Source organism: Microbacterium sp. NPDC087589 (assembly GCF_044743635.1).
Classification (GTDB): domain Bacteria; phylum Actinomycetota; class Actinomycetes; order Actinomycetales; family Microbacteriaceae; genus Microbacterium.
Window position 1 is genome coordinate 54,320 of record NZ_JBIUWV010000002.1, and the last position, 111,241, is coordinate 165,560.

Here is a 111,241-nt window from a genome sequence, read left to right on the forward strand (position 1 = left end):
GTCGCGGTGATCAGCGCGAGTGAGCTCGGCACGAGCAGCGCACCGGCCGCTCCCTGCGCCGCTCGGGCGATGATCAGGATGAGGGGATCGGGTGCGGCGGCGACCGCGACGGATGCCACGCCGAAGGCGATCAGGCCGATGCGCATCACGAGCACCCGGCCGTAGGCGTCCGACAGCGAACCTGCGAGCAGGATCAGCGCGCTGAGGGTGATGAGGTACGCATCGACCACCCACTGCTGCGTGGTGATGCCGCCGCCGAGTTCATCGCTGATCGCGGGGAGCGCGACCGTCACGACGGTGCCGTCGAGGAAGGTCACGAAGGATGCGAGGACGGCGACGGAGATCACGAGCCGCTGCAGCGGCGCGAAGCGAGAGGATGCCACAGGCCGACACTACTGCCGCCGGGGGACATGAGGGGCGGTCACGTGGTCGCCGTGCTCGCGCGATACAGCTCGCGCAGACCCGCCGTGCCACGCTCGGCATACGCCCTGCGCTGTCTCTCGGCACCCGTGCCGTCGGTGCGGATGCGGGCGATGCCCTCGGTGACGAAGTCCTCGTCGCCGAGCTGGGCGAGTGCCGGACGCAGCCGCTCGAGGAGTCCCTCGGCGATCGTCGACGCCGACTCGACCGCTCCGCTCGCCGGGTCGACCAGCCGCGCGTCCGTTCCATATCTGGCGGCGGTCCAGAGGGAGGCGTCGATCGCATCGGCACCGACTCCGTGGCAGCCGTCCAGGGCGTCGCTCACGAGCATCGCGCGAGTGAGGGCCACAGCGAGCAGCGTGTCGTCGATCGTCGGCTGCACGTCGAATACGCGGACCTCGACGGTGGGGAACCTCTCCGAGAGACGGACGGTCCACGACAGCGAGCTGGCCTCGGCGATCGCGCCCATCGAGACGAGCTGCTTGACATGCGAGCGATAGTCGGTCAGATCGCGGAACACAGGTGGACTCCACGAAGCGGGCAGTCGGCGGATCAGGATGCTGCGCCAGCTCGCGAAACCCGAGTCCCGCCCGTGTGCGAAGGGGCCGTTGCCGGTGAGGGCGAGCAGAGGAGGCAACCACGCGCGAACCCTGTTGACGACGCGGATGCGCTCTTCTTCGTCGGGGACCTCGACGTGTATGTGCAGCCCGTTGACCTCGTGCTCACGGGTGATCTCGACGAGCTGAGCAGACACCGCATCGTAGTGGGGAGACGACGAGACCACGAGACGGTTGGGTGAGATGAAGGGGGTGCCCGTGGCGGCGACGATCGAACCTTGATCAGCGGCGACATCGCCGAGCATCCCTCTCGTGCGACGCAGCTGCGACTCGGCATCCGCTCGCGTGAGGCAGGGCTCGGTGGCGGACTCGAGCTGGCACGTCAGATACTCAGGGGTGACACCTGCGCCCGCCTCGCTCAGGATGCGCTCTCGTGTCTCGGGGCTCATGGCCGACGGAACGAGTGTCTGCTCGTCGAGAAGCACGAACTCCTCCTCGACGCCGAACCGGGCCATGAACGGCGACCCTAATGGTCGCGCAGCGCCGAGATGAGCTCGGCCTTGCGCTTGCGGCTGTAACCGGTGAGGCCGATCTCCTTGGCACGCTTGCGCAGTTCGTCGACTGTCCAGTCCTCGTAGTCACCGTGCTCGCCGCCGCGGCGGCCGACCGTGCTGCGTCCGTCCCTGGCAGCGGCATTCGAGATCCGAGCTGCCTTCTCCTTCGAGGCGCCGTCGTCGCGCAACTCCTCGTACAGCTTCGGATCCTTGAGCGAGTTGTTCCTGCGTCCTGGCATGTCATCTCCTCCATCGCACGGCGGGAAGCTCCGAGTCAAGGCCCTCCGGCGCTCGGGGCCGCGGGCCTAAGTTTGATCACCGTAGACGGGTGCCTCCCCCGCGCCCGCAAGAAGGGAAACACCGATGAACATCCTGCTGATCATCATCATCGTGGTCGCCATCATTCTGGCCATCACCGGCGGGCTCGTGCAGTCCCTGCAGTTCCTCCTGTGGGTCGGCCTGGTGCTGCTGGCCATCGCGGTCATCGCCTGGTTGATCCGAGCGATCTCCGGCAACCGCACCCGCTGATCCACGCAGTGAGGCCCGCTTCGGCGGGCCTCACTGGCGTTGAGGATCAGTCTCTGCTGTCGCGCAGGTTGTCGCCGACGTTCTTGGCGGCGTCCTTCACGTTCTCGCCGGCCTGCTTGGCGGAGGCCTTCGCCTGATCGCCGCGGCCCTCGGCCTCGAGCTTCTCGTTGTCGGTCGCCTTGCCGACGCCCTCCTTGATCTTTCCGCCGGCCTTCTCAGCTGCGTTCTTGATGTCGTCTGCTCCACTCATGGCGCGATTCCTTTCATCAGTCGATCAATGTCCCTCCACCGTCGCACGGGCCGAGAATCCTGCACACGGGATTGACAACGACGGACTCTCGTGACAGCGGTCCCCCAGGCATCGACGCAGACGTCGGCGGCGACTAACCTGGCCCCAGGCGGGTGGTCCTGCCCGCTCTCACCTCGGCTGCGGCCGACGAAGGAAGCGGTGGAACATGGACTCGATGATGATGGGCGCCATGCGCTCGAACATGATGTCGATGCCCGACATGGCGACGATGGACATGTCTGTCCTGCAGGCCTGCATGGATGCGTGTTCGGCCTGCGAGCAGGCGTGCACGGTGTGCTCGACCCAGATGATGGACTGCTCTCCGGCGTGCATGAACTGCGCCGACATGTGCAACACGATGATGCGGTCGATGATGCGGATGCAGGGCATGACCCCCGCGTCGATGATGGCCATGCTCGACGCCTGCATCGCCATGTGCCAGACATGCATGGACGAGTGCATGCAGCACGCGGATCACAGCGAGGTCTGCAAGATGTGCGCTCAGAGCTGCAAGGACTGCATGGACGCCTGCATGGCCGTCAAGGACATGATGATGGCGACCGCCTGAGCGGTCCCCGCATCGTCCTCGGTCGTTGAGCGACGACCGCGGCGCCGCCCGAGACGAAACGCGCTCAGCCGAGCGCGACGTTGAACTGCGTGCGCCCGACCGCGAGCACCCCGTAGCGCACGTGCAGGGCGATCGGCGTGCCCGCCGGTGCCTCCAGTGCCGCACCCGACGCGTTCCACAGCGCGTGTGCGGTTCCGTCGAGCGTGCGCACGATCAGGTCCCCGGTCGCGGCGTCGGCATGCTCGACGATCGCGTCGGCCCACTCGGCGGACGTCGCCGAGGCGATGCGCGCCTGAATCAGGTGCAGCGCGTGACCCGCCGCGAACGAGGAGCAGGCGAATCCGTGCCGGCACATGCACGCAGAACGCTCACGCACCGAGAGGGGCGAAAGGTGGTTCAGCGGCGTGGACACGGTGGTCTCCTTCGTGAGCGGACGTTGTGGCAAGAGTAGGTCGGCCTCGCGAGAGACGGAACCCGCGCCGACACGGTGTGAAACAAACGGGCGTAGACTCGCCGGGTGCTGTTGTCGAAGAGTGCTCTCCGGATCCCGGATAGAGCGCAGTGGGGAGCCGTGGGCGCGCACAGCGCCACGGACAGAGGCTGACGATCGGCCGGAGGCGGAACACCCGTCCCCGGAGCCGCGTCGTACCCGGCATCCACTCGGATGCCTCTTCCCACCCTCTTCCTCTGCCGCACCCCGCGGCCCTCACGAAAGCACTCTTCTCATGCGTCCCATCGACGAGCGCACCCTGCGCGCCTCCTTCATCAACGCCTCTCGCAAAGAGGTCTCCGATCTCACGCTGCCCCCCGGCTTCGCCGATCTCGACTTCGAGAAGCTCGACTACCTCGGCTGGGTCGACCCCAAGCTGCCTCGCCGTTCGTACGTCGTCGCGTGGGTCGATGACGTCGTCACCGGAGTGTTCCTCCAGCGCGCCGAGCAGCGCGTGATCTCGCGGGCCCAGTGCTCGTGGTGCGAGGACGTCACCCTGCGCCACGACGTGCAGCTCTACGTCGCACGCAAGGCCGGTCCGGCCGGTCGCAAGGGCGACAGCATCGGCAACCTCGTCTGCGCGGAGTTCGGATGCTCGCAGAACGTGCGGATGCTGCCGCCTCTGGCGTACGACGGCTACGACCGCGAGCTCGCGCGCGATCTGCGCATCGTCAAGCTGCAGGAGCACGTGAGCGCCTTCATCGCCGCCGTGAAGGGCTAGGGATACCCGAGCGCGGGTCTGTGCGGAGACGAGTGCTCCGCGCAGACTTCGTCCGGGCCGGGCGACCCGACGTCGGCGCCCGTTCGTACGATGGGCGAGTGAAGATGCTTCTCCTCTCTCTCAACCCCGGCGCGATGCAGCCGTTCCTCGACAGCACGACCTCCGGTGGCCCGCTGCGCGTCGGCTACATCGGCGATGCCCAGGTCGCGTATGCGGGCGCGCCCTTCGTGGCCGCCGAACGTCGCGCCATCGAGGTTCTCGGTCATGAGCTCGTCGACATCACGGTGCGTGAGCTCACGGCATCCGACTTCGCGGCGACCCTCTCCGCCGTCGACGCCGTCTATGTGGCCGGCGGCAGCACCTTCGCGCTGCTCGAGGCGCTCAAAGTCACGGCGAACGACGTCGTCCTCGCCGAGAGGGTGCGCGGCGGGCTGCCGTACATCGGGTGCAGTGCGGGATCGATCATCGTGGGTCCCGACATCACACCGGCCTCACTCATGGACGATCCTGCAGACGGTGCGTCCCTGACCGAGTTCGCGGGCTTGGGACTGATCGACCGCACAGTGATCCCGCACGCCGACGGGATGCTGAAGCCCTATCCGCCCTCGCTCATCAGCGAGACGGTCGCGAAGTACGACTCGACCCACCAGCTCCTGCTGCTCCGCGATGATCAGGCGCTGCTCGTCGATGGCGATCGCGAGACGGTGATCGACTCGAATCCGTAGCAATCACCGTCTCACACGATCCCTCACACGATCTCGAGTCGCGCCACCGTCTCCTCGTCGTCGCACGCGCCTCCGACCCAGAGGCGGATCGCGCCGGGCTCGACCCGCTTGACACCGTCGAGCCCCGTGAAGGCGAGCCGGTCGATCGGCACATCGAACTCGACCAGCGCGTCGGCACCGGGTGCGAGCGTGACCCGCCGGAAGTCCAGCAGCTGGGCGACCGGGCGGGTCACGCTCGCGACGTCGTCATGCGCATACAGCTGCACGACATCCGTCGCCGCGACCGCACCGGTGTTGCGCACACGCACCGTCGCCCGGAAGGTCTCTCCCGAGGCGACCGACGACGGTGCAGCGAGCTCGTCGTGCGCGAAGGTCGTGTAGCTCAGGCCGAAGCCGAAGGGCCGCACCGGGGTCGAATCGGCACTCGTGACATCGGTTCGTCCGCCCAGCACGGGGTGCAGGTAGGAATACGGCTGCGCCCCGGCGGACCGCGGCAGCGACACCGGCAGACGCCCGGACGGTGCGACGCGACCGCTCAGCAGTCGCGCGAGTGCGGGGCCACCCTCCTCGCCGGGGAAGAACGTCTGCAGCACCGCTGCGGGAGTCCCCGCAGCCACGGCGTTAGTGGGAGCCGATGCGTCGACCGCTCCGAGCCCGGTGATGGTCCCGGTGGCACCTTTGCGAGCCGGCAGCGCCCAGTCGAGCACGTAGGGGCGCCCGGTCATCGCGATCAGGATCACGGGGGTGCCGGTCGCGACGACAGCCTCGACCAGCTCGCGTTGAACGCCGGGGAGTTCGAGGTCGTCGACGTCGTTGCCTTCGCCCACAGTGCCTCGTCCGAAGAGCCCCGCGCGGTCTCCGACCACGACGATCGCGACGTCGGCCGCGGCGGCGGCCTCCACCGCGGCGGGGATGCCGGATCGGTCAGAGCCCTCGACCTCGCATCCGATCGTCGCGGTGATCTCCGCCGAGGGGAACTCGTCGCGCAGTGACTCGGTGACCGTGGGCAGGTCGATGCCTGCGGGGGTGTCGGGGTGATGAGCGAGCACGTGGTTGACGAACGAGTAGCAGCCCATCAGCGCTTCCGCGCTGTCGGCGTTGGGACCGATCACCGCGATCCGCGAGGTCATCGTCGGCGCGAGGGGGAGCGCGCCGTCGTTGCTCAGCAGGACGATCGACTCCTCTGCGAGGCGCCGAGCGAGCTCGCGGTGCTCGGCGGGGTCGAGATCGACCGCCGTCGGCGGAGACGAGAAGTCGGCATCCAGCAGTCCGAGCTCCTCCTTCTGCGCGAGCACTCGGCCCACCGCCCTGTCGAGGATCTCCGCGGAGAGCCGACCGTCGCGCACCTGCTCGGCGAGCGTGACGAAGGCATCGGGTGAGGGCAGTTCGACATCGATGCCCGCGGTGAGCGCGAGGCGAGCTGCGTCGGCGGAATCGGCGGCCGCCCGGTGCATGCTGTGCAGGAAGTCGACCGCGAAGTAGTCCGACACGACCACTCCGTCGAACCCCCAACGATCGCGCAGGATGCCGGTGAGATAGCGCGCGTCGGCGGTGACGGGCACACCGTCGATGTCGACGTAGGAGTTCATGACGCTGCGGGCGCCGCCCTCGTGGATCGCCATCTCGAACGGCGGGAGCAGCACGTCCTCGATCTCGCGCTGGCCGGCGCTCACAGGAGCGTGGTTGCGTCCGGCCTTCGAGGCGGAGTATCCGATGAAGTGCTTCAGGGTCGCGTGTACGCCCTCGGACTGCAGTCCGCGCACGTAGGCGGTGCCCACCCGGCCGACGACCAGGGGGTCTTCGGCGATGCACTCGTCGACCCGACCCCAGCGGGGGTCGCGGATGACGTCGAGCACCGGAGCCAGGCCCTGATGGATGCCGAGGGACCGCATCGACGAGCCGATGGCCCGACCGACCTCCTCGACGAGCTCGGGGTCGAAGGTCGCCCCCCACGCCAGTGGCGTCGGGAAGGTCGCGGCCTTCCAGGCGGCGAGACCTGTCAGGCATTCTTCGTGCACGAGTGCCGGGATGCCGAGCCGGGTCTCCTTCTGCAGGCGGCGCTGCTCGGTCCACAGCCACGCAGCCCGCTCGACGGGATCGACGGGTCGGGTGCCGTACACGCGGGTGAGATGGCCGATGCCGTGCACAGACGCATCCTCGTAGCGGGTCGAGCTCTTCTTCTCGCCTGACATCGGGGCGACCACGTCGACACCCTGGTCGACCCAGAAGCCGACGAGCTGCGCCTGCTTCTCTTCCAGGGTCATGCGGGCGAGGAGCGCCTCGACGCGGGGGGAGTGCGGCGCGGAGCCTGCGGGCTGCAACATCATGTTCTCTTTCTCGTTCTCGTCGACGTGGGGTGTCGTGACGGCGACCGCATCAACCCTTGACTGCACCGGTCAGCCCTCCCACGATGCGCCGCTCGAACAGGCTGAAGAAGATCAGCGCGGGGATCATCGACAGTGACGTGAACGCGAGCACTTTCGCGGTGTCCACGGAGTATTGGGATGCGAATGACTGCACGCCGAGCGGCAACGTGTACGCCGCATCGTCGTTGAGGATGAACAGCGGCAGCAGATAGCCGTTCCAGCTGCCGATGAACGCCAGGATGCCGGTGGTGATGACGCCGGGGAGCGAGAGCGGCAGCACCATGCGCCAGAAGAACCCGATGCGGCTGCATCCGTCGATGAACGCGGCCTCCTGGATCTCGTCGGGAATGGCGCGCAGGAAGGGCACGAGGATGATGATCGTCGTCGGAAGCGCGAACGCGATCTGCGGCAGGATCACTCCACCGAGCGAGTTCATCAGTCCGAGACTGCGCACCACGATGTACAGCGGGGTGATCGCCACGGTCAGCGGGAACATCAGCCCTGCGGCGAAGAACGCGTAGAGCACCCCGCGGCCGGCGAACCGGTACCTCGCGAGCACGTACGCCGCCATCAGCCCCAGTGCCACGGTGCCGACGGTGGTCGCGAGAGCGACGATGGTCGAGTTGCCCACCAGTCGCCAGAACACACTGCCGGTGAGCACGTCGAGGTAGTTCGACACCACCCACGGCTGCGGGAACCCGGACGGATCGGTGGTGATCTGCGCATTCGTGCGGAACCCGCCGGTGATGATGTAGGCGATGGGCGCCAGCATCAGACCGACCGCGATCAGCGCGACGAAGTACACGGCGGGGTTGGCCCACGGCAGCCGGGGCTTCGCGGTGCGACCCGCGCGGGCCTTGCGCTGGGTGACGAGCACCGAGGTGGCGGTCATCGGACGGACTCCTTCTGTGTGGTGGCGTCTGCAGCCGTGTCGGCGTCTGCGTCGGCATCCTGCATGGCGGCGCCCTGCCGAGCACGCGATCGGGTGTTCTTCTTTCTGCCCGAGGCGCCGGTGAGAGCGCCGTCCGTGTCCTTGCGCAGCACGGCGCGCTGATAGATGAGAGCGACCACGAGCGAGATGAGGAAGAGCACGACCGCGACCGCGTTGCCGTAGCCGTAGTTGCCGGCGTTGCGCCCCTCCGAGACCATGTACGTCGCCATGGTCGAGGTGCCGGCGGTGGATGCGATGTACTGGCCCCAGATGATGTAGACGAGGTCGAACAGCTGCAGCGAGCCGATGATCGACAGGAACGCCCAGATGCGCAGGGTGGGAGCGAGCAGCGGCAGCGTGATCCGCCACTGGATCTGCCAGTAGGAGGCTCCGTCGATGGCCGCAGCCTCGTTCAGCTCCTCCGGAATGCCCTGCAGACCGGCGAGGAACAGGATGACCGCGAAGCCGACGTACTTCCAGGTGATGATCGCCATCAGCGTCCAGATCGCGATCCCGGGGTCCGACAGCCAGTCGGTCGCCAGGAACCCCAGACCCATGTTCGTCAGCATCGCGTTGAGCGCGCCGTTGGTCTGCAGCATCAGGCTCCACCCCGTGCCCACGACGACCTCGGAGATCACGTAGGGCACGAAGATCAGCACGCGGATCAGGGACTGGCCGCGCATCTTGCGGTTCAGCAGCAGCGCCAGCACGATGGCGACCGGACCCTGGAGAACGAGGGAGAACACCAGGATGAAGCCGTTGTGCGCGAGCGCATCGTGGAACAGCGGATCCTGAAGGATCGTGAGGTAGTTCCTCAGCCCGACGAACTCGGTGGGCGGGCCGTAGCCCTGCCAGCTGAAGAACCCGTAGTACGCCGCCATCAGCACCGGGAAGATGACGAAGGCGAGGAACACGAGCAGGGCGGGCCCGGCCAGAAGCATCACTTCCAGCCGGGCGCGCGTGTCACGCTTTCGCTGCGGCATCCTGCACAGCCTTGACCAGGTCCTCCGCGTCGCTGTTGCCCGCGAGCAGGTCGACCACCGCGACGTTCAGCGCGTTGCCGACGTTCTGGCCGTAGACCGTGTCGAGCCACTGCGTCGCGTACGGAGCCGCGTTGTACGCCTCGAGGATGGTCTGCAGGTAGGGCTCGGTCACGGCCTCCTGCGCGACGGTGTTGACCGGCGGGGCGTTGAAGGCCTTGTAGTACGCGGTCTGCACGTCAGAGGTGCCGATGTAGTTCAGGAAGTCGACGCAGGCGTCCGGTGCATCCACCGAGCAGGAGTAGCCGTCGACGCCACCCATCATCGAGCCTGGTTCGCCGTCTCCGCCGTCGACCTCGGGGAAGGGGAACCAACCGAGGTCGGCGAGCGGCTGCTGGTCAGGAGTGAGCGAGCCGATGACGCCCGGGTTCCACGCGCCCATGAGCTCCATGGCGGCCTGGTGGTTCGCGATGAGCCCGGCCGAGCTGCCGGCCCCCTGCTGGGCAGGAGTCGTCAGGAAGCCCGAGTTGAAGGGCTCGGTGTCGGCGAACGACTGCAGGTCCTCACCCGCGCGCACCCAGCACTCGTCGGTGAAGTCCATCTCATCGGCGGCCTGGGCGAGCGTGTCCGAGCTGCACTCGCGCAGGGCGAACCAGTAGTACCAGTGCGCGGCGGGCCAGGCATCCTTGGCACCGAGGGCGATGGGGTCGACCCCGGCGCCCTTGAGGGCGACCGTGGCCGCCTCGAGCTCGTCGAGGGTCGTCGGGTTCTCGGTGATCCCCGCCTGATCGAAGAGGTCCTGGCTGTAGAACAGCCCACCGGGCAGCACGGCGACGGGCATGGCGTAGATCTTGCCGTCGAGGCTGTTCGCCGAGTACGAGGCATCGGGGATCTCTTCAGCAGCGGGGCCCGCGATCGCGTCGGTGAGGTCCTTCAGCTGGCCGGCCTTGACCATCGCGGCCATCTTGCCCCCGCCGCGCTGCAGGAAGATGTCGGGGGCGTCGCCCGAGTTGAGGGCGGTCTGCAGCTTGCCGTCGAGGTCTTCGTTCTGGATCGACTGGATGTCGATCGTGACTCCGGGATTGTCGCTCTCGAAGTCGGCGACCGTCTGCTCCCAGAACTCCACTCCGGGGCCGGTCGTCGAATTGTGCCAGAGGGTCATGCTGGTGTCGCCGCCGTCGGTGCCGGACGAGTCTGCGGTGCAGCCCGAGAGCGCGAGTGCTCCGACGGCCAGTGCTGCGACCGCGGAGGCGAGGGGGAGCCTTCTGCTGTTCATGTGATCGTTCTCCTCATCGAGTTGCGCGCCGCTTCGCTGCGGGGCGCCTGCGGACGCTCAGGTGAGACCGCAGTGGCATGAGTCTCCAGCCGGACCATCCGATCGTCAAACGTTTTCGAAAACAGTTTCCATAGTTCCGGAATTCCGGCTACGCTGGCGTCTCATGGGGGCACGAACGACGATCCATGACGTCGCGAAAGCGGCGGGGGTGTCGGTGTCGACCGTCTCGAAAGCGGTGAACGGTCGGTACGGGATCGCGGATGCCACAGTGCAGCGTGTCCTCGACGCCGTGAAGCAGCTCGGATACGAGTCGAGTCTCGTCGCGAGCAGCATGAGGGCACGGCGCACCGGCGTGATCGGCGTGCTCCTCGCAGACTTCGAACCCTTCAGCGCCGAGATCCTCAAAGGCGTCGGCTCGGCCGTGCACGACACGGCGTTCGACCTGCTCGCCTACAGCGGTTCGCACCTCGGCGCGGGTGATGGCTGGGAGCGGCGATCGCTGAGCAGGCTCTCGGGCACGCTGATCGACGCGGCGATCATGGTCACCCCGACGGTCGTGAGCGCCGGCACCGAGATCCCGGTCGTCGCGATCGATCCCCACACCGGCCGGGCCGACCTGCCCACCGTCGAATCCGACAGCTTCGGCGGCGCTCTCACCGCGACCAGACATCTGATCGAGCTCGGCCACCGCCGCATCGGTTTCCTCGCAGGTCGCCCCGATCTCAGATCCGCCGGGCTCCGAGACGCCGGCTACCGCAGGGCACTCTCCGACGCGGGAATCCCTCTCGATCCGTCACTCGTCGGCATCGGCCGCTACGAGCTCGATGTGACCAGGGAGTCCGCCCGGATCATGCTGAGCGGCGAGTCGCGACCGACGGCGATCTTCGCGGCGAACGACCTGTCGGCGATCGCGGTGATCGACGTCGCCCACGAGCTGGGTCTGCGGGTGCCCGACGATCTGTCGGTGATCGGGTTCGATGACGTGCCGGAGGCCACCCGAAGGGCGCTGCCGCTCACGACGATCCAGCAGCCGATGCGCAGGCTCGGCGCCGTCGCGGCCGACATGGTGTTCACTCTGCTCTCGGGGCAGGAGGTCGACGAGATGCACGTGATCCTGCCGACGCGGCTCGTGGTGCGGGCTACGACCGCGCCGCCCCGGTGACCTCGCGCACGCGGTGCCACGCGGCATCCGACGACTCCGTCGACAGCCTCTGGAACTCGGCGACGCTGCGCCCGCCCGGCCAGTCCGCCGGCAGCATCGCGGGCGGCAGACCCGGATCGATGTAGGGCAGCACGCGCCAGCGGTCGATCAGACGCACGTAGGCGGCGAACGGCGCGTCCGGAAGCGTCTCGAGCGAGCGCTGGAAGTCGAGGTGCTCGGCGCGCAGGGCCTCGAGGTCCCACCAGCCCGCAGCCGCCTCGGGCGGCGTGCGCGCGCTCGTCGGAGTGCCGGCCTGGAACAGCGTCACCCACTCTCTGGCGCCGAGGCCGTCGACGATCTCCAGAACCTCCCCCTGCAGATGGCCGGGGCAGATCCAGAGGGCGGGGGAGACGACGCCCGCCCCGATCCACTGCAGGCGGCGGCGAAGCTGGTGCCTCGTGGCGCGGGCGCTCTCGGGCATCGAGAACGAGATGAGGCACCACGTGTCGGCATCCGTCATCTCGCGCATCTCGAAGATGCGTCGATCGCCCCGCTCGAGCATCGTGGTGGCATCCGGATTCAGCCGATAGCCGACCGCGTGCCTGCGCTCGGCGAGCAGCAGTCCCTTCTGCTTGAGACGGGTGATGCCGGTGCGTGCCTGTGCGGTGGGGATCCCGAGATCGCCGGCGAGCGCGACCAGATCGGCCGCCGAGATCCAGCCGCCGAGTGGTCGCAGATACAGCCCCACCAGGGTGCGCAGCAGGGATGCCGTGCTGCCGGGGCGCGCATCGATGTCGTCGAGCACCGGGCCCCCGGTCATGTCGAGCGCGGGGCCCGAGGCCGGATGCTCGGCGGCGTCAGCGGTCATGCGACTCCAGGGCGTCGCGCACGGCGAGGACGCCGGTGAGCGTCTCGGCATACGAGGTGCTGAGCGGCGAGAGTCCCAGGCGGATGCCGTCGGGGTAGCGGAAGTCGGGGATGATCCCGTCGGACCACAGCCGCTGAGTCACGGCGCGGAAATCGGGGTGGCCGATCGTGACGTGGCTTCCCCGGAGTGCGGCATCGCGCGTGCTGAGCAGTCGCACGCCGAGGGGTGCCAGCATCTCGTCGTAGGCCCGCACGGCGAAGTCGGTGAGGGAGAGCGACTTCTCGCGGATCGCCTCGATCGATGCCTGCTCGATGAGGTCGAGCATCCCCTGCATCGCGAGCATCGAGGTGATCGGGGGCGTGCCGCTGAGCAGCTGCCGGATGTCGCCCGCCGGCGCATACTGCGGACCCATCGCGAAGATGTCCGCGGCGCTCCACCAGCCCTGGATCGGCTGACGCAGCACACCCTGGTGCTCGCGTCGCAGGTATGCGAAGGCGGGGGAGCCGGGGCCGCCGTTCAAGTACTTGTATGTGCATCCGACCGCCATGTCGACGCCCCAGGCGTCGAGCTGCATGGGGACCACACCGGCCGAGTGGCAGAGGTCCCACATCATCAGCGCGCCGACCTCGTGCGCGGCGGTCGTGATGCCGGGCATGTCGGCGAGAGCGCCGGAGCGGTAGTCGACGTGACTCAGCGAGACGAGCGCCGTGCGCTCGGAGATGGCCGCCACGACATCGGAGATCTGCACGCCGAGCACGGGGTCGGGCTCGATCCACCGCACCGTCATGCCCGTCTCGGCGGCGACGCCCTCGGCCATGAACCGGTCGGTGGGGAAGTTGCCCGACTCGATCACGAGCTCGGTGCGCGTCCCGCTGGTCTCCTGAGCATGTCGAAGGGCGGCACGCATCAGCTTGTAGATCAGCACGCTCGTCGAGTCGGCCACGACGGTCTGCCCCTCGGCGGCACCGAGGGTGACGCGCCCGATGCGGTCACCGAGCTCCATCGGCAGCACCATCCACTGCTCGTCCCACGAGCGGATCAGCCGCGTGCCCCAGTCGTCGCGCACGAAGGCGGCGAGCTTCTCCGGTGTGTCCTTCAACGGTCGACCGAGCGAGTTGCCGTCGAGGTAGGCGCTGACGCCCGGAGCATCGGCGAACGCGTCGAGGTGGGCATGCAGCGGGTCGGCGGCGTCGAGGGCGTCGGCGAGGTCGAGGAGCGAGTGTTCGATGGTCGCGGCGTCGCGGGTGTCGGTCATGTCAAGCCTTCAGATCGGCGCTGGTCAGCGGGCGGGCGAGTGTCGGATCGGCGTCGGTGCCGGGGAGCCTCAGCAGCACGGATGCCGGGTCGAGGGGGTTCTGCGGGACGAGCGCGCGGAGCAGGTCGATGCCGTCGACCCCGGCGTCGCGGAGGGCGGCGAGCTCTGCGGGGTTCAGCCCGACGGGTGTCGGGCCGTTGCCCATGTCGGTGCCGTAGAGCACGGTGCCGCCTGCCGCGTGGAAGCGGCGCACGTTGTCGACGGCTGTGGCGCGCGCGTCGTCGTTGTCGCCGTCGTCGCCGTCGTTGTCGTGGTCGCTGTCGCCGTCGTGGATCGCGAGCGTCGAGATCCACGACACGGATGCCGCTTGCGCGGCGACCTCGGCATCGTCGAGGCGCTCGGTGAACGGGGCGTGTGCGAGGCGTGCGGCGCCGAGGCGGGCTGCGCGCTGTGCTTCGCCTCGGCCTTCGGCGTGTGCCACGACAGCCAGGCCGCGTGCGGCGGCGGCTTCGACGATCGCGCGGAAGACGTCATCGTCGAAGACGGGGCCGGCGGTGGCGTTGCTCGCGACCTTGATGCAGGATGCTCCGGCATCCGCCATCTGAGTCACTGCTCGTTCGGCGGCCGCGGAGTCTGCGATCTCGCGGAAGGACCCGGCGGGCGCCCAGTCGCGGTCGCTGGGGTAGCCACCGACGGGCGTGAGGAACGCGCCGGCGAACCCGACCGCGACCCGGTGCTCTGTCCGTTGCGGAGGCCCGCCCGGGGTCGTTGTCCCGTGCGGGGTGGTTGTCCCGTGCGGGGTCCCGTGCGGGGCGGTTGTCCCGTGCGGGGTCCCGTGCGGGGCGGTTGTCCCGTGCGGGGTCAAAAACGCACCGGAGAACGTCGATTCGGATGCGTTTTTGACCCCGCAGGGATCCACAGATGCGTCTTTGACCCCGCCCAGAGCGGCGGCGAGCGCGGCGACGGCCACAGGGTTCGCGCCGAGGTCGATCACGCGGCCGAGCGTCGACTCGCGCAGCAGCTCATGGTCGACCAGCTGCAGGTGCACGTGGTGGTCGGTGAAGCCGCCGACGATGACGCCGTCGAGACGGGGCAGGTCGGCGGTCGGGGCGGCGTCGCGCAGCAGCATCCGCTCGCCGTCGACGTCGATGATGCCGTCGCGCCATCCTTCGCCGTCGAAGTAGGTCGCCGCGTGCATCAGCCGCCGATCTCGGTGCGCACGGTGTAGAGCTCGGGGAAGAACGTCAGGTCGAGGGCGCGCTGCAGGAACCCGACTCCGCTCGAGCCGCCGGTGCCGACCTTCATGCCGATCGTGCGCGCGACCGTCTTCAGATGGCGGAAGCGCCAGAACTGGAAGTTGTCCTCGAGGTCGACGAGGTCTTCGCAGGCCTCGTAGAGGTCCCAGTGCTGCTGGTGGTTCCGGTAGATCTCACGGATCGCCGGCACGAGTTCAGGCGTCTCGCGGTAGGGGAGGCGCACGTCCCGGTCGAGGATCTCGGCCGGGATCGGCAGGCCGCGGCGCGAGGCGTAGCGCAGGAACTCGTCGTAGAGCGTGGGCTTGTGCCACTCGGCGGTGAGCAGCGCGAGGTTGACGGGGTGGTCGGCGAAGACGCTGAGCATCTTCTCGTTCTTGTTGCCGAGGGCGAACTCGACCGCGCGGTATTGCACCGACTGGAAGCCCGACGAGTTGCCCAGCGCGCCGCGGAACTGCGCGTACTCGGTGGGTGTGAGAGTCGCGAGGATCCCCCACTGCTGCGTCATCACGTCTTGGATGCGCTTGACCCGCGCGACCCGCTTCAGCGCCTCGCGGAGATCGTCGCTGGCGAGCAGCTCTCGGGCGGAGGACAGCTCGTGCAGCAGCTGCTTGAGCCAGAGCTCTGTGGTCTGGTGCTGGATGATGAACAGCAGCTCATCGTGGTGCTCGGGATCACTGACCGGGTTCTGCGCGGTGAGCAGCTGGTCGAGCGACAGGTACGACCCGTACGTCATGCGCCCCGACAGATCGGTGACGATGCCGGCCTCGAGCTCGCGCTCGTTGTTCTCGGTGCTCATGGGGCGCTTCCTGTCGTGACGGACAGGGCAAACATATAACAATCGTGGCGGGCGTCACAATGATGAAATGCCGCGCGGGTGCTGATCAGCGATTCAGAGCCTCGGCGTGCGTGGCGGCGGGGTGCGGCGCTCACCCGGCGCGCCGATCGCCTCGAATCCGGCCGCGAGTCGCAGCAGCGCGGCGTCGTCATAGGCGCGACCGGCGAACGTCAGGCCGATCGGCATGTCGATGTCGGCCATGAGCCCCATCGGCACGGTCACGGTCGGGATGCCGAGGTGGCGTACGGCCAGGTTGCCGTTCGCGATCCAGGTGCCGTTGCGCCAGCCGAGGTCGGCGGAGGCCTCGTCCACGTCCATGTCGGCCGGACCCACATCGGCGACAGCCGGGAACACGACCGCGTCGAGCTCCTGCTCGTCCATCCACTCCTCGAGGTCGATCCGTCGCGTCTCTTCGAGTCCCCGGATCCCGTCGGCGAGTTCGGGCATGTCCGTGAACCCGACACCCGGGTTGTCGCGCACCCAGTCGGGGTACTCGGCGATGTCGTCGTCGAAGCCCGTATAGCGGTCGGGGAGTGCGCCCTCCGGATGCGGGAAGATCGTCGCGCCGTCGACGGCGGCGAGCGTGCGCAGGCGGGGATCTCCGTTCGCCTGCAGGAAGTCCTCCCAGGCCCACGCCGAGAGGTCGACGATCTCGCGGCGCAGGTACTCCGGCGACACGAGTCCACGCGTCGCGATGGTGGGGGCGCCCGGTCGGTCGCCCTCGTAGTTCGACACCACGGGGAAGTCGACCTCGACGACCGTCGCACCGGCGGCCTCGAGGTCGCGGCGAGCCGCTTCCCAGCGCGCGATCACCGAGGCGCGCGTCTCGATGCGCTGGCCCGTGGGGCCACCGATTCCCGGTTCGGCGGCGGTGCCGGCATCCGGGTCCGCATTGATGTACATGCGGGGGATGCCGATGCGGGTGCTGCGGAGTGCTGTCGCCGCCTCCGCGGCCAGGGCATCGTACGACTCCGGGCGCACCTCGGAAGAGAGCGGCAGCGTCACCCACGGCTGCGCGCGCCAGAAGTCGCCGCGCGTCTCGGCATCGCCGACGACGATCACATCGAGCACCTCGAGCAGGTCGGCCATGGTGCGCGCGTGCGGCACGACGACGTCCATGGTCGGCACGAGTGGCCAGTTGCCGCGGGTCGAGATCACGCCACGTGACGGCGTGTAGGCGCAGAGGGCGTTGTTCGTGGCCGGGCCGCGGCCGCTCGACCAGGTCTCCTCGCCCAGGCCGAAGGCTGCGAAGCTCGCCGCCGTCGCGGTGCCGGACCCGTTCGACGACCCCGAAGCGAAGGGCGCGGTGAGGAAGCCGGCGTTGTAGGGGCTCTCGGCGCGTCCGTAGACGCCTCGCTGCATGCCGCCGTTGGCCATCGGCGGCATGTTCGTGAGGCCGAGGCAGATCGCGCCACCCGACCGCAGGCGCTCGATCGTGAACGCGTCACGCTGCGCGACGGTGTCGGCGAACGCGGGACTCCCGGCCGCGGCGGTGAGTCCACGCACCAGGTAGCTGTCCTTCGCCGTGTACGGGATGCCGTCGAGAGGCCCGAGCGTCTCGCCGCGTGCCCGCCGTGCGTCCGACGCCGCTGCCTCAGTGCGGGCCTCGGAGTTGCGGACGACGACCGCGTTCAGAGCCGTCTCGGTCTCGGGGCCGTCGTAGGCGTCGAGGCGCGCGAGATACGCGTCGACGAGCTCGACGGAGGTGGCCGTGCCGGTCTCGAGCGCTCGCCGCAGCTCGGCGACGGAGGCTTCGACGACGTCGATCATGCGAGCACCCCCACGCTCGGCTGCTGCTGGGTGATGCAGTGGATGCCGCCGCCGCGGTCGAACAGCGGGCGTGCGTCGACCGTGACGACCCGTCGCCCCGGATAGACATCGGCGAGGATCGCCCGTGCCGCGGCATCGGCCCGCTCGTCGCCGAAGCCGCACGCGACCACACCGTCGTTCGTGACCAGGTGATTGACATAGCTCCAGTCGACGAATCCTTCGTCATCGCGCAGGGTCGCCGGTGCGGGCAGGTCGATGATCTCGAAACGGCGACCCGCTGCATCCGTCTGCTGCGCGAGATGCGTGCGCAGCTCGCGGGTCACGGCGTGGTCCGGGTGCTCGGGGCTCTGCTGCTCGTGCAGCAGCAGCCGACCGGGGGAGACGAGCGTCGCGACGATGTCGACGTGCCCGTTCGTGCCGAAGTCGTCGTAGTCGCGGGTGAGGCCCCGAGGCAGCCACACGGCCTTCGTCGCGCCGAGCGTGCGGGCCATCTCGGCCTCGACGCGCGCCTTGTCGGCGTAGGGATTGCGGCGAGGGTCGAGCTGCACGGTGTCGGTGAGCAGCACCGTGCCCTCCCCGTCGACGTGGATTCCGCCGCCCTCGTTCACGAGGGCAGAACTCACGAGCTCGGCGCCGACGGCTCCGGCGATGACGCGCGCGTGCTGCGCCGCCTTCTGCCACTGCGCCCATGCCGGTGCGCCCCAGCCGTTGAAGATCCAGTCGACCGCGCCGAGCACGCCGGGCCGCTCGTGGTCGATCACGAAGGTCGGACCGGAGTCGCGCATCCAGAACTCGTCGACCGGTGCCTCGACGATGTCGATGCTGCTGCTGAGCATCCGTCGAGCGCGGGCGACCTCGGCAGGGTCGACGATCATCGACACCGGCTCGAACTCGGCGACCGCGTGGGCGACGGCCGTCCACGTGTCGTAGCCCTCGTCGCGTTCGGACGCCGTCTCGCCCAGCGTCGGCCCCTCGGCGGGGAACGCCATCCAGGTGCGGTCGTGCGGTGCGGTCTCTGCGGGCATGTGCCAGGCCATGATCGTCTCCCTCGCTGCCGATCGCGACCTCGTGGATGAGGCCTCGCATTCGCTATTGAACACGTGATCAACGAGTGATACGGTAGCCCGTGATGAAGACCACGTCAAGAGCAGCCGCACCTCGCAGGTTGCCACCCGAGGAGCGCGAACGCTCGATCCTCGACGGTGCCGTGGCGCTCGCCGCAGAGAGCGGCCTCGAGGCGCTCACGGTGCGGGCCGTCGCCGCCCGCGTGGGGGTGACGCCGGCTCTCGTGGCTCACTACCGGCCCGTCATGGAGTCGTTCGTCGCCGAGGTGTTCACCGAGATCGTGGCCGCCGAGCGTGACGAGGTGATCGCCTCGTACGACCCCTCGGTCGGCCTGCGCACCAATCTGCTCCGACTCATCGAGACGCTGCTCGACGACTCACGTGATGACGTCGCGATGGTCTGGGTGCAGTCATGGGCGCTCGGCGCCCGCAACGAGGCGCTCGGTGCCAGGGTGCGCATCGAGATGGACCTCTGGCACAGCGCACTCGAAGACCTCATCGCCCGCGCGATCGCCGAAGACCCGGTGCTGAATGAAGACCCGGTGCTGAGACAGGAACCGGCGCGCCAGATCGATCCGGACTCGTCGGCGTGGATGCTGCTGGCGATGGTCGACGGCATGAGCGCCCACTCGCTGGTGCACTGGGCGCCGCGCGATCGCGCCGACCTCGCTCGCCGCACCCTCTCCGCCGTACTCGACATTCCGATGGTCGACCCCGCACGGCCCGCAGAATCACACAGGTAAGGACAGCTCATGGGAGCAGAACGCATGCACGCGGCCTCGGCCGAATCGACGGCGATCGTCGACGCGGTGCTCGACTATTCGCGACGGCGGATGCTCGCGGCCGATGTGCCGCTCGACAAGCCCCAGTCGCCGGCCGAGCTCGATCGTCTGGTGGGAACCACGATCACCGATGCCGGCCTGGGTTCGCAGCGCGCGCTCAGCGTGTTCGAGCACATCCTCGCTCCGGCCTGCCTGACGACCAGCCACCCGTCGTACCTGTCGTTCATCCCGACGGCCCCGACGATCGCCTCGATCGCGTTCGACCTCGTGGTCTCGGCATCCGGCCTCTACGGGGGAAGCTGGCTCGAGGGCGCGGGTGCCGTGCATGCCGAGAACGAGGTGCTGTCCTTCCTGGCCACTGAGTTCGGCCTTCCCGACACCGCCGGCGGAGTGTTCGTGCAGGGCGGCACGATCGGCAACCTGTCTGCGCTCGTCGCCGCCCGCGAGGCGGCGAAGGCGAAACTGCTCGAGGCCGGCACAGAGCTCCCTCGTCGGTGGAAGATCGTGTGCAGCGTCGAGGCGCACTCCTCGAACAAGTCGGCGGCGAAGGTCATGGATGCCGACGTGCTGCTCGTTCCCGCAGGTGACGACGGAGTGCTTCGCGCGGATGCTGTGCGTGAGGCGCTCGTCGAGCACGGCGACGAGATCTGCGCGGTGGTCGCCACCGGCGGCTCGACCAACTTCGGCATCGTCGATGACATCGTCGGAATCGCCGCGCTGAAAGACGAGTTCGACTTCTGGCTGCACATCGACGGTGCCTACGGGCTCACCGCGATGCTGGCGCCCGAGGCCCGTGGCATCTTCGCGGGAGTGGAGCGCGCCGACTCGGTGATCGTCGATCCACACAAATGGCTGTTCGCACCGTTCGACTGCTGCGCGCTCATCTACCGTGACCCCGATGCGGGCCGTCGAGCGCACACGCAGCATGCCGAATACCTCGACACCCTCACCGACGCCGGTGACTTCAGCCCGTCGGACTATTCGATCCAGCTCACTCGCCGCCCTCGCGGGCTGCCGCTGTGGTTCTCGCTCGCGACCTACGGTGTGACCGCCTATCGCGAGGCCGTGAGCGCGACTCTCGCTCTGACCCAGAGGATCGCGACCGAGATCGCCGCCCGCCCCGAGTTCAGACTCGTGCGCGACCCGCAGCTCTCGGTCGTGGTGTTCGAACGCGAGGGCTGGGAACGCGCCGACTACGACCGCTGGTCAGACGAACTGCTCGACTCGCAGCGCGCGTTCGTGGTGCCGAGTTCGCACGCGGGGCGCCCGAACACCCGCTTCGCCATCCTCAACCCGCTCACGACGTTCGACGACCTGGTGGGCATCCTCGACACGATGAAGTGAGTCGGCCGCGCCCGATCTGCGGACCATGCCCCGATCAGCGGGTCGATTCCCGGAAATCGGCTGCCGTGCGGGGCAGAGTCCGCGGATCGGCGCGCCGTCCTCAGCGCGTCGTGTGCGCGTTCAAGAAGTCGATCGTCTGCTGCAGCGCTGTCTGAGCGTCGGGCATGTCGAGGTGGAACTGATACTCGTGCGGCAGGGCAGGCTCGTGAGACGCGGGCCAGAACAGGGTCGTGACATCGACTCCCAGCTCGTCGAGTCGCTTGGCCATCGGGATCGACTGCAGCCAGGTCAGCCCGTCGCCGTTTCCGCCCGAGATGTACGTCGCCGGGAAGTCCTCGGTCACCCAGTCGATCGTCGACATCGTCGAGCCGGTCGAGTCCTCCGCCCAGGTCTTGGTTCCCGCGTACGCCCACATCGACGTCTTGAGGCCCCAGCCGACCACGCCGTCGAGCGCCGCGAGCGCGGCGAGGTCGTACACACCGCAGTTCAGCACGGTCGCCACCACCTGCTCGGCCGTCAGCGCCGGGGTGATGCCCATGATCTCGGCGTAGTCGGGGCTCGTCATCAGCGCGGCCATCTGGCTGGCCAGCTGGCCGCCGGCGGAGTCGCCGGCGAGCACGATCTGATTCGCATCGACGTTCAGCTCGTCGGCGTGCTCGTCGATGTATGCGAGCGCCTCATTGAGCTGATGCACGGCGAGCGGATACACGCCCTCCGGCCCGATCGTGTAGTTCAGCGCGATGGTGGTGTAGCCCTCGGCGGCGAGGATGCGCATGTAGGGGTCGACGTTCTCCTTCGCCCCCGAGATCCAGGCACCGCCGTGGATCCAGACGACCGTCGGCAGCGGCCCGGTGGCGGATGCCGGCGTGAAGACGTCCATCGTGGTGTCGGCACCTCCGTCGGCGTAGGCGACGTCGAGCTGCTCGGTGAGCGTCGTGTCGGTGACGTACTTCTCCATCTCGGCGGCGGTCTCGTCGCCGCCCTTCGTGAACACCGAGCGGATCAGCATCGCCGACGGCCACGGGGTGAGTGCGCCGATGATCGCCACCACGGCTGTGACGAGGAGGACCAGGCCCACCGCCACTTTCGTGCGGTGCCACGGACGTCGAGCCCTCTTCGGGCGGACGGATTCGTCTTCGTGCGCGCTCGTGGTCATGGAAACCCCTCTCCGCGGATCATCTTGGCAGTATTCCGGTCGATCTCGACGTATCGAGGCCGGCATCGGGACCCGCATCGGCAACGCCAGCGGCAACGCCAGCGGCAGCGCCAGCGGCAGCGCACCGGCGTCCGCCCGCGTGCGCGCCTGATCAGGCCGAGGTGAGCCCGGCGATGATGCGACCCATCGCATAGTCGAATGCCTCGTCGACGTCGCCGCCCAGGCGGAACATGCCGGCGAGCTCCATCTGCAGGAACCCGGTCGCCCAGGCGGTGAAGAGGCGGGCGGCGTCGAGCGCATGCTCCGGCCCCACGAGGTCGGCGCAGGAGCGCAGCACCGGAGCGGAGGTCCGATGGAGGGCGTCTTCGGGCGCGGACGCCGTGAACAGCAGTCGGAACGCCTGGGGGTGCTCGTGCGCGAACGCGCGGTACGCGGCGGCGAGGAGGGGGAGTTCGTCACCAGCGGTGTCGAGCCGACTGGTCAGCGCATCGGCGGAGGCCTCCGCGACCGCGGACAGCAGGGCTTCTCGATCACGGATCCTCTTGTAGAGAGAGGGCGCCCGCACCCCCACGCGCTCGGCGACAGCCTGCATCGTGAGTCCGGCGGGTCCTGCTGATTCGAGGATGTCGCGGCCGGCATCGACGATGGCCGCCAGCGAGGTTCGTTCGGGGGTCGGCATCCAAGGCTCCTTCATGGCTATTGACAATAGCTATGATAGCTACGTAATGTAGCCATCATAGACCACCACGAAAGGGACGACCATGAAGCTCGCACCGCACCTGCATCGACTCGGCAACGACGTCGTCGCGTCGTATCTGGTCGACCTGCCCGAGGGGATCACGCTCGTCGACGCGGGTCTGCCCGGCCACTGGAACGACCTGCAGCGAAAGCTGACCGAGCTCGGCAGGCCGCTCTCCGACATCCGCGGGCTGGTCCTCACTCACGGCGACGGCGACCACATCGGCTTCGCCGAGCGACTGCGCAGCGAAGCCGGTGTGCCGGTCTTCGTCCACAGTGCCGATGCGCACCGGGTGCGCACGGGTGAGAAGCCGAAGACCCCGATGGGGCCGGCGCGCATCGGTCCGACGCTCGGATTCTTCGCCTACAGCGCGCGCAAGAACGCGCTGCGCACGCGGCACGTCTCTGAGGTGGTGACCGTCGCGGACGGCCAGGTGCTCGACCTCCCCGGATCCCCGGTCGTCATCGGCATGCCGGGTCACTCGCCCGGGAGCATCGCCGTGCACATTCCCGCGGCCGATGCGGTCTTCGTCGGCGACGCGCTGACCACGCGCCATGTGCTGACGGGGCGCGTGGGTCCGCAGCCCGCCCCGTTCACGGACGAGCCGGAAGAGGCAGCCGCGTCTCTCGACCGGCTGGCCGCCGTATCGGCATCGTGGGTGCTTCCCGGACACGGGGCACCGTGGCACGGGTCACCCGCCGACATCGCGGCGGCTGTGCGCGCGGCGGGTTAGCGCTCCGCCAGCACCGCGGCCGTGTCGCCGATCGTGATCTGCGGAGGATACAGTCCCATGATCCGGATCGCCGCGTCGTGGTTCTCGGCCGTCGAGCCCGCGCAGGCGTCGGCGGCGATCGTGACGTGCGCCCCGGCATCCGCTGCGGCCAGGGCGGTCGAGATGACGCAGCAGTCTGTCGAGACTCCCGCCAGCACGACGTGCGCCCCGCGGCCCACGATCGCCTCCATGGCGTCGCCCCACTTTCCGAACGTCGGCAGGTCGAGCGTCGAATGCGGCGACAGGCCGACCGCCTGCGGCACGAGGTCGAACAGCGGGTCTGACGGTGGCTGGTCTGCGAACGGCCACGCGCCGAAGTACGCGCCCCACGAGGTCGAGCGGTCGGCGGTCGGCATCCAGCGAGTGACGATCACGCGGTCGCCGAAGGACTCGGCGAGCTCTCGGATGCGGGGCATCGCGTCGTCGAAGAACGGTGACGCCCACGCCGAGTCGGGCGAGGCGAAGATCGTCTGCGGGTCGATCACGACCAGCCAGGACTCCCTGCTCACGCAGCTGCCTCCTGCGCGCGGATTCGTCCGGCGCGAGCGAACCAGGTGAAGACGAACGACAGCACCAGGGCGAAGAACACCCCGAGGTTCGCATAGGCCCAGTCTCCGTCGACACCGCCGACCAGACCGAGCAGATAGCCCTGCCAGTTGTTCCACGGCGCGGCATCGGCGAAGCCGTTGAGCACGAAGCCCCAGCCGACGACGCTGGCGACCACCATGGTGCCGATCGAGATCCAGTCCCAGGCGCCGTATCGGCCGCGGCTGTCGAACAGCGCCTCGTCGTCGTAGTCCTTTTTGCGCCGGAGGATGTCGGCGATGAGGATGCCGGCCCAGGAGGCCAGCGGCACGCCGAGCGTGATGAGGAAGCTCTGGAACGGGCCGAGGAAGTCGGTGGCGAAGAACACGACGTAGATCGTGCCGATCGTGAGGATCACTCCATCGATCGCCGCTGCGGACGGGCGCGGGATGCGGATGCCGAGGCTCAGCAGCGTGAGGCCGGAGGAGTAGATGCCCAGCACGGCACCCGAGACGAGCGCGAGCACCGCGGTGAGCAGGAACGGCACGAGCACCCAGAGCGGCAGGAGCGTGGCGAGCGCGCCGATCGGGTCGGCGGCGATCGCGGCGCTGAGTTCGTCGTCGGACCCCGCGAGCAGCAGACCGAAGACCACGAGGATCACGGGCGCGATCGAGCCGCCGATCGTGTTCCACGCGACGATCGCCCCATCGGATGCCGTGCGCTTCTGATACCGCGACCAGTCGGCGGCGATGTTGATCCAGCCGAGCCCGAAGCCGGTCATGACCATCACGAGGGCGCCAATGACCTGGCCGAGGCCGCCATCAGGGCGGGCCATGACAGCTGCGAGGTCGATGCTCGGCGCGGCGAGGATGATGTAGAGGATCGTCACCGCACCGGTGACCCAGGTCAGCACCGACTGCAGCTTCATGATCGTGTGATATCCGAGCACGGAGGCCACGACGATGAGGGCTGCGACGATCACGGTGGCGCTGATCTTGAGAACGATGCTGTCGCCGTCACCGCCGAGCTGTGTGATGACGGTGGCTGTCGCGAGCACGGCCATGATCGCGAGGAAGGTCTCCCAGCCGATCGACGTCAGCCACGAGACGATGCCCGGCACCTTCTGCCCCTGCACGCCGAAGGCGGCGCGGGAGAGCACCATGGTCGGCGCCGAACCGCGCTTGCCCGCGATCGCGATGAGTCCGCACAGCAGGAACGACACCACGATGCCGATGACCGACACGATCGTCGCCTGCCAGAACGAGATTCCGAAGCCGAGCACGAACGATCCGTACGACATGCCGAACACCGACACATTGGCCGCGAACCACGGCCAGAACAGGTCGCGAGGCTTCGCCGTGCGCTCGGATTCGGGGATGATCTCGATGCCCGCGCGCTCGATGAGGCCAGGCTTGATGTCCGTCATGCCATCATCCTGGCACTGTGCAGGGCCCGCGGGGGCGCCGGGGATGATCAGCCGGCGAAGAACGCTCCCGCGACGCGTGCGAGGTCATGCAGATCCGAGACGCCGGCGAGCTCGCGGGCCGAGTGCATCGACAGGATCGGGATGCCGACGTCGACCGTGCGGATGCCGAGACGCGTCGCCGTGATCGGGCCGATCGTCGATCCGCAGGGCACCGTGTTGTTCGACACGAACTCCTGGGTCGTGACGTCGGCGGCGTCGCACCAGCGGCGCCAAGCGGCGGAGCCGATCGCGTCCGTCGCGTACCGCTGGTTGGCGTTGAGCTTGAGGATGGGTCCGGACCCGAGCACCGGCTGCACGACGGGGTCGTGCTTGTGCGCGTAGTTCGGGTGCACCGAGTGGCCGACGTCGCTCGACAGGCACCACGACGATGAGAGGGCGCGGCGGCGCTCGGAGGCGTCGGCGCCGAGCGCGTCGTACACGCGACCGAGGATGTCCTCGAGGAAGGGGCCTGCCGCGCCGGAACGAGAGTTCGAGCCGAGCTCCTCGTGGTCGAACGCCGCCAGGATCGCGATCGGTCCGGACGCCGCGGTGTCGATCGACTCGAGCGCGACCATGCCCGCGTGCACCGAGGCGAGGTCGTCGAGGCGCCCGGAAGCGAAGAACGCGTCGTCCTTGCCGAACACGGCGCCGCGCGCGGAATCGGCGATCACGACGTCGTAGCCGCGGATGTCGGATGCCGCGACACCGGCGGATGCGGCGAGCTCGGCCAGGATGTCGGCCTGCGACGGGTCGCCCAGGCCCCAGACCGGCTGGGTCTGGTATTGCTTGTCGAGGGCGAGGCCGGTGTTCGCCTCGCGGTCGAGGTGCACAGCGAGCTGGGGGAGCCGCAGCATCGCCCCGGTGTCGGCGAGCACGACTCGTCCGTCGGCGAGGGCGAGTCGGCCGGCGAGGCGCAGTTCACGGTCGAGCCAGGAGTTCAGCAGCGGTCCGCCGTACACCTCGACGGCCGCCTGCAGCCAGCCCCTCGACCCCGTGGTCGGCTGCGGCTTGAGCTTGAACCCGGGGGAGTCGGTGTGCGCCCCGAGTACGTGCGCGGGCGTGACGGCGGTGGCGTCGGTCGGGATCGTCCACGCGATCGCCGCGCCGTCACGGACGACGACGTAGCGTCCGCCGGGGCTCAGCTCCCAGGCATCCTCTTCGGAGAGACGCTCGAACCCGGCATCCTCCAGTCGCCTGGCCACCTCTGCGGCGGCGTGATAGCTCGAGGGCGAGGCGGCGACGAAGTCGGCGAGATCCTCGGCGTGGGCGAGAGCATCCGGGGTGACGGGCATGGGGGACCTTCCTGACGGGGCGGTCCTTCGATCGTAATCGCGTTCGCCTCGGCGTCTGCTCGCTCCGGTGTTCCCCTCGTTCACCTCCCGGTCACTCACAGCAGGTACTGTCGCTCTCGATAGCGCCTAGGGTTCCGGGGTTCGTCCCGTCTGGTCCGAGCGGCGCCACGGTGTCCCTCCGCAGGGGCGCCGTCATCTGACAGGACAAAAGCCCGGAGGACCCTGTTCGTCGCGCCCGCGATGAACGGAAGGGTCTCTCGTGTCCGCTCTCGCTTTCGCTCTCGTCATCGCCGCGGCCATCACGCATGCCGCGTGGAACATCGTCGCCCATGGCGTGAGCCGCGCGGGGATGCCGTTCCTGTGGTGGGGAGCCGTCGGAGGAACCGTCGTCTGGATCGGCGTCGTCCCTTTCACGGGTGGGCTCGGCACCGACGACGTGCTCGCGTTCCTGGTGGGCGTCGGCGTCTCGGGGGTGCTCCACGTGGTCTACATGGCGGTGCTCCAGCGCGGATACCGTGAGGGCAACCTCTCCACCGTCTATGCGACGGCGAGGGGCACCGGTCCCTTTCTCTCGGTCATCGTCGCCGTGCTGATTCTCGGAGAGCGACCGTCGGCACTGGCTCTCGTCGGCGTCGCGGCGATCATCGTCGGAGTCGTCGCGATCGGTCTCGTCGATCGAGGACGCGCCGATCGATCGCGACGTCTCGACCTCGGGCTCGTATTCGGCCTGCTCACCGGGGTCGCGATCGCGGTCTACACGATCTGGGATGCCCACGCCGTGCGCACCTGGAACCTCTCGCCCGTAGCCTTCATGGTCGGAACGATGCTGCTCGAGATACTGTTCTACTCCTTCGGTGTTCGAGGCCGATGGGCGGCCGTCCGCACCCTCGGACGCACGCAGTGGCGACGTATCGTGGCCTTCAGCATCCTGTCGCCGCTGTCGTACATCCTGGTGCTCACGGCCATCCAGATCGCTCCGGTGGCCCTGGTCGCACCGCTGCGCGAGGTCAGTGTCGTGCTGGTCAGCCTGTTCGGGGTGTTCGCGCTCAAGGAGAGCCGGCCAGGATGGCGCCTCGCCGCGTCCGCGGTCGTCGCCGGCGGGATCGTGCTGCTCGCGCTGTAGCTGCGCCGCTGTGCTGCGCGGTGTTCCCGGTGCGGATGCTGTGCGCGAGGGGCCGGTCTGAGTGCGCTGCTCGTGATGGTTGTATGGATGCTGTGTCAGCGGGATGGAGTCTTCGAGCGAGCCACCCTTCGGATGCCGTCTGGATGGCGGAGCTGAGAGCGGTCGTGATGCGCCCTGACCTCGAGCGACTCGGCCGGTACGACCCGGTGCGCGTGCGGCAGCGCTTCCTCGACGCATTCGTTCCCGAGAACACCCGCGTGATCGTCGTCGACGGCGAAGATGTCGGTCTGGTGGCGGTGAGGCACGAACGAGACGCGCTCTGGATCGAGCACTTCTACCTCGCGCCGGAATCGCAGGGCCGCGGGATAGGAGCGGCTGTGCTCGCTCACCTGCTCGCGGACGGTGACGGCACACGGCCATTCCGGCTCAACGTGCTGCAGTCGAGCCCGGCACGTCGGCTGTACGAACGACACGGCTTCGTTCTGGAGAGCGAAGATGCTGTCGACGTCTTCATGAAGGCAGGCCCCGCCCGCCGGTGATGCCTCCCTTCGTGTTGTTCGTCGCCACTGGACGCGCGTCCAGCTCTGCGCAGTATCGGGAGATTGGAATATGGCGTTGAACTGGGTTAATAAGAGGCGATTTCGAGCGTCGAATGTCAGTGGTGGCGGGTTGACTGGGGTGTATGAACAGCACCGCAGAGCTTCTGGATCGGGTCATCGCCGACCTCGATTCGGTGCTGTCCGATGACGGGCTCGCAGGCCTGACCGATGCAGACCGGATCACGGTGCTGCAGGGCGCGGGGGCGGCGTTCCGGCGAGTCGAGGCCGTGATCGTGGAGACCGTCGCGACGGGGGAGATGGGCGGCTTCCCGCATGCGGCGGGGTGCCGGGGTGAGAACGAGCTGTTGCAGCGGACGGTGCTGGTCGATGCGCGGGGCGCGACCCGGGTGGGAAGGGTCATCGACCGGGTGCGGCGGGGTGTGAGTCTGGTGTCGGGGGAGCGGCTTCCCGCGCGGTGGTCGGAGTTGCGGACGGCGCTGCTGGATGGGGTGATCGGGGTCGACGGGTTTCTTGCCGCGACCGGCCCGATCGAGCGGGTGTGGGATCGGCTCACGGTCGATCAGCGGTTGGCGGCGGATGTGGCGTTGGCGGGGTGCGCTCGTGGCCGCGGCCTCGATACGGGACTCGGCGACGCGCCGGATGCGGACAACGACACAGATGCGGACGACGACACAGATGCGGACGGTCCATCGCCCACCGCGCAGGACTTGAAGAGCCTTGCGGAGGATCTCGCGTCGATGTTCGACCCCGATGGGGAAGAACCCAAAGACGAGGACGCGAAGCGGCGTCGGGGAATCACGATCGGCCGCCTCAAGGACGGTGTGCATGCGATCCGCGGGTATCTGACCCCGGAGGTCGCGGCTCAGTTCCAATTGATCATGGACGCGCTCGTCAACCCCAAGGGCGACGGCCCACCCACTCCCGGGGTTTTCTTCACCCCCAGCAGCGGCACGGACTCCGGCAATGGTGCCGACGCCGGCGCCGACGCCGGCGCGGAAGTGGGAGAGGACCCGTTCAATTCGGACGAGCGGAGCGTGATCGATGACCGCACCGCGGCCCAGAAACGCCATGATGCGCTCGCAGCGGCGTTGGCGATCGCGGCCCGACACAAGGACATGCCCACGTTGGGTGGGGCATCACCGGTGCTCGTCGTCACCATCGACGCGAAGGACCTCGCCCATGGCTCAGCCTTCGGCGCGGGCGCGGGTGGCGCCGCCTGCAACGGTGGATGGGCGACGATCCCCGGCTCTGGCGCCCACGTTCCGGCTTCCGTCGGTGCGCAGGCCGCGTGCAGCGGGGTGATTCAGCGGGTCCTGTTCGATGAAGGACGGATCATCGGGATCACGACGACGGATCGGGTGTTCACTGTGCATCAGCGGCGGGCGATCATCGCCCGCGATAAAGAGTGTCTGATCCCCGGATGCCACGTTCCGGCGTCGTGGTGTGAGATCCACCACGTCACCGAATACGCACAGGGCGGGCCGACGCACACGGATAACGGTGTGCCGTTGTGCTGGTGGCACCACCGCTCCCTCGACACTTCGCAGTGGGAGATCCGGATGAATGGCGGGCGCCCGCAGGTGCGCGGACCGGCATGGTGGGATCCCGCGCAGCGCTGGCGCACCCCACGACTCAGCCTCCCCGCCGATCGGCTCCGGACGCACCTCGCCCGAACGGGTTGACCCGCGACGCGGTCTCAGCGGAAGTCCACCAGGCCGGCGTGCGCTGCCGTCACCAGGATCTGCACGCGGTCGCGAACGTGCCATTTCGACATGATGCGACCCAGGTGCGCTTTCACCGTTCCCTCCGACACGATCAGCGTCCGTGCGATCTCCGCGTTCGACATGCCCTGGGCCAGGCGCTGCAGCACCTCCTGCTCGCGATCGGTGAGCGCCTCGAGCGTGTCGTCGCCACCCACCGGCTCGGTGTCGCGCACGTGCTTGATCAGCAGCGAAGCGATGCGTGGTGACAGTGAGCTCGCTCCGCTGTAGACCTCCCGCACGCCCTCGAGAATGCTCGCAGCACTGGAGTCTTTCAACAGATAACCCGATGCGCCTGCACTGAGCATCGGCAGCACGGTGTCGCTGCCGTCGAGCGTGGTGACGGCCAGGATCCTGACCTCAGGCCATCGCTCACTGATGACGGCAGTGGCCTCGATGCCATTCATCTCCGGCATCTGCACGTCCATCATCACGACATCGGGATGCTCGCGTCCCACCACCTCTATGCCCTCGAGCCCAGACTCCGCCTCTGCGACCACAGTGATCTCGGGGTCCCGTGAGACGAAGTGAGAGAGCGCTGAGCGCACCAGGGGATCGTCATCGACGATCACGACGCGGATTTGGGACATGGACGAAGCCTAACCGGGGTGGACCTGCGACGCGATCGTCTAGACCTTTGGCTATCGAGGTCTAGACGTGCGACAGATGTGGTGCGAGAAGATCACCGAGAAGATGAGTACATCGCTAGTCAAAAGTGCAATAAAAGGAGGTGAATCTCTATGTCTTTCTGGAACCAGGTTGGACTCTTTTTCGGCTTTTACCGTTAATATATATGGCGGAAAGGAGATACTGAAGTATGGCTTCAAGTCTTCCGGCGGGTGAACGCGCAGACGTCACCCGACTCGGAAAGGGCGAGAAGCTCAGCACGATCGAACGGATCGCCGTACTGGCGGTCGTCGGAACGATCGTCACCTTCGACACAGTCGGACTGTTCCTTCCTCCGGGATTGGATCCTCTGACGGCGGCACTCGGGATCGCATCCACCGCGGTCTTGGCCCTGTATCTCTGGTCGCCACTGATCGCGACATACGCCCTCGGCGTGGTGTTCGCACTCTCCTTCATCCCCGGCATCGAAGCCCAGGTGCTCACGACCGCCGCTTTCGCGGCAGGCTTGATCGTGCGTCTGGGGTGGACCTCCTTGGTCCTGTCCTATGCCGGAGTTTTCCTCCTCGCATCCGCACTGGTCGTCACTGGCGACTCGAGGGATGCCTTCAATATCGCGATCTTCCTGGTCGGCGCCGCAGTATCCGGCGCCGTCGGCTTCGCACTTCGCATCGCGTTCGCTCGAGGGCGGACGCTCGAGGTGCAGCTGGCCGAGAAGGCCGAGCAGGAACGTCAGGCCGTACTCGCTGAGCGACGTTGGATCGCCGGCGAGTTGCACGACAGCATCGCGCACCACCTCACCGTGGTGGCGTTGCACGTGCAGATGCTCGACGACGATCGCACCAGCAGCGAATCGCAGGAGGCGATCCGCATCGCCGCACGCAAGGCGATGACCGACCTCCGCTTCGTGATCGACCTCGCAGACGACGGACCCCGGTCCGAGGGCATGCCCTCGGGCGATCTGGCCGCCTCCGTCGAAGAGGCCCAGCAGGAGTTCGAGTCCGCGGGTCACGCCGTGGTCGTCGACGGCGACCCCTCTGACGAGCGCATCCCACGCGCAGCCGAGATCATCCTCGCGCGCATCCTGCGCGAGTCGGCCACCAACGTCCTCAAATACGCGGGGGAGGGTGAAGTCCTGATTCGATTCGAGATCGATGACGACGCCGCGAAGTTGACGGTGAGCAGCCCGCTCTCGGCGACGCCGCGTCGCGAGCTCTCGTCGAGCCGCACCGGCGTGGGCCGCATGGCCGAGCGCGTGCTCGGAGCCAGCGGTGAGTTCAGCGCAGGAGAAGTGGACGGACGCTGGGTCGTGTCGGCACTCCTGCCGATCGTCTGACAGAACCGGTATTCCGGCATCTCGGCGACGCAATCCCGCCCGAATCCGCAACTGGTATACCGGAACTCTGTGAGCAAGCCCCCGGAATTCCGCGGGTCTCGACTGAATACCTAGACAAAAGTCCAGGGTAGGTCTCGACTATAGACCGTGTTCCATGGTGTAGCCGGGAGCTTACATTGGGTATACCCCAGAAATAGCGCATCCCCAGCGCTGTGATCGCGAGCGCGATCTCTGGAATCTGATCCCCAGCGCGCTCGCGATCGGCTTCTTCTCTCCGAGGACTCTTCCTCCCCGGAATCGACGTCGACCGGCCGCCTCCTAGCCGCCCACTGCGCGCATGTAGTGCCCGTCCGTCGAGATCCCGGACGCCGCGACCGTGAATCGCACCACCTCACTGAGGTATCGGTCTTCGGACGCCTCGAAGATGCGCCCGCTCGCATCGCGAGAGACTCGGCTGAGGCGAAGGATCGGCGTGCCCTGCGGCACCCGCAGGAGGGCGGCATCCTGATCGTCGGCCGCGACCGCGTCGATCTGGTGTTCGAGCCCGACGATCGGGTGTCCGATCGACGCGAGGTACTCGGTGATCGAGATCTCGTCGGTGTCGACATCGAGCAGTCGGCGCCCGACGGCTTCGGTGTAGAAGAGGCGCTCGAGCATCGTCGGCCGGCCGTCGAGCAGACGGAGCCGCACCACGCTGACGATCGTGTCATCGGGCGAGACCCCGAGAAGCTCGGCGCGGTCGCCCGCCCGGCGAAGGCTCAGCTCCTGCGTCTGCGCACCGGGAGCCACGCCGAGATCGCGGGCCCAGCGCGTGAACGGCACCGACATGTCGACGGCCTGGCTCGCCTTGCGGGAGACGACCCGAGCGGGGCGGCCGCGTCCGGTCTCGATCAGGCCCTCGCTGCGCAGCGTCGCCAGCGCGTTCCGGATGGGACCACGCGACGTGTGCCACCGTTCGGCGAGCTCCGACTCGGTGGGCACGTCATCGCCGGGGCGCAGGGTGCCCGCCGCGATCTGCGCGCGCAGGTCGTCTGCGATCTGGGTGTATACAGCTTCGGCCACATAGGCATACTACTTCGTGCTGGAAGGCAAGGGGCGAGCGTTCTGACGACGTTCACCCCAGGAAATCCCGGGTGAACGGACCTTGAACTCTTGCAAGTTAGGTATATATCTCGACCCTGGCCCTGTCAGAGTTGCTCGTGGATCACCCCTCCCACCCTGAAAGGTCCTCATGAAGCTCCGCGCTCTCCCCGTACTCGCCAGTGCCGCGATCCTCGCGCTCGGCCTCGCCGCCTGTTCCGGTTCGGCTGAGGCCACCGGCGCATCCGGTGCCGACGCGTCGTCGACTGCGAGCGGCTTCGCAGTCGACGAGAACACGCTCGTCTTCGGCGTCGTGCCCGACTCGGTCGACACCGAGACGAACTACCAGCCGCTGATGGACTACATCGCCGAGATCACCGGCAAATCGGTCGAGTACCACGAGTCCACCGACTACGCCGCTCTCATCGAGGCCTCCGTCGCCGGGAAGGTCGACGTGGCCTCGTTCTCGGGCTTCACCTATGTCACTGCCACCAACAACGGTGCGAAGCTCACCCCGATCTCGTCGATCGTCACGGAGGAGGGGCAGGAGCCCGGTTACTACTCGCAGGCGATCGTGCCGGTCGACAGCGACATCTCGAGCATCGAAGACTTCGAGGGCAAGAAGGTCTGCTTCGTCGATCCGTCATCCACATCCGGCTACTTGTTCCCCTCGTACAACCTGATCGAGGCGGGCATCGACCCGAAGACCGACATCACCCCGGTCTTCGCGGGCAAGCATGACGTGAGCGTGCAGAAGGTCGGCGAGGGTGTCGAGTGCGAGGTCGGCTTCGCCGAAGACTCCGAGGTGGCGAAGTCGGATGCCGTGAAGATCGTCGACGAGACCATGGTGCCGGGCGCTCCGCTCGTCTACTCGTCGGCTCTGCCCGACGACGTCGCCCAGGAACTCGTCGACGCTCTCTCCGAGATCACGATCGATGACATCATCGCCGCCGGCGTCGAGAGCGCGGACAGCGACTCGTTCCGCAGCGTCTTCTTCGCCACGAAGCCGGTCGACGACGCGTACTACGACCTCATCCGCGACATCTGCAAGGAGACCGAAGCGGAGCAGTGCCAGGGCTGACACGCGACACCCGCCTCGCTCCCGCTCGTTGAGCGCGGGAGCGAGGCGAGCGGGACGAGACGCACTGAGGGTCCGCTGCGTGTCGTCCCGCTTCGCTCGCTCAACGATCGAGCTTCAGAGAATCACGAGGAGAACTGACATGAACACGGCATCCGACGCCCTCATCCGCCTGAACGGCGTGACGAAGACCTTCGGCTCGACGACGGCGCTCAAGAACGCGTCGTTGCAGGTGTCGCGAGGCGAGATCGTGGTGCTGCTGGGGCTCTCCGGCTCGGGCAAATCCACGCTGTTGCGCCACCTCGACGGGCTCGAGGTCCCGACCTCCGGTGACATCGAGGTGCTCGGATCCGCGGTTCCGACGCTCACAGGCAAGGCGCTGCGACGCCTCCGCAGTCGGGTCGGCTTCATCTTCCAGCAGTTCGAGCTCGTGCCCTCGCTCACCGTGCTCGAGAACGTGCTCACCGGATCGCTGTCGGAGGTCCGCGGACCGCGACTCGGACTCTGGGGCTATTCGAAGGCGGCGAAGCTGCGCGCCCTCGAGCACCTCGACCGCGTCGGACTCCTCGACCGCGCCTACCAGCGCAGCGACACCCTCTCAGGCGGCCAGCAGCAGCGCGTCGCCATCGCCCGCGCTCTGATGCAGAAGCCCGACATCCTGCTCGCCGATGAGCCCGTCGCCTCGCTCGACCCCGAGTCGAGCGACCAGGTGATGGCGCTGATCCGCGAGATCGCCGCCGACGAGGGCCTCACCGTCGTCTGCAGTCTGCACCAGGTCGACCTCGCGATCTCGTGGGCCGACCGCATCGTCGGCCTGCGGCACGGCGAGATCGTGCTCGACACGCCGACCGGAGACCTCACCAAGGCCGAGGTCATGGAGATCTACGGTCGTGTCGCCACGACCACCGCGGAGATCCGTGCCGTGCAGGACGAGCTCACCGAGATCACGGTCGACATCGCCGACGTCGCCGACATCGCCGACATCGACAAGGCCCGCGTCTCATGACCGTGCTCTCCGACGCGCCCTCGGCGCCCGCGGCCCCACGACGTTCCACTGTCTCCGAACGCGCGCCCCGACGCCCCATCTCTGCCGAACGCATCGCCGCCGGGCTCACCCTGGTGGCTCTCCTGGTGCTCGGGATCCTCGCGGTCGACGAGGTCGGCATCTCGATCCCGGCGATGGTGCAGAGCTGGGGCAACGCCGAGAACTTCATGGCCCGTGTCGGCGGACTCTCGTTCCCTGCGCCGGCCGACCTCGCGTGGCTGATCGCCCTCACGGTGGGGCTGGTGCTCGTCGGCACGCTGCTCGCCGCCGCGCTCTCGGTGCCGATCGCCTACCTCGCAGCATCCAACACGACCCCTGGCAACGGCTGGCGGGCCGCGGCGCGATTCGTGGGGGTCCTCACCCGCGCGCTCCCGGACGTCGTGCTCGCCATGGCGTTCGTGCTCATGTTCTCGCTCGGCACGCTCCCCGGCATCCTGGCCATCGGCATCCACTCGATCGGCATGATCTCGAAGATGTTCGCCGACGCGATCGAGCAGATCGACGAGGGCCCCCGCCTCGCGATCCGCGCTGCCGGCGGATCGAAGATGCAGGAGTTCGCCTCGGGCATCCTTCCCCAGGTGCTGCCGAGCTGGGTCGCGACGGTGCTGCACCGCAACGACATCAACCTGCGCGGCAGCGTGGTGCTCGGCTACGTGGGCGTGGCGGGCCTCGGGCTCGAGATGTCCTACGCGTTCAAGTCGCTGAACTACGGCAAGGGGCTCGGCATCGCGCTGGTCATCTTCATCCTGTGCGTCGCGATGGAGATCATCTCGAGCCTGGTGCGCGGGGCGATGCTCGGCCAGCAGCGGCAGACCCGGTCGTGGATCGACCGCATCATCCACCCGCGACTCAGCGGCTCGGCGAGCATGAGCACGACCGCACGCCCCGCATGGGCAGCCAGCCCTCAGACCGCGGTACGACGGCCGTGGACAGCAGAGCGCGTGCGCAACACGAGCGGTGTCGTCGTCGCGGTGCTCGTCGTGATCGGCAGCGTCGTCGTCAGTCAGATCAACTGGCTCGACTTCTTCACGGTCTGGGCCAAGCTCCCCGAGGTCGTCGCGAGGTTCTGGCCGCCGTCCTTCGGCAGCTACGAGGCGTCCGCGATGATCGCAGCCATGCGCGACACGGTCGCGATCGCGCTCGCCGCGACCGTGCTCACTCTGCTGCCGTCGCTGATCCTCGGCTCGCTCGCGGCGAGCAACGTCGCACCCGGCCCGGGCGCCCGCGGTGCCGCCCGGTTCCTGCTCGTCGGCATCCGCGGCATCCCCGAGCTGATCCTCGCCATCGTGCTCGTCGTGATCACCGGACTCGGCGCGCAGGCGGGGGTCATCGCGCTCGCGATCGGCGGCATCGGACTGCTCGGCAAGCTGATCGCCGACTCTCTCGAAGAGGTCGACCGCGGCCCCGAGCGCGCGCTCCGCGCCGTCGGCGCCACCCGTCTGCAGACCTACACCTCGGCGACCGTGCCGCAGGGCATGCAGGCGCTCATCGGGCACAGCTTCTACATGCTCGACACGAACATCCGCGCGGCGACCATCCTCGGCATCGTCGGTGGCGGTGGCGTGGGCTATTACCTGCTCAACGCCAGCCAGGGTTCGCGCTACGAGACCGTGACCGCGATCGTGCTGATGATCCTCGTCACGGTGCTCGTGGTCGAAGGACTCGCGATGTGGATGCGAAAGGTGTTCCGATGAACGGCGACGGCAGAGCGAACCACTCGGCGGACGTCGTCGTCGTCGGCTCCGGCATCATCGGCCTCGGCGCTGCGTACGCCGCAGTTCGGCGGGGCCTGACGGTGATCGTCGTCGACAGAGCCGATGCCCCGGTGGGGGCGACGATCCGCAACTTCGGCCACCTCTGCATCGGCGCGCAGAACGGCGAGGCGCGCCGCTATGCCGACCTCTCCCGTGACCTGTGGCTGCGCCTCGCGCACGATGCGGGCTTCTGGCTCCGCGAATCCGGCACGCTGGTCGCCGCCCGTCACGCAGACGAGATCGCAGTGCTCGAGCACGCTGCCGCCGACGGCGGAATCCGGATGCTGGAGACGGACGAGCTGCTGCGTCTCGCCCCGCTGCGTGCGGAGGCGCTCGTCGGCGGCGCGCACATCGAGACCGACCTGCAGACCGATCCGCGCACCGCCGCGGCAGCGATCGTCCGACACCTCACCGCGCACGGAGTCGACTTCCGCTTCCGCACAGCGGTGACCTCGGTCGCCGGGCGACGCGTCGAGACGACGAGAGGCACTCTCACGGCCGGCGCCGTGGTCGTCGCGGTCAATCACGACGTCGACCAGCTGCTGCCCGAGGTGGCTGAGCGCGCCGGTGTCGAGCGGTGCGCGCTCGACATGATGCGCGCGGCGGTGACGTTCCGGCATCCGCTCGCGGCCCCGCTGCTGACCGGCTGGTCGCTCGTGCGGTACGGGCGCTTCGCAGACGGTGCGGCGACCGGTGCCCTCCGTGACCGGCTGCACTCCGAGCGCCCCGACCTCGCGGCACTCGATCTCAACCAGATGTACACGCAGCTGCCGGACGGCTCACTCATCATCGGCGACTCGCACGCCACGTCGACGGCGCCCGAGCCGTTCCAGCCGGAGGCGGCGTTCACCGCGTTCCTCGCCCAGGCGGAGGCGCTGTTCGACATGCCGGCACCGCGGGTGCTCGAGCGCTGGCAGGGCGTCTATGCCAAGACGCAGCACGACTTCCTCATCGACAGAGTCGAGGAGGGGATGCTGGTGCTCGCCGCGACCACCGGCATCGGAATGACCACGGGTCTGGGGCTCGCCGAAGAGAATCTCACCGCCGCCTTCGGGTGGGCACCCGCAATGGAAGGAACCTCATGACCACTCACCTCTCCGCTCCTCCGGCACTCGAACTCGTGGTGCTCGACATGGCAGGCACGACAGTGCTCGACGACGGCGTCGTCGAGACGGCGTTCCAGCGTGCCGCCGAGCGCACCGGCGTTGCAGACCGGATGCCGTGGGACGACGCGCTCGCCCACGTGCGCGCGACCATGGGGCAGTCCAAGATCGACGTCTTCACACATCTCGCGGGCGGGGACCGGGCCGCAGCCGAGCGGGCGACGGCGGCGTTCGAGGGTGCCTACGCAGAGATCGTCGCCGAGCAGGGGGTCGCCGAGATCCCCGGCGCGGCGGACGCCATACAGAGCCTGAAGGATGCCGGTCTGGTCGTCGTGCTCACGACCGGGTTCGCGCCGGTCACCCGCGATGCGCTGATCGACGGTCTCGGATGGAACGGTCTCGTCGACCTGGCCCTCTCGCCGGTCGATGCGGGACGAGGCCGTCCGGCGCCCGACCTCGTGCTCACGGCGCTGATCCGCACGCAGACCTCGTCGGTCGCGTCGGTCGCCGTCGCGGGAGACACCGTCAGCGATGTCGAATCGGGTCGCCGTGCCGGTGCCGGCTTCGTGGCCGGCGTGCTCACGGGTGCCCATGACTCGAGTGCCCTCGAGCTCGCCGGCGCCGACGTCGTGCTCCCGGACGTGACGCACCTTCGCAGCGCGCTCGCCGCGAGTGGGCTGCTCACGCTCACGCCCACCGCCTGAGGGACCGACATGGGAACCGTGCTGATCCGACCACCCGGCCACCGCCGCGACGTCGCCCTGCGCCCCGCGGCCACCGCGATGGTGTGGATCGGCGAAGGGCACCCGCACGAGACCATCGCGGTGCCGGGTGTCGCGCTCGGCGAGAACGACGTGCTGGTCGCGGTGGAGATGTCGACCATCTGCGGGTCCGACGTGCACACCGTGCAGGGGCGGCGGTCGGCTCCGGTGCCCCTGGTGCTCGGCCATGAGAGCGTCGGACGCGTGATCGCCCTGGGCGATGACGGGGCGATCGCCGTCGACGGCACCCCGGTGCGCATCGGCGACCGGGTGGTCTGGTCGGTCACGATCTCGTGCGGTACCTGCGACCGATGCGCACAGGGCGTGCCGCAGAAATGCCGCACGCTGGGCAAGTACGGCCACGACCGGATAGGCGTGCACGGGGATCTCTCCGGAGCCTTCGGCACGCACGTCCAGGTGCGAGCGGGCACCGCGATCGTCCGGGTGCCGGAGTCGCTGCCGGCCTCGGTGCTCGCCCCGGCGTCGTGCGCGACCGCGACCGCCTGGGCCGCCGTCGCCAGAGCTGCGCGTGACCACGACCTCGAGGGCGCAGCCGTGCGCATCCACGGAGCCGGGCTGGTCGGGCTGTCGGCCGCCGCGATCGCCGTGGAGCGGGGTGCGACGGTCGAGGTGCTCGACCCCGCTCCCGCACGGCTCGCACTGGCGGCACGATTCGGTGCGGGCCGTATCGATCGTGACCCGGACGTCGTGATCGAGGCCTCGGGGCATGCCGTCGCCGAGGCTCTCGCCGGCGTCGGCACCCGGGGCACGGTCGTGCTCGTCGGAAGCGTCTTCCCCGCTGAACCGGTGCCGTTCGACGCCGAGAGCATGGTGCGTCGCCTCGTGACCGTCACCGGCGTGCACAACTACACCGTAGCCGAACTGGCCGAGGCCGTCGGATTCCTCGCCGGGCGAGGACGCGCCTACCCCTTCGCGGATGCGGTCGGAGAGGTGCGGCAGCTCGCAGCCATCGACGAGGCGATCGCCGCGGCATCCGCTCCCGGTGCGCCGCTGCGCATCGGCCTCGTGCCGGGGCGCTGAACTCGGCTCTGAACCCGTCGCTCTGCTCGGCAGGGGGATCCGACGGAGAGCGAGGGCTCTCAGTCGGCCGGCTCGTCCCGCACGCTCGTCGACGGCCCGGAGCGCCGCGGGCCCGCAGGTCGGATCCCCTCGGCGTGGAACACGAGCAGCCGCATCGCGGTGTCGACCGTCTCGTCGAGGACCTCCTGCGGATCGCCGGTGAGCGCCAGCATCCGATGACCGACTCCGTCGCCCGTCGCCCATCCGAGGAAGACAGTGCCGGGGTCGTGCCCGCCCTCGGGCTCAGGACCCCCGACTCCGGTGGTGGAGATGCAGACGTCGGCGTCGAAGAGCCGTCGCGCGCTCTCGGCGAGGTGCTCGGCGGACTCGGCCGAGCACGGATCGGTGCCCGGTGTGAGACCGAGCAGGTTCTCTTTGACGTCGGTGAGATAGGCGACGATGCCGCCGGCGAACCAGTCGCCGGCACTGCTGCCCGCGCCGATCGTGCTCGCCAAGCGACCCGAGGTCAGCGACTCGACGACGCAGATGCGCAACCCGCGTTCAGTCGCCACCTCGCTCAACCGCTCCAGCGACGACTGCTCCGCGGTCACTTCTCTTCAGCGGAGTCGGCGTGCGTCGGTGCGTCCGACTCGACGTTCGCCTCGTCGGAGTAGTCGGGCCGAGGCGGCTGCAGCGGCTGGTCGGAGTACTCGCCGCCGAGACGTCCGCCGAAGGGACGACCGTGATCGGCGAACTCGTCGCGTGCGTAGACGAGCTCCCACTCTCCGACCGTGAAGCGCGCACCCGTGCGCAGCGTCTGGGATCGGTCGCCCGGGTGCGTGGCGGTGGCCTCGGGGTTGCTGTTCATCTCACCCTCGCCGTGCAGCTCGAGCACGTACTCGTCGCGATCGTCGTGCGTGATCGTCGCGTGCACGAGGTCGGCGCCCTCGAGTGGCAGCTCGTTGTCGGCGGCCGAGCCGATGCGCACCACGTCGACCTCGAGGGCGAACTCCGCGCGCTCTCCGCCGCGGCTGACCCGAAGTCGGGGATTGCCCTCACCGAACTCGGCGTGGGTTGTCGTAGGGGTGTATCCCTCGTCGGAACGGTCGTCGATGTGTCGTGCGTTCATGATGGGTCTCCTCGCGGTCCATGCCAGGATACGTGACCGAGGATTCGCACGCAGGGGGTTGACTTCGGCCGCTTCTGCACCCGTCGAGGCGAGCCGCGGATTCCCATAAACTTCATGGCGAAGACCCGGAGACCCGAGGAGAAGCAGAATGGGCAAGTTCATCTACGAGGGCAATGTGAAGACCGAGATCGAGGATCGCACCCTCACTCATCTGCAGCTCGTGATGACCGCCAAGCTGCGCCGCGCTGAGCCCTTCCCCTTCAGCTGGCGCGAAGATGCCAGCGTCGGAGGAGGCCGCACGACCGTGTGGATCCAGCCGGGCAGTTCGCTCGTCTTCAAGTACTTCGGCAGCCGGCAGCCGTCGATCAATCGGGCGTGGGTCGACGCCCTCGCGTTCACCGCCAATGCTCCGAGCGGTCTCTATCTGATTCCCGAGCCGCAGGAGACTTCCGTCGCCACCGGCGACGACGCGCCGCCCGCTCCCACGGCCTGAGCGGGCTGAGGCTCCCGTTCGCCGTCCACGTCCCCGCTCCTCCCTGTCCGATCGTCGGTCGGAGCGTGGATTGTCAACCCCCTGCCGAGGGTGCAGAGAGGGCGCGAGTCTCGATTGACGCTCGACGCGCGCCACGAACGGTGGTCGCCAGTCGTGAGCCGCCAGTCGCCAGTCGCGAGGAAGAGGAGACACCATGGCAGACAGCACGCCTGACCCCCGCAGCCAGCACCGCGAGGAGGAGTTCCCCGCTCAGCAGCTGGACCAGCCGGGGTTGACCGATCAGATGCGAGCCGTGCCCGATCACGGCGAGACGTCGTACGTGGGACACGCGCGGCTCGAGGGCCGGCGAGCCCTGATCACGGGCGGTGACTCGGGAATCGGCCGGGCAGTCGCGGTCGCCTTCGCCCGTGAGGGAGCCGACGTGGCGATCACGCACATGCCCGAGGAGCAGTCGGATGCCGACGAGACGATCGAACTCGTCCGCGCCGAAGGAAGACAGGCGCTCAGCCTTGCCGGAGATCTGCGACATGAGGCCTTCGCGACCGAGGTCGTCTCGGAGACCCGGAGCAGCCTCGGCGGGCTGGACATCCTGGTGTTGAACGCTGCCTACCAGCACGACATCGACGGCTTCGAGAACCTCGAGACCGACAGGATGCGCCGCGTGTTCGAGACGAACCTGTTCGGGCTGCTGTACTCGGCCAGGGCGGCGTACCCGCACCTGGAGTCAGGGGCGAGCATCATCGTGACGGCGTCCGTGCAGGCGTTCGAGCCCTCACCCAACCTCGTCGACTACGCGATGACCAAGGCTGCGCAGGTCGCCTTCGTGAAGGCGCTCGCCGAGGAGGCGGGCGAGCGTGGCATCCGCGTGAACGCGGTCGCCCCCGGACCCATCTGGACGCCGCTCATCCCGGCGACCGGCTGGAGCGATGAGCGGGTGAAGACCTTCGGCTCCGACACGCCTCTCGGCCGGGCAGGACAGCCGGCCGAGCTCGCCGGCGCGTACGTGTACCTCGCCTCGGCCGAGTCGTCGTACACCTCGGGGGCAGTGCTCGCGGTCACCGGAGGCAAGCACCTCTGACCCCCGAGCTCGCCGGCATCGTTCCGGGTCGTAGGCTTGCGGGGTGAAGCGGTCCGCGTCGTCCCGCCCGCTCGTGGGCGTCGCGCTCGTCATCTGCTCCTGCCTGTCGTTGCCGTTCGGGGCGGCCGTCGCGGCCCAGCTGTTCCCGGTGCTCGGTCCGTGGGGCGTGACGTCGCTGCGTGTCGCGATCGCGGCGCTGCTGCTGGTCGTCATCGCGCGTCCTCGGCCGGTGCGCTGGACGAGGGAGCAGTGGCTCGCCGCCGTGCTGTTCGGAGTCGCGCTCGCGGCGATGAACGGCTTCTTCTATGCGGCCATCGACCGCATCCCGCTCGGGCCGGCCGTCGCGATCGAGTTCCTCGGTCCGCTGGTGCTGGCGGCTGTGCTGACCCGACGCCTCGCCGATGCCGCCTGGGTGGGCGTCGCACTGCTCGGCATGGTGCTGCTCGGCGTCGACGGACTGATCGGCGCCGAGCCGCTCGACCCTCTCGGCCTCGTCTTCATCCTGATCGCTGCGGCTTTCTGGGCGATGTACATCCGCGTGAGCGCGCGAGTCGGTGCGATCATCCCGGGCACGAGCGGGCTCGCGGTGGGTCTGGTCGTGGCCGCGGTGCTGCTGATCCCGGTCGGGGTGCCGGCGGCCGTCACGGTCGCGGGCGACATGCAGCTGCTGCTGCTCGCCGCGGTCACCGCCGTGCTGTCGTCGGTGATCCCTTACAGCTTCGAGCTCGCGGCGCTCCGTCGCCTGCCGCAGCGTGTGTTCGGCGTGCTGCTGAGCCTCGAACCTGCCTTCGCGACGCTCGCCGGATGGCTGATCCTCGGCCAGTCGGCCACTCCGCTGCGGATGCTCGCGATCGCACTGGTCGTCGCGGCGAGCGTGGGCACGACTCTGGGCGTGCGGCGTCAGCGTCGCCGAGCCGATGCCGCCGCACGAGACGGCGCCGGCGCGGATGATGAACGCCTCGGCGACGAGACCGGGCCTTTCACGGCTCCGATCCCGCTGCCGGACTGAACGCCGAACGTCAGGCTCTGACCTCGGCCGGCACGGGCAGGGGATAGCGTCGCCGCAGCAGCATGCGCTGCACCAGCGTCCAGACGACAGTGACCGTGAGGTAGAGCGCGGCCGCGAGAGGCACGAACACGGCGAACACGGCCGTCAGATAGTGCAGAGCGCTCGTCACCCTCAGCATGGTCGGCGAGCTCAGCGGCGAGTTCTCGTCGACCTGCGTCGGCCGGAAGACCCTCCGCGTCATATCGGCCGCCGCGAGCATCACGGCGATCAGGGCGCCGAACACCAGCAGCGTCTCCGGTGTCGCCGTGCCGCCGAAGACGGCCGAGACGAGGCTCGTTCCGAGCGGCGCACCGAACAGGTCATGCGTGAGCAGGTCGTTCGCGTGCCCCGCGATGTCCGGGCGGATGAACAGCGTGTACAGGATGCCGACGACCGGCGCCTGGGCGAGCACCGGCAGCATGCCGGCGAAGGGAGACGTGTTCTCGGAGCGGTAGAGCTCGAGCATCTCCTTCTGGAGGCGTTCGGGGTTCTTCTTGTGTCGACGCTGCAGCTCGCGCAGCCGAGGGGCGAGGCGAGCCCTGGTCTGCTCGGCCTTCGCCTGCGAGACGCCGACGGGAATCAGCAGCGTGCGCACGAGAAGCGTCACGAGCACCACAGCGAGGGCAGCGGCGGATGCTCCGGCGAAGGGTTCGAGCAGTGAGGAGAGCCCGGCGAGGGCGCCGTACGCCGCATCGAGCAGAAATGTCAGGGGTGGGAAGGCGAAGATGTCCATGGAAGTCCGTTCGTGTGTCGGGAAGGGTCGGCGAAAGCCGCGCAGTCCCGTACGAGGACGGACTACGCGGGAACGGCGACTCCCGGCGCACGAGGGCGCGGGTGACCGGCGGCATCGGGATCGCTCTGCGCGAGCAGCGTCGACACATCGATCGCCCGCAGCGGATGCGGAGCGGTGCTCGGCGAGGGCGGTGCCAGGCTCAGCGCGACGGCGATGGTGAGCGTCGTCAGGGCGATGAGCGCTATGGCGACACCGAGGGCTGCGGCATCCGGCACCGCGATGATCCCGAGCGCGGCCGCGACGAAGCCGAGCATCTGCCCGAACCACTCGCTCATGCGCGCCTCCCTTCATCCCTCAGGCTTGATCCCTCAGGCTTGATCCCTCACGCCTGATCCCTCACGCCGAGATTATCACCGGCGTCCGAACAGGGGATCGGTCGTCCGCGCTCGCCGCGAGGCGGGAGAGCGGAGATAGCCTCGATGCATGACTGATCTGCGTGCGCTGCTCGGCATCGAACACCCCGTCTTCCTCGGTCCGTTCGGCGGGCTCTCGTCCGTGAGACTCACCGCGGCCGTCAGCGAAGCCGGTGGACTCGGCGGCTACGGGCTGTATGGCTACGACGGTGACCGCATCCGCTCGACCGTCGCAGCGCTGCGGGAGGCGACCTCGCGCCCGTTCTCCGTGAACATCTGGCTGCCGACCGGCGACGAGGTCGAGCCGAACCCGCAGCACGCCGTGTTCGCGCAGGCGCTGCAGCCGTTCTACGATGCGGTCGGCCTCGAGATGCCGGCACGCCCCGAGCGATACGTGCCCCCGCTCGACGAGCAGCTCGACGCGATCTGGGAGTCGGCGCCGCCCGTGCTCAGCACGGTCTTCGGCATCCCCTCCGGCGAGTTCATCGACGAGGCACGTCGCCGCGGCATCCGCGTCGTGGCGACAGCGACGACGGTCGCGGAAGCCGCAGCCCTCGCCGAGGCGGGAGTCGATGCCGTCGTCGCGACCGGCTTCGAGGCCGGAGGCCACCGCGTATCGTTCCTGCGCCCGGCCGAGGAGTCGCTCATCGGCACCTTCTCGCTCGTGCCGCAGGTCGTGGATGCCGTCGATGTGCCGGTCATCGCGGCGGGCGGCATCGCCGACCGGCGTGGCGTCGCAGCCGCCTTCGCCCTGGGGGCCTCGGGAGTGCAGGTCGGCACGGCCTTCCTGGCGACAGCGGAGTCGGCAGCGAACCAGGCGCATCGCGACGCGATCCGGTCGACGAGCGCCGACGGCACCGTGCTCACGCGATCGATGAGCGGGCGTCTCGCCCGGGGAGTGCGCAACCGCGCGGTGCGCGCGATCGAGGCGAGTGGAACGATCGCCCCGTTCCCGATGCAGAACTGGCTCACGGGCAAGTTCCGCGCCGCGGCGGGTGAGCAGAACCTCGGGGAGCTGCAGTCGCTCTGGATGGGGCAGGGGGCGCCGCTAGCCCGATGCTCGACTGCGGCGGAGACCTTCGCCGAGCTGGTGGCAGGAGTCCCCGCGAACGCCTGAGCGCGACGAGAGCCGAGAAGCCTGTCTCAGAGGATGACGGTCGAGCGGCCGTGCACGATCACACGGTCTTCGGCGTGCCACTGCACGGCGCGTGCGAGCACGAGGCGTTCGACGTCGGCGCCGCGGCGCTGCAGCTCGGCCGCCGACTCGGAGTGAGTGACGCGCGTAACGTCCTGCTCGATGATCGGCCCCTCGTCGAGATCGGCGGTGGCGTAGTGGGCGGTCGCCCCGATCAGCTTGACGCCGCGGTCCTTCGCCCTGGCATACGGGTTGGCCCCGATGAAGGCGGGCAGGAACGAGTGGTGGATGTTGATGACGGGGGCGCCGAGGCCCGTGATGAAGTCATCGCTCAGGATCTGCATGTAACGGGCCAGCACGACGAGATCGACATTGCCTCGCAGCATCTCGAGCTGGCGCTGCTCCATCGCCTGCTTGTCGCCCGAGGGGATGTGCACGAACGGCACTCCGAACGAACGCACCGACTCGGCGAGGTCGGGGTGGTTCGAGACGACCATCGTGACGTCGATGTCGAGCTGGCCGCGCTGAGTGCGCCACAGCAGCTCCATCAGGCAGTGGTCGTACTTCGACACGAAGATCGCGACGCGCTTGCGTCGGGCGGTGTCGTGCAGCGACCACTCCATGCCGAAGCGCTCGGCGATCGGCGCGAGGTCGGCCTCGAGCGCGGTGCGCGCGGCTGAGAGGCCGGGGAGGTGGATCACGGTGCGCTGGAAGAACCGACCGCCCTCGGAGTCGGTGGAGTGCTGGTCGAGGGAGATGATGTTCGCACCGTGGGCGGAGAGCACTCCGGCGACGGCGGCGACGATGCCGGGCTGATCGTCGCAGGCGATCAGCAGGCGGGCGGTGTCGGGCTGAGACATAGGAGCTCCTCGGGGGTGTGCATCGATTCTGCCGTGGATGCGACCACCGGGCGAATCGTCGCTGCGAGTCGCTACTGTGGGAGCGTGGACGCGGGCGATCTCGGACTGGTGCTGATCCCGCTGCTCGCCGTGGCAGCGCCGCTGCTCGCGCGCGGCATCCGACCCGTGATCCGGGTGCCGATCATCGTGTTCGAGCTCGTGCTCGGCATTCTCGCGGGGCCGGCCGTGCTCGGCTGGGTCGAGCCGACGCCCATCCTCGAGAAACTCAGCGACTTCGGCCTCGCGATGCTCTTCTTCATCGCCGGATCGGAGATCGACTTCCGCGCCGTCTCAGGGCGCCCGCTCGCGCGGGCCTCGATCGGCTGGATCATCAGCGTCGTGCTCGGAATCGCTATCGGCTTCTTCCTCGCACCCGGCGAGGGGATGGTCGTGATCGCCATCGCGCTCAGCTCCACCGCACTCGGCACGCTGATGCCGATCCTGCGGGACGCGAAGGAGACGGACACCCCGTTCGGCCGAGCGGTCACCCTGATCGGAGCTGTCGGCGAGTTCCTGCCGCTGATCGCGATCTCGCTCTTCCTCAGCACCCGCACCACGCCGCTCGCCACCGCCGTGCTGCTCGCCTTCGTGGCGCTGGCGGGTCTCGCCGTGCTGATGGCCCGTCGGATGGAGCACGGGCGCCTGCATGCGTTCGTGCGCGCCACGCTGCACACGTCCGACCAGTTCGGCGTGCGCTTCGTGCTGCTGCTGATCGCGGCGCTCGTCGGGCTCAGCGTCATGCTCGATCTCGACATGCTGCTCGGCGCATTCGTCGCGGGGGCGGTGTGGCGCATCATCATGGCGCGCGCGCCCGAGAAGGACGCAGCGGCGATGGAGACCAAACTCGAGGCCATCGCGTTCGGCTTCCTCGTGCCGATCTTCTTCCTCTACACCGGCGTGAACTTCGATCTCCAGGCGCTCACCGGCTCGTCTTCGGCGATGCTGATGCTGCCCCTGTTCCTCGTCGCGCTGCTCGTGCTCCGCGGCACCACCGCACAGCTGTCCGCCCCGCCGGGCTCGAGCGTGAGAGACCGCACGGCGCTCGGGTTGCTGGCCGCCACCGGACTGCCCATCATCGTCGCGGTGACGGCCATCGGGGTGGATCAGAAGATGATCGACACCGGCACGGCCGCCGCGCTCGTCGGCGCAGGCATGCTGTCGGTGCTGCTGTTCCCCCTGCTCGGCATGCTGATCCGCGGCGAGGCCGCACGGCTGGTCGACCCCGAGCTGGTTCGCCGGACGCCCCAGGGCGAGCTGTGACGACGGCATCCGCGCTGATCGCCGACGCCGTGCGCGCGCTCTCCGGCCTGCCTCAGGAGGGGCTCGGCGAAGAGCGGGACTCACGGTGGCGCGGTCGCCGCATCGTACGAGTGGGAGCCGCCTGGCATATCGGAGTGCTGCTGCTCACCGAGACGCACGCTCTGGCGACCGCCGAGGTGCTGCGCGCTGCGGACCCGGGCCGTCGCGGCTACACGGCCGACTCCGCGCGCGAGCGCGCCGAGCGCCGTGCGCTGGCGCTGCGGGGCGGGTTCGACGAGGGCGACGTCGTGCACGTCGGGTGGTCGGTGATCGACCTCGACGGCGTGGATGCGGGCGGGGCATCGGGGCCTCTCGCGATGATCGACGCGGTGCCGTCGGTGAGATGGAGCACAGCCGGCGGATGGATGCCGCTCGAGGCATACCTTCGCGAACGCGTGGAGCTGCTGCGCGGCTGAGCCGGCGATGAGCTGCTCCTGACCCGCTCGGGTCAGCCAGCTGCGAACGTCTGCGCGAAGCGGCGCAGCAGCGCCGCGCCCTCGGTGACCGATGCCGCGAGCACCTGCCCCTGCACCTCGTCGAACTCGTCGGGGTCGAAGTAGCCGGTGGTGCGGTAGAACGTCATCCGGTCGGCGAAGTCCCTCGGGGTCGGCTCAGGGTGGAACTGCGCTGTGTAGAGGTGAGTCCCGACCCGATACGCCTGCACCGGGCAGATGTCGTTCGTGGCGAGCAGCACCGCACCCTGCGGCAGGGCGACGGCGCTCTCCTTATGGGCGGTGAACACCGTGAGGGCGGGGGAGCTCGGGCCGAACACCGGATCCGCTGCGCCGGCAGCGGTCGTCTCGATCACGGTGGCGCTGGCCGACTCCGGAGTGTCGCACGTGATCTCCCCGCCCAGCATCCGCGTCACCACGCCGATGCTGAAGCAGGTGAAGAAGGCCGCGATCCGGCCCTCGATGGCCAGCCGGGCGATGCGCTCGAGATCTGCTTCGACGCGAAGCTGTACCGCCGACTTCTCGACGTCGCTCACGTTGAAGGGTGAGCCGCCGACCACGACGCCGCTGTACCGCGCGAGGCGGGCGGGGTCGAGGGGCTCGGCGAGCAGGTCGAGGCGGTCGACGACATCGACGCCGAGCGCCCGCCGGAACGAGGCGTGCTCGGCATCCGCCGCCCCGAGCTCGGGGCGCACGCAGACGTAGAGAAGCGAGACCACCACGAGAGTCTAACGACGACCGGAGGGGGTCGCCGTCACCGCGGTCGTCGAGCCATCACGCTCGCGTCATCGGGACGAGTTGGATGTGCGACCGCGCACGATCCCGATGAACGTCTCGACGTCGGGCGTCGTGTGGTCGCGGCGCCAGGCCAGGGCGACCGTCGACGTCGGACCGTCGACCAGAGGCCGGTGCCCGGCATCCTTGCGGTGGTGCATCCGCGCGAGAGACATGGGCACGATCACGATCCCGGTTCCGGCGGCAGCGGTCGCGATGGCTTCTGCGACCGCCAGCGGCGCGAACGACGGAGCGAGGGCACCGGGGATGTCGATCGGACCCAGCGGGTCGTCGGTGGGCACCATCACGACCTCGCCGGCGAGGTAGGCGATCGTCAGGTCGTCGGCCGCGAGCAGGTGGGAATCGATCGAGGCGACCACGACGGGCACCTCGTCATACAGCGTGATGACGTGCAGGGACTCGTCGTCCAGCGGCAGCCGCACCAGCGCCGCGTCGAGGTCGTCGAGCGCCTCACGCTGATCGGCGACCTCCATCGGCACGAGTTCGACGGGAACGTGCGGCATCCGCTGCTTCCACGCGTCGATCCACTTGCCCGGTGTGGCACCGGGAACGACTCCGAGCCGGAACGTGCGGGGCTCGTTTGACTCGGGTTCCGGCGCATCGAACACGACCTTGGCGGTCTTCTTCGGCGGCTTGGGCGGCGGGAACCGCTGCGCCGGTGCCGCCCTGTTCCGGCGCACGGGCGAGCCTTTTCCGGCACGCCCTGCCGGTCGTCGTCCCTGAGTCGCCATGTGCTCCAGGGTACCCGGCGGATGCCGTGTGACGGTCTGAGATCGCGGCCGTGGTCAGGCCGCGAGCCACAGCCCCTTCGGGTCGGTGGCGACCGTCAAGCCTGCGGCGACCGTCTCGTCGTCGCCGATGCGAGCACCGCGCACGATGCGAGCACCCGCCCCGACATCGGTGCGGACGCCGATGTGCGCGCCGTCTCCGACGGCAGCACCCTGGCCGATGTGTGCGTGCGCATCGACGTGCGCACCCTCGCCGATCACGGCATCCGGTTCGATCCATGCGCCGCGGGCGATGGTCGCTCCGGCGCCGATACGCGCGCCGGGTTCGATGTAGGCGCCGGCTTCAACATGCGCCTTCGGATGGACCTTCGCGCCATGCGCGACGAGACCGCGACCGTTGGCGTGCTTGCGATACCGCAGCGTCGCGCCCTGATCGTTCTCGATGTCGACGTAGTTCTTTCCCACGATTCCTCCCCGTGTTCCGGAGTTCTCCGGATATATCAATAACCACGGGTGTGCCGGATTCATTCCCGAGCATGGATCCGGGTCAGCGCTGACACACGGGGCACCAGAAGGTGATGCGCTCGCGGGTGGGATCTGCGCCCAGTTCGCCCCGCTGTATGAGAGTCCCACACCGGCGGCAGGGCTTGCCGGCGCGGCCATAGACCCAGGTTCCCTGACCGGGACGATCGACTCCGGTGAAGGTGCGGTGACGACGATCACGATTCACTCGGATCGTGCGCACCCCGAGGTCGAGCAGTGCCGGCACGTCGACCTCCGGCGCGGGAGTGGTCGGCAGGACTCCGCGCAGGAACAGGAGTTCTGCCGCGTACTCGTTGCCGAACCCTGCGACGTTGCGCTGGTCCAGCAGGGCGACGTGGATGCTGCGGGAATCGGCGCTCACGCGTCTCGCGGCTTCGGCCGCATCCCAGTCGGGGCCGAGCGGATCGGGCCCGAGGTACCCGACGAGCTCGTCTTCATCGCGGGTCGGCACCACTTCGATCTCGGCGAGGTCGATGCCCACCGCCTCGCGCTGTGCGGTTCCGACGATCGCACGCACCTTGAACGCCGGATGCCGCCACTTCTCACCCGCCCGGTAGGCCAGCCAGGCCCCGTCCATGCGCAGATGGGAATGCAGTGTGCTGTCGCCGATGCGCAGCAGCAGGTGCTTGCCGCGGGCGATCGAGGAGACGATCGGCTGACCGGTCAGGTCGAGGGTTGCGAAGCGCGGCACGCGGAGGTCGAAGCGCGCCACCTCGGCGCCGACCAGCGCCTCGTCGAGACGTCGGGCCGTGCGGAAGACGGTGTCGCCCTCGGGCATCAGACGTGTCCTGATCCGGCGGGCGGCGGCAGGGGTGCGGAGACACTGCCCGGTGCTGGCGGTGCTGGCGGTGCTGGCGGTGCTGGCGGTGCGGGCGGCAGGGGAGTCTGCTGCAGGGGAGTGCGCTCCAGCATGGTGCGCGCGAGGGTCGTGGCGCCCGCGACCGCGGCGGGCATGACGGCGACCGCGCCGCCGGGGATCAGGAAGCACAGCTGCGTCGCGACCCCGAATCCGAGCACTCGCGCGCGACTGCCCCGGAACAGCAGTGCGCGGTCGGCGGGGGTGAGCTCGCGAGCGTCGAAGGCTCGACCTGTGAGCTCGCGTGCGAGCATCCGGCCCGACAGCACGACGCCGCCGACCGCCCCGAGCACCCCTCCCACGAGCGGGACGACTCCGAGCAGCAGCACCAGGATCGCGATCAGGATGCCGAGGACCACGAGGCGCAGTCCCTCGCCGACCGCCATCCAGAACCCGCCGCCCTCGGAGGGCGGCGGGTCGCCGAGGTCCGTCTCGACCGCGCGCCAGATGCGCTGGTAGAACGGGTCGCCGATCGTCAGAGCGAGGGCGCTGAACACCGCACTCGCGAGGGCGAGCGCGGCGGCGAAGATCACGATGCCGACAGCGGCTCTGAAGACGGATCGCCAGGCGGGGATCCAGCCGTCTGCGAAGGGCGTGACGGCGTCGGAGATCGGCGCGAGCGACAGGGCGAGCGGCACGAGACCGGCGAGCAGCACCAGCGCCGCGATGAGCCCAGGCACGAGCCCGAGGGCCATCAGGCCGGGGCGGCGTCGCCAGGTGCCGAAGCCGCGCAGCAGGGTGCGGATGCCGTAGACGAACTCCCCGATCATTCGTCCAGCCTAAGAGGGCATCGATCCCCTGGCGACCGCGCGCAGCATCCGAACGTCCACGGTGATCAGCGAGTCGACCTGAAGGGTGTCCGGAACGCGCTTTTCGCCTCCGACGACGACGGTCGTGCAGCCGGCGGCCACGGCGGCTGTCGCGCCGACGAGGGAATCCTCGAGTGCGACGCATCGATGCGCGGCGACCCCGAGGCTCTCGGCGGCGCGAAGGTAGGGATCCGGTGCGGGTTTCGTGCGCGGGGTGTCGTCAGCCGTCACGATCACGTCGAACACCGAGAGGTCGACGGTCTGCGCGAATCGCTGCACCCAGTGCCGCGGAGAGGAGGTCACCAGAGCCAGCGGCACCTGCGCCGCTGTGAGGGCGGCCAGCAGCGATCGAGCGCCGGGCGTCCAGGAGACGCCGCCGGCATATGCCTCGATCGACCGACGATCGAGCTCGTCGGCGACCGCAGCCGTCGTCATCCCGAGCGACAGGCGGCTGCGCAGGGTCGCAGCCGCCTGGTGAAGGTCGAAGCCCTCCAGGGTCGACACGAGAGCGGGGTCGTGCGCGCCGCTGTGCCGGCGCACGAACTCCTCGACGACGAGCAGCCAGGTGCTCTCGGTGTCGAGAAGCGTGCCGTCCATGTCGCTGAGCACTGCCCATTCGGCTGGTATCGCATCTGCTGAGTGCGGTGTGCGGTCGGGCACGGGGCGTCCTCCGGTCTGCGACCTCGAGGGATCGCTCAGCCCATCCGACCCGACGGGACGAGCACCGCGGCGTCCGTCCGCGAACCTGAGGTGAATGCCGGCCGGCCAGCAGGTGAAGTCCAATGGACAGGTGCGTGCACGTGTGCAGTCGCCGGCCGGCAGATGACTCTCCGCGTGCCGAGCGCGGATACGCTGACGGCGGCGTGCCTGCCCGGTTCAGGGCGGCGAGGTCGGGAGGAGAGGTCAATTGCATCGCTATCGGGAGATCGCGCGGGATCTGAGCATCCAGATCATCGACGGGGCGTTCGACGAGGGTGGGATGCTGCCGCCCGAGGAACAGCTCTCGCGCACCTACGGAGTCTCCCGCGGCACGGTGCGCAACGCGCTCGTGCTGCTCGCCCGTCAGGGAGCGATCGCGCCCCGCCGCGGATCGGGCTGGCTCGTGCGCACCACGCTGCAGAGTCAGCGCCTCTCCGAGATGCGGTCGTTCGCGCAGTGGGCGCGGAGCCGCGGGATGGAACCGGGGGGACGAGTGGTCTCGCAGCGCCGCAGAGCCCCCACCGCACTCGAGCAGAGGCAGCTGCGCGGCGGGTCCCGCGCCGGCGACGTGCTCGAGGTCGTGCGACTGCGACTGCTCAATCGACGCGTCGTGATGCTCGAACGCACGGCCTATCCGGCGTGGATCGCGCCGATGATCGAAGCGCTGTCGCCGGAGGAATCGTCGGTCGTCGGCGCGCTGGAAGAGCGCCACGGCGTGCGCATGGTGCACGGGGAGCACTCGATCGATGCGATCGCCGCGTCCAGCGAAGACGCGCGCCTGCTCGAGGTGCGACGGTCGAGCCCGCTGCTCCGCGTGAATCGGGTGAGCTACGCGGCAGACGGTCGCGCCATCGAAGCGGGGGACGACCGGTATCTGGCCGACACCATGTCGTTCCAGGTGCAGGCGTCTCTGCAGGGCACTTCGCTGACCAGACAGGCCCACTGAGGCGAGCCGACGACCCGACTCTCGAACCGGTCGGGTCTCGCTGCGGTGGACTGCTGTGCGCACGCGTCCAGCAGGATCCGGTCGGGGAGTCCGGATGTGGCCGTCCGTTCACCTTCCGTGCATCCGCGGTTGGGTGTCCGCGGCGACGCTCGAGACATCAGCCCACTCGTCTCGAAAGGACGACACCCATGCATCCCTCCCGACCTCAGACCCGAACCAGGGGTGTCGCCCTGGTCGGCGTCGCACTGTCCGCCGCGCTGGTCGCCAGCCCGATCGCCGCGAGTGCGCAGGTGCCGGCCACCGTGCCGCTCGCGGTGGTCGCGGCCGCCGACTCGACGTTCCAGGTGCCGACCGGCCCCCTCGTCGCCGGCAGCACGGTGCGCATCGAGTACGCGACCGACAGGCCCGACGACACGAACTGGATCGGGTTCTATCGCGACGGCGAGGTTCCCGGCGGTGACGGTCAGACCTCGGCCGCCTGGATGTATGCCCCCGGCGCATCGGGATCCGTCGACCTCGAGGTTCCTGCCGCTCCCGGCAGCTACACGCTGTGGTTCCTGGCCGCAGACGGCTACGAGCCTCTCACCGAGCAGCAGACCGTGACCGTGACTGCTGCCGGCGGCGAGTTGAGCCCCGGCGATCCTGCGGCCGCCGTCGAGATCGCGCCTGTGATGACGGGCGTCGCGACCGATGGTGTGCTGCTGCGCGAGGGCTTCGACGCCGGACTCCCCGAGAGCTGGTCGGTGCAGTCCGACTCGACCATGGACGGCGTCGGCACCGCTGACTACCGGGGCTGGTCCGCCACGACGCGTGACGAGTGGACGGTGGCCGTCGACGAGATGCGCGCACGCTTCGCCCGCCCGCTCGCCGGCTTCGCAGTCGCCGACGCCCAGCAGTTCGGAGCGGAGCCCTTCTCCTCGACGCTGACCAGCGCCCCTGTCGACGTCGAGTACCTGCGCTCGCTGGAACTCTCGTTCGACAGTCACTACCGCGGTGCTCCGGCGCAGACAGGTGTCGTCCGCGCGAGCTTCGACGGCGGCGACTGGGCCGAGGTGCTGCGCCTCGACTCCGCATCCGTGGCCGACGGCTACGACCCCCTGCAGCTGAACTACATGCAGGAGATCGCGATCGACGTGCCTGTCGGCGCTGCCGAGGCGCGATTCCAGTGGCAGCTCGACGCACCGGATGCCGGCGCCCGCTACTGGGCGATCGACTCGGTGACCGTGCGTCAGGGCGCGCTCGTGACGGATGAGGCGTCGACGACGCTGTGGACGGTGTCTGACATCCAGGGGCACCCCCAGGACTTCGAACACGGTCTCAACGATCTGCACGAGCTCGCCCCCGACCCCGCAGGTCTGCTGATCGTCGGAGACCTCGTGAACTCCGGCACATCGACCGAATGGGACGAGATCTACCAGGTCATGGAGAACACGACCGCGATCCGACCCGACACCACCGTCGCGTCGATCGGCAACCACGAGCGCTATGCGAGCGGAGGTTTCGCGGCGAACTTCGAGCGGTTCCTCGCATTCGCCGAGCGAGACAAGGCGTATGCCGAGTACGTGCTCAGCGGCCCCGGCGGTCAGGTGCCGGTGATCACGATCGGTCAGGAGATCAGCGGCCCGTCCGACGTCGCGATGACCGACGAGCAGGTGGAGTTCCTCGAGGAGCGCCTCGCGCACTGGACGGCGCAGGGATCGCAGGTGATCGTCAACACGCACTTCCCGCTCGGCGACACCGTCTCTGCGTCGTGGATCCCCTGGTATCACGACCACCACATGATGAACGACCGCCTCACGAGCATCCTCGGCAACTACCCGAACGCGGTCGTCTTCAGCGGGCACACCCACTACCCCGCGACCCTGGGTGACTGGGCGGTGCAGCGCCGTACGGCGGACGGACACCCCGACGGCTTCTGGTCGGTCAACACGGTGGCGATGCACGTGGGGTGGGATGCACGTGGTGAGAACACGGAGGGCATCAGCGAGGTCACGATCGGCGACGTCAACAACGGCCTGATCGTGGAGTCGTACGGCGACCGCATCGTGGTCAAGGCGCTCGACTTCTTCGCCGATGAGCAGATCCGCGAGGTCACCATCCACAACCCGCTCACGCCGTACGCGGCAGACGTCGTCCCGGTCTCCGAGCGCCCTGCGGACTACTCCACGGTCGACGCGGCGCTCGCAGAGGTGCCGGCCGACCTCAGTCCCTTCACGGCTGACAGCGTCGCCGCGCTGAACCGCGCGATCTCCGCCGTCGAGCGAGAGCTCACGGCGGCCGACCAGGCCGAGGTGGATGCCATGGCATCGGCTATCCGCGCGGCGATCGACGGGTTGGTGCGTATCGAGGACGACGAGCCGGGCTCTGGCTCTGATTCCGGCTCTGATCCCGGTGCAGGTTCTGGTTCGGGTGCAGGTTCCGGATCGGGCGCCGGTTCCGGTTCGGACGGGGGCGCGGCCGACGGTGATCTCGCGACCACCGGCTACGACCCGGGCGTCACCTGGATCCTCGCACTCGGGCTCCTCGGGCTCGGCGGAGTGATTCTCCTGGTGCGGCGCATCGTGGCCCGTCGCTCATCGTCGGATGCCGCGGAATCGACACCGCTGAGCTGACGCGCCGAATCGCCACCGCGACGCCGTCGGTCCGTACCTCGAGGTTCGGATCGGCGGCGTCGCGGTGCGTATGCCGCCGGGTCAGACCGCCTTGCGCAGCGTGTAGCCGCGGGGGGTGGCGACGAACCCTGCCTCCTGGAGGGCGAGGGCGAGCTCGGTGCCGTAGACGCCGTCGCCGTTGACCTTCTCGACCGTGAGGGTGTCGAGGCGGCGGGCGCGCGCGGTCGCGGCGAGGTCGGATGCCGCAGCTCGCAGCACCTCGGAGTCGTCGGTGAAGCACAGCACCGTCCGGCCGCCCCGTTCGAGGTGGAGCACGAGCGAACCGTCGACGAGCACGACCAGGCCGCCCGCCTTGCGCCCGGGGCGATGCGACACCTCGTCGCGCTTGGGCCACCCGAGAGCCGCACCATAGGGATTGGCGGGGTCTGTGGCGGCGAGCGTCACGGTCTTGCGCGGTGGCGGGTCGGCGAGGCCCGCGAACGTGCGGAGGCGGTCGACGGTGGCGGATGCCGCGAACTGCGCAGCACCGAGCCTCTCGATCACGTAGCCGCGACGGCAGTGTCCGGCCTCTTCGAAGCCGGCGAGCACTCGGTAGGTCTGAGCGAATCCGCCCGGAACGCCCTCGGCCTGCACCGCGCCTCGCGTGACGACGCCGTAGCGGTCGAGCAGCAGCCCCGCGGTGACGGTCGCGCGCCGAGCGGCATCCGTGTCGACGGAGGGCAGCAGCGACCAGCGTCCGCCGATCGACGACGGTCGCGTCGCTGTGCGAGCGAGCGACATGCCCCGGTAGGTGCGCGTGCGCGGGGCGCGTCTGGTCACCCGATGGGCCTGCGATCCCCCGGCCAGCAGCGAGCGGATCGGGGCGAAGGTGTCGTTGGTCACGCGGCCGGCCCAGGTCAGCGACCACAGCGCCTCGAGCACGGACTGCTCGTTCTCGGCGCCGGCCATCTCTTTCAGCTGAGCGGCGAAGTAGGCCCCGCCCGCCTCGAGGGCGGCGAGCACCCGGGCCTCGAGCGAATCCGTGGCGATCTCGTCGTCGGGTTCGGGGAGTGTGAAAGGTGCGAGGTCGGCGGGGTGGAGTGACACCCAGCCGTCGCGGCCGGGGAGTGTGCCGTGTCCTGACCAGATCACCTCTCCCGCCGCAGTGAGCTCGTCGAGCAGGGCGGGTGTGTAGTCGCGCACGCGGGACGGGAGCACCAGGGACTCCCACGCACTGGCGGGAATCGGCACACCGGCGAACTGCTCGATCACGGCGAGCACGCCGTCGAGTCCTTCGAGCGGACGGCCGAGGTGCTGCCACTCGGGCAGGAAGCGCGCATACGCCTCGGGCGACACCGGCTCGACGCTGCCTCGGATCGCGGCGAGCGACCGCATGCGCAGGCGGCGCAGCACCTCGGTGTCGCACCATTCGGTCTCGTTGCCGGTGCCGGAGGCCTCGGGCAGGAAGTATCCGCTGGTCAGTCGCCCCGAGTGCTCCAGCCGCTGCAGGGTGTGTCGCGCCACGGCCGCGCCGAGGCCGAAGCGCGTCGCGATGGCATCGGTCGTGAAGGGGCCGTGCGTGCGGGCGTACCGCGCGACGAGGTCGCCGAGCGGATCGGCGAGGGGTTCGAGGAACGCGACGGGGATGCCGGTGGGCAGCGCCGCGCCGAGCGCATCGCGCAGGCGGCCGGCGTCTTCGATCGCGGCGACGCGTGTGGTGCCGGCGACCGTGACCGGGATCGCGCGACGCGCGTCGATCAGCGCGTCGAGGTGTTCGGAGGCAGAGCCGGTCTCGGGGTCGAGTCGCGCATCGACCTCGGCGGCATCCATCGGACCGAGCATCCGCAGCAGGTCGGCGACCCCCTCGAGGCCCCGGGCATGCCGCTCGGGGTCGAGGCGCTGCGCCTCGCGCTCGAACTGGGCGATGACGTCGGGGTCGAGCAGCTCGCGCAGTTCGACCGTGCCGAGCAGCTCGCCGAGCAGCGCGGGGTCGACCGAGAGAGCGGCCGCCCGACGCTCGGCGAGCGGCGAGTCGCCCTCGTACATGAACGCGCCGACGTAGCCGAAGAGCAGGTCGCGTGCGAACGGCGAGGGCTGAGACGGCTGCGTCTCGACGAGTCGGATGCGCCGGTCGGCGATCGACACCGCGAGCTTGCGCAGGGACGGCAGGTCGTAGACGTCCTGCAGAACCTCGCGCAGGGTCTCCAGGATCACCGGAAATGTCGGATGCCGACGCGCGACTTCGAGCAGCTGCGCCGAGCGCTGGCGCTGCTGCCACAGCGGGGTGCGCTTGTTCGGGTTCATTCGAGGCATCAGCAGTGCGCGGGCCGCGCACTCGCGGAAGCGGGAGGCGAACAGCGCCGAGCCGCCGACCTCCTGCGTGACCAGCTGCTCGAGCTCGTCGGGATCGAACACGAACAGCTCGGCTCCGGGTGGTTCGGCCTCGGCATCCGGAATGCGTACGATGATGCCGTCGTCGCTCGCGACCGCCGAGCCCTCGACTCCGAGGCGCTCGCGGATGCGGGCGTTGATCGCCAGAGCCCACGGCGCGTGCACCTTCATGCCGTAGGGGGAATGCAGGATGACCCGCCAGTCGCCGACCTCGTCGCGCCCGCGCTCGACCGTGAGTGTGCGGTCGGTCGGCAGTGTGCCCGTCGCCTCCCGCTGCTCGGTGAGGTGCGCCATCAGGTTCATCCTGGCCTGCGCGTCGAGGCCGGCGTCGATCAGGCGCTGTGCCGCCTTCTCGGGCGTCGTCGCCGAGACCTCCCGGGAGAACTTCCCGAGCGCCTCGCCCAGCTCGAACGGTCGGCCGATTCCGTCACCGTGCCAGAACGGCACCTTGCCGGGCTGGCCGTAGGCGGGGATCACGTTGACGCGGTCATGCGTGATCTCTGCGATGCGCCAGCTCGTCGTGCCGAGCGTGAACACGTCGCCCACGCGCGACTCGTAGACCATCTCCTCGTCGAGCTCGCCGACGCGCGCGCCGGTCGACTCGCCGGCGACGAAGACGCCGAAGAGTCCACGGTCGGGGATCGTGCCGCCGCTGGTGACGGCGATGCGCTGGGCGCCGGGGCGTCCGGTCAACGTGCCGGCGTCTCGGTCCCACACCAGACGAGGGCGCAGCTCGGCGAACTCGTCGGAGGGGTAGCGTCCGGCGAGCAGATCGAGCGTCGCCTCGTAGGCAGACCGAGGGAGCGATTGGAACGGCGCCGAGCGGCGCACGGTCTCGAACCACTCCTCGACGCTGATCTCGCCGAGGGCACAGGCTGCCACGGTCTGCTGCGCGAGGATGTCGAGCGGATTGCGCGGGACGGTGATGGCCTCGATCTTGCCGGCCAGCATCCGCTCGGTGACGATCGCGGTGTGCAGCACATCGCCGCGGTGCTTGGGGAACAGCGCAGCGCGGCTGATCTCGCCGACCTGGTGCCCGGCGCGACCGACGCGCTGCAGACCGGAGGCGGCAGAGGGCGGCGCCTCGACCTGGATCACCAGGTCGACCGCGCCCATGTCGATGCCGAGTTCGAGGCTGCTCGTCGCGACGACGCAGCGCAGGACGCCGGACTTCAGCTCTTCCTCGACCTGGGCCCGCTGCTCTTTCGAGACCGACCCGTGGTGCGCCTTGGCGAGCACGGGGTCGGCGCCGGCTGTCGCGCCCGCCTGCGCCATCATGGCCGCCGGCATCCGCACGTGGGGTTCCTGAGCCTGTCGAAGGGCGCCGATGCGCTCGGAGTAGATCTCGTTGAGGCGCCCTGTCAGGCGCTCGGCCAGCCGTCGTGAGTTCGAGAACACGATGGTCGACTTGTTCTGCAGGATGCGGTCGACGATCGCCTCCTCCACGTGCGGCCAGACGGAGCCGGTGACTTCGGTGTACTCCGCATCCGTCGCGTCGCCGGCGTCTTTCGGAGCGCCGGGTGGTGGTGGCGGGTTGGTCATGTCGTCCATGGGGACGACGACGCCGAGCTCGAAGGTCTTGGATGCGGGTGGGGCGACGATCTCGACCGGAGCCGCGCCGCCGAGGAACCGTGCGACCTCGTCGATCGGTCGCACGGTCGCCGAGAGCCCGATCCGCTGCGCCGGAGCGTCGTGGTCGTGCGAGCGGCGCAGCGCGTCGAGGCGCTCGAGGCTCACCGCGAGGTGCGCGCCACGCTTGGTCGCGGCGACCGCGTGCACCTCGTCGATGATGACCGTGTGCACGTCGCGCAGCGTCTCACCCGCGCGGCTGGTGAGCATGAGGTAGAGCGACTCGGGCGTGGTGATGAGGATGTCTGGCGGGTCGGAGACCAGCTTGCGGCGGTCGCTCGACGTGGTGTCGCCCGAGCGCACGCCGACCGTCACGGAGGGGGCTTCGAGTCCGAGGCGCCTGGCTGACTGCCCGATGCCGATGAGCGGTGAGCGCAGGTTGCGCTCGACGTCGACGCCGAGGGCCTTCAGCGGCGAGATGTAGAGGATGCGCGTGCGCGAGCTGTCTGTGGCACGGGTGCGCTTCGCCGGTGGAGTGGGCTGCTCGGTGCGCTCGCGGAACACGCTGTCGATCGCCCAGAGGAAGGCCGAGAGCGTCTTGCCCGACCCCGTCGGGGCCACGACGAGCGCGTGCTTGCCCGCCGAGATCGCATTCCACGCGCCGGCCTGTGCGGGCGTGGGTTCGGGAAAAGCACCCCGGAACCAGTCTTGGGTGGCAGGGGTGAAGCGGTCGAGCACGTCGCTCATCCCTCCATCATCACCTGTGCCACCGACATCGGGGCGACCGTTGTCCGAGGGGGAGGGCATGATGTAGAAATGGCGACGCACACCACGAACTACGTGAGCACCTTCATCGAGGTCGCAGAAGACTGTCCCGTCGACCACGCCGAAGAGCCGCCGACGGGTGAGAAGCCCACGATCGCCTCTCTTCACTATCGACTGATCGCGTCGGAGCCGTATGCGCGTACCTCCGACGATGTGATCTTCACCACCCATGCGCTGCGCGCCGGGATCGACCCCGAAGACTCCGCCGCGCGCGAGGCGTTCTTCACGAAGGGGCAGCCGTGCCTGCGCTCGTCACCGCTCGGAAAGCGCTACGGATGGGGGATCGCTCACGACGCCGAAGGGCGGGTCGCGCTCGTCCCTCGAGAGTCCGAGGACTACACGCTGCTCGCCGCCGACCCCGCGATCGCCCATACCCGGGCGATGCGGAGTCGACGGGCGTGAGCTCACCGTGCTGTCAGTGCGCCGTCGGCCTCGATCTCGAGTGTGAGATCCAGGTCGAGTCGGGCGAGGAACGCATCGTCGTGACTCACCACCAGCACAGCCCCGCGGTATGCCCGCAGCGCCTCGACGAGCTGGTCGACGGTGTCGATGTCGAGATTGTTCGTCGGCTCGTCCAGCACCACGAGGTGGGGTGCGGGGTCCGAGAGCAGCAGTTTCGCCAGAGCCACGCGGAACCGCTCCCCGCCTGACAGCGCGGCGACGGGCCGCTCGGCGGTGGCTCCTCGGATGAGGAATCGTGCGAGGCGATTGCGCAGCTCCTTCTCGGGCACCTGCGGTGCGGCATCCGCGATGTTCTCGAACACCGACCGGTTCTCGTCGAGCCCGTCGACGCGCTGCGGCAGGTAGCCGATGCGATCGGTGAGCGCGGTCGCGACCAGCGCCGGCCGTTCAGTATTCAGCAAGGATTCCTTCCCGTGGGCCGTAGAGCCGTCATCCGGACCGATCGACGGCATCTGTGCTGAATCGTGAACGCCGGCTTCGGACACCAGCCGTTCGAGCAGCGTCGTCTTCCCCGCCCCGTTGCGCCCGATCAGCGCGACGCGGTCGGGGCCCTGGATGATCCACGACCGCTCGCCGTCGCCGATCATCGCGATGCGCCGAGAGCGCGACACCTGCGGATCCGGAAGCTCGATCTTCATCGACGCATCCGAGCGCAGACGCCGCCCCGCTTCATCGAGCGCGGTGCGAGCGGCATCCTCCTTCGCGCCGACCTCGGTGCGCAGCTTTCCCGCCGATACCTCGGCAGCCATCTTGCGACCATGCGCGATGATCTTCGGCACGCGCTTCTCGATCTCCGCCTTCTTCGCCGTGCGGGCGCGGTGCGCGAGCTTCACCTCGGCTTCGATGCGCTGACGCTTCTCCTTGCGGAACTCCTGCTTCGCGGTGACCTCGGCCTGCCTGGCGGCCTCCTGCTCGGCGTCCAGCCAGGCGCGCCATTCGGAGTACGGTCCGCCGAACACGTTCAGGGTCTGCGCGTAGAGCTCGGCGGTGTCGTCCATCAGCTCGAGCAGCGAGAGGTCGTGGCTGACCACGATGAGCGTGCCCTTCCACGACCTGACCATGGCCGCCAGCGTCGCGCGGGCGTCACGATCGAGGTTGTTGGTCGGCTCGTCGAGCAGGGTGATCGGAGCCCGGCGCAGGCGGATGCCGGCTATCGCGACGAGCACGGCCTCACCGCCGGACAGCTCGCCGACACGTCGGTCGAGGAACTCGGGGGCGAGCCCCGCTTCGGCCAGGGACATCTCGGCTCGGGCCTCGATGTCCCAGTCGTCGCCGACCGCGTCGAAGTGCGCCTGATCGACATCGCCCGCGCTGATCGCGCGGACGGCATCGAGGGCTTCGGCGATTCCGAGCAGCTCGGACACGCGTCGGTCGACGTCGAGCGTGAGCTGCTGGGGGAGGTACGCGACCTCGCCCGTCGTGGCGAGGGTTCCGGTCGTGGGGCTCAGCTCGCCCGCCATGAGGCGGAGCAGCGTCGACTTGCCGGCGCCGTTGCGGCCGACCAGTCCGGTGCGACCGGAGCCGAAGGAGCCGGAGACCGAGTCGAGCGCGGTCGTGCCGTCCGGCCAGGTGAAGGTGAGCCGGTCGAGGGTGACCGATGCATGATGGGTGGGCGTTGACATGGTGTCTCCTGTCGAGTGCGAGGGTGCACTGACACCGGTCGCCCGAAGGCCCCGTCTGAGCGGGGTGCTGTCGGAGGGCAGCGGGCGTGGTCTGCCGTGGAGTCGGCGATCGTCGGGTCAGCGCGCGGAAAGATGAGCGCGGAGGCGACGGATCAGATCAAAGGACTTCCAGACACGGCGGACAGGACTCCACGACGATACCCGGGCGTGTCGAACTTTCGCAACCCCGGGCGTGTCGCGGTTGCTGACCGACTCGGTCAGGCCTGGGCGGCCCGCTCCAGCCACTTCGTGAGGAAGACATGCACGTCGCGGAGTTCTTCTTCCGAGATGCTGTGCGTGAGTCCGGTGTAGACCCGGCCCGACAGTTCTGAGTGCGTTGGCAGCCACTCTGCGGTGTGCGCGACCAGCGCCTCGGGGATCACCTGGTCGTTCGTGCCGCGGCCCCAGAAGACGTGCGGTCGCGACTCGGTCAGGGCTTCGTCACCCGGCAGCTCGCCGGCGGCGGCATAGCCGCTGAGCGCCACCACGGTGTCGATGCTCTGCGGGGCGAGGCGCATGGACTGCAGCGCGACGGCGGCGCCCTGCGAGAAGCCGAGGAGAGCCAGCGCGGGAGCATCCCCCCGAGCCTCGTCGAGCCAGCGCAGGAACGCCTCTGCCGCGAGCGTGACCGATGCGGCGCTGCGGCCGTCGAGGCCCTCGATGGCATACCAGGAGCGCCCGGGCATCGGCCACGGGGGCGCGAGCGGGGCGGCGACGGATGCCACGGCGATGCCGTCTGGCAGATACGGGACCAGCCCGAACAGGTCGTGCTCGTCGGCGCCGTATCCGTGCAGCAGCACCAGCAGCGGCATCCCCGCGCGATCTTCGGTCGACCAGCGCGTGAGGAGTCCGTCGATCATCAGTTCTTCGCTCACCCGTCCATCCTGCCAGCGCCTTCCGACACTCGCAGGCGCTGATCGTCGGATCGTATGCCGGTCGTGGCCGCAAGTCGGTGTTCGGTCGAGGACGCGGCTGGTAGAAAGGAGACATGTCCGTCCGCACACCTGATCCCGACCCCGAGCCCGACGACGGCCTCGAGGGCTTCGGCTCCGCACAGCCCTCGCGCGACTCCAACCCGGGGTGGTTGAGCGAATACGAGCTCGCAGAGGCGAGACGCCATCTGCCGATGCTCTACGTCGAGGCGATTCCGGTGCGCACCGACGGTTCAGGACAGGTGACAGAGATCGGCATCCTGCTGCGGTCGACGCCGATGGGCGAGATGACGCGCACCATCGTCTCGGGTCGAGTCCGGTTCGGCGAGACGATCCGTGACGCGCTGTTCCGCCATGTCGAGAACGACCTGGGCCCGATGGCCTTCCCGCTGCTCCCGCCCCAGCCGCTGCCCTTCACTGTCGCTGAGTACTTCCCGATGCCCGGGGTCAGCGCGTACCACGACGACCGTCAGCACGCCGTCTCACTCGCGTTCGTGGTGCCGGTCACCGGCACGTGCGAGCCGCGACAGGATGCGCTCGAGGTCACCTGGTTCTCGCCGGAGGCTGCGGCGTCAGACACCGTCGCCGCCGAGATGGAAGGTGGGCGCGGCACGCTCATCCGACTGGCTCTCGCCAATCTCGGTCTGCTCCGCTAGCGCGGAGAGCGTTCTCAGCGCGTGGTGAGGCGCGCGAGCTCGGCGACGAACTCGTCGACGTCGGACTCCTCGGTGTCGAAGCCGCACATCCAGCGGACCTCGTTGCGCGCGGCATCCCAGTCGTAGAAGCGGAACTTCTCGCGCAGCTGGTCGGCGATGCCGTCGGGCAGAGTCGCGAAGACGCCGTTCGACTGGGTCGGCTGCGTGAACGAGACGCCGGTGATCGCGCCGGCGGCGATGCCGGCCTCGATCTCACCGCGCAGCCGCTGGGCCATGGCGTTCGCGTGCTGCGCGTTGCGCAGCCACAGGTCACCCTCGAGCAGCGCGATGAGCTGCGCCGAGACGAACCGCATCTTCGACGAGAGCTGCATGTTGAACTTGCGGGAGTACTGCAGCCCCGTCGACGCCTCGTGGTTCAGCACCACGATCGCCTCGCCGAGCATGGCGCCGTTCTTCGTGCCGCCGAAGCTGAGCACGTCGACGCCTGCGTCGCGGGTGAAGGCGCGCAGCGGAACGTCGAGGGCCGCTGCCGCGTTCGAGATGCGTGCGCCGTCGAGGTGCAGCTTCATGCCGCGTTCGTGAGCGTGGTCCGCGAGCGCGCGGATCTCATCGACGGAGTAGAGGGTGCCGAGCTCGGTCGACTGAGTGATCGAGACCACCAGCGGCTGTGCGCGGTGCTCGTCGCCCCAGCCCCAGGCCTCGCGGTCGACGAGCTCGGGCGTGAGCTTGCCGTCGTCCGTCGGCACGGCGAGGATCTTGAACCCGCCGATCCTCTCGGGGGCACCGCCCTCGTCGACGTTGATGTGGGCGGTGGAGGCCGAGATCACGGCGCCCCAACGGGGCAGCATCGACTGCAGGCCGGTGACGTTCGCCCCGGTGCCGTTGAACACCGGGAACGCCTGCACGCCCTCGCCGAAGTGGGCGCGGAAGACCTCCTGCAGACGCGCTGTGTAGGCATCCTCGCCGTACGCGACCTGGTGGCCGCCGTTCGCCGCTGCGATGGCCGTGAGGACCTCGGGGTGGACGCCGGAATAGTTGTCGCTGGCGAAGCCCCGAACGGCGGGGTCATGCTGAATACTCACCGCACAAGCCTATTGCCGGATGCCAGTGTCGGATGCCGCGTCGCGCAACCCTCTCTACCGAATGTCCGAGGCCACGCCTACCCTCTAACTCATGGAGCGCACCGCAGCGAAGACAGCCTTCGCGAACGTCCTCGTCAACACGCTCATCGCGAACGTGACGACGAGCTTCCTCTGGTTCGCGCTGACGTTCTGGGTGTACATCGAGACGCAGTCGGTGCTCGCCACGGGCATCATCGGCGGCGCCTACATGCTGTTCGTCGCCTTCTTCGCGATGATCTTCGGCACGATCGTCGATCGCAACCGCAAGCACACCGTGATGCTGCTCTCGAGCGTGATCTCGGCGGTCGCCTTCCTGATCGCGGGCGTGCTCTACGTGTGGCAGCCCGAGTCTGCGCTGCTCGACCTCGGTGGCCCGTGGTTCTGGCTGTTCTCGGCGATCATCCTGTTCGGCGGTGTCATCGAGCAGCTGCGCAACATCGCGCTCTCGACGACAGTCACGCTGCTCGTGCCCGAAGATCGTCGCGCCAATGCCAACGGTCTCGTCGGCACCGTGCAAGGGCTGGCCTTCCTCGTGACGAGCGTGTTCTCAGGGCTGTCGATCGGCTTCCTCGGCATGGGGTGGACCCTGGCGATCGCGATCGGCGCGATGGCGCTGACCTTCGTGCACCTGCTCTTCATCCGGATCCCCGAGGGAACACCGCAGCCCGATCCCGATGCCAAGAGCGCGCTCGACTTCCGCGGCAGCGTGGCGGCCATCAGGCTGGCGCCTGGGCTGTTCGCGCTGATCATCTTCTCGACGTTCAACAACCTCATCGGCGGCGTGTACATGGCGCTGATGGATCCCTACGGCCTCACTCTCTTCAACGCGCAGATGTGGGGGTTCGCACTGGCGTTCGCATCGACCGGATTCCTGATCGGCGGCGGCCTGGTGGCGAAGTTCGGGCTGGGCGCCAAACCGATGCGCACCCTTCTTCTCGTCGTGATCGCGATGGGCATCCTCGGCTCGGTCTTCATGCTGCGCGAGTGGTGGCCGCTCTACGTGATCGGCATGTGGGTCTACATGGCGCTCGTGCCTCCTGTCGAGGCTGCCGAGCAGACGATCATCCAGAAGGTGGTCCGCTACGACAGGCAGGGGCGCGTGTTCGGTGTCGCTGCCGCGATGGAAGCCGCAGCCGCTCCGATCACGGCGTTCCTGATCGCACCGATCGCCGAGTTCCTGATCATCCCGTACATGAAGACCGCCGAGGGGCAGCAGCAGTGGGAGTGGCTGCTCGGCGAGGGTGATGCTCGGGGCATCGCGCTGATCTGCCTGTTCGCGGGCATCATCATGGTGATCGTGGCGACTCTGGCGTTCTTCACGAAGTCGTATCGCAAGCTCACCGAGCTCTATGCGAATGCGCCGGCGCAGGACCCGAACGGCGAGGACGCCGCAGAGGGCCGATCGGCGGCAGACGCGCCGGCTCCCGTGCGCGGCCTGCCGCCAGAGGTTCCGGAGGCCCCGGAGGCACGGCGCTGACGCGGTCGCAGTGGTGCGGTCAGCCGAGCGTGATGATCTGGTCGTTGAGATCGGCGGCGTCCGCGTCCCACAGGGCCAGCACTCGGGGTACGAGAGACTCAGGGTCGAGCGCCTTCGCCCGGAACACCACGGATGCAGCGCGCAGCGGCTCTCCGGCATCCCGCGCCGCCTTGGCGAAGCCCTGCGCCACCGCGCGCGTCCACGCCTCACTCGCCGCCTTGACAGCCGCATAGTTCGCGCCTCCCGCCAGGGGACGCGCCACCGCGGTCGATGAGACGATCGCGAAACGTCCGGCATCCGACGCGCGCAGTGCACTGTCGAACGCACGGCTCGTCGCGCGCACCGCATCGAGTGCGGGCAGAAGCGCACGGAAGTCGTCGTCGGACTGTCCGGCGAGCCCGCCGCCGCCGCGCCAGCCGCCGACCAGCGGGATCACGGCATCCACCGCGTCGATCCGCGATGCCAGCTCTGTCATCGACTCCAGTGAGGTCGCGTCGGCCACCTCGCCCCGCGCTCCGATCGCCTGCAGCGACTCGAGTCGCTCGGCGGAGCGCCCAGTGGCGATCACGCGTGCCCCGGCATCGACGAGTGCGTGCGCGAGCGCGAGCCCAGAAGGACTCGTGGCTCCGGCGAGAAGGACGGTTCTCTCAGTGACGCTCATGTGCTCAACTCTCGTGTAGAGACAGTTCTGCGGCCACCCCGGGCAGGAATGGCCGCAGACGCTGCGTCCGATCGCCCCCGCGACCGGACCCCAGAAATGCGCGAGTCAGTCGTCGGTGCCCCGGATACCGACGGTCGACTCGATGACCGGCTTCATCTTCTTGTCGAGGGCTTCGAAGAACATGGACAGGGGGAACTCGTCGTCCAGCACCGCGTCCGTGTAGCCCTTGGGGGCGCCGGCGAGGATCTCGTCAGGCAGGCCGCGGGCCCACCGCGAGGCAGGGTTCGGGGTGAGGACGGAGCGTACGAGGTCGTAGGCCGCCAGCCAGTGCGCCGTCTTCGGGCGATCGATCGAGCGCCAGTAGAGCTCGTCGATCGCGTCGCCGAGGGCGACCACAGCGTCGGGAACGGCTGCCCAGTCGAAGGCGAGGGCGGTGTCGGTCCAGTGCAGCACGCCGCGCTGGTGCAGCCAGGCGAACAGCAGCTGCCCGCCGAGACCGTCGTAGTTGCGCACGCGTGAACCCGTGATGGCGAAGCGGAAGATGCGGTCGAAGATCACGGCGTACTGCACGAGATCCGCGTGGTCGAGCATCTCCTGCTCGGAGTCGGAGAGGTTGTCGCCGGCCTCGGTGCGCGCACGCAGCGACCGCTCGATCGTCACCGACTCGCGGAACGCCGTGAGGTCGCACCGCAGCTCCTCGAGCGAGTAGAGGAAGAACGGCATCCGCTGCTTGATCATGAACGGGTCGAACGGCAGGTCTCCGCGCATGTGGGTGCGGTCGTGGATGATGTCCCACATCACGAACGCGCGCTCGGTCAGCGCCTGATCGTCGAGCATCGCCGCGGCCCGCTCCGGAAGCTCGAGTTTGGTGATCTCGGCGGCGGCGCGGGTGACCCGGCGGTATCGGGCTGCTTCACGGTCCTGGAAGATCGCGCCCCACGTGAACGAGGGGATCTCGCGCATCGCGACGGTCTCGGGGAACAGCACGGCCGAGTTCGTGTCGTACCCGGGCGTGAAGTCGACGAGCCGCAGCGAGACGAACAGCTTGTTGCCGTAGTCGCCGGCCTCGAGAGCCGCGATGAATTCCGGCCAGATCGTCTCGACGATGAGCGCCTCGACGAGGCGGTCGCTCGAACCGTTCTGCGTGTACATGGGGAAGACCACCAGGTGGCGGATGCCGTCGACCCGGTGCTGCTGCGGCTGGAACGCCATGAGCGAATCCAGGAAGTCCGGCACGCCGAACCCTTCGGAGACCCAGCGGTCGAAGTCGACGATCGACGCGGCGAGGTACTCGGCGTCGTGCGGGAAGGCAGGGGCCAGAGCGCGGATGCCGTCGGTGATCGCGGCGACGAGATCGCGGGCCCTCTCGTGGGTTGCTGAGCCTGTCGAAGCATCAGGGATCGAGCCGTCCTTGATCTGCATCTCGCGGATGGCGATGGCGGCGTCCTTGAGCTGCGCCCATGCGGCGGAAGACTCGGCGTTGCGCGCCTGCACTGAGCCTGTCGAACTGTCTTCGACGACCTCGGGTTCGCCGACGATGGCCTGTGCAGCGGAGCTGTTGGCGGAAATGATGGACATCGGGACCTCCGATCGGAGAATTGCACGGAAAGATTCCTGCATATACGGAATCCTGACGATAATATTACATCCATGGATGACTCTGTCGATCGCGCAATCCTGGCCGAGATCTCACGAGACGGGCGCGCGACGCTGTCTCACCTCTCCGACGCCGTCGGCCTCTCCGTCTCGGCTGTGCAGTCGCGACTCCGCCGCCTCGAGACCAGAGGCGTCATCACCGGCTACCGCGCGATCCTCGACCCCGAGCTGGTCGGCACCCCGCTCTCGGCGTTCATCGAGATCACGCCGCTCGACCCGGCTCAGCCCGACAACGCCCCCGAGCTTCTCGAGCACCTCGACGCGATCGAGGCGTGCCACTCGATCGCCGGTGACGCGAGCTACATGCTGTTCGTGCGGGTCGCCTCGCCGCGCGCGCTGGAAGAGCTCGTGCGCGACATCCGGCTCGCCGCGAACGTCAGCACCCGCACCACGGTCGTGCTGCAGACCTACTACGAGCACCGGCCGATCATCTCGGTCGCCCCCGAAGCCGACTAGCGATTCACAACACCGCGCCGACCATCGCTTCGCCGAGGGGCGTGCGCAGATGCAGCATTCTGGCGCCGTCGCGTTCGCTCGAGACCAGCCCTGCGTCGCGCAGCACAGTGAGGTGATGGGATGCCGTCGACACGGCGATCCCGGCATCCTGAGCCACCTGCGAAGTGGTGCGAGCGACGCCGGCCTCGAGCAGGATCGTCGCGCGCGCCGGGCCGAGGAGGGCGCCGAGCGACGCGGCGATCTCGCTCGCGTCGCGGGACCAGCCGGCGGTCACACCTCGTGCGGGATAGAACAGTGTCGGCTGGGCCGGCGGTTCGGTGAGCACCATGCATCCCCACGACGACATCACCGACGGCACGAGCACCAGTCCGCTGCCGTGGCAATCGACGAGCTCGCTGTGGCGGCGAAGCGAGACGCGCACGGCTCCGTCGCCCCAGCTGACCGTCGGATGCAGCCCACCCGCCATCTCTCTGATCCCCGAGGTGGCGATCACCCGCGATCGGACGGCGATGTCGGATCGCAGCAGACGTTCGAGCTGCGGCCAGACGGGAGCGAGCGCGGCATCCCACACCTCCGACCACGCGTCCGCGATCATCGCGCGTGCGCGCTCGGGCTGCTCCTGCATCTCGCGAAGCGCCTGCTGGCGGGACCCGGTCGAGCGGATCACCATCTTGCCGAAGTCGACGCGCATCGGATCCAGCGGCGTGATGCGCAGCGCCGCGAGCTCTGCCTCCGGCGACATGTCCCACCCCGGCGCTGCCGTGAGGAAGTCCGGAAGGTAGCCGTCGTCGCCGATCACCGCGGTGAGCAGCGCGAAGCTCTCCCGCGGCAGCCGATCTCGCACGGCGCGCAGCCACCCCCACTGCAGTGGATGCTGCTCCGGGCGCAGCAGCACGCGCACGGCGTGGGCGAGCTCGTGGCCGGGGGAGATGCCGAAGCGCACCGACTGGATGTCGCCGGGGCTGAGGTGGAACTCGACGCGATGGTCGGGGTGCTCGACGCCTTCGACGGGCGTATCGGGTCGAGTCGCGTGTGAGTTTCGATCCACATCGAAACTCTAGGACGAGCGTGCGTGCTTGTCGAGACTGAGCTCATGAACACCACGTCATCTTCTCTCGAAGCCGTCACCGCCGCGGACATCCGCATCGGCACCGGACGCAGCCGCAGGTTCGTCGGCGCGGATCACGGTGCGGCGATCTCGTACTTCTACGTCGAGAATCAGCCCGGCGAGGGGCCGGGCCTGCACTGGCACCCCTACCCCGAGACATGGGTCGTGCTCGAGGGCACGGTGCGGATCACGGTCGGCGATGAGACGGTCGTCGCCTCTGCAGGCGACACCGCTACAGGCCCTGCCTTCGTGCCACACTGCTTCACGAACGTCGGCGAGGGGATGCTGCGCATCATCGGCATCCATGCGTCGGCGACGATCATCCAGACATTCCTCTCCGACGACTGAACCACGACGCACAGGAGCATCCATGTCCTTCCAGGCATACCTCGACAAGGTCGAGACCCAGACCGGCCTCACCCCTCGCCAGTTCATCGAACTCGCCAAGGAGCAGGGGTTCGACGAGACCACGAAATCGACCGTCGTGCTCAACTGGCTCAAGCAGGACTACAGCCTCGGGCACGGTCACGCGCAGGCGATGGTGCACGTGATCCTCAAGGGCCCGAAGATCAGCGACAAGCACGTCGGCAAGGGCGGAGCGCACGGCGATGCCTCCGACACGCTCTGGCTCGACGGCAAAGACAGCAACCCCGACCGCTGACCCGCGACGGGAGTCCATCGGCACCCCCAGTAGGATTCCCTGCGTGGCAGCATCCTCGAAGCGCAAGAAGAACCAGACCCGTGTGAGCGGCAATCCCGCGAAGCGGGCGAGCGGCAGCCCGGCGAGCCAGGCCGTCATCGATGCGGGGCCCGTGACCGTAGGCGACTGGATCGGGGCCGCCCGTCTGCGCACCCTGCCGCTCGCCGTCGCCCCGGTCGTCATCGGCACCGGGGCCGCACGCAGCACGGGCCCGGAGTTCCACTGGGTGATCGCCCTGGCGTGCCTCGCGGTCGCCGTGCTGCTGCAGATCGGCGTCAACTTCGCGAACGACTACAGCGACGGCATCCGCGGCACGGACGCCGTGCGCGTGGGGCCGGCTCGTCTGACGGCATCCGGCCGGGTGAAGCCTCGAACCGTGCTCGTCGCGGCGCTCGTGTTCTTCGCGCTCGCCGCGGCGGTCGGCGTCGCGATCGTGATCCGCACCGAGCAGTGGTGGATGCTGGCGATCGGCGCGGCCTGCATCGTCGCCGCGTGGTTCTACACCGGCGGCAAGCGCCCCTACGGCTACAACGCGCTCGGCGAGGTGTTCGTCTTCATCTTCTTCGGGCTCGTCGCGACCCTCGGCACCACGTGGGTGCAGATCTTCGAGCTGCCTCAGCAGGCCTGGCTCGGGGCGATCGCCGCAGGTCTCTTCGCGTGCGCGGTGCTGCTCGCCAACAACCTGCGCGACATCGACCAGGATCGCCTGGTCGGCAAGCGCACCCTGACGGTGCTGATCGGCAAGCGGGCGACCCAGGTGCTCTTCACCCTGTTCGTGATCGCGCCCTTCGGCATCCTGGTGCTCATCGCTCTGCTGTACCCGATCGCCTGGATCGGCCTGCTTGCGCTGCTCGCCGGGCTCCCGGCCGTTCTCATCGTCTGGACCTACCGGCAGGCGAAGGAACTGGTCACGGCCCTGGCCCTGACATCGCTGACCGCGCTGCTCTATGCCGGTGCGTTCTTCTGGGCGCTCGCCGGCTGAGCCGGCGGCGAGCCGGAGGCCCGGGTCAGTCCTCGCGGCGTGTAGGGGTGCTGGCCTCGCCGGCGATCGCCTCGTCTTCGGCATCCGCATCGGCCTGCTCGGCAGAGCTGCGGCCCGAGCGACGCTCGACGATCCGCGCTGAAGCGTCGGTGAGAGGTCGGCGCAGGAACAGCATCGAGATGCTCATGCCGATGAGGGCGGCGAAGATCGCGGCGAGCCACCAGTACTCGCGGAAGATCGGGAAGAAGAACCACATGATCGCGAGCGGCACGAGGAAGGCCAGCAGGCGCAGCACGGTGTAGACGAGGAAAGGTGCACGGTTCTTCACCCGAACAGTCTACGTTCGCCAGCTGAGGCGTCTGCTGTCAGTCGGTGCGTCCGAGCGCCTGAAACGGGATGCCGCGAACGACGCGCTTCCAGGGGTGCTCGCCGAGCGACCACAGCAGCTTCGCGTCGAGGTCGAGGGCGAGGTCCTCGCAGCCGACCGGAAGCGGCATCCGATCGCGCACCAGGGCGCCGAGGCTGCCGGTCCACAGCGCGCCGGGGCGCATGCCGTCGGACTGCGATATGAAGTGACGGTCGCCCCAGCGTGCCGCTCCCTGCATCTGTGTGATGCCGGGCGTGAAGCGGCTCTGTTCGCGGAAGTCGCCGTCGTCGGAGTCGGGCACCGTGAACTCCGCGATCCGCCCCGTGTCGTCCTTCGTGTATTCGCCGATGAGCACTCGCCGCAGGGGCGTGCCGTCGTCGTCGAACACACGACCGAGGTACGAGCAGCGCAGGTCGATCGGATGCACGCGCGTGCGCACCGCCACGAGTGCCGTGGCGCGGAGCCCTCGTCCGCGCGCACCGGCGACGCGTCGTGCCTCGGCGCCTCGCACGCGGCGGATGCCGGCGAGGTCGAACTCCCAGATGCCGCGACCGGTCGCCGCGACGAACAGCCGATCGTCGAACCAGGCGAGGCCGCCGGCGTGGATCGGGGCGGGCTGCAGCTCGCCTCCCTCGTCGACGGCGAGCAGCACATCGAGATGACGAGAGCGCTCGAGGTCGACGAATGCGACGCGGGACGCCAGGTGATGACCGTCGAGCCGCTGGCGGAACCAGCTCACGGCGAGCGTTCGGCGCCCGTGCCACTGTCCGAGATCGATGCCCTGCGGATACCAGCGGCGGGTCCAGGTGCGGGCGCTCAGCCACCGCAGGTCGACCGTGGTGCGGCGCTTCTGGCGCACCGGACGCCAGGTGGTTCCGAACGGCCAGAGCATGCTCCCATCGTGGCCGAACGCCGGGTGAGGTGCGAATCCGGCAGCGGGCAGGGGCGTCGACAGAGATCGTGTCACCGCATGTTCACCCGCCGGCCCCCGATCGGCAAGGAGCGCCTGAGAGCATTCCGAGACCGTCGACCCGGGGGAGTTCTGTGCGCACACCGCTCGTGACCGTCATCCTGCCCGCGAAGGACGCAGGCGCCTACATCGGCACGACGCTCGAGACGCTGACGCGGCAGTTCGACGACCCCGCCTCGCTCAAGCTCGTGGCGATCGACGACGGCTCTCGTGATGACACCGGCACGCTGATGAGGCGATACGCCGAGCGGTTCTCCCACGCCGAGGTCATCGTCAACCCCCGACCGAAGGGGCTCGCGAGCGCCCGCAACCAGGGGCTCGCGCACGTCGAGGGCGACGCGTTCTGCTTCCTCGACGGAGACGACTGGATGCAGCCCCAGCGGCTCTCCGTGCTGGCTCGGCGGCTGAACGAGCTCGACTGCGAATTCCTCCGCACCGACCACGTCACGGTGAAGGCAGGTGTCCGCACCCTCGTTCCGGCGCCGTACCCGTGGCGTGAGGCGGTCGCGTCGCCCCGAGACGCGGTCCTTCCCGACAACGAGCCGACCATGGTCGACTACCCGTTCGCATGGGCCGGGATCCTGCACCGTCGCCTGATCGATCAGGGGCTCGCGGGGTTCACGCCCGGCCTCTTCACCGCCGAGGACCGGCCGTGGATCTGGCGGCTGCACCTGCACGCCCGATCGTTCGCCGTGGTCGACGCCCCGGCGCTGCTCTACCGGCGGGGGGTGTCGACATCGCTCACGCAGGTGCGCGACCGGCGACAGCTCGACTTCGTGCGAGCGATGGGCGAGGTGCTCGACATCGTCGACGCGGATGCCGAGTCCGACCTGTTCGTGCCGAAGGCGGTGTGGAGCGTGATGGCGCTATCCTCCCGTCATCTCGTGCGTTCGAGGAGGATGACCCCGTCGCTGCGCGGAGAGATGCGTGCCGGCATCCGAGGACTCCTCGCGCGTCTGCCCGAGGGCGAGGCATCGGCCGTGCTGGCGCGTCTCGACGGGCCGCGGCGCCGCGTGCTGGCACCGCTGCTGCGCAATCTGGGGCTCGCGGCATGACGCAGCTCTTCGCGGTGCACAGCGCCTATGGGTTGGCCACCGCAGCCGGTGCGCTCGACGGCGGGCTGCTCGGCGACCACGGTGAGCGCATCCTCGTGCCGTTCGTGTCGTCGCGGGTGCCCGAGACATCGGTGAGCATCGCCACCGACCCCGCGCTGGCGAGCCTTCGCGACAGGTTCGATCGCATCGAAGATCTCGACGCGCTGCTCGGCCCCCTGCATCCGAGCTCGTGGAAGCCTCATGCCGCTGACCTGCCGCTGCTGCGCCGACTGCTGATCCGGGCCTGGGGCATCGACTCAGACGACCTCGAACTGCTCGTGCAGAGCCCGCAGGTCGCCCCTGCGCGCACCCTGATGCAGCTGTTCCCCCATGCGCGACTCACGATCATCGGCGACGGGTTGATGACGTACGCGCCCATGCGGGTGCGGATGCCGCACACGGTGACCGCTCGGATCGGTCGGGTCGTGCACGTCGACGTGGTGCCAGGACTGACCCCGTTGGTGGGTTCGCCTACGGCGACGCCCGTGCCGGTCTCGCCCGATCTGTTCCGCGCGGTGCTCGCCGAGACCGCCGCGGCGGTGGACGATACGGCAGAACTCGAGAGCGCTCTCGACGGCGAGTCGACCGTGCTCGTGCTCGGCCAGTACCTGTCGGCCCTCGGCCTCGTCAGCGAGGGCGAGGAGATCGCGCTGCAGAAAGAGATGATCGACCGCGCGGCGAGCCGGCGACCGCAGCACATCGTCTTCAAACCGCACCCCTCGGCCCCGCCCCGGCTGAGCGACGCGCTGCGCGACCGGGCACGGGTGCACGGCATCGACTTCCGCGAGTACCGCGGTGCGCTCGCCGCAGAGGTGCTGGCCGAACGGATCGACGCGACAGCCGTCATCGCCGGGTTCTCGACCGCCCTGCCCACCGTGCAGGCGCTGTTCGGCCGTGAGATCGATGCGGTCGGGGCAGGCACCGTGCTCGCGCGGCTGACTCCGTATGAGAACAGCAACCGTGTGCCGGCGACGATCGTCGATGCGCTCACCCGGGCAGCCTCGTCGTATCGCGAACCCGAGCGCATGCAGCTGCTGATCGACGCTGTCGGCTACGCCATGCAGCCCGTCGTCGCCGGGCACCTCCGCGGTCGCGCCGAGCAGTTGCTCGCCGGCATCCATCCCTCCGATCGGGATCGGTACTTCGCTCCCGAGAGGCTGGCCGAACTGCGGCTCCCCGGGGCGCCGCGTGAAACGGTCGTGCGTCGTGCGCTGCGCCCTGTGGGCGGCATCGGCCGGGTGGAACAGGCGAGACTCACAGTGCTCGCAGCGCGGCGCAGACTCGCACGTGCGTGGCGGGTGCTCAGAGGACGATGACGAGGATGGGGCGAGGGACATGAGCGCAGAACCGAAGAGCGCGGAAGCCGGCAGGGTCGTCGCGATCATCCCGGCGCGGGGCGGATCGAAGGGAGTGCCGCGCAAGAACCTCCGACGCGTCGGCGGTGTGCCGCTCATCGAACGAGCCGTGCGCACCGCGTCGGCGACCGACGGCATCCACCTCGTGGTCGTCTCGACCGATGACGACGAGATCGCCGCGGTGAGTGGGGCGGCCGGGGCGAGAGTCGTGCGGCGCCCGGCTGAGATCTCCGGTGACACGGCCTCGTCGGAGTCCGCGATCCTGCATGCGCTCGACGTGCTCGAGCGAGAAGGCGAGCCGGTCGATGTGGTGGCGTTCCTGCAGGCGACGTCGCCGTTCATCGCGCGCGCCGCGCTGTCGGGTGCGGTGCACGAGGTGCGCGAGCGCAGGGCGGACAGCGTGTTCGCGGCTCACGAGACCTACGGCTTCCTGTGGTCGCGCGGCGACGCAGGGCAGACGCGCGGCGCAGCACAGACGGATGCCGACGCGGCCGTCGCGCTCAACCACGACGCCGCGCATCGTCCTCGGCGTCAGGACCGTGACCCGCACTTCCTCGAGACGGGGGCGTTCTATGTGTTCCGCGCCGACGGCTTCCGTGAGGCGAGGCACCGGTTCTTCGGCCGCATCCGCATCGCAGAGGTGCCGGAGTGGACGGCCATCGAGATCGATGACGAGCAGCAGCTCCGCATCGCCCGTGCGCTCGCAGCCCTTCATGAGAGCCCTGAGCGGGTGCCGGTGCGAGCGATCGTCACCGACTTCGACGGGGTGCACACCGACGACACCGCGACTGTCGACGCCGATGGTGTCGAACGTGTGCGGGTGAGCCGTGAAGACGGCATGGGGGTGTCGCTGCTGCGGCGTGCAGGCATCCCGATGCTCATCCTCTCGACCGAGGTGAACGCGGTCGTGCGGGCTCGGGCGGAGAAACTCCGCGTGCCCGTGCTGCACGGCATCGACGACAAGGAGTCGGCCCTGCGAGGGTGGGCGGAGGAGGTCGGCATTCCCCTCGCCGACATCGCGTATCTCGGCAACGACGTCAACGACCTCCCGGCCCTGCGCATCGTCGGCTGGCCGGTCGCGGTGGCCGACGCGCATCCGCTCGTGCGCGAGGCGGCTCGTGTCGTGCTGAGCCGCACGGGCGGCCACGGGGCCGTCCGAGAGCTGATCGAACGGGTGTTGCCCGCCTGACCGGTGCCGGTAACCGTCAGGCCCCCGGATGTTCACTCCCGGCGCGTACTCAGGGGAGAAGGGCATTTCGACGACCGGAGGAACCATGACTGTCAGCATCGGCTCACGCGTGATCGGCGGCGGCCACCCCGCTTATGTCATCGCGGAGATCGGCCTCAACCACAACGGTGACGTCGACATCGCCAAGCGTCTGATCGACGTCGCAGCGAAGGCGGGTGCCGATGCGGTGAAGTTCCAGAAGCGCACCCCCGAGATCTCGACCCCCGAGCACATGCGCGACGTTCCGCGCGAGACGCCCTGGGGCACGATGAGCTACCTCGACTACCGCCGCCGCGTCGAGTTCGGCCGCGACGAGTACATCGCCATCGGCGACCACGCCACGATGCTCGGACTCGACTGGTTCGCCTCGCCGTGGGACGTGCCCAGTGTCGGGTTCCTCGAAGACCTCAACGTCGTGGCGCACAAGGTCGCCTCGGCCAGCCTCACCGACACCGAGCTGCTCGTCGCGCTGCGCGAGACCGGCAAGCCGATCATCCTCTCGACCGGCATGTCGACGATCGAGCAGATCGACCGCGCGCTCACCACGCTCGGCACCGACCGCGTCGTGCTCATGCATGCCACGTCGACGTACCCGCTCGAGCCCGAAGAGGCCAACCTCCGCGCGATCGCCACGCTGCGCGACCGCTACCCCGGAGTGCCGGTCGGGTACTCGGGCCACGAGCGCGGTCTGCAGATCTCTCTCGCGGCCGTCGCGACCGGCGCCGTCGCGGTCGAACGCCACATCACCCTCGATCGCACGATGTGGGGCTCCGACCACGCGGCCTCCCTCGAGCCCACCGGCCTCGAGCACCTTGTGCGCGACATCCGTGTGATCGAGATGGCTCTGGGCGATGGCGTCAAGCGCGTGTTCGACAGCGAGCGCGCGCCCATGGCGAAGCTGCGTCGCGTCTCGGCATGACCGGACCTGGCATGACCGGATCGGGCATGACCGGATCGGGCATGACCGAATCGGGCGCTCTGCGGGTCGTCGCGATCGCCGACGCCGACTCCTTCGTGAAGTGGTCGGCGTCGGCGATCGGCAGTGTGCCCGGCATCCGTCCGCATCTGCTGCTGGTGCAGACGCCGCTGACCGCGAGCATCGATCAGCAGCGCACGGCGCTGTCCGGCACCGGGATGCTGTCGGGCGACGTCACCCGCATCGGTTTCGCTCAGGCGGCCGCGTGGCTCGCGGGCCAGCGGCCCGACGTCGTCCTGCTCGCCGGACGCGGGCCGTTCGTCCGCCTGATGGGACGTCTGATCGACGCCCTCTCGCACCGCCCCGTGGTCGTCGCGGGACTGCCGGGGATGGCTATCCCCGCCCAGCGCGGTGCGCTGGAGTACCGCCGCCACGCCGACCTGCTCATCGTGCACTCCCATCGCGAGGAGCGCGCGTTCGCCGAACTGGGCCGCCGCATCGGCGTGCAGGTGCCGACGGCGCTGGCCACACTGCCGTTCGCCCGATCTCGATCGCGGATGCTCGCTGCCGACCGGGCGCGCGTGCTCGGGGCCGATGCGGGGCACCCGGCAGGCACCCTCATCGCCGAGCGCCCGGCCGCTCCGAGCGCGGTGCGGATGCCGGCGACCGACATCGTGTTCGCGGCGCAGGCGCTGGTGCCGGTCGGTCGGGACGAACGCGCCGAGATCGCCGCGACCCTCATCAGGGCGGCCGAGGCCGACCCGAACCGTCGAGTCGTCGTCAAGCTCCGCTCGCGTCCGGGGGAGTCCGAGACCCACCTCGAGAGCGATCCGTATCTCGACCTGCTGCCTGCCCGGCGCCCCGACAACCTCGTGGTCTCGTACTCCTCGATGGCTGCCGCGCTCTCGACGGCGGCCGGACTCGTCACCGTCAGCTCGACCGCGGCCGTCGAGGCTGTGGCGCTCGGCGTGCCCGTGATCGCGCTGGATTCGTTCGGCGTGAGCAAGAGCCTGCTCAACACGGTCTTCGTCGGCAGCGGCCTGCTCGGCGGGCGCAACGAGGTCGTGGCCGGTCGATTCCGGCATCCTCACCCCGCCTGGCTGCGCGACAACTACTTCCACCCGACGGCCGAGTCGACCTGGTGGAACCACGTCGAGCAGCTCGTCGCTCTGCGCAGAGCCGGTGCTCTGCCCCCGAAGCTCGTGCCTGCGGCACGAGGCGGAGCGATGCACGAGGCATGGCACCGCGCGAGCGTGCTGGGCTCGAAGGACCGCACGCTCGGCGGCGCTGCTGCTCTTGCGGTGGGAGTGCCTTCGACTGCGCTGCTCGCTGCGCTGCGCCGCGGGCGCTCGTCCGGCGTGGGAGCGACCTGGGATGACGCGACCACCGACTTCACGCTCGAGCCGAACCCGTTCCACGACTCGATCCGGCGCTGATCGGGAACTGTCGCGATCAGTTCCGGTCGCAGTTGGTGCCGTCTCGCTCGCGTCGCGGCGGCACCGACTGCAACCGGAACGACCGTGTACGACTCACGCGGGTAACGGCCCGCGGGCGATGATCGAGGGCGGGTTCGGGTCGTTCCACCGCTGGAAGGTCTGCACCCACCAGAATGTCGCGAACAGGATCAGGGCGATGGCCTCGCCGATGAGCACGACGGGGGTCTCGCCGAAGGTCTGGCGGAAGAGCACCGCCACCACGAGCAGCACGAGGTCGGCGATCAGCAGTCCCGAGATCCAGCGGTAGATCGATCGCTGGCGGGGCGTGGGCGGGGTCTCGCCGGGGTCGAGCGGGCCGCCCGCGTAGAGGATCGGGACTGCGGCGAATACTCCGAAGAACGACAGGGTCACGGCGAAGTGGATGCTGGCCACGGGCCAGAAGTTGAACGGGAAATACTCGTTGAATGCCGGTGCGAAAGCGAGCGCCGTGACCACCGCGGCGGTGACGAGCGCGATCGCCGACACCAGCGCGGCTGACCGGTTCGGGGTGCGCGTGCGGCGGCGGATCACGGCCATCGTGATCACGACGACGACCACGACCACGGCGTACACGGCGATGCCGGCTTTGGCGCTGCCGATGTGCCCCGCCGGGATGCAGTCGGTGGTGACCGGGCACGGGATGTGACCGACCGCGCGCGTGTCGGCGAGCCCGGTCGGGACGATCGCGATGAGCGGTGCGAGAACGGCGCACACGTCGAGCAGAGTCGTCGCTCGGCTGCGACCCGAGAGGGCGAGCAGGACGACGGATGCCGCGATCAGCGCTCCGGCGAAGACATCACGCGCCGGCGTGTAGACCGCATGGCTGATCGAGTGGAGCGGGTTCCAGCCGAACGTGAGCGGCTCCCACAGGACGACGACGCTCTGCAGTGCGACGGCGACGAGCAGTGCGAACACGACCAGCACCAGTGAAAGACGGAGGTAGCGGTGGGTCTTCTGCGGGGTCGTCGCGGGACTGTCTGCGGCTGCCATATCCGCGACGCTACACCGCTCGTCGGACGCCGTCGTGTGACGCGGCGTGACGACCCTTGTCATGCGCGGACTCACTCTGTCAATCCCCGCAACGATCCTGGCCTTCCTGATCACAGCCGGGTAGCGTCATTCCCATCGCGGCGATCCGGGCGGTCCCGGGCCTCAGCTCATACCTGAAGGCGTTGCGGGTTCGACTCCCGCCGTCGCGTCCACCTAGCCCTAGGCGTCTCGAGAATCCCGGGGAGCGCTCCTGCCGTTGCGATGCCGCCTTGAAGCGTGCTCGCCAAAGCCATGACGAGTGATGCGACCCGCCGAGCCCGTGAGTTATGACGGTCCGTTTCTCCAGGCTGAGGCGGGTAGGGCGCCATCCGATTCGAATGTAGGCGCTGCCGTCTGTTTCGACTCGCAGTGTGCTGAAGTGCGTGATAATATAACAACCGTGAGCACACCCGATGAGATCACCCAGCTGCTGGAGTCAGTGCAGCCTGCGAGCGACGCTGTCTTCGATGCCCTTGACGTCGCAGCCCCTGCTTTGGACAGGGCATTCGGCGCCGAAGGCCCACTCGCCTCGATCGAGAAGTACAGCAGCACGCGGACCCACGTCGCGCGAGCACTCGTGCATCGGGAGCTCGAGATTCTTGAGGACGGCACAATGGGAGGTTGGCGTCTCGTTAAGAACCCGGGGCCCAATTGCCCCGTGCGCCTCGCCAACGGTTCGCACTCGATTCGAGTCCTCCACACGTGGGCGCCGGAAGTGGTTCCCCCGAGTGGCCGCAACCCCACTCGCGTGAGCTACTACAGCAACTCTCTCCTCGAGCTCGATCCGAACGTGCTCTTCGCTGCGCACAACTTTCTGCTCCTGTGGGAGCGTCAGGGTGAAGAATTCAAGCTGCGTCTCGTGCACACGCTAGGGTCTGTTCGCCTCAACCGCAACGCGCCCCTCGATCTCAACGTTTATCTCGAGCGAGGCGTTTCCTTCGCAGACATGAAGTTCGAGCAGCGGGACGAAGAACTCGAGTACTTCGGCCAGGAGGCAGAGGAGGAGGACGAGGTCGAGAATGGCTGACGGCACGCGCATCCGTGATGGGCGGGTACTTATGAACGTCACCCAGGCAGACCTGGCGGCTGCATCCAACATGCAGCAGCCGCTGATCTCCATGCTCGAGCGTGGCGATCGACCCGCCTCTCCCGAGCAGATCGAGACCATCGCGTCGGCACTCGGCCTCCCCTCCGCTTTCTTCGATTTTCGGCCTCAGGCAGGGCCAGGGGCAGCGCCAGAGTTCCGACGTATGAAAACGGCGAAGAGCAGAGACACGGAGCAGGCCCGCCAGCTGTTCAAGGAAGCATTCAGAATCTCTGAGCACCTACTCAACGGGTCCCGCTACCCCCGTCCGTCCCTCCCTGTCGTTGAAGACAGTGACACCGAACTCGCTATCGACCGCATCGAGGAGATCGCTCAAGAGGTCCGAGCCCTCTGGGCGTTGGACAGCACGTCACCCATCAATCATCTCGTTCGCACTATGGAGCGCCGCGGCATTGTGGTCTGTCCCCTCGTGCTGCCCAGCGAAGACGAGCCGCTCTACGGAGAGGGCAAATCTCAGCACTTCGGAGCATCGTTCTGGCTGGGTGTCGGTGAAACGGCAGTCGTGTCACTGTTCCCAGGCTCGTCTGGTGACCGCGATCGATTCACTGCCGCTCACGAGGCCGGCCACATGGTGCTGCACACCTTCCGATCCTGGGTAGATCCGGACGTGAAAGAACGCGAGGCGAACCTATTCGCAGGCGCCTTGCTTGCACCCGAGCGAGCGATCGCCAGCGCGTTCAGCGAAGCCATGACGCTCAAGAACCTCGCGCAACTCAAAGCGAAATGGGGCATGTCGATGCAGGCGCTTGTCATGCGCGGACGCCAGCTTGGCCTGATTTCCCCTGATCGCTCGCAGGCACTCTTCCGACAGATCTCGGCCCGTGGCTGGCGGAAGAACGAGCCCGTCGCGGTCCCGCACGAAGCCCCGAAGCTTATGCGCAAGCTGATCGAGATGAAGTACGGTCCGAGCCCCTTCGCGGACGGCAGGATCGTCGCCGACCTCGGGCTCCCTCCGGCCATTCTGCGGTCCCTGGCCCCCGACGCCCTCGGAGCTCCGGAGTCCCCGCGCGACAATGTGACACACATCGACTTTCGGGCTGCCCGTACCAAGGGCAACGGCAGTACAGAGCGACTTCGGATGTGACCACGCGGTCTGCAGATCTAGTAGTAACAACGGAGGCACCTGCCTCGGCCGCGGCTTGAGATGAGAGCCCGGTTGAGCGGCCCGGACGGGGCATCTCCGTCTTCTCCGCTCATCGTGGTTGGGTAGCAAGTGTCCTCAGACCGACATTGCGCGTGAGTACGGCTCGGGGCTGGGCGGCAGATTCTCGTCGTTCCCGGACTCAATCAGTTCGCGGCGGCGGTCTACAACATCGAGGCTCGTCAGGGTCTCTTCTGCAGTCCGCTTCTGCGCTCTCCAGGCGACGAGCACGCGCCGAATGGCGTAGTACTCGGGGCGTTGCTTTTCGTAGTCTTCGAGGAAGTTGAGTTCATACAACACCTGTCGGGTGCGCTCAGCAACCAGCCGGTCCTCTCCTGTCGTGAGGACGACCAACATCTCGACCGCGGTGTCGATGCCCTCGCGCGCCGGGACTCCGGGATGCGAATAGCCGGTCGCAGGGCCTCCAACCGCGAGCCGCTTCATCTCCGCCTGACTCCAATTACTCATGTACTGGAGGAATCCCTGGTATGCGTGTGAGTAGGCCTGCACCTCGCGGATGAGCTCCGCCACTGCGACATCTACTTCAGAGCGGTTTCGGCGTTTCCGCTCATGTCGATACAACGCGATGCTGACGAGGCCGGCGACGGCCGCACCGACGAGAGTCGCCAATAGGGTTGGCCAGAAGCTGCTCCATTCGGATCCCTGAAGCGCCCGAGCGATTTCGTCGAGCTTGCAAGCAATTGGATCCGCGGCGCAGTTCATAGGCCGCACTCTATCGGCGACCAGACAGCGCATTAGGAGTCAGGTGGCCGAACGCAGGCCCAATCAGATGCCACAATTCGACCACATCTCATCCGTATTTGATGTCGTCCGTTGCGTATCCTCGTCATTCAGAGCTGCCGAGAAATCGCGGATCTCTAGCCCTTCCTTACCTTGGGTGCGCCGCGTTGCGGGTTCGACTCCCGCCGTCGCGTCCACTCTCTTCCCGTCGGGGACGCCTCTTGCGCCAGCCAGAAGCTGCGATAGAGCCCGTCGGCCACGAGCAGCTCATCGTGGGTTCCGCGCTGGACCGCACGACCGTCGGCGAAGACGACGATCTGCTCGGCGGTCGACACCGGTTCGAGGCGATGCGCGATCAGCACGGTCGTGCGATCCCGGCGCAGCACTCTGATCGCCTCTTCGACGGCGTCACGATGGTGCAGTCCGACATCGGCCGTCGCCTCGTCGAGGATCACCACGGCAGGGTCGGCGAGCAGCGCACGCGCGATCGCCAGCTGCTGGATGCGTCCCTCATCGAGAGCGGCACCCCCGTCGGGGGATGTCAGCGACGCCACCGCCCACTCGGCTCCGACCGCCGCCAGCACGGTGACCACCTCATCGTGGCTCGCATCGGGCGCGACGAGGCGCAGATTGTCGGCGATCGTGCCGCGGAACTGATGCAGCTCCTGCGACACGTAGTACGGAGTCGTCGCCTGAGGCTCGAAGCGCACACGGCCGGAGGTCGGCGGGTGGTGTCCGGCGATGACCCGGGCGAGCGTGCTCTTGCCCGAACCCGACGATCCGACGAGCGCGGTCGTCGTGCCCGGTTCGATGCGCAGCGTGAGGCCGGTGATGCCTCGCCCCGTCGTCGGGTAGCGGTAGTCGACATCGCGCAGGTCGACGCCCACGGGCGCCGCTGGACTCTTCGGGTCCGGCGAGCGCGTCGCCTCGGTCGCAGTGGCGGTCGCCGCCCCCGCCGGCGCCAGGTCGATCACACCGACGAGCCGCGCGAGCCCGATGGCCGCGCGCTGGATGTCGTCGAGACCGAAGATGAGCTGGCCGACCGGATCGAACAGCCGATGGAACAGCAGCGCGGCCGTCGTCACCATTCCGACGGTGATCGCGCCGCTCGCCTGCAGCACGAACCCGGTGGCGAGGATCGCACCCAGACCGACCAGCTCGCCGCCGTTGATCCAGCGGAACAGACGATTGCGCACGCGGACGCCCTCGATCTGCATCCGGATCGAGTCCTCAGCCCGCGTGCTGACCCGCGTCAGAGCGTGGTCCTGCTCGTTGAGGGCGGTGAGGGTCTCGATGCCCTCCACGGCTTCGAGCACGGCCTGGCTGCGCGCGGCCTCGCGCACCCGAACCTCGCGGAACACCACGCGCGAGCGCCGAAGGAAAGCGCGGGTGCCGAGCAGGTAGAACGGCGCGCTCGCGATACCCGCGAGGGCGAGCCACGGGTCGAGGGCGGTCAGCGCGACCAGGGAGACGCCGATGGCGAAGCCCGCCGACAGCAGCACAGGCACGACATCACCGCCTGCTTCGGCCACCGCGTCGACGTCCCCGGTGACCCGGGAGAGCAGATCGGCGGTCTCGCCGTCGTCGACCGCGCTCACCGGCAGGCGCATCGCCGACGCGAACACGTCTTCGCGCAGATCGGCCAGCACATCCTGCACCAGCCCGCTCAGCACGCGCGCCGCCCACAGCATCACCAGCGCGGCGGCGATCGCTCCGGCTCCCGCGCCGACCACCCAGCCGACGATGACCGCGATGCCCGCGTCGGCCGACACGGCGTCGACGATCCGGCCGAGGCACGCCGGCAGCACCACTCCCAGAGCGGATGCCACGAGGAAGAGCACCGCTGTGCCCAGCGATCGCCGCCGGTGGCGGCGCAGCAGCATCCTGATGACGGCGAGCACCCTGGCGCCGGTCGCGATCGGCAGCAGCGGGGTCGGCGTGTCAGTCATGGCGGGTTTCCGATCCTTCATCCGAGAGGTCGACGACCCGGTCGCACGCGGCGAGCAGAGTCGGCGAGGTGCTGATCACGATGGTCGTCCGGTCGAGTCCCGAGAGAGCTCGAGCGATGTGCGCCTCGGTGATCGCGTCGACGGCTGAGGTCGGCTCGTCGAACACGACGACCGCGGCGTCGGTGTGCAGTGCCCGTGCGATCCCGATGCGCTGACGCTGTCCGCCCGAGAGTCGTCTGCCCGACTCCCCGACCTGCGCGTGCCACCCGCCGACCTCGGCGACCGTGTCGTGCAGCGCTGCCGCCTCGATGAGCTCGGGATGCGGATCGTCGGCGTCTCCGTGTCCGCGCACGGCCTCACGCAGCGTGCCGCTCACGATCGTGTGGCGGTGCGGCAGTGCGACGACGCGTCGGCGGTAGTCCGCGGCATCCAGGTCTCTCAGGTCGCGCAGAGTGCCGTCGACCGAGACCGAGACCCGGCCTCGCTCAGTCGGGGTCCGCAGGCCGAGCAGGCGCGAGAGAGCACGCGCACCGTCGCTGTCGGAGGGGCGGATGCCGAGCAGTTCGCCCGTGCGCACCTCGATGCGCTCGGCACCTTCGGGGCCGAGGCGGAAGGCCAGTGCGACACCGTTCGCGGCGTGGGTCACGACCTCGCGCTCGCGGTCGAGCGGTGGCGTCGCTCGCGGTGCGTCGAGCAGGTCATCGGCGTTGATCGTGTCGGCGAGGCGTTTCGCCGAGGCGAGCTTGTGGATCCAGTTCGACGGGAAAGACCCGGCGTGGGCGAGGGATCCGCTGAGGAACTGCGCGAGGCCGAGCACGGTCACCAGCTCGCCGATGCTGATCTGGCCTTCGGCGGCGAACCAGGCCGACAGCCCTGCCAGCGCAGTGGTGGCCACCGCGGCGAGCAGAGAGCTCACCGCCTCGTAGGAGGCGAGCGATCGTCCGGCGGCCGTCGCAGCGATGCGACTCGCATCGCTGGCCACCACATATCGCCGCACCGCCTCTTCGCGTGCGCCGATGCCGACGAGCACGCGGAACCCCGACATGAAGTCGGCGGCGACGGCGCCGGCCTCGGTTGCCGCATGCTGTTCCACCGATCCCCGACGCTCGAGCGGGCGGGAGACCATCCGCATCACCCACATCATCGCGACAGTCGACGTGAACACGACGAGCGTCGCCATCGGTGAGATCACCAGCATCGCGAGCGCCGCTGCGACGATCGCCGCGATGGTCGCGCACTGCTGAGCGACCGACCACGCGACCCCGGCGACGCGATACGTGTCGGACGTCACGAAGGTCAGCGCCTCTCCGGGGGTCACGGCTCGTCGGGAAAGGCGGGGGCGCAGCATCCGAGAGAGTGTGAGGTGACGCAGCGCCTGCTCGCCGTATCCGTAGACGCCGACCATCAGTCGCGAGGCACCCTGGTAGCTCGCCGTCAGCACGACGAACGTCCCGACGAGCACACCGAGCCAGAGTGCGAGCGCCAGAGGATCGGAGGGAAGCACGGCGCGGTCGATCGTGGCGCCGATGAGCACAGGGATCGTGGCCTCGGCGAGCGAGTGGAGCACGAGCAGCGTCGTCGCTGCGGTCAGGGTGAGCCCCCGACCCTGCGAGGTCAGAGCGATCGCGAAGAGTCTTCGGGGAGTCATGGTCATGGCGTCCTCCGTCCGAGCGGCAGCACGAGCGGTGTTCCGGCGACCGGGTCGGTGATCACCCGGCAGGCCAGGTCGTACACGGCCTCGACGAGTTCGGCGGTGATGATCTCGCTCGGGTCGCCCTGAGCCACGATCTCGCCGTCGCGCATCGCGACGAGATGCGTCGCATAGCGCGCGGCGTGGTTGAGGTCGTGCAGCACCGCGACCAGGGTCGTTCCGCTGCGGTGCAGGTCGGCGAACAGCTCCATCAGGTCGATCTGGTGCGCGATGTCGAGGAAGGTCGTCGGCTCATCGAGCAGCAGGTGCTTCGTCTGCTGCGCGAGGGCCATCGCGACCCAGACCCGCTGGCGCTGACCACCGGAGAGTTCGTCGACGAGTCGGCGTGAGAGGTCGCTGACCCCGGTCGCCGCCATCGCCTCCGACACCGCGTGCTCGTCGGCGCTGCTCCAGGTGCGCAGAGCGCTCTGATGGGGGAACCGGCCACGCCCCACGAGGTCGGCGACCGTGATGCCGTCGGGCGCGATCGACGATTGGGGGAGGAGCCCGAGCCTGCGCGCGGCCTCCTTCGGCTTGAGGGTGCGCAGCTCGGCCCCGTCGAGCAGCACGGTGCCGGTGGTCGGGCGCAGCAGCCGCGCGAATCCGCGCAGGAGAGTCGACTTTCCGCATGCGTTCGGACCGATGATGATCGTGAACGAGTCGTCCGGAACCTGCAGCGACAGCCCCGAGACGACGGGGGTGTCTCCATAGCCCAGGGTGAGATCGCGGGCGAGCAGCGAGGTGGTCATCAGGGTTCCTTTCAGGTGCGGCGCGCGTACTGGGCCGCCAGCAGCCAGGCGAGGTAGAGGCCGCCCACCGACACCGTCACCACGCCCACCGGCACGGCGACGAGCTGGGCGACGGCATCCGACACCACCACGAGCGCGGCTCCGGTCAGCATCACCGGAGCGGTGCCCATCGGAGTGTTCGAGCGGGTGAGTCGTTGCGAGATCTGCGGGGCGGCGAGGGCGATGAACGAGATCGGCCCGGCGGCTGCGGTGACCAGGGCGACCAGAGCCACACCGAACACCATCGCGCCGAGTCGGGTGCGCCCGGGGCTCACCCCGAGTGCGGTCGCCGCGTCATCGCCCATCTCGAGCACCGGCAGAGTGCGGTTCAGGGGAAGGGACGCCAGAGTGACGCCGGCGAAGACGATCGCGGCGGGGACGAGCTGATCGAAGCCGAGGGAGGCGAGCGAGCCCGCTCCCCAGGTCGCCGCCATCATGGCCTTCTCGATGCTGACCGAGATCAGGATCCACGACGTCAGGGAGCCGAGCCCCGCCGAGACGCCGATTCCCACGATGATGAGTCGGAAGGACGACAGCGTGTTCTTGCTCGCGAGCACGTAGACGAGCAGGGCCGTGAACAGGCCGCCGACGAGTGCGCCGACCGCCTTGAACACGTAGGTGTTCAGTTCGAGCACGACCATCATCAGCGTCACGCCGAACTGTGCGCCGACACCGAAGCCGATGATGTCGGGGGAGCCGAGCGGATTGCGGGTGAGTGATTGGAAGATGCCGCCGGCGAGCGCGAGCGCGGCGCCGCACAGCACAGCGAACAGCACGCGGGGCAGCCGCCACTCGAACACCACCTGACGGATGTCGGGGTCGGATGCCGGGTCGAAGACCGCGCGGACGATCGAGGGGAAGTCCACGTCGTAGGCGCCGATGGTCATCGAGGCGAGGCCGGCTGAGACGATCACGACGATGAGCACCGCGCACACCACGACGGAGCGGACCGGGATGAGCGCTGCGATGCGGGAGGTCTCGATGCGCAGCAGGCGGCGACCGTGATCGACGGGAGTGAACTCGGGGGTTCGCCCGTCGACGACGGTCCGGAGAGGGGCGGTCCGGTCGAGGGGGCGCTGATCGACACTCACAGCCCGCTCACCTTCTTGCGGCGCACGAGAATGATCAGGATGGGGGCGCCGAGGAGCGCCGTGACGATGCCGACCCGCAGCTCGCCGCTGGGCAGCACGACGCGGCCGAGGATGTCTGCGAGAAGCAGGAAGGCCGGGCCGACGACCATCGAGTAGGTCAGCACCCAGCGCTGATCGGGACCGGTGAACCAGCGCACGACGTGCGGGATCATGAGCCCCACGAAGGCGATCGGGCCGGCTGCTGCGACGCTCGTCCCGGCGAGGATGGTGACGGCGATGATGACGAGCACTCGGGTCACGCGCACGCGTGCCCCGAGCGACTGCGCCAGATCGTCGCCCAGTGCCAGCGCATTCAGAGAACGTGCGCACAGCAACCCGATCACGAGGCCGGCGGCGATCAACGGTGCGGCCCAGGCGAGTTGGTCGAGAGTGCGCCCGCCGATGGATCCGACTCCCCAGAAGCGCATGACCTGCAGAGTGCCGAGGTCGCGCAGCACGATCGCCGTCGTGAAACCCGTGAAGGCCGCGCCGAGTGCGACTCCGGCGAGTGTGAGCTTCATCGGTGTGGCGCCCGAGCGTCCGAACGAGCCGAGCGTGTAGACCAGCATCGTCAACACGAACGCACCGAGCAGGGCGAAGGGCACGTAGGCACCCGGTGCCGTGAGCCCGAGCACGCCTACGGCGAAGGTGACGGCGAACGACGCGCCGGCGTTGACTCCGAGGATGCCGGGGTCGGCCAGCGGATTCCTCGTGAATGCCTGGATCAGCCCGCCGCAGACCGCGAGGGCCGCGCCGACGGCGATGCCGAGCAGCGTGCGTGGCACCCGCAGCTCCGTGATCATCAGGTGCAGGGGGTTCTCGTCGTCATAGGCGAAGAGCGCCTGCAACACGGTCGCGGGGTCGATCGCCCGATTGCCCACTGCGAGCGAAGCGATGGCGGCGGCGGTCAGCACGATCACCGCGATGACCAGTCCACCCGCCAGCGCGCCGGTGCGGCGCGGGGAGTCGTCCGCACGACTCCCCGCGCCCCTGTTCGAGACGTCCGTGCCGTCTTCCGTCGCCAGGGACATCTCTCGAATCACTCGCCCGCGATGGTCGGCTCGCCCTGCAGCGCGGCTGCGAGGTCGTCGACATACTTCGGCAGGATGTACTTCAGCGAGAGCACGGTCGGCGCGCTGATCGCGGAGGCCTCGGCATCGTCGGCGTAGATCACATAGGAGCCTGCCTCGATCGGCTCCCAGCGGGAGACGACCTTGTTCTCGACCGTGTACTCGCCCTCGGCGACGCTGCCGCCCCAGGCCGCGAAGAGATCGGCCTGCACGTCGTAGAGCCTCTCGAGGCTGACGCCGGTGTACCAGTTGTCTCCCTCGGCGCTCGCCAGGAAGCTGTCCATCGCAGACGTCGAGGAGAAGCCGAGCGCTTCGGTGATGCGCACGCGCGGGTCGTATTCGAGGTAGACGCCGAGGTCTGTTCCGCCCTCGTTCAGGGTCAGTCCCCAGACGAACGTCTTGTCGTCGAACTCGGGGTGCTCGTCGGCGAGGGACGTGATCATCTCCTCGGTCTCGGAGATCAGCTCCTCGGCCTTCTCGTCCTCCGACATCGCCTTGCCGATCGTGCGAGTCATGTCCTCCCATGTGCTCGGGTCCCAGGCGCGCTCGATGTAGGGCACGGTCGGCGCGATCGCGGTCAGGCGCTCGTACTCGACGTCGGTGACTCCCGAGTACAGGCTCAGGATGAGGTCGGGCTCGAGCTCCTTGATCGCCTCGTAGTTGGGGCCGTCCTCCGTGAAGGGGATGATCTCGGGCGTCTCGCCGTACTCCTCGGTGACGAAGTCCTCGAACCAGGGCTGGTAGCCGCTCTCGTCGGCGCCCCAGACCTCTTCCATGCCGATCGGGTTCGTGCCGAGTGCGGCGACGATGTCGGGCGTCATCCACCCCAGGGTGACGATGCGCTGCGGCTTCTCGGGGATGACGGTCTCGCCGTGCGCGTGCTCGATGACCACGCCGTCCACAGACGCGGTGGGGGATCCTTCGGTGTCGGTGGATGCCGAGCAGCCGGCGAGGGTGAGCGCCGCGGCGAGGGCTGCAGCGACGAGCGCCGCACTTCGCCGGGTCTTCGGGCGCGCAGAAGCGTGCGTCATGGTTCTCCTTCAGAGAAAGGGGGAGGGGTATGCCGCGTCTACGCGGCGAGAAGTTAGGTAAGCATGCCCTAACACTTCGATGCTAGAACGCGGAATGCACGCTGAGTGTCGACAGGCAGACGACTTGTGTCGCAGATCCGACAGTTCCGGCCCCAGTGTCGAGTCTTCAGTGCCGAGTCGTCATCGCCAGTACAACTGGTGCGCGGGGTCGGCCTGCACGCGTGCGACGTGCTGCCGCGGAGTCAGTCCGAACCTCTCTTTGAACGCTGCCGAGAACGCGCTCGTGGTGGCGTATCCGCAGCGGTGCGCGACGGCGCCGATGGGGGTGTTGTCGACGATCAGGCGGGCGGCCAGGGTCATCCGCACGCCCGTGCGCCACCTGCCGAAGGTCATGCCGACGTCGTTCTGGAAGATGCGCAGCACCGTGCGCTCATGCAGCCCGTGGGCGACGAGGAGGTCACGAGCGCTGCGCTGGTCGCCCGGGTTCGCGAGCACTGCCTGCACGAGCGGTCGCACCCGCTCGTCGGCCGGCATCGGCACCTCGCCCCAGCCGTCGGCGGCTCCGGTGGACGGATGCTGGAGCATCTCGATGAGCACCGACTGGATGCGCACGCGCAGATCTGTCGCCATGTCGTTGATGCCGAGGTGCAGCAGCATCTCCTGCACGGCTCGCGGCACCAGCACCTGTGTGACTTCGTCGATCGGTGCGATGAGCGAGGCATCCGCGATGTAGGTGTAGCACCCGGTCGAGTCGCGCTCGTGCCGCGCGGTGTGCGGCGTGTGCGCGGGGATCCAGATGCCCTGCCCCGGTGCGAGACGCCACATGGCATCCCGCAGCTGCACCCAGACGGTGCCGCGGTAGCACCACGCGAGCATCGCGTCAGGGTGGCTGTGCGGCGGCGAGAGCGGGCGCGTTCCGGTGTCCTCGCCGGTGACCACGCCCGTTCCCATCACATACGGCGCGCGGATCGTCGACGGATGCTCCGAACTCGCGTCCCAGTCGTCCGGCCGGTAGGAGTTCACGCTGTGCTCCGAATCACGGCCTAGCGGCCGTTGCTCTCGACGATCCCCGCTTCCACCGGAGCCCACCCGTTCTCGAGAACCGTGAAGCCGGCGTCGAGGATCCCGAGCTGGTCCTCGTGCTCGTTGACGAGCAGCTGCATCTGCAGGACGAAACGCGAGTAGACGCGGATCTCCGGGGTCGGCTCGGGGAGCACGAGCTCGTCGGCGATCGCATCCGAGAGGGCGTCCTCGTGGCGGAGCCACATCTTCGCGGCGTACTCCCGCAGCGCCGGAGTCTCGTTGAGGAAGCGCAGGAAGACCCGCGTCACGTCGTTGCCGTGCTCGTCGATGTTGACGCCGAGCTCTGCGGTGTAGAAGTCGCGGATCGCCTGATTGATCGTGATCCCGTCGGCCCGATCTCGCACGGCTGAGACGAGACGGTCGCGCTGCTCGTCATCCTCGTCGAAGACGAGCGCCTCCTTCTGCGGGAAGTGCGCGAACACGGTCGTGGGGGAGACGTCGGCGGCGTCGGCCACCTCGCGGATGCTGACGTTGTCGAAGCCCCGCTCGAGAAACATCACCGTCGCGACATCGGAGATGTTCTTGCGGGTCGCGGCCTTCTTGCGCTCACGGCGTCCGAGCGGCTCGGTGTTCGTCATGCCTCCACCGTATCGCGCACTCGTTTCAAAACTGGCTTGACACCAAACTTGGTATTGATACAGTTTCGGAGTGACTTCACTAAACACATCGCCTGCGCGCAGCGACAAGCGCGCCTGGATCATGCTCATCGTCCTGACGATGCTCACCGTCGTCGGTATGACCGTCGTGCTCCCCGTCCTGCCCTTCGTCGTGCTGCAGTATGTGTCGCACGAGGGAGATCTCGCGATCTGGGTCGGTGTGCTCGAAGCGATCAACGGCCTGTGCGCGTTCCTGGTCGCTCCCTTCCTCGGCCGACTCTCCGACCGTTTCGGTCGACGTCCGGTGATCATCGCCGCGGCTTTCGGCGCGGCATTCGCCATGGCGCTCTTCGGCATCGGAGGTGCGATCTGGGTCTTGGTCCTCGCCCGTGTGATCCAGGGGGTGACCGCAGGCGACCTGCCGGCGCTCTTCGCCTACCTCGCCGATATCACCCCACCCGAGAAGCGTGCTCAACGGTTCGGCCTGCTCGGTGCCCTCTCGGGGATCGGCATGATGATCGGTCCGGCCATCGGCGGACTTCTCGCGGCCGTGAGTCTGCAGCTGCCGGTCTTCCTCACCGCGGCCGTCGCTCTCACCATCGCGATCCTCAGCATCTTCCTGCTGCCCGAGAGCCTCCCACCCGAGAAACGCATCGAACGCATCTCGATCCGCGAGATCCAGCCGTTCGGCGTCTTCACGGAGGTCTTCGGTCGCAAGGAGCTGAGAGGGCTGATGATCGGCTTCGGTCTGCTCGCGCTGCCGTTCGGATTCTTCGTCAACAACTTCAGCGTGCTGGCCCTCGACTCGATCAGCTGGGGGCCGACCCAGATCGGTCTCCTCACCGCGGGCGTCGGCATCATCGACATCCTCATCCAGGGCGTGCTGCTCGGCATCCTGCTTCCTCGCATCGGCGAGCGGGGTGTCATCATCAGCGGCATCGTGGCGCAGACGATCGGACTCGTCGGCCTCGCGGTCGTCGCCTCGGTCTTCGCACAGCCCTGGGTGTTCATCGTCGGTGCGCTCATGCTCGCCGCGGGCCAGGGGGCGTCGACGGCCGCGTTGGACGGCGCGATGTCGAATGCGGTCGGCGACGACGAGCAGGGCTGGTTGGGTGGGGCGACCCAGTCGCTCAACGCCGCGATGAACACCGCCGCGCCGCTGATCGCCGGTGCGCTCTACGTCACCATCAGTCATGCGGCGCCCTACTGGCTGGGTGCCGGGCTCATGGTCGTCGCCGCGATCATCGGCAGAGCGCATATCGCGAACACGGCGAAGAAGGACGCCCTGGAGCGGCAGCCGGTGGGCACCGCGAGCGGCATTCCGCTCGAGCCTGCTGACACTCTCCACTGATACGGGGGCCCCGCACCGGGGGATGATGGATGCATGCCCACCCCTCATCGCCCCGGTCTGCGGGTCTCGGCAGGTCTCACGATCCCCGAGGCCGAGCTGTCGTGGCGCTTCTCGCGCTCATCGGGCCCGGGTGGCCAGGGGGTGAACACCGCGGATTCCCGAGTGGAGCTGGTCTGGGATGCTGCAGGCAGTGCCGCGCTCTCGCCGCACCAGCGTGAGCGTCTGCTCGATCGGCTGAGCGGCCGGCTGGTGCATGGAGTACTGACGATCGCCGCCTCGGAGCACCGCGCGCAGCTGCGCAACCGCGACGCGGCGCGAGAGCGGCTGGCGGCGCTCGTCGCGGAGGCGCTGCGTCCGCCCGCACCTCCCCGCCGCGCGACAAAGCCGAGCCGCGGGTCGAAGGAGCGACGACTGACCGCCAAGAAGCAGCGCACCGACGTCAAGAGGCTGCGCAAGCCGCCGCGCGACTGAGCCGCGCGGCCTCAGTCCTTGCTGCCGCGCACCAGCTCGAGACCTGCGCCGGCGAACTGCCGCAGCGTGGCGTCCGGCAGGAAGGCTCGGGTGAGGGCCGTGCCGATGGCCGCGAGGTCGCTCTCGTCACGGAACAGCAGGTACATCGTCTCGTAGCGCGGGTGGAACTTCTGCTTGAAACGGTGCAGCGACGCGAAGCCGTAGACGGGCTCGAGCGCTTCGGCGAGGCGGTCGCTGAGCACGGCGATCATGCCGGCATCCGGTGGATAGTCGTGAGCGAGTGGAGCTCCCGAGAGCGACATGATCTCAGCGCCCTCCTCGGAGAACTGCTTCGCCGACGACCCGATCAGGTACTCCATCACGGGCCCGAAGCCGCCGTCGCGCCGTCGCATGAGGTCGAGCGTCCATCCGCGCACGGTGCCGCCGTCGCCGTAGACCGGCAGCCACGACAGGAATCCGTCGACGTCGCCGTTCGGGGCGAGTGCCAGGGCGAGCCGCACCTCGGGGTCCTCGGCCTCGTCGAGCGTGCCGAGCGTGAACCGCATCTCGGGGAGGTCCTTGTCGCCGACCCAGGCCTCCGAGATCGCTCGCAGCTGCTGTCGCACGCCCCACGACTCCTCGCTCAGGCGCGTCAGGCGGAAGGTCATGTCCTCCCGCCCAGCCCGATTGAGCGAGCTGCGCACCGAGTTCCACCTCTTGCCGGTGAACTCCAGCCCTGGCAGGTCGACGATGGTGTCGTCCGCGACCACCAGACTGCGCCAGCCGGCGGGAACGGCTTCCCGCGTGGCGTCGTCGGCGCTGAAGAAGCACGGCACGAGGCCCGCGAGTTCGGCAGTGCGGATGAACTCCGCGACAGCGTCTGCACGTGACGCCGATGGTCCGATCGGATCGGCGAGCGCGAGCGCGACTCCGGCTCTGCGCTGATACGCGACGATCCCGGCCGAACTGCGCGCGTAGCTGTTGCCCTCCCACGTCGTCATCCACGACAGTGTCCCGCCGCCATGCGCGCGCAGCTCGGTCTTCACCTCGTCGACCGTCGGAGCCGGCTGGATGCCGAGGAGCGACTTCCGCTTCGCCCGGAAAGCCCGCCGCACCGCGACCAGGTAAACGAGAAGGATCAGCCAGAGGAAGCCGTTGGCGAGTGCGAGCTCGGTATCTCCGTCCCACCGCAGGTCGATGTCGGCCTGCGAGAAGACGGTGATGAGGATGAATAGGAGTGCGGCGATCAGGATGTTGAAGAGGCCGAGCAGGATCACGAGCACCCACGACCAGCGTCGGCCACGCAGCAGTCCGTTCACGAGCACGACGATGACGACGATGTCGATCGCCAGGTCGATGAATCCGCCGGATGCAGGCTCGGTCGGACCGAACGGGCCATCGGTGGCGACGAAAGTCGTGATGATCTCGACCGCCCCCAGCACCAGCAGGGAGATCACGGCGATCAGGCGCTGTTCGCGCACGGTGGTCCGCTGCACGCGCAGGGAGCGGTCGACGACCAGGATCAGCAGCACGGCGAGCAGATGCTCGAGATCTGCGACCGCACCCCAGAACAGCATCGCGATGAACACGAAACCGAGCAGCACGAGCCAGCCGCGCACCCGCCACGGTGGGCGGAAGAGGCCGACCGCCGCTGCGATGCAGGCCATGGTGCCGCCCGACGCGCCGACATCGAGTGCCTGGGCCTGCTCCTGAGCCCAGGCCCACGGCAGCTGCGAGGCGAAGAAGAGCACGAGCGCGGTGGCCAGGATCGCGAAGAACTGCCCGATCCAGTAGTAGGCGAGCGCGACCCGGGTTCCACGACGGTACTCGAGGTACGCCATGCCCCAGAATCCCGAGATCGTGAACACGTACACCCAGGGCGCGTTGACGAAGAAGGTGCCGGTGAGCGGCGTCCACCACATGCCCTGCGTGAGGTTGGGCAGACCGTAGGCGACGGTGCCGAACAGGTCGGTCTTCTCGAACGGGCTCCACAGCCCCTGCCACACCACGCCGACGGCGAGGATCACCGCGACCATCGTGAGGGTGGCCGGCATGCGTCGCAGCACGGAGAGAACAGGATGCGATGTGGGGGTTCGCGCCTCGGTCATGCGCTCAGCGTAGCGAGGACGGCGCATCCTTCGAAGGGCAACCGGAAGGTGGTGGTGGCGGTGCGACTGGGCATCGCGTTGGATGGAGTCATGCCCGCCCATCGATCGCTTCGCTCCTCGACCGCTCGTCGGCGCGTGTCGATCGCGGTCGCCACAGCATCCGTCGCCCTGCTCGCGGCCTGCACGTCGCAGTCGCCCCCGACGCCTGTGTCGGGCGTGGAGCCGTTCGTCGAAGACCTCGATGCGCCCTGGTCGATCGCGTTCCACGGCGATGTCGCTCTGGTCAGCGAGCGCGACAGCGCCCGCGTGCTCGAGATCGCCGAAGACGGCGAAGGGCGCGAGGTCGCCGTGCTCGAGGGAGTCGCGCCCGGTGGCGAGGGCGGACTGCTCGGGCTCGCGGTGCATGACGGCGAGCTCTACACGTACTTCACTGCGGATGCCGAGAATCGCGTCGAGCGGCGCACGATCGTCGGAGACGCGGGCGGGCTGTCACTCGGGCCCGCGACCGCCGTGATCGACGGCATCCCGGCCGCCGGCACTCACAACGGCGGACGCATCGCGTTCGGCCCGGACGGGATGCTCTACGTCACGACGGGCGACGCGGGCGATCGCGACAGCGCTCAGGACCTCGACGCGCTGTCGGGCAAGATCCTGCGACTCGCACCCGACGGCGAGGTGCCGGCCGACAATCCCTTCGAAGACTCGCCCGTCTACAGCTACGGGCACCGCAATCCGCAGGGCATCGCCTGGGATGCCGAGGGCGCGATGTACGCGAGCGAATTCGGGCAGGATACCTGGGACGAGCTCAACGTGATCGAGCCCGGCGGCAACTACGGCTGGCCCGAGGCCGAGGGGATCGCCGATGACAGCGACTACATCGACCCCGTGCAGCAGTGGCGGCCGGATGCCGCGAGCCCGAGCGGCATCGCTGTGACGGCCTCGGACATCGTGATCGCGAACCTCCGGGGTGAGCGCCTGCGCACCGTGCCGCTGGACGATCTGACCGCCAGCGCCGAGGAGTTCGTCGGCGAGCTCGGCCGCCTGCGCGATGTGACAGTCGGGGCAGACGGCATGCTCTGGATCCTCACGAACAACACCGACGGTCGTGGAAGCCCCTCGCAGGGCGACGACCGCATCCTCCGGCTCGACCTCGACTGAGCCACGGCACGGCGCGGCACGGCGCGGCACGGCACGGCGCGGCGCGGCACGGCATGGCACGGATCAGGCGAAGGCGTCGACCCCCGTCGCGGTGACCGAGAGCGCCCACAGTCGTTCGGCGGTCTCGGGGTCGATCGCCCACTCCTTCACTCCGCCGGTGGTCATGTCGCTGTGATCGGGTGCCACGATCCCCTTGATCGAGCAGTCCTCGCAATACGCACCGCTGCGCTCGACCAGCTCGGTGGCCGTGGCAGCCCAGAGTCCGGTGGACGCACCTTCGGCGGGGGTCTTGAAGCGAGGGTTCGGGGTGCCGTCTTCATCGATCCAACCGCGGGAGAGCAGTTCTTCTCGGGGAACGTGCCTCTGCAGCTCGGTCATGATCCCGCCAGGGTGCACCGAGAACGCGAGGATGCCGCGCTCGGCGCCTCGCCGGGCGAGACCCACCGCGAACAGCGCGTTCGCGGACTTCGACTGCCCGTATGCGACCCACGGGTCATAAGGCGTCGTCGCGAAGTCGATGTCGTCGAACCGCACGGGGGAGCGGAAGTGTCCTCCGGATGAGTACGAGATGACCCGGGCGTGGTCCGACAGCAGGTCGGCCACCCCGCCGACCAGTGCGAAGTGACCCAGATGGTTGGTGCCGAACTGCGACTCGAAGCCCTGCGCCGTGCGGCCGAACGGGGTGGCCATGATGCCGGCGACGTTCAGCACGAGGTCGATCGGCTGACCGTCGCGGCGCACCGATTCCGTGAACGTCGCCACGGAGTCGAGGTCGCTGAGGTCGGCGCCGCGCACCTCCGCCGCGGCGATCCCGTCGAGCGCCTTCTGCGCAGCATCCACCCGCCGCGCGGGCACGATCACGCGCACACCGGCATCCGCGAGCGCCCGCACCGTCTCGAGTCCGAGCCCGGAGTACCCGCCCGTGACGATCGCGGTCTTGCCCGCCAGGTCTGTGCCGGCGATCACCTCGGCCGCGGTCGAGCGGTAGCCGAACTCCGACGAGAGCGGCTGCTGGCGGGCGATCATGTCGAGAGGAGCTGTCATGCTCTGACCGTACGATCTAGAGTGCACTCGAAGTCAAGGAGGAGTCCTCGTGGATGATGTGATCGACACGACACGTACCTTCAGCATCGGTGAGCTCGCGCGCCTGGCGGGCGTGAGCGTGCACACTCTGCGCTGGTACGAGGCCGAGGGATTGTTCCCGCGTGACGTTCCCCGGACGTCCGGCGGTCGGCGGGTGTACGCGCACGACTCACTCGCCTGGCTCGCCCTGTTGGGGCGCCTCCGCGAGTCCGGTGCGCCGATCGCGCTTCTGCGCGAGTACTCCGCCCTCGTGCGAGCCGGCAGCGGCAACGAGGCCGAGAGGCTCGCCCTGCTGCGTGCCCACGAGCGCTCACTCGACGCGCAGATCGAATCGCTGATCGCGTGTCGACAGGTGATCCACGACAAGGCCGACGGATATCAGGAGGCGCTCGTCGCGCGCGGCCTTCTCTGACTAGCCGTTCACAGCGTTCTCGATCGCCGCCTCGAGGTCGTCCCACGCCTCCAGCACCACGGGTTCGCCGTCGATGAAGAAGCTGGGCGTGCTGCGTACTCCGAGCCGCTCGCCATCGCTCTTGTCGGCCTGCACTCGCTCGAGAGTCGCCGGGTCGGCGACCGCGGCGTCGTAGGCGGCCATGTCGAGTCCGAGTTCGTCGGCGAGCGTCCGGAACACCTCCGGCGTCTCCTCCGACTGCTCGCCCCACTGGGCCTGCGTCTCGAACAGGCGGTGGTACATGTCCTCGAAGCGGTCCTGTTCTGCCGCAGCCTCGGCGGCGAGAGCGGCCTGCGTCGAGTTGATGTGCCCGGGCAGCGGGAAGTAGCGGACCACATAGGTGATCTCTCCGTCGTACTTCTCGCGTAGGTCTTCGACGATCGGGTAGAACGCGGCGCACGCCTCGCACTCGAAGTCGAGGAACTCGACGACTGTGACGGCATCCGCACCTCCGTCGTCGAGCACGTGCGAGTCGGTGCGCACGGTCTGCAGCTTCTCGCCTTCGGGCGGCGCCGGATCGGCGGGCTGCTGCGATACGTCGTAGACGATGCCGACGATCGCGAGGACCATCGCTACGGCGATGGCGATCAGGGTCGCTTTCACAGGGGTAGGCATGGTGCGCGCAGTCTAACAATCGGGCATCGGCGTCCGCCCGCGGGGGCCCGAGCGGGTCCGCGTCTCACAGACCCGCCTACACTGGAGGGGTGGCGAGACTGTTGATCGTGGGCGGCTTCCTGGCCGCCATCTTCTGGGTGTTCAGCATCGTCGACTGCGCAGTGCAGCCGCCGACGCGTCACCGGGGCGTGCCCAAGGCCGCCTGGATCGCCATCGTCGTCTTCATCCCGGTCATCGGCGGGATCCTCTGGTTCACGCTCGGCCGTCGCCGCGCCAACGACAATGGCGGAGCGATCCGAGTCATCGCGCCCGACGACGACCCCCAGTTCCTCCGCAGCATCAGCAAGAGCGAGCAGGACGCACGCATCCGCCGCCTCGAAGAAGAGCTCGCGAAGCTCGAAGACGAGACCGACGACGGCACCGCATCGGACGGCACGACGCCGGACACGCGTCCGTGACAGCATCGCCGGCGATGGATGCCGCGGCATCCCTGATCGCCGACCTCATCGGTCATGGCGTGCGCGATCTCGTGCTCTCGCCGGGTTCCCGATCTCAGTCGCTCGCGCTCGCCGCAGTGCACGCGGCGAACCAGGGACATCTGCGCCTGCACGTGCGCATCGATGAGCGCGTCGCCGGGTTCACGGCGCTGGGCCTCTCGCGTGAGACCGGGGTTCCCACGGCAGTGGTCTGCACCTCGGGAACAGCCGCCGCGAATCTCCTCCCCGCCGCGATGGAGGCCTTCCACTCCGGGGTGCCGCTGCTGCTGCTGACCGCCGACAGGCCGCCTGAGCTCCGCGGAGTAGGAGCCAACCAGGCGACGATCCAACCGGGCATGTTCGCCTCCTGGGCGCGCGAGCAGATCGACGCGCCCGTTCCGGGTGATGGCGACTGGTCAGGTCTCGCAGCGAGGGCGGTCACTGCCGCGATGGGAGCGGATGCCGCGCACGGCCTCCCCGGGGTCGCCGGCCCCGTGCACCTGAATCTGCCATCGCGAGAGCCGCTCTCGGCTGACGTGCCCGCCGTCGACATCGCCGCCGGCGAGGCCCCGAGAGCGGTCGCTGCGGATGCGCTCGTGCTCGAGCGTGGGCCGCGCACCGTCGTCATCGCGGGCGCAGATGCCGGAGCGGATGCCGAAGAGGTCGCGCACGCCGGATCCTGGCCGCTCATCGCCGAGATCGTCAGTGGTGCCCGTTTCGGACGTCAGGTCGTGCACGGCTATCGCGCGCTGCTGAGCGATGACGCGCTGGGCGGCCGCATCGAGCGCGTCGTCGTGCTCGGGCATCCGACCCTGAGCCGCGAGGTGGCCCGTCTGCTGTCTCGCGCCGACGTCGAGGTGATCGCCGTCCGGCGCGGAGGCGAAGCCCTCGACCTCAACGGGCGCACGACGCCCGCGGCATCCGTCGCGGTCGCCGCCGGCCCCGCCGACCGCGAGTGGCTCGGAGCCTGGCTCACGGCATCCGCAGCTCACGCCGTCGACCTCAGCGAGCGCGCTCCCGACCAGGACGGTCTCACCTCCGCCGATCCGTCCGCTCGGCGCGATGCCGTGAAGGCCGAGCTGGCTGCCGTGCGCCGCCCGCTCGATCGCGAGCTCCTCGCCGACGCCGTCTGGCGGGCCACGTGGCCGCACGACCGACTCGTGTTCGGGTCTTCGCGCCTGGTCAGGGTGGCCGATTCGGTGCTCGGCGGCAAGAAGGTGCCGGTGCACGCCAACCGCGGACTTGCCGGGATCGACGGCACGATCGCCACCGCCACCGGCATCGCTCTCGCAAGTCAGGCGGGGGGAGCCCCGGGGGTCACCCGCGTGCTGCTCGGCGACCTCGCCTTCCTGCACGACGTGGGAGCGTTGATGCTGCCTCCGGATGAGCACGAACCGCGCATCCAGGTCATCGTGGGCAATGACGGCGGCGGCACGATCTTCGACGGCCTCGAGGTCGCGGGCACGGCTGCTCGCGCCGACCTCGACAGAGCGTTCTACACCCCGCACACGGTGCGCCTCGAGCAGCTGGCCCTCGCTTACGGGTGGGAGTATCAGCGCGTCACGACCCGCACGGCACTCGATCAGGCCCTCACCACTCCGGCCGGTGGCCGTCAGCTGATCGAGGTGCCGCTCACGCGCTGATCCGGTTCGGCGCGGCGCGCGTCCGCAGTGGCAGGATGAACGCATGACAGCGCACGAGTGGGCCAAGACTCTCCAGGTCGGCGACGGATTCCGTCTCGCCGACGTCGATCCGCAGAGCACTTCCGGGTATGGCGGTGCGAAGGCCGACGGCAGGCGCGATCTCGAGGCCGGCCTCGACGAGCTCAACCTGCTGCAGGAACGCCTGTTCGCGGGGAGTCGCGTCGGAGTCGCGAAGGACTCGGTGCTGCTGATCCTGCAGGCGATGGACTCGGCGGGCAAGGGAGGCATCGTGCGGCATGTCGTCGGCGGGGTCGACCCGCAGGGCGTCGCGCTCACGGCGTTCACGGCGCCGACCGACGAAGAGCTCGCGCACGACTTCCTCTGGCGAGTGGCCAAGCGGCTTCCGAAGCCCGGATTCATCGGCGTCTTCGACCGCTCGCACTACGAGGACGTGCTCATCGGTCGGGTGCGGTCGCTGGCCCCGGCTGACGAGATCGAACGCCGGTACGGCGCGATCAACGACTTCGAGGCCGAGGTAGCGGCATCCGGCACCCGCATCATCAAGGTCATGCTGCACATCTCACCCGAAGAGCAGAAGTCCCGGCTGATGGAGCGGCTCGAACGGGCCGACAAGCACTGGAAGTACAACCCGGGCGATGTCGACGAGCGACTGCTGTGGGACGACTACATGGCGGCGTATCAGACGGTGTTCGAACGTACCTCGACCGCTGCGGCGCCGTGGCATGTGATTCCGGCCGACCACAAGTGGTTCGCCCGCCTCGCCGTGCAGGAGCTGCTGCTCGATGCACTGCAGCGGATCGATCCGCAGTGGCCGGCGGCCGACTTCGACGTCGAGGCCGAGAAGAAGCGCCTCGCGGCGAGCTGAGCGGGGCGACGTTCACAATTCAGGATGATCCGCGACTCGTCGGCCTGATCGGGCCCACTGGAGACCGCGATCCGCGATTCATCCTGAATTGTGCGCACGTGCGCGCTGAGAGTCAGGCGAGAGCGTCGACCAGCGGGCGGAACTTGACGCGCGTCTCGAGCAGCTCCGACTCGGGGTCGGAGCCCGCGACGATCCCTGCTCCCGCGTAGGCGGTGACCGCGATGTCGGTCCCCCGGGGGGTGAACTGTGCGCAGCGCAGCGCGATGGCCCACTCGCCGTTGCCGGCCGCGTCGACCCATCCGACCGGGCCGGCGTAACGCCCGCGGTCGAACGGCTCGAGCTCGCGGATCGCCGCGATCGCTGCCGAGGTCGGAGTTCCGGCCACGGCGGCCGTCGGATGCAGGGCGCCGACCAGGTCGAGCGACGAACCGCCGTCGGCGAGCTCCCCCTCGACATCGGTCGCCAGGTGGAAGAGGTTCGGCAGTTTGAGCAAGAACGGCTGCTCGCTCGCGGCCAGCGCGCGCGTGTGCGGACGCAGCGAGGCGAGCACGCTCTGCACCGCGTACTCGTGCTCGTCGAGATCCTTGGTGCTCGAGGCCAGATGAGCGGATGCCGCGGTGTCGGCATCCGCATCGGCCCCGCGTCCGATGGTTCCGGCCAGCACGCGGGCGGTGACGGTGCGCTGCTGCACCGTGACGAGCGTCTCGGGGCTCGCGCCGATCAGCCCGTCGACCGCGAAGGCCCAGGTGTCGGGGTATCCGGTCGACAGCGCGCGCACGAGACGGCGCAGGTCGGAGCCGGCGGGGATGCTGCCGGTGAGGTCGCGAGCGAGAACGACTTTGCTGAGCGCGCCGTCGGCGATGCGGGCCAGCGCCTGACGCACGGAATCCTGGTAGCCCTGCGGGCTCTGTGCTCCCGGGCCGACCGTGCCGGCCCAGTGCGGGCCGTAGCCGATCGTCGAGGCATCGGACTGGGGTTCGAGACCGGAGTGCGAGGTCGACGTCGACGTCGACCGGATGCGGGTGAGCCAGGTGCGCCCGCGGTGTCGGCCGATCACGAGCGCCGGCACGACGAGAACGCTGTCGGCGGAGGAGTCCTCGTCGAAGGTCAGCGCACCGAAGGCGACGAGACCCGAGCCGGGGAGCGCGAGCTCGTCGTCGATCTCGGCATCCTGAGCCAGGTCTCGCCAGGCGGTGGCGATGGCGGCCGAACGCAGCGGCGCGGCGCCCGCGGGGATGCGGATCGTCTCGACCACGCCGTCTCCCACGGCGACGATGCCGTCACCGCGGCGCAGCCATGCCAGCGGTCGTGCCGGGTCGGCGTAGGCCAGGAGGTCCTCGACCGGATCGATCTCACAGGTCTCCACGACCAGCCTGCTGCTCACCCCTCCAGCCTAGTTCGTCGCTCGTCGGCCGGCCTTCCGCTGTGCCGCCACTCGGCGAGGCGCTTTTTCCGGTGAGACCGCGTTTTCGTCGTGAGACCGCGTTTTCGTGGTGAGGCCGCCTTTGCGTCGTGAGGCCGCCTTTGCGTCGTGAGGCCGCCTTCCGGTCGTGAGACTCGTGTCCGTGGCGTGGGTCTCGTGCGGCGATGGCGGTTTGGGCTGGTGGGGGCGCGGGGTCGGCGGGGCTTGCCGGTGGGACCGCCTTTTCGTGGTGAGACCCGTGTCCGTGGCGTGGGTCTCGTGCGGCGATGGTGGTTTGGGCTGGTGGGGGCGCGGGGTCGGCGGGGCTTGCCGGTGGAACCGCCTTTTCGTGGTCAGACCCCCGCTGGTGAGACCGCCTTTTCGTGGTGAGACCGGTGTCCGTGGCGTGGGTCTCGTGCGGCGATGGCGGTTTGGGCTGGTGGGGGCGCTGGGTCGGCGTGGTTCCAGGGTGAGACCGCATTCCGGTCGTGAGACCCGTGTCCGTGACGTGGGTCTCGTGCGGCGATGGCGGCTTCGCCGCGGAAGGGTGGTTTCGCCGCGGAAGGGCGGTTTCGCCGCGGAAGGGCGGTTTCGCCGCGGAACCGCATCCGCACCGACCGGAATGTGAGAAGCCCCGCCTACGCTGAGTGCATGAGCGACGCCCGCCCCGAACCCGGCACCGAGATGATCTTCCAGTGGCGCAAGTGGGATGGCTCTCCGCATTGGCGCCACGAGTGCGTCTATCTCGGCGCCGACGAGTGGGGCGACTGGCTCGGGCAGCCGGTCGGTTGGCCCAGCGCTCGACCGGGTGCCGCTCTCATCGCAGAGACCCCCAACGTCACCCTCGTGCCTCGGCAGACCGACTTCGCCCTGACGGTCAACCGAGACCACCCGAAGGGCATGCGGGTCTACATCGACATCGGATGGGACGTGCGCTGGTCCGATGACCCGCTGCTCGCGGTCGGCATCGACATGGATCTCGACGTCGTGCGGGTCGAGGGAGAGCGCGGCACCTGGGTCGACGACCGCGACGAATGGGCCGAGCACAGCGTGCGATACGGATACCCCGCCGAGATCATGACCCGGCTCGAGGCCCTGGCGCTCGACCTCGAGCAGCGTGTGCGCGATCAGACCGCTCCGTTCGACGATGCGACTGCGGATCTCTGGCTCGATCGCCTCGACGCGCTGCACCTCGCGCCTAGACTGGGCGTGTGACCTCGAACGAAGCAAACCGCGCCGATCTCGGCAAGGACCCCGCCCGCGTCAGCGGCATGTTCGACCAGGTCGCCGCGGGCTACGACCGCACGAACACGGCGATGACGGTCGGCAACGACGCCCTCTGGCGCGCAGCGACGACCAGGGCGGTCGCCCCGAAGCCGGGGGAGAAGATCCTCGACCTCGGTGCGGGCACCGCGTCGTCGTCGGCGTCCCTCGCGCGCAGCGGCGCGCAGGTCGTCGCCGCCGACTTCTCGCCCGGCATGCTCGCAGAAGGCAAGCGTCGGCACGGCAGCATCCGCAATCTCTCCTTCGTGCAGGCGGATGCCACTGATCTGCCTTTCGAAGACGGCGAGTTCGATGCCGTCACGATGTCCTACGCCCTCCGCAACGTCAACGATCCCAAGAAGGCGCTGCGCGAGCTGCTGCGTGTGACCAAGCCGGGTGGCCGCCTCGTGATCAACGAGTTCTCGACCCCGCCCGGCGCCCTGTTTCGCGCCGGATACCGTTTCTACAACTCGCAGGTGCTGCCTCGGGTGGCGCGTGTCGCCGGCACCAACGGCGACGCGTACGACTACCTGAACGAGTCGATTCGCGACTGGCCCGATCAGAAGAAGCTCGCCGCGTGGATCCGCGAGGCCGGGTGGACCGAGGTCGAGTACCGCAACCTCTCGTTCGGGATCGTCGCACTGCACCGGGCGTTCAAGGCCGCGTGAGTACGACGCGCGAACGCCCACGGCTGACGACGGTAGGCTGAGAGCGTGACTTCGAGCCGCGTAGCCCCGGGTTCGCGACTGGCGAGCCGTCTCGGTTTCAGCGACCGTGTCTTCATCGGCACTGCCGGTCGACGCGTCGCTCGGGCGATCGAAGACGGTCTCGAGCGTGTCGAGACCGGTCTGGCCGATGATGTGCGCGTCGCCGACCCGCTGGCCGACGCTGCGAGCCGCTACCTCTACGAGGCGGGGGGCAAGCGCATCCGCCCCGTGCTGACCCTGCTCGCCGCCCAGCTGGGCGACGGCAACACCGACCAGGTGATCGACGTCGCGAAGGCACTCGAGATCACTCACCTCGGCTCGCTGTATCACGACGACGTCATGGACGGTGCCGACCGCCGTCGTGGCGTCCCGGCCGCACACGCGGTGTGGGGCAACAACATCGCCATCCTCACCGGCGACATTCTCTTCTCGCGCGCGAGTCAGCTCATGTCGCGTCTGGGCGAGCGCGCCATCCGCCTGCAGGCCGACACGTTCGAGAGGCTCGTCCTCGGCCAGATGCACGAGACTCTCGGTGCGCAGCCGGGCGACGACCCCATCGAGTTCTACCTCCAGGTTCTCGCCGACAAGACAGGGTCCCTGATCGCCGCGGCGACGCAGGGAGGCGTGATCTTCTCGAATGCGCCCTCGGAGTATGAAGAGCCACTGCGTGTGTACGGCGAGAAGATCGGTGTCGCCTTCCAGCTGCTCGACGACGTGATCGACCTGTCGGCCAAGCCGGAGGACACGGGCAAGGTGCCGGGCACCGACCTGCGTGCCGGCGTTCCGACGATGCCGTACCTGCTGCTGAAGGCCGAGCCCGACGACGCGTCGATCGAGCTCGCCGCCCGCATCGACGACGGTGTGACGCGCATCGCCGAGGGCGAGGACCCCGGGATCCTCGACCGGCCGCTCACCGAGCTCCGCGATCACGTCGGTACCCAGAAGACCCTCGCGCTCGCGCACTCCTGGACTCAGGATGCGATCGACGCGCTCGCCCCGCTTCCGCGCGGCACCGTGCGCGACGCGCTCACCCGTTTCGCAGAGACCCTCGTCGAACGCTCCAGCTGACTGCGACGCGGCCTCGGCCGCGTGCATCGAGCGTGACGGCACACGAAAGGACCCCTTATGACCAAGCTCAGACTGGCCATCGTCGGAGCGGGCCCCGCCGGCATCTACGCCGCCGACATCCTGCTCAAGGCCGAGCGCAAGTTCGACGTCTCCATCGATCTCTTCGAGCAGCTTCCGGCACCCTACGGCCTGGTCCGCTACGGCGTCGCCCCCGATCACCCCCGCATCAAGGGCATCGTCAACGCGCTCCGCGATGTGCTCGACCGCGGCGACATCCGTCTGTTCGGCAACGTCCGCTTCGGTGAGGACATCACGCTCGATGACCTGAAGAACCACTACAACGCGGTGATCTTCGCCACCGGCGCGATCCGCGACACCACCCTCGACGTCCCCGGCATCGACGCGGTCGCCTCCTACGGCGCTGCCGACTACGTGAGCTGGTTCGACGGGCACCCCGACGTGCCGCGCGAGTGGCCGCTGGATGCCGCATCCGTCGGTGTGCTGGGCAACGGCAACGTCGCTCTCGACGTCGCCCGGATGCTGGCGAAGCACGCCGAGGACCTGCTGGTCACCGAAGTGCCCGAGAACGTCTACGAGGGGCTGAAGGCGAGTGCGGTCACGGACGTGCACGTGTTCGGTCGTCGCGGCCCCGCGCAGGTCAAGTTCACTCCGCTCGAGTTGCGCGAACTCGGCGAGCTGCGCGACGTCGACATGGTCGTCTATGACGAGGACTTCGACTACGACGAGGCGTCGAAAGACGCAGTGGCCAGCAACAAGCAGGTCATGGTCATCGACCGCATCCTGCAGTCGTGGCGCAAGCGCGACTCGGTGAACAACGCAGGGGGCACGGCATCCCGTCGTCTGCACCTGCACTTCTGGGCACGTCCGGTCGAGGTCCGCAAGGATGACGCCGGCCGCGTGGCGGCCCTCGTCTACGAGCGCACGAAGCCTGACGGACAGGGCGGCGCCGTGGGCACTGGAGAGATGCGCGAGGTGCCGCTGCAGGCGCTCTACCGCGCGATCGGATACTTCGGCTCGCCCCTTCCGGGCGTTCCGTTCGACAAGAAGCACGGTGTGATCCCCAACCGCGAGGGCCAGGTGCTCGCCAAGGACTCGAACCAGCAGATGACCGGCATCTACGCGACCGGGTGGATCAAGCGCGGCCCGGTCGGCCTCATCGGCCACACCAAGTCGGATGCCATGGAGACTGTGCGGCACATCATCAACGACCAGGGTTCGTGGTGGCACCCGGAAGACCCGTCAGAAGAGGCGATCCCCGCGCTGCTGCAGGAACGCGGCGTCAAATGGACCGACCTCGAGGGCTGGCATCGACTCGACGAGCACGAGGTCTCGCTCGGTGCGCCGCAGGAGCGTGCCCGCGTCAAGGTCGTGCCGCGTGACGACATGGTGCGCGTCTCTCGCGGAGAGTGACCGACACCGGATCGTTGTCCGCACCTCGCGCGTCGGAGAGTGAGCGTCCCTAGGCTGGGTGGATGCGACTGCGCTCTCTGATCGTCTTCGGCACGGCCGCCCTGCTGCTCGTCTCGGGGTGCACGGCCGAGCCGACACCGAAGCCCACGGGCTCGCCGTCGGCGTCCGCCTCGGCGACGCCGACGGGGACCCCGACCCCCGAGCCCGCAGTCGAGCCTGAGAGCGCGTTCGATGTGAGCTGCGACGACGTCGCCGCCACGATGGCAGAGCTCCTGGGCGAGCCGTCGACGCCGGTCGAGCCGGTGCTGTCACTGGTGTCGGCGATGAGCTGGCTTCCCGGGCCCGCGCAGCACATGTTCCAGCGGGCCGGAGGCATCGCCTGCTCGACCGGCGACACGGAGCGCAACTGGGAGGTCACGATCGTTCCTGACGCACAGACGGTGATCGCGGGTGCGACCGAGCGCCAGGGCTTCTGGGGCGAAGCGGCCAGCTGCGAGGGCGGACGCTGCGGGTTCGAGCTGCCCGACGGAGACGTGCTGCTGTCGGCCACCGTCGTCGACCCCGATCTCGGCACGGGCGACACCGCCCGCATCGAGGAAGCGCTGCGGCGCATCGCTGCCTCGGCGGCGTCGAGCACGCGGGAGGTCGAGTACGTCGACAGCGAGATCGTCGGTGCTCCGTGCGAGCGCTTCGTCACGCCGGAGCAGGTGAACGCCGCGTTCGGAGTGTCGGACGCGACTCTCTTCACCGCCTTCGGCGGATGGGGGATCCCTGCTGAGGTGTACGAGGTCGTCAACGGCTCACGCATCTGCTACTTCACGTCGGCAGGAAGCGAGTACGAAGGACCGAGCTATCTGATGCTCACGACGCTCCCCGCAGGAGCCTGGGCGTTCGAGAGGCTCGATGGCGACCCCGTCGAGGTCGAAGGAGCGGATGCCGCCAAGGCCAGCATGGGCGAGCGCGGTGAGAACATCCTCGACGTGCGCGTCGGCCTCGACTGGATTCGATTGATGACGTATGACAGCGGATCCGGTGCCGCCGACCCGGCTCCGCTGGCACAGACGGTCGTGCGCAACCTCACGGTCGGACACACCGCTCCCGAGTAGCCCGCACGCCGTCGGCTAGCCTGGCGGCATGGCTGAGTGGATACCGGACGTTCTCGGCGACGAGTTCGA

The 111,241-nt window shown here is 68.8% G+C and carries 109 protein-coding genes and 1 tRNA gene (2 of these 110 cut by a window edge); 53 read left to right on the forward strand and 57 right to left on the reverse strand.

The genetic code is table 11. The features are described from left to right. The 3 genes in view from ACIOU8_RS06195 to ACIOU8_RS06205 are tightly spaced (at most 38 nt apart) and all read right to left on the reverse strand, a layout consistent with a single transcriptional unit that may run on beyond the window. Positions 1–383, reverse strand: partial view of an MFS transporter gene (locus tag ACIOU8_RS06195; protein WP_400787103.1) — the start only. 1,024 nt of this gene lie to the left of the window's left edge; only the first 383 of its 1,407 coding nucleotides appear in the window; the start codon lies at positions 381–383; its stop codon lies beyond the left edge, outside the window. Positions 384–421: 38 nt separating this feature from the next. Further along, positions 422–1,492 carry a YbdK family carboxylate-amine ligase gene (locus ACIOU8_RS06200; protein ID WP_400787106.1) on the reverse strand — a complete coding sequence of 357 codons (1,071 nt, stop codon included), beginning with the start codon at positions 1,490–1,492 and terminating at the stop codon, positions 422–424. 11 nt (positions 1,493–1,503) lie between these two features. Continuing rightward, positions 1,504–1,770 carry a Rho termination factor N-terminal domain-containing protein gene (locus tag ACIOU8_RS06205; RefSeq protein ID WP_400787109.1) on the reverse strand — a complete coding sequence of 89 codons (267 nt, stop codon included), beginning with the start codon at positions 1,768–1,770 and terminating at the stop codon, positions 1,504–1,506. Positions 1,771–1,894: 124 nt separating this feature from the next. On the opposite strand from ACIOU8_RS06205, the gene ACIOU8_RS06210 reads away from it, so the two are divergent. Then, complete coding sequence (locus ACIOU8_RS06210; protein WP_164481676.1) at positions 1,895–2,059, forward strand: hypothetical protein; 165 nt, start codon at positions 1,895–1,897, stop codon at positions 2,057–2,059. Between the two features lie 46 nt (positions 2,060–2,105). Here ACIOU8_RS06210 and ACIOU8_RS06215 read toward each other — a convergent pair whose 3' ends face one another. The 3 genes from ACIOU8_RS06215 to ACIOU8_RS06225 form a co-directional block, all read right to left on the reverse strand. Next, entirely contained in the window at positions 2,106–2,309 is a 204-nt protein-coding gene (locus ACIOU8_RS06215) for a CsbD family protein (RefSeq protein ID WP_290162379.1), read from the reverse strand. Positions 2,310–2,477: 168 nt separating this feature from the next. Beyond that, positions 2,478–2,762, reverse strand: coding sequence for a hypothetical protein (locus ACIOU8_RS06220; protein WP_400787114.1), 285 nt, complete (start codon positions 2,760–2,762; stop codon positions 2,478–2,480). 218 nt (positions 2,763–2,980) lie between these two features. Further along, the gene (locus ACIOU8_RS06225) at positions 2,981–3,328 is read right to left on the reverse strand and encodes a hypothetical protein (RefSeq protein WP_400787117.1); all 348 of its coding nucleotides are present in this window, start codon (positions 3,326–3,328) and stop codon (positions 2,981–2,983) included. Positions 3,329–3,641: 313 nt separating this feature from the next. Here ACIOU8_RS06225 and ACIOU8_RS06230 point away from each other — a divergent pair, with 313 nt between their 5' ends. After that, positions 3,642–4,127: an FBP domain-containing protein gene (locus tag ACIOU8_RS06230; protein WP_400787120.1), complete on the forward strand. Its 486-nt coding sequence runs from the start codon at positions 3,642–3,644 to the stop codon at positions 4,125–4,127. Between the two features lie 104 nt (positions 4,128–4,231). Beyond that, complete coding sequence (locus tag ACIOU8_RS06235) at positions 4,232–4,852, forward strand: Type 1 glutamine amidotransferase-like domain-containing protein (protein WP_400787960.1); 621 nt, start codon at positions 4,232–4,234, stop codon at positions 4,850–4,852. 23 nt (positions 4,853–4,875) lie between these two features. On the opposite strand, the gene ACIOU8_RS06240 is transcribed toward ACIOU8_RS06235, so the two are convergent. From ACIOU8_RS06240 to ACIOU8_RS06255, 4 genes are read right to left on the reverse strand one after another with little or no spacing between them, the layout of a single operon-like run. After that, positions 4,876–7,176, reverse strand: a complete 2,301-nt coding sequence (locus tag ACIOU8_RS06240) for a beta-glucosidase (RefSeq protein ID WP_400787962.1) — start codon at positions 7,174–7,176, stop codon at positions 4,876–4,878. 52 nt (positions 7,177–7,228) lie between these two features. After that, the gene (locus ACIOU8_RS06245; RefSeq protein ID WP_400787123.1) at positions 7,229–8,110 is read right to left on the reverse strand and encodes a carbohydrate ABC transporter permease; all 882 of its coding nucleotides are present in this window, start codon (positions 8,108–8,110) and stop codon (positions 7,229–7,231) included. Further along, on the reverse strand, positions 8,107–9,132 hold the full coding sequence (locus ACIOU8_RS06250) for a carbohydrate ABC transporter permease (protein WP_400787126.1): 1,026 nt from the start codon (positions 9,130–9,132) through the stop codon (positions 8,107–8,109). Before ACIOU8_RS06250 ends, ACIOU8_RS06245 begins: the two co-directional genes overlap by 4 nt. Continuing rightward, complete coding sequence (locus ACIOU8_RS06255; protein ID WP_400787128.1) at positions 9,113–10,405, reverse strand: ABC transporter substrate-binding protein; 1,293 nt, start codon at positions 10,403–10,405, stop codon at positions 9,113–9,115. The genes ACIOU8_RS06250 and ACIOU8_RS06255 overlap by 20 nt, the downstream gene beginning before the upstream one ends. A gap of 163 nt (positions 10,406–10,568) precedes the next feature. Between ACIOU8_RS06255 and ACIOU8_RS06260 the strand changes: the two genes are divergently transcribed. After that, positions 10,569–11,567: a LacI family DNA-binding transcriptional regulator gene (locus ACIOU8_RS06260; RefSeq protein WP_140038011.1), complete on the forward strand. Its 999-nt coding sequence runs from the start codon at positions 10,569–10,571 to the stop codon at positions 11,565–11,567. Here the strand turns inward: ACIOU8_RS06260 and ACIOU8_RS06265 are convergent. From ACIOU8_RS06265 to ACIOU8_RS06290, 6 genes are all read right to left on the reverse strand, one after another. Beyond that, positions 11,545–12,414 carry a PaaX family transcriptional regulator C-terminal domain-containing protein gene (locus tag ACIOU8_RS06265; RefSeq protein WP_400787132.1) on the reverse strand — a complete coding sequence of 290 codons (870 nt, stop codon included), beginning with the start codon at positions 12,412–12,414 and terminating at the stop codon, positions 11,545–11,547. The genes ACIOU8_RS06260 and ACIOU8_RS06265 overlap by 23 nt on opposite strands. Then, positions 12,404–13,669: a kynureninase gene (locus ACIOU8_RS06270; RefSeq protein ID WP_400787135.1), complete on the reverse strand. Its 1,266-nt coding sequence runs from the start codon at positions 13,667–13,669 to the stop codon at positions 12,404–12,406. Before ACIOU8_RS06270 ends, ACIOU8_RS06265 begins: the two co-directional genes overlap by 11 nt. A gap of 1 nt (position 13,670) precedes the next feature. Continuing rightward, positions 13,671–14,867 (reverse strand): amidohydrolase family protein, encoded by a 1,197-nt coding sequence (locus ACIOU8_RS06275; RefSeq protein ID WP_400787138.1) that lies wholly within the window; start codon positions 14,865–14,867, stop codon positions 13,671–13,673. After that, the gene (locus tag ACIOU8_RS06280; RefSeq protein WP_400787141.1) at positions 14,867–15,721 is read right to left on the reverse strand and encodes a tryptophan 2,3-dioxygenase; all 855 of its coding nucleotides are present in this window, start codon (positions 15,719–15,721) and stop codon (positions 14,867–14,869) included. Before ACIOU8_RS06280 ends, ACIOU8_RS06275 begins: the two co-directional genes overlap by 1 nt. 93 nt (positions 15,722–15,814) lie before the next feature. Further along, a complete protein-coding gene (locus tag ACIOU8_RS06285; RefSeq protein WP_400787144.1) occupies positions 15,815–17,530 on the reverse strand; it encodes an amidase in 1,716 nt (571 codons plus the stop codon). Beyond that, on the reverse strand, positions 17,527–18,567 hold the full coding sequence (locus tag ACIOU8_RS06290; protein WP_400787147.1) for an agmatine/peptidylarginine deiminase: 1,041 nt from the start codon (positions 18,565–18,567) through the stop codon (positions 17,527–17,529). Before ACIOU8_RS06290 ends, ACIOU8_RS06285 begins: the two co-directional genes overlap by 4 nt. 92 nt (positions 18,568–18,659) lie before the next feature. On the opposite strand from ACIOU8_RS06290, the gene ACIOU8_RS06295 reads away from it, so the two are divergent. Both ACIOU8_RS06295 and ACIOU8_RS06300 read left to right on the forward strand, forming a co-directional pair. Continuing rightward, positions 18,660–19,337, forward strand: coding sequence for a TetR/AcrR family transcriptional regulator (locus tag ACIOU8_RS06295; RefSeq protein WP_400787150.1), 678 nt, complete (start codon positions 18,660–18,662; stop codon positions 19,335–19,337). Positions 19,338–19,346: 9 nt separating this feature from the next. Then, entirely contained in the window at positions 19,347–20,720 is a 1,374-nt protein-coding gene (locus ACIOU8_RS06300; RefSeq protein WP_400787153.1) for a pyridoxal phosphate-dependent decarboxylase family protein, read from the forward strand. Positions 20,721–20,820: 100 nt separating this feature from the next. Here the strand turns inward: ACIOU8_RS06300 and ACIOU8_RS06305 are convergent, their stop codons facing one another. Further along, entirely contained in the window at positions 20,821–21,876 is a 1,056-nt protein-coding gene (locus ACIOU8_RS06305; RefSeq protein WP_400787155.1) for an alpha/beta hydrolase, read from the reverse strand. A 151-nt stretch (positions 21,877–22,027) separates the two neighbouring features. Beyond that, entirely contained in the window at positions 22,028–22,555 is a 528-nt protein-coding gene (locus ACIOU8_RS06310) for a TetR/AcrR family transcriptional regulator (protein ID WP_400787157.1), read from the reverse strand. Between the two features lie 82 nt (positions 22,556–22,637). On the opposite strand from ACIOU8_RS06310, the gene ACIOU8_RS06315 reads away from it, so the two are divergent. After that, positions 22,638–23,348, forward strand: a complete 711-nt coding sequence (locus tag ACIOU8_RS06315) for an MBL fold metallo-hydrolase (RefSeq protein ID WP_400787160.1) — start codon at positions 22,638–22,640, stop codon at positions 23,346–23,348. On the opposite strand, the gene ACIOU8_RS06320 is transcribed toward ACIOU8_RS06315, so the two are convergent. From ACIOU8_RS06320 to ACIOU8_RS06330, 3 genes are read right to left on the reverse strand one after another with little or no spacing between them, the layout of a single operon-like run. Continuing rightward, positions 23,345–23,896: a cysteine hydrolase family protein gene (locus ACIOU8_RS06320; protein WP_400787162.1), complete on the reverse strand. Its 552-nt coding sequence runs from the start codon at positions 23,894–23,896 to the stop codon at positions 23,345–23,347. The two genes, ACIOU8_RS06315 and ACIOU8_RS06320, sit on opposite strands and share 4 nt — an antisense overlap. After that, positions 23,893–25,338 carry a purine-cytosine permease family protein gene (locus ACIOU8_RS06325; RefSeq protein ID WP_400787165.1) on the reverse strand — a complete coding sequence of 482 codons (1,446 nt, stop codon included), beginning with the start codon at positions 25,336–25,338 and terminating at the stop codon, positions 23,893–23,895. The genes ACIOU8_RS06320 and ACIOU8_RS06325 overlap by 4 nt, the downstream gene beginning before the upstream one ends. 47 nt (positions 25,339–25,385) lie before the next feature. Next, positions 25,386–26,669 (reverse strand): M18 family aminopeptidase, encoded by a 1,284-nt coding sequence (locus ACIOU8_RS06330; protein ID WP_400787168.1) that lies wholly within the window; start codon positions 26,667–26,669, stop codon positions 25,386–25,388. Between the two features lie 259 nt (positions 26,670–26,928). Between ACIOU8_RS06330 and ACIOU8_RS06335 the strand changes: the two genes are divergently transcribed. The 3 genes from ACIOU8_RS06335 (at position 26,929) to ACIOU8_RS06345 (ending at position 30,034) form a co-directional block, all read left to right on the forward strand. Beyond that, positions 26,929–27,792: an EamA family transporter gene (locus tag ACIOU8_RS06335; protein ID WP_400787171.1), complete on the forward strand. Its 864-nt coding sequence runs from the start codon at positions 26,929–26,931 to the stop codon at positions 27,790–27,792. Positions 27,793–27,935: 143 nt separating this feature from the next. Further along, entirely contained in the window at positions 27,936–28,331 is a 396-nt protein-coding gene (locus tag ACIOU8_RS06340; protein ID WP_400787174.1) for a GNAT family N-acetyltransferase, read from the forward strand. A gap of 143 nt (positions 28,332–28,474) precedes the next feature. Then, the gene (locus ACIOU8_RS06345) at positions 28,475–30,034 is read left to right on the forward strand and encodes a DUF222 domain-containing protein (RefSeq protein WP_400787177.1); all 1,560 of its coding nucleotides are present in this window, start codon (positions 28,475–28,477) and stop codon (positions 30,032–30,034) included. A 14-nt stretch (positions 30,035–30,048) separates the two neighbouring features. On the opposite strand, the gene ACIOU8_RS06350 is transcribed toward ACIOU8_RS06345, so the two are convergent. Continuing rightward, complete coding sequence (locus ACIOU8_RS06350) at positions 30,049–30,702, reverse strand: response regulator (protein ID WP_400787180.1); 654 nt, start codon at positions 30,700–30,702, stop codon at positions 30,049–30,051. 227 nt (positions 30,703–30,929) lie between these two features. Between ACIOU8_RS06350 and ACIOU8_RS06355 the strand changes: the two genes are divergently transcribed. Next, positions 30,930–32,072: a sensor histidine kinase gene (locus ACIOU8_RS06355; RefSeq protein WP_400787183.1), complete on the forward strand. Its 1,143-nt coding sequence runs from the start codon at positions 30,930–30,932 to the stop codon at positions 32,070–32,072. Between the two features lie 318 nt (positions 32,073–32,390). On the opposite strand, the gene ACIOU8_RS06360 is transcribed toward ACIOU8_RS06355, so the two are convergent. Continuing rightward, the gene (locus ACIOU8_RS06360) at positions 32,391–33,134 is read right to left on the reverse strand and encodes a GntR family transcriptional regulator (RefSeq protein ID WP_400787186.1); all 744 of its coding nucleotides are present in this window, start codon (positions 33,132–33,134) and stop codon (positions 32,391–32,393) included. A 169-nt stretch (positions 33,135–33,303) separates the two neighbouring features. On the opposite strand from ACIOU8_RS06360, the gene ACIOU8_RS06365 reads away from it, so the two are divergent. From ACIOU8_RS06365 to ACIOU8_RS06390, 6 genes are all read left to right on the forward strand, one after another. Then, positions 33,304–34,233 (forward strand): phosphate/phosphite/phosphonate ABC transporter substrate-binding protein, encoded by a 930-nt coding sequence (locus ACIOU8_RS06365; protein ID WP_400787189.1) that lies wholly within the window; start codon positions 33,304–33,306, stop codon positions 34,231–34,233. 139 nt (positions 34,234–34,372) lie between these two features. Next, the gene (gene phnC, locus ACIOU8_RS06370) at positions 34,373–35,236 is read left to right on the forward strand and encodes a phosphonate ABC transporter ATP-binding protein (RefSeq protein ID WP_400787191.1); all 864 of its coding nucleotides are present in this window, start codon (positions 34,373–34,375) and stop codon (positions 35,234–35,236) included. Then, positions 35,233–36,969, forward strand: coding sequence for a phosphonate ABC transporter, permease protein PhnE (gene phnE, locus ACIOU8_RS06375; RefSeq protein ID WP_400787194.1), 1,737 nt, complete (start codon positions 35,233–35,235; stop codon positions 36,967–36,969). Before phnC ends, phnE begins: the two co-directional genes overlap by 4 nt. Beyond that, complete coding sequence (locus tag ACIOU8_RS06380) at positions 36,966–38,114, forward strand: TIGR03364 family FAD-dependent oxidoreductase (RefSeq protein WP_400787197.1); 1,149 nt, start codon at positions 36,966–36,968, stop codon at positions 38,112–38,114. The genes phnE and ACIOU8_RS06380 overlap by 4 nt, the downstream gene beginning before the upstream one ends. Then, the gene (locus ACIOU8_RS06385; RefSeq protein ID WP_400787200.1) at positions 38,111–38,836 is read left to right on the forward strand and encodes an HAD family hydrolase; all 726 of its coding nucleotides are present in this window, start codon (positions 38,111–38,113) and stop codon (positions 38,834–38,836) included. The genes ACIOU8_RS06380 and ACIOU8_RS06385 overlap by 4 nt, the downstream gene beginning before the upstream one ends. Before the next feature lie 9 nt (positions 38,837–38,845). Beyond that, positions 38,846–39,934 carry an alcohol dehydrogenase catalytic domain-containing protein gene (locus ACIOU8_RS06390; protein ID WP_400787203.1) on the forward strand — a complete coding sequence of 363 codons (1,089 nt, stop codon included), beginning with the start codon at positions 38,846–38,848 and terminating at the stop codon, positions 39,932–39,934. 59 nt (positions 39,935–39,993) lie between these two features. Here the strand turns inward: ACIOU8_RS06390 and ACIOU8_RS06395 are convergent, their stop codons facing one another. Together ACIOU8_RS06395 and ACIOU8_RS06400 are read right to left on the reverse strand one after the other, a co-directional pair. Then, positions 39,994–40,524, reverse strand: a complete 531-nt coding sequence (locus ACIOU8_RS06395; RefSeq protein ID WP_400787206.1) for a CinA family protein — start codon at positions 40,522–40,524, stop codon at positions 39,994–39,996. After that, positions 40,521–41,042 (reverse strand): FHA domain-containing protein, encoded by a 522-nt coding sequence (locus tag ACIOU8_RS06400; protein WP_400787209.1) that lies wholly within the window; start codon positions 41,040–41,042, stop codon positions 40,521–40,523. Before ACIOU8_RS06400 ends, ACIOU8_RS06395 begins: the two co-directional genes overlap by 4 nt. Positions 41,043–41,190: 148 nt before the next feature. On the opposite strand from ACIOU8_RS06400, the gene ACIOU8_RS06405 reads away from it, so the two are divergent. From ACIOU8_RS06405 to ACIOU8_RS06415, 3 genes are all read left to right on the forward strand, one after another. After that, positions 41,191–41,535, forward strand: a complete 345-nt coding sequence (locus tag ACIOU8_RS06405; protein WP_400787211.1) for an ATP-dependent DNA ligase — start codon at positions 41,191–41,193, stop codon at positions 41,533–41,535. Between the two features lie 193 nt (positions 41,536–41,728). Then, positions 41,729–42,613: an SDR family oxidoreductase gene (locus ACIOU8_RS06410; protein WP_400787214.1), complete on the forward strand. Its 885-nt coding sequence runs from the start codon at positions 41,729–41,731 to the stop codon at positions 42,611–42,613. A gap of 43 nt (positions 42,614–42,656) precedes the next feature. Beyond that, positions 42,657–43,622 carry an EamA family transporter gene (locus ACIOU8_RS06415; protein ID WP_400787217.1) on the forward strand — a complete coding sequence of 322 codons (966 nt, stop codon included), beginning with the start codon at positions 42,657–42,659 and terminating at the stop codon, positions 43,620–43,622. Between the two features lie 10 nt (positions 43,623–43,632). Here the strand turns inward: ACIOU8_RS06415 and ACIOU8_RS06420 are convergent, their stop codons facing one another. Then, positions 43,633–44,394, reverse strand: coding sequence for a YidC/Oxa1 family membrane protein insertase (locus tag ACIOU8_RS06420; protein WP_400787220.1), 762 nt, complete (start codon positions 44,392–44,394; stop codon positions 43,633–43,635). A gap of 62 nt (positions 44,395–44,456) precedes the next feature. After that, positions 44,457–44,729, reverse strand: coding sequence for a DUF6412 domain-containing protein (locus tag ACIOU8_RS06425; RefSeq protein ID WP_056373984.1), 273 nt, complete (start codon positions 44,727–44,729; stop codon positions 44,457–44,459). Between the two features lie 148 nt (positions 44,730–44,877). On the opposite strand from ACIOU8_RS06425, the gene ACIOU8_RS06430 reads away from it, so the two are divergent. Beyond that, a complete protein-coding gene (locus tag ACIOU8_RS06430) occupies positions 44,878–45,924 on the forward strand; it encodes an NAD(P)H-dependent flavin oxidoreductase (protein WP_400787224.1) in 1,047 nt (348 codons plus the stop codon). 26 nt (positions 45,925–45,950) lie between these two features. Here the strand turns inward: ACIOU8_RS06430 and purU are convergent, their stop codons facing one another. After that, entirely contained in the window at positions 45,951–46,802 is an 852-nt protein-coding gene (gene purU, locus ACIOU8_RS06435) for a formyltetrahydrofolate deformylase (RefSeq protein ID WP_042540119.1), read from the reverse strand. 84 nt (positions 46,803–46,886) lie between these two features. Between purU and ACIOU8_RS06440 the strand changes: the two genes are divergently transcribed. Next, positions 46,887–48,101 (forward strand): cation:proton antiporter, encoded by a 1,215-nt coding sequence (locus tag ACIOU8_RS06440; protein WP_400787228.1) that lies wholly within the window; start codon positions 46,887–46,889, stop codon positions 48,099–48,101. Further along, positions 48,098–48,556, forward strand: coding sequence for a glutaminase (locus tag ACIOU8_RS06445; protein WP_400787231.1), 459 nt, complete (start codon positions 48,098–48,100; stop codon positions 48,554–48,556). Before ACIOU8_RS06440 ends, ACIOU8_RS06445 begins: the two co-directional genes overlap by 4 nt. 32 nt (positions 48,557–48,588) lie before the next feature. Here ACIOU8_RS06445 and ACIOU8_RS06450 read toward each other — a convergent pair whose 3' ends face one another. The 6 genes from ACIOU8_RS06450 to ACIOU8_RS06475 form a co-directional block, all read right to left on the reverse strand. Beyond that, complete coding sequence (locus ACIOU8_RS06450; RefSeq protein WP_400787233.1) at positions 48,589–49,311, reverse strand: GMP synthase; 723 nt, start codon at positions 49,309–49,311, stop codon at positions 48,589–48,591. A gap of 66 nt (positions 49,312–49,377) precedes the next feature. Continuing rightward, positions 49,378–50,118 (reverse strand): LysR substrate-binding domain-containing protein, encoded by a 741-nt coding sequence (locus tag ACIOU8_RS06455; RefSeq protein ID WP_400787236.1) that lies wholly within the window; start codon positions 50,116–50,118, stop codon positions 49,378–49,380. A 54-nt stretch (positions 50,119–50,172) separates the two neighbouring features. Then, positions 50,173–50,580: a DapH/DapD/GlmU-related protein gene (locus tag ACIOU8_RS06460; RefSeq protein WP_290159041.1), complete on the reverse strand. Its 408-nt coding sequence runs from the start codon at positions 50,578–50,580 to the stop codon at positions 50,173–50,175. Positions 50,581–50,662: 82 nt separating this feature from the next. Next, entirely contained in the window at positions 50,663–51,436 is a 774-nt protein-coding gene (locus tag ACIOU8_RS06465) for a DNA-formamidopyrimidine glycosylase family protein (protein ID WP_400787240.1), read from the reverse strand. After that, positions 51,436–52,284, reverse strand: a complete 849-nt coding sequence (locus ACIOU8_RS06470; RefSeq protein WP_400787243.1) for an EI24 domain-containing protein — start codon at positions 52,282–52,284, stop codon at positions 51,436–51,438. The genes ACIOU8_RS06465 and ACIOU8_RS06470 overlap by 1 nt, the downstream gene beginning before the upstream one ends. A gap of 9 nt (positions 52,285–52,293) precedes the next feature. Then, positions 52,294–52,983 carry an HAD family hydrolase gene (locus ACIOU8_RS06475; protein ID WP_400787245.1) on the reverse strand — a complete coding sequence of 230 codons (690 nt, stop codon included), beginning with the start codon at positions 52,981–52,983 and terminating at the stop codon, positions 52,294–52,296. Positions 52,984–53,230: 247 nt separating this feature from the next. Here ACIOU8_RS06475 and ACIOU8_RS06480 point away from each other — a divergent pair, with 247 nt between their 5' ends. Continuing rightward, entirely contained in the window at positions 53,231–53,968 is a 738-nt protein-coding gene (locus tag ACIOU8_RS06480) for a GntR family transcriptional regulator (RefSeq protein ID WP_400787247.1), read from the forward strand. Positions 53,969–54,156: 188 nt separating this feature from the next. Next, a complete protein-coding gene (locus ACIOU8_RS06485; protein ID WP_400787249.1) occupies positions 54,157–56,580 on the forward strand; it encodes a DUF4073 domain-containing protein in 2,424 nt (807 codons plus the stop codon). A gap of 81 nt (positions 56,581–56,661) precedes the next feature. Here the strand turns inward: ACIOU8_RS06485 and ACIOU8_RS06490 are convergent, their stop codons facing one another. Next, on the reverse strand, positions 56,662–61,266 hold the full coding sequence (locus ACIOU8_RS06490; RefSeq protein ID WP_400787251.1) for an ATP-dependent helicase: 4,605 nt from the start codon (positions 61,264–61,266) through the stop codon (positions 56,662–56,664). Positions 61,267–61,335: 69 nt separating this feature from the next. Here ACIOU8_RS06490 and ACIOU8_RS06495 point away from each other — a divergent pair, with 69 nt between their 5' ends. Further along, a complete protein-coding gene (locus ACIOU8_RS06495; protein WP_400787254.1) occupies positions 61,336–61,746 on the forward strand; it encodes a DUF6157 family protein in 411 nt (136 codons plus the stop codon). Positions 61,747–61,748: 2 nt separating this feature from the next. Here ACIOU8_RS06495 and ACIOU8_RS06500 read toward each other — a convergent pair whose 3' ends face one another. Together ACIOU8_RS06500 and ACIOU8_RS06505 are read right to left on the reverse strand one after the other, a co-directional pair. Then, the gene (locus tag ACIOU8_RS06500; RefSeq protein WP_400787256.1) at positions 61,749–63,428 is read right to left on the reverse strand and encodes an ABC-F family ATP-binding cassette domain-containing protein; all 1,680 of its coding nucleotides are present in this window, start codon (positions 63,426–63,428) and stop codon (positions 61,749–61,751) included. A 257-nt stretch (positions 63,429–63,685) separates the two neighbouring features. Then, entirely contained in the window at positions 63,686–64,342 is a 657-nt protein-coding gene (locus tag ACIOU8_RS06505; protein WP_400787258.1) for an alpha/beta hydrolase, read from the reverse strand. 113 nt (positions 64,343–64,455) lie between these two features. Here ACIOU8_RS06505 and ACIOU8_RS06510 point away from each other — a divergent pair, with 113 nt between their 5' ends. Next, positions 64,456–65,055: an NUDIX hydrolase family protein gene (locus ACIOU8_RS06510; RefSeq protein WP_140037965.1), complete on the forward strand. Its 600-nt coding sequence runs from the start codon at positions 64,456–64,458 to the stop codon at positions 65,053–65,055. Between the two features lie 14 nt (positions 65,056–65,069). Here ACIOU8_RS06510 and ACIOU8_RS06515 read toward each other — a convergent pair whose 3' ends face one another. After that, positions 65,070–66,137 (reverse strand): threonine aldolase family protein, encoded by a 1,068-nt coding sequence (locus ACIOU8_RS06515; protein WP_400787261.1) that lies wholly within the window; start codon positions 66,135–66,137, stop codon positions 65,070–65,072. A 91-nt stretch (positions 66,138–66,228) separates the two neighbouring features. Between ACIOU8_RS06515 and ACIOU8_RS06520 the strand changes: the two genes are divergently transcribed. Then, complete coding sequence (locus ACIOU8_RS06520; protein ID WP_400787264.1) at positions 66,229–67,653, forward strand: MFS transporter; 1,425 nt, start codon at positions 66,229–66,231, stop codon at positions 67,651–67,653. A 19-nt stretch (positions 67,654–67,672) separates the two neighbouring features. On the opposite strand, the gene ACIOU8_RS06525 is transcribed toward ACIOU8_RS06520, so the two are convergent. Further along, positions 67,673–68,314 carry an SDR family NAD(P)-dependent oxidoreductase gene (locus tag ACIOU8_RS06525; RefSeq protein WP_400787266.1) on the reverse strand — a complete coding sequence of 214 codons (642 nt, stop codon included), beginning with the start codon at positions 68,312–68,314 and terminating at the stop codon, positions 67,673–67,675. Positions 68,315–68,419: 105 nt separating this feature from the next. Next, a complete protein-coding gene (locus ACIOU8_RS06530; protein WP_400787268.1) occupies positions 68,420–69,892 on the reverse strand; it encodes a DUF6421 family protein in 1,473 nt (490 codons plus the stop codon). 72 nt (positions 69,893–69,964) lie between these two features. Between ACIOU8_RS06530 and ACIOU8_RS06535 the strand changes: the two genes are divergently transcribed. Further along, positions 69,965–70,426 carry an Lrp/AsnC family transcriptional regulator gene (locus ACIOU8_RS06535; protein WP_400787271.1) on the forward strand — a complete coding sequence of 154 codons (462 nt, stop codon included), beginning with the start codon at positions 69,965–69,967 and terminating at the stop codon, positions 70,424–70,426. A 4-nt stretch (positions 70,427–70,430) separates the two neighbouring features. On the opposite strand, the gene ACIOU8_RS06540 is transcribed toward ACIOU8_RS06535, so the two are convergent. Beyond that, positions 70,431–71,474, reverse strand: coding sequence for a DUF5937 family protein (locus ACIOU8_RS06540; protein WP_400787273.1), 1,044 nt, complete (start codon positions 71,472–71,474; stop codon positions 70,431–70,433). 45 nt (positions 71,475–71,519) lie between these two features. On the opposite strand from ACIOU8_RS06540, the gene ACIOU8_RS06545 reads away from it, so the two are divergent. From ACIOU8_RS06545 to ACIOU8_RS06555, 3 genes are read left to right on the forward strand one after another with little or no spacing between them, the layout of a single operon-like run. Further along, entirely contained in the window at positions 71,520–71,882 is a 363-nt protein-coding gene (locus ACIOU8_RS06545; RefSeq protein WP_400787276.1) for a cupin domain-containing protein, read from the forward strand. 22 nt (positions 71,883–71,904) lie between these two features. Beyond that, the gene (locus ACIOU8_RS06550) at positions 71,905–72,195 is read left to right on the forward strand and encodes a DUF4287 domain-containing protein (RefSeq protein ID WP_400787278.1); all 291 of its coding nucleotides are present in this window, start codon (positions 71,905–71,907) and stop codon (positions 72,193–72,195) included. A gap of 43 nt (positions 72,196–72,238) precedes the next feature. Beyond that, entirely contained in the window at positions 72,239–73,216 is a 978-nt protein-coding gene (locus tag ACIOU8_RS06555; protein ID WP_400787281.1) for a 1,4-dihydroxy-2-naphthoate polyprenyltransferase, read from the forward strand. A 25-nt stretch (positions 73,217–73,241) separates the two neighbouring features. Here ACIOU8_RS06555 and ACIOU8_RS06560 read toward each other — a convergent pair whose 3' ends face one another. Both ACIOU8_RS06560 and ACIOU8_RS06565 read right to left on the reverse strand, forming a co-directional pair. Further along, positions 73,242–73,544: a DUF4229 domain-containing protein gene (locus ACIOU8_RS06560; RefSeq protein ID WP_400787283.1), complete on the reverse strand. Its 303-nt coding sequence runs from the start codon at positions 73,542–73,544 to the stop codon at positions 73,242–73,244. 37 nt (positions 73,545–73,581) lie between these two features. After that, entirely contained in the window at positions 73,582–74,475 is an 894-nt protein-coding gene (locus tag ACIOU8_RS06565) for a hypothetical protein (protein ID WP_400787285.1), read from the reverse strand. Between the two features lie 152 nt (positions 74,476–74,627). On the opposite strand from ACIOU8_RS06565, the gene ACIOU8_RS06570 reads away from it, so the two are divergent. The 5 genes from ACIOU8_RS06570 (at position 74,628) to ACIOU8_RS06590 (ending at position 80,582) form a co-directional block, all read left to right on the forward strand. Continuing rightward, positions 74,628–75,608 carry a glycosyltransferase family 2 protein gene (locus tag ACIOU8_RS06570; protein WP_400787288.1) on the forward strand — a complete coding sequence of 327 codons (981 nt, stop codon included), beginning with the start codon at positions 74,628–74,630 and terminating at the stop codon, positions 75,606–75,608. Next, positions 75,605–76,963 carry a polysialyltransferase family glycosyltransferase gene (locus ACIOU8_RS06575; RefSeq protein WP_400787291.1) on the forward strand — a complete coding sequence of 453 codons (1,359 nt, stop codon included), beginning with the start codon at positions 75,605–75,607 and terminating at the stop codon, positions 76,961–76,963. The genes ACIOU8_RS06570 and ACIOU8_RS06575 overlap by 4 nt, the downstream gene beginning before the upstream one ends. A gap of 19 nt (positions 76,964–76,982) precedes the next feature. Next, a complete protein-coding gene (locus ACIOU8_RS06580; RefSeq protein WP_400787294.1) occupies positions 76,983–78,191 on the forward strand; it encodes a cytidylyltransferase domain-containing protein in 1,209 nt (402 codons plus the stop codon). A gap of 85 nt (positions 78,192–78,276) precedes the next feature. Further along, a complete protein-coding gene (locus tag ACIOU8_RS06585; RefSeq protein WP_400787297.1) occupies positions 78,277–79,149 on the forward strand; it encodes an N-acetylneuraminate synthase family protein in 873 nt (290 codons plus the stop codon). Continuing rightward, positions 79,146–80,582, forward strand: a complete 1,437-nt coding sequence (locus ACIOU8_RS06590) for a DUF6716 putative glycosyltransferase (protein ID WP_400787300.1) — start codon at positions 79,146–79,148, stop codon at positions 80,580–80,582. Before ACIOU8_RS06585 ends, ACIOU8_RS06590 begins: the two co-directional genes overlap by 4 nt. A 93-nt stretch (positions 80,583–80,675) precedes the next feature. Here the strand turns inward: ACIOU8_RS06590 and ACIOU8_RS06595 are convergent, their stop codons facing one another. After that, positions 80,676–81,611 (reverse strand): hypothetical protein, encoded by a 936-nt coding sequence (locus ACIOU8_RS06595; protein WP_400787302.1) that lies wholly within the window; start codon positions 81,609–81,611, stop codon positions 80,676–80,678. A 136-nt stretch (positions 81,612–81,747) separates the two neighbouring features. Between ACIOU8_RS06595 and ACIOU8_RS06600 the strand changes: the two genes are divergently transcribed. The 3 genes from ACIOU8_RS06600 to ACIOU8_RS06610 all read left to right on the forward strand — a co-directional run bounded on the left by ACIOU8_RS06600 (position 81,748) and on the right by ACIOU8_RS06610 (position 83,839). Further along, positions 81,748–81,823, forward strand: a tRNA-Met gene (locus tag ACIOU8_RS06600). A gap of 227 nt (positions 81,824–82,050) precedes the next feature. After that, entirely contained in the window at positions 82,051–82,677 is a 627-nt protein-coding gene (locus ACIOU8_RS06605) for a hypothetical protein (protein WP_400787304.1), read from the forward strand. After that, positions 82,670–83,839: a helix-turn-helix domain-containing protein gene (locus ACIOU8_RS06610; protein ID WP_400787307.1), complete on the forward strand. Its 1,170-nt coding sequence runs from the start codon at positions 82,670–82,672 to the stop codon at positions 83,837–83,839. Before ACIOU8_RS06605 ends, ACIOU8_RS06610 begins: the two co-directional genes overlap by 8 nt. Before the next feature lie 135 nt (positions 83,840–83,974). Here the strand turns inward: ACIOU8_RS06610 and ACIOU8_RS06615 are convergent, their stop codons facing one another. The 9 genes from ACIOU8_RS06615 to ACIOU8_RS06655 all read right to left on the reverse strand — a co-directional run bounded on the left by ACIOU8_RS06615 (position 83,975) and on the right by ACIOU8_RS06655 (position 93,956). After that, positions 83,975–84,619 (reverse strand): hypothetical protein, encoded by a 645-nt coding sequence (locus ACIOU8_RS06615; RefSeq protein WP_400787309.1) that lies wholly within the window; start codon positions 84,617–84,619, stop codon positions 83,975–83,977. Between the two features lie 155 nt (positions 84,620–84,774). Next, positions 84,775–86,586 carry an ABC transporter ATP-binding protein gene (locus ACIOU8_RS06620; RefSeq protein ID WP_400787311.1) on the reverse strand — a complete coding sequence of 604 codons (1,812 nt, stop codon included), beginning with the start codon at positions 86,584–86,586 and terminating at the stop codon, positions 84,775–84,777. Continuing rightward, positions 86,579–88,240, reverse strand: coding sequence for an ABC transporter transmembrane domain-containing protein (locus ACIOU8_RS06625; protein ID WP_400787314.1), 1,662 nt, complete (start codon positions 88,238–88,240; stop codon positions 86,579–86,581). The genes ACIOU8_RS06620 and ACIOU8_RS06625 overlap by 8 nt, the downstream gene beginning before the upstream one ends. Further along, positions 88,237–89,025: an ABC transporter ATP-binding protein gene (locus tag ACIOU8_RS06630; RefSeq protein WP_400787316.1), complete on the reverse strand. Its 789-nt coding sequence runs from the start codon at positions 89,023–89,025 to the stop codon at positions 88,237–88,239. The genes ACIOU8_RS06625 and ACIOU8_RS06630 overlap by 4 nt, the downstream gene beginning before the upstream one ends. 11 nt (positions 89,026–89,036) lie before the next feature. Then, entirely contained in the window at positions 89,037–90,155 is a 1,119-nt protein-coding gene (locus ACIOU8_RS06635) for a FecCD family ABC transporter permease (protein ID WP_400787319.1), read from the reverse strand. Next, positions 90,152–91,225: a FecCD family ABC transporter permease gene (locus tag ACIOU8_RS06640; protein WP_400787322.1), complete on the reverse strand. Its 1,074-nt coding sequence runs from the start codon at positions 91,223–91,225 to the stop codon at positions 90,152–90,154. The genes ACIOU8_RS06635 and ACIOU8_RS06640 overlap by 4 nt, the downstream gene beginning before the upstream one ends. 8 nt (positions 91,226–91,233) lie before the next feature. Continuing rightward, complete coding sequence (locus tag ACIOU8_RS06645; protein ID WP_400787325.1) at positions 91,234–92,295, reverse strand: ABC transporter substrate-binding protein; 1,062 nt, start codon at positions 92,293–92,295, stop codon at positions 91,234–91,236. A 180-nt stretch (positions 92,296–92,475) separates the two neighbouring features. Further along, positions 92,476–93,318: a helix-turn-helix domain-containing protein gene (locus tag ACIOU8_RS06650; protein WP_400787328.1), complete on the reverse strand. Its 843-nt coding sequence runs from the start codon at positions 93,316–93,318 to the stop codon at positions 92,476–92,478. Positions 93,319–93,338: 20 nt separating this feature from the next. Further along, positions 93,339–93,956 (reverse strand): TetR/AcrR family transcriptional regulator, encoded by a 618-nt coding sequence (locus ACIOU8_RS06655; RefSeq protein WP_400787330.1) that lies wholly within the window; start codon positions 93,954–93,956, stop codon positions 93,339–93,341. A gap of 70 nt (positions 93,957–94,026) precedes the next feature. Here ACIOU8_RS06655 and ACIOU8_RS06660 point away from each other — a divergent pair, with 70 nt between their 5' ends. Together ACIOU8_RS06660 and arfB are read left to right on the forward strand one after the other, a co-directional pair. Continuing rightward, positions 94,027–95,325, forward strand: coding sequence for an MFS transporter (locus ACIOU8_RS06660; protein WP_400787333.1), 1,299 nt, complete (start codon positions 94,027–94,029; stop codon positions 95,323–95,325). Between the two features lie 33 nt (positions 95,326–95,358). Next, positions 95,359–95,796: an alternative ribosome rescue aminoacyl-tRNA hydrolase ArfB gene (arfB, locus tag ACIOU8_RS06665; protein WP_400787335.1), complete on the forward strand. Its 438-nt coding sequence runs from the start codon at positions 95,359–95,361 to the stop codon at positions 95,794–95,796. A gap of 11 nt (positions 95,797–95,807) precedes the next feature. Here the strand turns inward: arfB and ACIOU8_RS06670 are convergent, their stop codons facing one another. After that, positions 95,808–97,883: a bifunctional lysylphosphatidylglycerol flippase/synthetase MprF gene (locus ACIOU8_RS06670; protein WP_400787337.1), complete on the reverse strand. Its 2,076-nt coding sequence runs from the start codon at positions 97,881–97,883 to the stop codon at positions 95,808–95,810. A 90-nt stretch (positions 97,884–97,973) separates the two neighbouring features. On the opposite strand from ACIOU8_RS06670, the gene ACIOU8_RS06675 reads away from it, so the two are divergent. Continuing rightward, positions 97,974–99,041, forward strand: coding sequence for a PQQ-dependent sugar dehydrogenase (locus tag ACIOU8_RS06675; RefSeq protein ID WP_400787339.1), 1,068 nt, complete (start codon positions 97,974–97,976; stop codon positions 99,039–99,041). Between the two features lie 63 nt (positions 99,042–99,104). On the opposite strand, the gene ACIOU8_RS06680 is transcribed toward ACIOU8_RS06675, so the two are convergent. Then, positions 99,105–100,085: an oxidoreductase gene (locus ACIOU8_RS06680; RefSeq protein ID WP_400787341.1), complete on the reverse strand. Its 981-nt coding sequence runs from the start codon at positions 100,083–100,085 to the stop codon at positions 99,105–99,107. Positions 100,086–100,134: 49 nt separating this feature from the next. Here ACIOU8_RS06680 and ACIOU8_RS06685 point away from each other — a divergent pair, with 49 nt between their 5' ends. Further along, positions 100,135–100,536: a MerR family transcriptional regulator gene (locus tag ACIOU8_RS06685; protein ID WP_400787344.1), complete on the forward strand. Its 402-nt coding sequence runs from the start codon at positions 100,135–100,137 to the stop codon at positions 100,534–100,536. Here ACIOU8_RS06685 and ACIOU8_RS06690 read toward each other — a convergent pair whose 3' ends face one another. Continuing rightward, on the reverse strand, positions 100,537–101,190 hold the full coding sequence (locus tag ACIOU8_RS06690; protein WP_400787347.1) for a DsbA family protein: 654 nt from the start codon (positions 101,188–101,190) through the stop codon (positions 100,537–100,539). Between the two features lie 89 nt (positions 101,191–101,279). Between ACIOU8_RS06690 and ACIOU8_RS06695 the strand changes: the two genes are divergently transcribed. The 3 genes from ACIOU8_RS06695 to ACIOU8_RS06705 are packed head-to-tail and all read left to right on the forward strand — an operon-like array spanning position 101,280 to position 104,195. Then, positions 101,280–101,648 (forward strand): PLDc N-terminal domain-containing protein, encoded by a 369-nt coding sequence (locus tag ACIOU8_RS06695; RefSeq protein WP_400787350.1) that lies wholly within the window; start codon positions 101,280–101,282, stop codon positions 101,646–101,648. Positions 101,649–101,662: 14 nt separating this feature from the next. Then, positions 101,663–103,309, forward strand: coding sequence for a 2-succinyl-5-enolpyruvyl-6-hydroxy-3-cyclohexene-1-carboxylic-acid synthase (menD, locus tag ACIOU8_RS06700; RefSeq protein WP_400787964.1), 1,647 nt, complete (start codon positions 101,663–101,665; stop codon positions 103,307–103,309). 43 nt (positions 103,310–103,352) lie between these two features. Beyond that, entirely contained in the window at positions 103,353–104,195 is an 843-nt protein-coding gene (locus ACIOU8_RS06705) for a PPK2 family polyphosphate kinase (RefSeq protein ID WP_400787353.1), read from the forward strand. Positions 104,196–104,307: 112 nt separating this feature from the next. Here the strand turns inward: ACIOU8_RS06705 and ACIOU8_RS06710 are convergent, their stop codons facing one another. Next, positions 104,308–105,579 carry an isochorismate synthase MenF gene (locus ACIOU8_RS06710; protein WP_400787356.1) on the reverse strand — a complete coding sequence of 424 codons (1,272 nt, stop codon included), beginning with the start codon at positions 105,577–105,579 and terminating at the stop codon, positions 104,308–104,310. Between the two features lie 669 nt (positions 105,580–106,248). Here ACIOU8_RS06710 and ACIOU8_RS06715 point away from each other — a divergent pair. The 6 genes from ACIOU8_RS06715 to ACIOU8_RS06740 all read left to right on the forward strand — a co-directional run. After that, complete coding sequence (locus ACIOU8_RS06715) at positions 106,249–106,812, forward strand: hypothetical protein (protein WP_400787359.1); 564 nt, start codon at positions 106,249–106,251, stop codon at positions 106,810–106,812. Then, entirely contained in the window at positions 106,809–107,528 is a 720-nt protein-coding gene (locus tag ACIOU8_RS06720) for a class I SAM-dependent methyltransferase (protein WP_140037928.1), read from the forward strand. Before ACIOU8_RS06715 ends, ACIOU8_RS06720 begins: the two co-directional genes overlap by 4 nt. Positions 107,529–107,573: 45 nt before the next feature. Next, on the forward strand, positions 107,574–108,635 hold the full coding sequence (locus ACIOU8_RS06725) for a polyprenyl synthetase family protein (RefSeq protein ID WP_400787362.1): 1,062 nt from the start codon (positions 107,574–107,576) through the stop codon (positions 108,633–108,635). 57 nt (positions 108,636–108,692) lie between these two features. Beyond that, positions 108,693–110,066, forward strand: a complete 1,374-nt coding sequence (locus ACIOU8_RS06730) for an FAD-dependent oxidoreductase (protein ID WP_400787365.1) — start codon at positions 108,693–108,695, stop codon at positions 110,064–110,066. Positions 110,067–110,128: 62 nt separating this feature from the next. Then, entirely contained in the window at positions 110,129–111,172 is a 1,044-nt protein-coding gene (locus ACIOU8_RS06735) for a hypothetical protein (protein WP_400787368.1), read from the forward strand. Positions 111,173–111,200: 28 nt separating this feature from the next. After that, on the forward strand, positions 111,201–111,241 hold the start of the coding sequence (locus ACIOU8_RS06740; protein ID WP_400787369.1) for an alpha/beta hydrolase. The gene runs 967 nt beyond the window's last position; 41 of the gene's 1,008 nt are visible here — the first part of the coding sequence; the start codon lies at positions 111,201–111,203; the stop codon falls past the right edge of the window.

Excerpts from the sequence above, each read along its gene's own strand:
- ACIOU8_RS06385 (WP_400787200.1), top strand. The coding sequence starts at position 38,111 with ATGACCACTCACCTCTCCGCTCCTCCGGCACTCGAACTCGTGGTGCTC.
- purU (WP_042540119.1), bottom strand. The coding sequence starts at position 46,802 with ATGTCTCAGCCCGACACCGCCCGCCTGCTGATCGCCTGCGACGATCAG.
- ACIOU8_RS06735 (WP_400787368.1), top strand. The coding sequence starts at position 110,129 with ATGCGACTGCGCTCTCTGATCGTCTTCGGCACGGCCGCCCTGCTGCTC.
- ACIOU8_RS06200 (WP_400787106.1), bottom strand. The coding sequence starts at position 1,492 with ATGGCCCGGTTCGGCGTCGAGGAGGAGTTCGTGCTTCTCGACGAGCAG.
- ACIOU8_RS06380 (WP_400787197.1), top strand. The coding sequence starts at position 36,966 with ATGAACGGCGACGGCAGAGCGAACCACTCGGCGGACGTCGTCGTCGTC.
- phnC (WP_400787191.1), top strand. The coding sequence starts at position 34,373 with ATGAACACGGCATCCGACGCCCTCATCCGCCTGAACGGCGTGACGAAG.
- ACIOU8_RS06325 (WP_400787165.1), bottom strand. The coding sequence starts at position 25,338 with ATGACGGACATCAAGCCTGGCCTCATCGAGCGCGCGGGCATCGAGATC.
- ACIOU8_RS06520 (WP_400787264.1), top strand. The coding sequence starts at position 66,229 with ATGGAGCGCACCGCAGCGAAGACAGCCTTCGCGAACGTCCTCGTCAAC.
- ACIOU8_RS06240 (WP_400787962.1), bottom strand. The coding sequence starts at position 7,176 with ATGTTGCAGCCCGCAGGCTCCGCGCCGCACTCCCCCCGCGTCGAGGCG.
- ACIOU8_RS06340 (WP_400787174.1), top strand. The coding sequence starts at position 27,936 with ATGGCGGAGCTGAGAGCGGTCGTGATGCGCCCTGACCTCGAGCGACTC.
- ACIOU8_RS06495 (WP_400787254.1), top strand. The coding sequence starts at position 61,336 with ATGGCGACGCACACCACGAACTACGTGAGCACCTTCATCGAGGTCGCA.
- ACIOU8_RS06615 (WP_400787309.1), bottom strand. The coding sequence starts at position 84,619 with ATGAACTGCGCCGCGGATCCAATTGCTTGCAAGCTCGACGAAATCGCT.
- ACIOU8_RS06220 (WP_400787114.1), bottom strand. The coding sequence starts at position 2,762 with ATGGCCATCATCGACGCGGGGGTCATGCCCTGCATCCGCATCATCGAC.
- ACIOU8_RS06490 (WP_400787251.1), bottom strand. The coding sequence starts at position 61,266 with ATGAGCGACGTGCTCGACCGCTTCACCCCTGCCACCCAAGACTGGTTC.
- ACIOU8_RS06610 (WP_400787307.1), top strand. The coding sequence starts at position 82,670 with ATGGCTGACGGCACGCGCATCCGTGATGGGCGGGTACTTATGAACGTC.
- ACIOU8_RS06640 (WP_400787322.1), bottom strand. The coding sequence starts at position 91,225 with ATGTCCCTGGCGACGGAAGACGGCACGGACGTCTCGAACAGGGGCGCG.
- ACIOU8_RS06580 (WP_400787294.1), top strand. The coding sequence starts at position 76,983 with ATGAGCGCAGAACCGAAGAGCGCGGAAGCCGGCAGGGTCGTCGCGATC.
- ACIOU8_RS06205 (WP_400787109.1), bottom strand. The coding sequence starts at position 1,770 with ATGCCAGGACGCAGGAACAACTCGCTCAAGGATCCGAAGCTGTACGAG.
- ACIOU8_RS06280 (WP_400787141.1), bottom strand. The coding sequence starts at position 15,721 with ATGAGCACCGAGAACAACGAGCGCGAGCTCGAGGCCGGCATCGTCACC.
- ACIOU8_RS06260 (WP_140038011.1), top strand. The coding sequence starts at position 10,569 with ATGGGGGCACGAACGACGATCCATGACGTCGCGAAAGCGGCGGGGGTG.
- ACIOU8_RS06350 (WP_400787180.1), bottom strand. The coding sequence starts at position 30,702 with ATGTCCCAAATCCGCGTCGTGATCGTCGATGACGATCCCCTGGTGCGC.
- ACIOU8_RS06545 (WP_400787276.1), top strand. The coding sequence starts at position 71,520 with ATGAACACCACGTCATCTTCTCTCGAAGCCGTCACCGCCGCGGACATC.
- ACIOU8_RS06485 (WP_400787249.1), top strand. The coding sequence starts at position 54,157 with ATGCATCCCTCCCGACCTCAGACCCGAACCAGGGGTGTCGCCCTGGTC.
- ACIOU8_RS06585 (WP_400787297.1), top strand. The coding sequence starts at position 78,277 with ATGACTGTCAGCATCGGCTCACGCGTGATCGGCGGCGGCCACCCCGCT.
- ACIOU8_RS06210 (WP_164481676.1), top strand. The coding sequence starts at position 1,895 with ATGAACATCCTGCTGATCATCATCATCGTGGTCGCCATCATTCTGGCC.
- ACIOU8_RS06345 (WP_400787177.1), top strand. The coding sequence starts at position 28,475 with ATGAACAGCACCGCAGAGCTTCTGGATCGGGTCATCGCCGACCTCGAT.
- ACIOU8_RS06410 (WP_400787214.1), top strand. The coding sequence starts at position 41,729 with ATGGCAGACAGCACGCCTGACCCCCGCAGCCAGCACCGCGAGGAGGAG.
- ACIOU8_RS06305 (WP_400787155.1), bottom strand. The coding sequence starts at position 21,876 with ATGACCACGAGCGCGCACGAAGACGAATCCGTCCGCCCGAAGAGGGCT.
- ACIOU8_RS06625 (WP_400787314.1), bottom strand. The coding sequence starts at position 88,240 with ATGACCATGACTCCCCGAAGACTCTTCGCGATCGCTCTGACCTCGCAG.
- phnE (WP_400787194.1), top strand. The coding sequence starts at position 35,233 with ATGACCGTGCTCTCCGACGCGCCCTCGGCGCCCGCGGCCCCACGACGT.
- ACIOU8_RS06215 (WP_290162379.1), bottom strand. The coding sequence starts at position 2,309 with ATGAGTGGAGCAGACGACATCAAGAACGCAGCTGAGAAGGCCGGCGGA.
- ACIOU8_RS06680 (WP_400787341.1), bottom strand. The coding sequence starts at position 100,085 with ATGACAGCTCCTCTCGACATGATCGCCCGCCAGCAGCCGCTCTCGTCG.
- ACIOU8_RS06715 (WP_400787359.1), top strand. The coding sequence starts at position 106,249 with ATGAGCGACGCCCGCCCCGAACCCGGCACCGAGATGATCTTCCAGTGG.
- menD (WP_400787964.1), top strand. The coding sequence starts at position 101,663 with ATGGATGCCGCGGCATCCCTGATCGCCGACCTCATCGGTCATGGCGTG.
- ACIOU8_RS06565 (WP_400787285.1), bottom strand. The coding sequence starts at position 74,475 with ATGCTCTGGCCGTTCGGAACCACCTGGCGTCCGGTGCGCCAGAAGCGC.
- ACIOU8_RS06670 (WP_400787337.1), bottom strand. The coding sequence starts at position 97,883 with ATGACCGAGGCGCGAACCCCCACATCGCATCCTGTTCTCTCCGTGCTG.
- ACIOU8_RS06455 (WP_400787236.1), bottom strand. The coding sequence starts at position 50,118 with ATGGCGACTCAGGGACGACGACCGGCAGGGCGTGCCGGAAAAGGCTCG.
- ACIOU8_RS06500 (WP_400787256.1), bottom strand. The coding sequence starts at position 63,428 with ATGTCAACGCCCACCCATCATGCATCGGTCACCCTCGACCGGCTCACC.
- ACIOU8_RS06465 (WP_400787240.1), bottom strand. The coding sequence starts at position 51,436 with ATGCCCGAGGGCGACACCGTCTTCCGCACGGCCCGACGTCTCGACGAG.
- ACIOU8_RS06420 (WP_400787220.1), bottom strand. The coding sequence starts at position 44,394 with ATGGACATCTTCGCCTTCCCACCCCTGACATTTCTGCTCGATGCGGCG.
- ACIOU8_RS06690 (WP_400787347.1), bottom strand. The coding sequence starts at position 101,190 with ATGCCTACCCCTGTGAAAGCGACCCTGATCGCCATCGCCGTAGCGATG.
- ACIOU8_RS06405 (WP_400787211.1), top strand. The coding sequence starts at position 41,191 with ATGGGCAAGTTCATCTACGAGGGCAATGTGAAGACCGAGATCGAGGAT.
- ACIOU8_RS06245 (WP_400787123.1), bottom strand. The coding sequence starts at position 8,110 with ATGACCGCCACCTCGGTGCTCGTCACCCAGCGCAAGGCCCGCGCGGGT.
- ACIOU8_RS06425 (WP_056373984.1), bottom strand. The coding sequence starts at position 44,729 with ATGAGCGAGTGGTTCGGGCAGATGCTCGGCTTCGTCGCGGCCGCGCTC.
- ACIOU8_RS06530 (WP_400787268.1), bottom strand. The coding sequence starts at position 69,892 with ATGTCCATCATTTCCGCCAACAGCTCCGCTGCACAGGCCATCGTCGGC.
- ACIOU8_RS06290 (WP_400787147.1), bottom strand. The coding sequence starts at position 18,567 with ATGGCCTGGCACATGCCCGCAGAGACCGCACCGCACGACCGCACCTGG.
- ACIOU8_RS06620 (WP_400787311.1), bottom strand. The coding sequence starts at position 86,586 with ATGACTGACACGCCGACCCCGCTGCTGCCGATCGCGACCGGCGCCAGG.
- ACIOU8_RS06575 (WP_400787291.1), top strand. The coding sequence starts at position 75,605 with ATGACGCAGCTCTTCGCGGTGCACAGCGCCTATGGGTTGGCCACCGCA.
- ACIOU8_RS06510 (WP_140037965.1), top strand. The coding sequence starts at position 64,456 with ATGTCCGTCCGCACACCTGATCCCGACCCCGAGCCCGACGACGGCCTC.
- ACIOU8_RS06470 (WP_400787243.1), bottom strand. The coding sequence starts at position 52,284 with ATGATCGGGGAGTTCGTCTACGGCATCCGCACCCTGCTGCGCGGCTTC.
- ACIOU8_RS06590 (WP_400787300.1), top strand. The coding sequence starts at position 79,146 with ATGACCGGACCTGGCATGACCGGATCGGGCATGACCGGATCGGGCATG.
- ACIOU8_RS06730 (WP_400787365.1), top strand. The coding sequence starts at position 108,693 with ATGACCAAGCTCAGACTGGCCATCGTCGGAGCGGGCCCCGCCGGCATC.
- ACIOU8_RS06230 (WP_400787120.1), top strand. The coding sequence starts at position 3,642 with ATGCGTCCCATCGACGAGCGCACCCTGCGCGCCTCCTTCATCAACGCC.
- ACIOU8_RS06275 (WP_400787138.1), bottom strand. The coding sequence starts at position 14,867 with ATGCACGCGGCGACCTACTTCGACGGCGAAGGATGGCGCGACGGCATC.
- ACIOU8_RS06265 (WP_400787132.1), bottom strand. The coding sequence starts at position 12,414 with ATGACCGCTGACGCCGCCGAGCATCCGGCCTCGGGCCCCGCGCTCGAC.
- ACIOU8_RS06315 (WP_400787160.1), top strand. The coding sequence starts at position 22,638 with ATGAAGCTCGCACCGCACCTGCATCGACTCGGCAACGACGTCGTCGCG.
- ACIOU8_RS06330 (WP_400787168.1), bottom strand. The coding sequence starts at position 26,669 with ATGCCCGTCACCCCGGATGCTCTCGCCCACGCCGAGGATCTCGCCGAC.
- ACIOU8_RS06295 (WP_400787150.1), top strand. The coding sequence starts at position 18,660 with ATGAAGACCACGTCAAGAGCAGCCGCACCTCGCAGGTTGCCACCCGAG.
- ACIOU8_RS06595 (WP_400787302.1), bottom strand. The coding sequence starts at position 81,611 with ATGGCAGCCGCAGACAGTCCCGCGACGACCCCGCAGAAGACCCACCGC.
- ACIOU8_RS06235 (WP_400787960.1), top strand. The coding sequence starts at position 4,232 with ATGCTTCTCCTCTCTCTCAACCCCGGCGCGATGCAGCCGTTCCTCGAC.
- ACIOU8_RS06390 (WP_400787203.1), top strand. The coding sequence starts at position 38,846 with ATGGGAACCGTGCTGATCCGACCACCCGGCCACCGCCGCGACGTCGCC.
- ACIOU8_RS06255 (WP_400787128.1), bottom strand. The coding sequence starts at position 10,405 with ATGAACAGCAGAAGGCTCCCCCTCGCCTCCGCGGTCGCAGCACTGGCC.
- ACIOU8_RS06535 (WP_400787271.1), top strand. The coding sequence starts at position 69,965 with ATGGATGACTCTGTCGATCGCGCAATCCTGGCCGAGATCTCACGAGAC.
- ACIOU8_RS06365 (WP_400787189.1), top strand. The coding sequence starts at position 33,304 with ATGAAGCTCCGCGCTCTCCCCGTACTCGCCAGTGCCGCGATCCTCGCG.
- ACIOU8_RS06250 (WP_400787126.1), bottom strand. The coding sequence starts at position 9,132 with ATGCCGCAGCGAAAGCGTGACACGCGCGCCCGGCTGGAAGTGATGCTT.
- ACIOU8_RS06645 (WP_400787325.1), bottom strand. The coding sequence starts at position 92,295 with ATGACGCACGCTTCTGCGCGCCCGAAGACCCGGCGAAGTGCGGCGCTC.
- ACIOU8_RS06630 (WP_400787316.1), bottom strand. The coding sequence starts at position 89,025 with ATGACCACCTCGCTGCTCGCCCGCGATCTCACCCTGGGCTATGGAGAC.
- ACIOU8_RS06310 (WP_400787157.1), bottom strand. The coding sequence starts at position 22,555 with ATGCCGACCCCCGAACGAACCTCGCTGGCGGCCATCGTCGATGCCGGC.
- arfB (WP_400787335.1), top strand. The coding sequence starts at position 95,359 with ATGCCCACCCCTCATCGCCCCGGTCTGCGGGTCTCGGCAGGTCTCACG.
- ACIOU8_RS06355 (WP_400787183.1), top strand. The coding sequence starts at position 30,930 with ATGGCTTCAAGTCTTCCGGCGGGTGAACGCGCAGACGTCACCCGACTC.
- ACIOU8_RS06550 (WP_400787278.1), top strand. The coding sequence starts at position 71,905 with ATGTCCTTCCAGGCATACCTCGACAAGGTCGAGACCCAGACCGGCCTC.
- ACIOU8_RS06400 (WP_400787209.1), bottom strand. The coding sequence starts at position 41,042 with ATGAACGCACGACACATCGACGACCGTTCCGACGAGGGATACACCCCT.
- ACIOU8_RS06430 (WP_400787224.1), top strand. The coding sequence starts at position 44,878 with ATGACTGATCTGCGTGCGCTGCTCGGCATCGAACACCCCGTCTTCCTC.
- ACIOU8_RS06285 (WP_400787144.1), bottom strand. The coding sequence starts at position 17,530 with ATGATCGACGTCGTCGAAGCCTCCGTCGCCGAGCTGCGGCGAGCGCTC.
- ACIOU8_RS06525 (WP_400787266.1), bottom strand. The coding sequence starts at position 68,314 with ATGAGCGTCACTGAGAGAACCGTCCTTCTCGCCGGAGCCACGAGTCCT.
- ACIOU8_RS06675 (WP_400787339.1), top strand. The coding sequence starts at position 97,974 with ATGCCCGCCCATCGATCGCTTCGCTCCTCGACCGCTCGTCGGCGCGTG.
- ACIOU8_RS06705 (WP_400787353.1), top strand. The coding sequence starts at position 103,353 with ATGACAGCGCACGAGTGGGCCAAGACTCTCCAGGTCGGCGACGGATTC.
- ACIOU8_RS06270 (WP_400787135.1), bottom strand. The coding sequence starts at position 13,669 with ATGACCGACACCCGCGACGCCGCGACCATCGAACACTCGCTCCTCGAC.
- ACIOU8_RS06300 (WP_400787153.1), top strand. The coding sequence starts at position 19,347 with ATGGGAGCAGAACGCATGCACGCGGCCTCGGCCGAATCGACGGCGATC.
- ACIOU8_RS06655 (WP_400787330.1), bottom strand. The coding sequence starts at position 93,956 with ATGACGAACACCGAGCCGCTCGGACGCCGTGAGCGCAAGAAGGCCGCG.